The sequence below is a fragment of the Lysobacter humi (ex Lee et al. 2017) genome (genome assembly GCF_054781815.1).
Genome location: NZ_BAAGTR010000001.1, coordinates 394299 through 509641, shown reverse-complemented (window position 1 = coordinate 509641; position 115343 = coordinate 394299). Strand labels below are relative to the sequence as shown.

The following is a 115343-nucleotide window of genomic DNA, read 5'->3' as shown; positions in this document are numbered from 1 at the left end:
GTCGCGACCGTGCTGCCCGTCGCCTGGTTCTTCGTCGTCGGCTTCGCCGTGCTGATGTACGTGCTGCTCGACGGCTTCGTGCTCGGCATCGGCGTGCTGGCGCCGTTCGCGCGCGATGCCGACGAGCTCGATCATTCGATGAACACCGCCGCACCGATCTGGGACGGCAACGAGACCTGGCTGGTGCTCGGTGGCGCCGGCCTGCTCGCGGCCTTCCCGAAGGCCTATGCGACGATGCTGTCGGCGCTGTACCTGCCGGTGCTGCTCATGCTGATCGCGCTGATCTTCCGCGGCGTGGCCTTCGAGTTCCGCTTCAAGGCCACGCGCGCGAAGAAGTTCTGGGGCGCGGCCTTCGCACTCGGGTCGACGTTCGCCGCCTTCGCGCAGGGCGTGATCCTCGGCGCGGTGGTCGAAGGCATGCCGCTGCAGGAAGGCAAGTACATGGGCGGCGCCTTCGGCTGGTTCAGCCCGTTCTCGATGCTCACGGGGGTCGCCGTCGTGTTCGGCTACGCGCTGCTGGGCAGCACCTGGCTGATCCTGAAGACCGAGGGGCGCCTGCAGCGCGTCTCGCGCTACATGGCGCGGCCGCTGGTGCTGGTGGTGGTGGCCTTCATGGGCCTGGTCAGCGCATGGCTGCCCTTCCTCGACTCGCGGATCATGGCGCGCTGGTTCGAGAGCGGGAATTTCTGGTGGCTCGCGCCCGTGCCGGCGCTCGCGCTGATCAACGCCGTCGCGCTGTGGCGCGCGGCCATGCGCGAGGGCCGCGACGCCGCGCCGTTCCTGCTCACCCTGAGCTTCTTCGTGCTCGGTTTCGTCGGCCTGGTGCTCGGCCTGTGGCCCTACATCATCCCGCCGAGCCTGACGCTCTGGGAGGCCGCCTCGCCGCCGTCGTCCCAAGGTTTCACGATGGTCGGCATGGCGATCCTGCTGCCGGCGATCCTCGGCTACACGTGGTGGTCCTACCGCGTGTTCGCGGGCAAGGTCGCGGCGGACGCCGGCTACCACCACTGACGTCAGCGATGCGGGCGGCGGGTATGCTGTGCCGACGCGATCCCCCGGCGCCGTCATGCACGCCTACGTCTACAAGAGCCTGCGCAAGGCCGATACCTACGTCTACCTCGCCGAGCGCGAGGCCTTCGACGCGTTGCCCGAGGCGGTGCGCGCGCAGCTCGGCGCGCTCGAGTTCGTGCTGGAAGTCGACCTCGCACCCGGGCGCCGCCTGGCGCGCGCGGACGTCGCGCAGGTGCGTGAGGCGCTGAGCACCCGCGGCTTCTTCATCCAGGTGCCACCGCCGCCGGATGCGCCGGCCTACGACGCCGGTGAGTACTACCGGAGCCGCGATGCCTGAGCGGCGGTCCCGCACCGGACTCGGCGTGGCGCTGCTGCTCGCCGGCATCGCGCTGACCGCCGTCGCCGTGCTGCCGCTTCCGGTCGCGGCGCTCGCGGTGATCGCGGCGCAGCCGCCGGTCGCGTTGGGCGTGTCGGTGCTGCGTGGCAACGGCCGGCACCGGCCGCTGCGCCATCTGGGTGCGCTCGCGGGGCTGTGGGCCCTGGCCGCCGGCGGTGCCGCCGCATTGCTCGCCTGGCCGCTCGCCGCGCTGCTGCGCAGCGGTTCGCTGCCCGCGGCGATCGCGGCGAGCCTCGCGGTCGGCATCGCGCTGCTGCTGCTGTGGCCGGCATGGCCGCTGTGGTCGGGCGTGGAGCGCGACGGCGACTGGCGCGCGCACTGGCGCGACCTGCACGACGCCGACCGCGCCGCCTGGCGCGGCGCCGGCATCGCCGGCTGCGTGCTCGCGGTGGCGGTCGCCGTGCTGCTGCTCGCCTGGCCCGGCCTGCTCGACGGTGCGTCGCGCATCGCCGCTGTCGCCGGCGTCGCGCTTGTCGCGCCCGTGTTGCACTGGACCATGCAGCGCCTCGCACCGGTCGCGGCGACGAACGTGGCGGCTCGTCGCGAAATGACGCGCGAGTCGGTCGAGCCCAGGCCCGCGCCCGCGTCCACGGCCGTCGACATGCCGGACCCGGCACCCGTCGCACCCACGGCGCCGGCCGATCCCGCCGCGCTCGCCGTCGAGCTCTACGCCGCCGCACGCGGCGGGCGCGTCGAGCGCGCGCTCGCACTGATCGACGCCGGGGCCGACGTCACCGCGCTGCCGCCGGCCGGCGAGCGCGACCGGCGTGCGCTGCCGGTACTCGCGGCGGTGCTGCCCGACCTGCGCCTGCTGCGCGCGCTCATCGCCAAGGGCGTCGACCTCAATGCCGCGCAGGCCGGCATGACGCCGCTGCTCGCCGCCACGCGCGACAGCTGGCACGGCCGGCCCGAGGCGGTGATGACGCTGCTCTCGAACGGCGCCGATCCACGCCAGCGCGACGCCGACGGCAATACCGCGCTGCACTTCGCCGCGCGCAGCACCGATCCCGGCGTCGCCGCGCTGCTGCGCGATGCGGCCGCCGAGCTCGAAGCGATCAATCGCGAAGGGCTGTCGCCGCTCGGCATGGCCTGCGCGGCAGGCAACTGGCGCGTGGCCAAGTTCCTGCTCGAGCGCGGTGCCAAGCCCGAGCCGCCCGGCGGGCAGCCGGCGCTGATCGCCGCCGCGGCCCACGAGGACGACGACCCCGCGGGCGTGCAGCTGCTTCTGCGCCACAAGGCGCGCGTCGACGCGAAGGATCCGCAGGGCCGCAGCGCGCTGCACGCGGCCGCGTTCGCCGGGCATGTCGAGATCGTGCTGGCGCTGCTCGATGCCGGTGCCGATCCCACGCTCGCCGATGCGCAGGGCCGCACGCCGCTGATGGAGGCCGCGCGCGGCGGGCATCTGGAGGTCGTCGACGAGCTGCTGCGCCATCTGCCCGACGGCGGTGCGGCGCAGGCAATGCGCGTCGACGCGACCGGCCGCAGTCTCCTCGCGCTCGCCTGCGAGGCCGAAGGCGCGACGCCTGCGCTCATCGAGCGGCTGCTCGCGCTCGGCGTCGACCCGACGCTCGCCGATCGCGACGGCAAGCGTGCGGTCGATCGTGCCGCCGAGGCCGGGCGCTGGTCGCTGGTCGCCGCGCTGGACGCCGGCTACCGCCTGCCCGCGGCGCTGCGCGACGACGACGACGCGCCGCTGCCCGACCGCGCACCGATCGCGTTGCTGCGCGAGGGCCTGCAGGCCGGGCGCACCGACCTCGATGCCCTCCTGCGCCTGCTCGAGCCGGCCGATCTCGGCCTGCTGCTGCACGACGACGACCTCGTCCTCGAGCCCGCGCATGTGGCTTGGCTCCTGCGGCACGGCGCCGACCCCGAGGTGCGCGACGGGCAGGGCCAGACGCCGCTGTTCGTGCTGCTCGGCCGCGGCCCGGCTGCGCGGCGAAGCCTGCGCGTTCTGCTCGATGCGGCGGTGTCGCCCGCCGGCCGCGGCAGCCTCGCGCGCTTGCTCGCCACCGCGTCCGCGCAGGACCCCGACGGCGAGGGGCTCGCCCTGGAGCTGCTCGATCGCGGCGCCGATCCCTTCGGCCCGTCGCGCGCCGGCGATCCGCCGCTCGCGCTCGCGATCCGCCTGGGCTGGGCGCGACTGGTCGACCGGCTTCTCGCCACCGGTGTCGCGCTCGATGCGCGCGACAGCCGCGGCATGGGCGCGCTGCATCTCGCCGCCGCGCTCGGTCGCGTCGACGTGGTCAAGCGTCTCGTTGCGCACGGCGCCTGCGCCGACCTGCGTGCCACCGACGGGCAGACGCCGCTCGGCGTCGCGCTCGCCTCCGGCCGGCGCGACATCGCCGAATGGCTCGACTGGCGCCAGTGGCCGTTGCCGCGTCGTCCGCTGCGCGCGGGCGACGTGCCCGCCGCCGCCATCGCGGGCGACGCCGACGCGGTGCGTCGCCTGCTCGACCTCGGCCTGCCGGTGGATGCGCTCGACCGCCAGGGCTGCAGCGCGCTGCTGCGCGCGGCCGGTGGCGGCCAACTCGCTGTCGTCGACCTGCTGCTGCGGCGGGGCGCCGATCCGGGCCTCGCCGCGCCGTCGGGCGCCACGCCGCTGTCGGCGGCAGTGAGCATGCGGCACCTGCCGATCGTCGATCGGCTCGTCGCCGCGGGCGTGCCGCTGGAGCAGCGCCTGCCGGGCGACCTCACCGTGCTGATGGTCGCCTGCGCGCTCGGCCTGCCGGACCTCGCCACGCGCCTGCTGTCGGCGGGCGCCGACGTGCAGGCGGTCGACGCGCAGGGCCGCGGGGCGCTGCACTGCGCCGCCATGTACGCCTTCACCGCGCGCGACCGCGCGCGGGTGGTCGCCCTGCTCGATGCGCTTCTGCTCGCCGGTGCCGACGCCGATGCGCCCGCCGCCGGGGCCACCGCCTTGCTGCTCGCGCTCGGCGCGCGTGCCGAGCCCGGCGCGACCGCCGACGAGGGCGTGCTGCTCGCGGTGGTCGACCAGCTGCTCGCGCAGGACGTCGCGCTGGATGCGCGCGATCCGCGTGGCTTCGGGCCGCTGCACCTCGCCGCGCTGCACGGGCTGTCCCGCGTCGTGCAACGCCTGCTGCAGGCCGGCGCGGATCCCGAGATGCGCGACTCGCTCGGCCGCAGCCCGCGTGAGGTCGCGCTGATGCGGGGCTATGTCGACATCGCCGCGGAATTCGCGCCGGCGAGCTCGCCGCGCGACATCTCGATGGCCCGCTTCCTGCGCGATCGCTGAGCACTGCGCGGACGCGCGACAGCATTCCGCCCTGACGGGCCACACCGCCTCGCGCGCCACGACGCGCGCATCGGTTCGCGTCGATCGCGACGGCTCGACGTGCGCGCTCCGGCCGCGGCCCCATCGGGCGGCGTTAGCGGTTCTCCGCCGTCGCCTCGCCCACGATTCCCCCCAGCACGCCATGCCCCCGGTCGGCATTGAACAGCTCCTCGAGCTCGCGTCGGGCATCGCGCGCGGTCTGGATCAGCGCTTCCTCGTCGTCGCGCACCTGGTACTGCGCGGTGAGCAGGCGCTCGTCGTGCTCGGCGAAGCGCCGCGCATGCGCGTGCGCGGCATCGGGTGCGAGCCCGAGATCGACCAGCACGCGCTCGCCCATGTGCAGGCTCGAATGGAAGGCCTCGCGCACCGCGCGCGCGCCGAGGTCCATCAGCTCCCAGGCATGGCGGCGGTCGCGCGCGCTCGCGTGCACGATCGCCTCGGGATACAGCTGGCGGATCGCGCGCACCGTGCGAACCGACGCTTCCGGATCCTCGAGCGCGACGACGAAGACGCGCACCGATGCCGCGCCGGCCGAACGCAGCAGGTCGCTGCGGCTCGGGTCGCCGTAGTAGACCGGGTTGCCGAAGCGTCGCACGAAGTCCACCTGGTCGGCGCTCGGCTCGATCGCGATGAACGGCCGCTTCTGCGCGGCGAGCAGGCGCGCGACCACCTGCCCGAACCGCCCGAAGCCGGCGATCAGCACCTGCGGATGACCGTCGGGCAGGGTGTCGTACGCACGCGGCGCGTCGGCCGTGCGCCGCAGCAGGCGCGTCAGCAGCACCAGCAGCACCGGGGTGACCGCCATCGATAGGCCGACGATCGCCATCAGGCGATCGCGCCAGGCGGCGTCGATCAGGCGCACGCGCGCGGCCTCGGTGAACAGCACGAAGGCGAACTCGCCGCCGAGCGCGAGCAGCACGGCGAGCCGCCATGCATCGTCGCCGCGCAACCGGCCCGGGTGACGTCCGACCGCCGCGATCAGTGCGGCCTTCACGACGAGCAGCGCCGCGACGCCGAGCGCGATCGACGCCGGTTCGGCGAGCACGCGCGCCAGGTCGATCGACATGCCCACGGCCATGAAGAACAGGCCGAGCAGCAGGCCCTTGAACGGCTCGATCTGCGACTCGAGCTCGTGGCGGAATTCGGAGTCGGCGAGCAGCACGCCGGCGAGGAAGGCACCGAGCCCGGGCGAAAGGCCAGCGACCTGCAGCAGCCAGGCCGCGCCGAGCACGGTGAGCAGCGCGGCGCCGGTGAACACCTCCGGCATGCCGGTGCGCGCCACGAGACGGAACAGGTGGCGCAGCACGAAGCGCCCGCCCACGGCGACGAGCGCGACGGCGCCGATCGCGCGCGCGATCGCGAATGCATCGACTTCGGTCTCGCCGCGACCGAGCAGCGGCACGATCGCCAGCAGCGGGATCGCGACCAGGTCCTGGAAGAGCAGGATCGCGAAGGCGAGACGCCCGTGCTCGCTGTGCACCTCGCGGCGCTCGGACAGCAGTTGCAGCCCGACCGCGGTCGAGGACAGCGCGAGCGCGGTGCCGACCACCGCCGCGGCCGTCCACGGCAGGCCCGCAAGGCGCGCGAGCACGGCCAGCGCGACGCCGCACAGCAGCATCTGCGCACTGCCCGCGCCGAACACCGGGCGCCGCATCACGCGAAGGCGCGACGGCGAGAGCTCGAGGCCCAGCACGAACAGCAGCATCACCACGCCGATCTCCGACGCGGCCAGCACCGGTGCGGCGTCGCGAACCACGCCGAGCGCCTGCGGCCCGAGCAGCACACCGGCGAACAGGTAGCCGAGCACCGCGCCGAGCCCGAGCCGCCGGAACAGCGGCACGGCGAGCACCGCCGCGAGCAGGAACACCAGCGTGAGCTCCAGGCCGCTGCCGTGCATCGATGTCCTCCTGTCGAGGCCGCCATCGTATGCCGGGCGCGGCCGCGATCGACACCCGTGCGGCGGGACGCTGCGTGTCCGCGCGACCGGCTCGGCGTCCGGCACGCAATCGTCGCGTCGGCCGGGCCCGCAGGTCCGTCGATCCATCGCCGCCGTGCCCCGATGCGCGCGCGGCAGTCACGCTTCGCAGGCGTTCAGCCGCCCGCTTGCGGCCCGCGCACTGCCGGTGGTTCCATGCGGTCTCTCCACGGGCCGAGGGCCGCCGTGTCGCTGAGCCGCCTGCGCGCCGATTTCCAGTTCACGATCTTCGCGATGTTCTGCATCGCGGCGATGCTGGGCATCGGACCGTTCGCGCTCTACCGCTTCGCGCAGGGCCAGTGGGTCGCCGGCGTCGTCGACAGCCTGATCGTGCTCTCGCTGGCCGCGACCTTCGTCTATGCCTGGCGCGGCGGCGTGCTCGAGCACGCGAGCCTGGTCGTGGTCGGCGTGACCACGATCGGCTGCATCGCGATCGGCCTGCTCATCGGCCTGCCGGGCGCGCTCTGGTCGTATCCGGCGGTGATCGCGAATTTCCTGCTGGTGCGGCGCGGCATCGCGTTGATCGCGTCCGCGCTCGTGGTGATCGTGCTCGTGGCCGAAGGCAGTGCCTTCGAGTCGGTGCCCGAGAGCCTGATGTATTTCGCCAGCGCGTCGGTCTGCTGCCTGTTCGCCTACGTCTTCGCGCGGCGCACGCAGGAGCAGCGCGCGCAGCTCGAACTGCTCGCCTCGCGCGATCCGCTCACCGATGCCAGCAACCGCCGCGCGATGGAGCGCGAGCTGCACATCGCCGCCGAAGCGTTCCGCCGGCATCGGCTGCCGGTCGGCGTGCTCGTGATGGACCTCGACCACTTCAAGCGCATCAACGACGCGTACGGCCACGAGATGGGCGACCACGTCCTGGTCGAATTCGCACGCCTGCTGCAGGCCCGCTGCCGCGCCGGGGATCGCCTGTTCCGCTACGGCGGCGAGGAGTTCGTGCTGCTGCTGCCGGGCCTCGACCGCGAGGCGCTCGCGCGGCTCGCCGATTCGCTCCGCGTCGCCGTGCACGAGCACGTGCGCGCAGCCGGGCGCCCGGTCACCGTCTCGATCGGTGGCGCCGTGCTCGCCCCCGGCGAGGACAACGCGCAGTGGCTGGCGCGCGCCGATGCCGCGATGTACGCGGCCAAGCGCGGCGGCCGGGATCGTGTTGTCGTCGCCGAGGCGCCGGATGCGGTTGGTCCCCCGGCAGCCTGACGTGCGACGTGCAGCTGGCGTTGCAGCGGGTCGTGGCCGCGTGTCGCGCGGTGGTTGCAACGACTCGGCATAATCCAGGCCGGCCCCCAATGCACGATCGCCCATGAAGAGCCTGCGCTGTGTCCTGCTGTTCCTTGCTCTTGTGGCCCCCGCGAACGCGGGTGAGCCGCTACGGCTCGAGGCCCCCGTCTCGATCCTGCGGGTCGACGGCGAGTTGGCGATCGATCCCGCGGGCGTGCCGGTTTCCTTTACGCCCTCGCAGCCCTTGCCCGGTTCGATGGGCGCGCGCCTGCCGGAGATGGTGGCGCAGCTGCGCTTCGAGCCGGTGCTCAAGGACGGCCGGCCCGCGCCTGCCCGAATGCCCGCGCGGGTCACGCTCGCGGCGCAGGAGATGGAAAACGGCAACTACCGGATCGGGCTCGAGAACCTGACGTTCCCGAAGCATTGCGACTGCATGCGCAATGGCGTCCGATTGGAAGCGAAGAACCGTGCCAAGCCACGCTACCCGCGCGAGGGCCTCATCCTCGGTGCGGACGTCGACGTGCTGGTTGCGGTGCGGGTCGGGCTTGACGGACGCATCGCCGAGGCCGCTGTCGCGCAGAGCGCGCTGATCGGCAAGAAGGGTACGTCCAACCGGGTTGCCGGGGTGCTTGAGGACTTCGAACGGTCGAGCCTCGAAGCCGTGCGCAAGTGGCGCGTCGACGTCCAGCTCGAGCCGGGCGCCACCCCGTCTGCCGAAGACCTATCCGGGCTCGTCATCGTCAGCTACCGCATCGATGGAGGTGGCTACGACACTGACAACCCGGGCTGGATCTACCAGGTCCGTACCACCAAGCGCCCGGCGCCGTGGCTGCCCGAGCGACTCAATGCGACCGGCGTGGCCGATGTCGGCGGCGATGCGATCGTTCCAGCCGGCGCGCCCGCCCGCCTCATCAGCGGCCTCGGCACCGCGCGGTGATCCCGGTCGACGTGCACGTCTCAAGGCATGACGCCGCACCGGGACCCGCCTGCCGGCTGGCTCTCGAGCACCGCCATTGCATTGACGGTCGCGGCGTCCCGGTTGCACCTCCGTCCCACTGGCGCCTGTCTAACGGTTATCCGAGGCGGGCGGGTGCGCTAACCGGCCGCACGAGACAGTACCGGTGATCCAAGGCATCATCGCCCCAGCCCTTTACGGAAGAACGGCCATGCCCCGGATCAGCCAGCAACCGCCTCACGCCACCTCGAAGTTCCTCCGCACGCCTCGCGCACGCGTGGCCGTGCCGGGTGTCGTCGGCGCCCTGCTGACGGCGATCTGCCTGCCGGCGGTGGCGACACGGGGCGCCGCGACCGGCCCGGTGTCCGTCAGTACACAAGCGCGGGTGGAGGTGGACGCGCAGGGCCGCGTCGTCGACGTCGTGCCCGACCCCTCGCTGCCGCAGGTGTTCCACCAGCCACTCAAGCAGCACCTCGCGACATGGCGCTTCGAAGCGCCGCAGCGCGATGGTGTCCCGGTACCCGCGACCACGTACGCGCGCCTCGGGGTCTGCGCGATGCCGGACGCAGCCGGTGGCATGAAGATCGGCTTCAGCCGCGCCTCGCATGGCCCCGGCGCGGACATGCGCATGTACGGCGCGATGCCGCTGCCTGCCTTCAAGACGCTCGAACGCCACCGCAAGTTCGACGTCATCGCGACCTACGACGTCACGACGGACGGCGATCTGCAGGTCGTGTCGGTGCGCGCGAACGGCCCGCGCGATCGCAGCGTCGCATCCGTCGAGAAGTCCGTGCAGCGCTGGCTGGAAGGTCTGCGTTTCGAGCCGGAGCGCCTCGCGGGCGTGCCGGTGGTGACGCGCATGTCACTGCCCGTGCATTTCGACATGACGCCAGTGCCTCGTGGCAAGCGCCCCGAGGACGTGCTGCGCGAGCGCCTGGGCGAGACTTGCGAGTCGCGCCTGGAGCAGGCCTCGCGCACGCAGGCGACCGTGCTCGCCGGGCCACTGAAGCTCGTCGCGGCGCCCTGACGCCGCCAAACAAAAAGCCCCGCCGAAGCGGGGCTTTTTCGTATCCGACGGCGCGATCAGCGCTTCATCGACCCGAAGAACTCGTCGTTCGACTTGGTGTTCTTCATCTTGTCGAGGAGGAACTCCATCGCTGCGATCTCGTCCATGCCATGCAGCAGCTTGCGCAGGATCCAGATCTTCTGCAGCAGCTCCGGCTCGATGAGGTAGTCCTCGCGGCGCGTGCCCGAGCGGTTGATGTTGATGGCCGGGTAGACGCGCTTCTCGGCGATGCGGCGGTCCAGGTGCACTTCCGAGTTGCCGGTGCCCTTGAACTCCTCGTAGATCACCTCGTCCATCTTCGAGCCCGTGTCGATCAGGGCCGTGGCGATGATGGTGAGCGAGCCGCCTTCCTCGACGTTGCGCGCCGCGCCGAAGAAGCGCTTCGGGCGATGCAGCGCATTGGCGTCGACGCCGCCGGACAGGATCTTGCCCGAGCTCGGCAGCACGTTGTTGTAGGCGCGCGCCAGGCGGGTGATGGAGTCGAGCAGGATCACCACGTCCTTCTTGTGCTCGACCAGGCGCTTGGCGCGCTCGATCACCATCTCGGCGACCTGCACGTGGCGGCCGGCCGGCTCGTCGAACGTCGAGCTGATCACCTCGCCGCGCACGGTGCGCTGCATGTCGGTGACTTCCTCGGGCCGCTCGTCGATCAGCAGCACGATCAGGTGCACGTCCGGATGGTTGATGCTGATCGCGGTGGCGACCTGCTGCATCAGCATCGTCTTGCCGGCCTTCGGCGGCGAGACGATCAGCGCGCGCTGGCCCTTGCCCTGCGGCGCCATCAGGTCGAGGATGCGGCCCGTCACGTCTTCCGTGGAGCCGTCGCCGCGCTCGAGGCGGAACTTGCGGCGCGGGAAGAGGGCGGTGAGGTTCTCGAACAGCGCCTTGTTCTTCGACGCTTCCAGCGGCTCGCCGTTGATCGTGTCGACGATGTTGAGCGCGAAGTAGCGCTCGCCGTCTTTCGGCCAGCGGATGCGGCCGGCGATGTGGTCGCCGGTGCGCAGGTTGAAGCGGCGGATCTGGCTGGGCGAGATGTAGGTGTCGTCCGGGCCGGCGAGGTAGCTCGCCTCGGCCGCGCGCAGGAAGCCGAAGCCGTCGGGCAGGATCTCGAGCACGCCGTCGGCGGCGACGCCTTCGCCGTGGCGGGTGAGCACCTTCAGCAGGGCGAAGATCACGTCCTGCTTGCGCGCGCGGGCGACGCCCTCGTGGATGTTGAGCTGCTCGGCGATCTCGACCAGCTTCGGCGCGGGCATGCGCTTGAGGTCGGACAGCGAGTACTGCGGGAAACCTTCTGGGACCTGCGGATGCGGGCGGGCGACGAAGCCCTCGCCGTTGCCGGCGCCCTCGTCGGTCATGCCGCCGTCGCGCTGGCGCTCGCGCTGGCGCTCGCGGCGGTTCTTGAAGCGCTCGCGGCGGCTCGGGCGGCCATCGCCGTGCTCGCGTGGGGCGCCGTGCTGGCCCTGACCCTGCGGCGGGGTGGATTCGCCGGAGGTGGACGGCTCCGGCGCGCCGGCGACGGGCGCGGCCTCGCTGCGCGGGGCCTCGGCGCGTGGCGCCTCGACGCGCGGGGCGTCGCTCTCGCTGCGGGCCGGCGCTTCGGCGCGCGGCGGATCGTTGCGGGGGGCTTCGGCGACCGCGGTGGCGGTCTCGGCGGACGCGGCTTCGGGTTTCGCGACGCGCGTCTTGCGCACGCGCTTTTCGGCGACTTCGCCGGCGTCGGGGGTCTGGTCGGACAAGCGGAATTCCTCGCTAAGCGGCGAGCGCCCACGGATGCGCGGGCGAGGTCGGGATCGGATCGATTCGGAGAATCAGAGGGGTGCGGCGAGCGCGAACGCGCCGGGCCAGCGCGAAACTAGCACCGCCGCGACGAGGCGTGCAAGCGCTCGGGGCCGGGCCATTGCACCCCGCACGGCGGCAGTGGCGCGTGAAGCCGCGCGGGGCAGGGCGACGTTACGCGTTGCCACGGCCACGCGCACGTGGCATGCGCGGGCCGGTTCATCGGGAGGTCACCGGGGCGACCTCCGGGGCGTCAGAGCGCCTTGTCGATCAGCTGGGCGAGCTGCGCCTTGCCGACCGCGCCGATCTGCTGGCCGTGGATCTGGCCGCCCTTGAAGACGAGCAGCATGGGAATCGAACGGACGTGGTACTTGAGCGCGGTCTGGCGCTCGTTGTCGACGTTCACCTTGACGATCTTCGCGCGGCCCGCATAGGTGCCGGCGAGCTCGTCGAGCGCGGGCGCGATCATCTTGCAGGGGCCGCACCACGGGGCCCAGAAATCCACCAGCACGGGCTCGGCCGACTGCAGGACCTCGCGGTCGAAGTCGGCATCGCCGACGTGCTTGATCAGGTCGCTCACTGAACGGGTCTCCTCGGGGTCGAACGCGGGGCCGCCAATGGTCGCACGGGCGCCGTGGAGGCATGCGCTACACTTGGGGGCCTTCCCGCGGTGGCGCAAGCCCCGCGCGGCCGTCCGGTCGCTCCCGCACCTGTCGCGGGCGCTCCCCGCCGCTCCCCACGCGCGCCCCGGACATCCCGGCCGGCCTCCCGGCCGCCTCCCATGCATGCGCCCGCGCGGCGCGCCGGATCCCATGAGCGACAAGCCCCTTACCGACGTCACATTCGATTCCTTCAACCTGCACCCGACGCTGCTCGCGGGGCTCGAGGCCGCCGGCTTCACCCGCTGCACCCCGATCCAGGCGCTGACCCTGCCGCTGGCGCTCGGCGGCCGCGACGTTGCCGGCCAGGCCCAGACCGGCACCGGCAAGACGCTCGCCTTCCTCGTCGCCGTGGTGAACCGGCTGCTCACGCGCCCGGCGCTCGCCGACCGTAAACCTGAAGACCCGCGCGCGCTGATCCTCGCACCGACCCGGGAGCTCGCGATCCAGATCCACAAGGACGCGGTGAAGTTCGGCAGCGAGCTCGGCATCAAGTTCGCGCTCGTCTACGGCGGCGTCGACTACGACAAGCAGCGGCAGATCCTGCAGTCCGGCGCGGACGTGATCATCGCGACCCCGGGCCGCCTGATCGACTACGTCAAGCAGCACAAGGTGGTCTCGCTGCACGCCTGCGAGATCTGCGTGCTCGACGAGGCCGACCGCATGTTCGACCTCGGCTTCATCAAGGACATCCGCTTCCTGCTGCGCCGGATGCCCGAGCGCACCACCCGACAGACGCTGCTGTTCTCGGCGACGCTCAGCCACCGCGTGCTCGAGCTCGCCTACGAGCACATGAACGAGCCCGAGAAGCTGGTGGTGGAAGCCGAGTTCATCACCGCGGCCAAGGTGCGCCAGAAGGTCTACTACCCGGCGGACGAGGAGAAGATCCCGCTGCTGATTGGCCTGCTGTCGCGCTCCGAGGGCGCGCGCACGATGGTGTTCGTCAACACCAAGGCGTTCGTCGAGCGCGTGGCCCGCGCGCTGGAGAAGGCCGGCTACCGTGTCGGCGTGCTCTCCGGCGACGTGCCCCAGAAGAAGCGCGAGTCGCTGCTCAAGAAGTTCCAGGCCGGCCAGCTGGAGATCCTGGTGGCGACCGACGTCGCCGCGCGCGGCCTGCACATCGACGGCGTGTCGCACGTCTACAACTACGACCTGCCGTTCGATGCCGAGGACTACGTGCACCGCATCGGCCGCACCGCGCGCCTCGGCGCCGAGGGCGACGCGATCAGCTTCGCCTGCGAGCGCTACGGCATGTCGCTGCCCGACATCGAGAGCTACATCGAGCAGAAGATCCCCGGCGAGCACGTGACGCCGGAGATGCTCGTCGCGATCCCGCGCGCGCCGCGCGAGAAGGTCGAGGGCGAAGAGGAAGAGAGCGTCAGCACCATCTTCCGCGAGGCCCGCGAGCAGAAGGCCGAGGACGATGCGCGCCGTGGCATCAAGCCGCGCAGCGGCAGCCGTTCGGGCGCCAGTCGCGACGGCGAGCGCCGTCCGCGCGGCCCGAAGCCCGAGGGCGAGCGTCGTCCGCGTGCGCCGAAGCCGGACGCCGCGGTCGAGTCGACCGACGCCGTGGTGATCGCGTCCGCGGCACCGGACACGGCCGATGCGCCGAAGCCGCCGCGCCCGCCACGGATCGACCCGGTGACGGGCGAGGAGCTCGCGCCGCGCAAGCGCCGTCGCCGCCGTCGTGGCAAGCCGGTCGATGGCGCGGCCGTCGATGCCACGGCAACCCCTGGCGCGCCGGCAGCGCCGCGTGCCGAACGCTCGCCGCGCCACGAGCCGCGCGCGACGCGCACCCAGCCCAATTCGCCGCGCGCGAAGGCGGAGCTCGAAGCCGCGCGGGCGCCCGCGCCGTCGCCCGAGGCGAAGCCCGGCTTGCTGCATCGGGTGGCGCGTGGACTGAAGTCGCTCGTGACTCGCGCCCCGCGCAACCAGCACTGATCACCGACGGCGCGCTCCCCGGCGCGCCGCCATTACGGATCACGGAGGATCCATGCGCGCCATCCCGACTGCCATCCTGTTCGCATTCGCCGTGGCCGCGGCAGGCGCCGCCCCGGCCGGGACAGCGCCGCCCACTCCGGCCCGCGAGATCCGCGGTGTCTGGGACCTGAGCCTGCAGCCGTGCAACGGCGGAGGCGGGAATGCCTTCTCCCGGAATCCCGCCGAGGCGCGCATCCAGCGCGAGCGACGGGTCGACCTGCGCGAGATCGGCGCACGTTTCGTCGTGCCGCAGGTGCAGAACGTCGCCGAGACGGTGCTGAAGATCCGCCTCGACGACCGGTCGCGCGGCGTCACCGACCACTACCTGCTGCTCGCCGAGGACGATCTCGGCCCGCCATTCGCCGCCGTCGTCGTCACCGAGCTTCCTGAGGACGTGGATACGCGCGAGCGCGCGTTCGACGCCGCGCGCACCCTGCAGCAGGGCCTCGCGCGCACGCTCCCGGGGTTCGTCCCGGACCTGCGCGAGGTCGATGGCCCCCACGGGCCGGGACTCGAGATGCTCGTTCCCGGCCGCATCGGCACGCACTGCTTTCCGACCTCGGAATTCGCGTCGGCGCCCGCCGGCGTCGAAACCCTGGGAATCACGCGGTTCGCGATGATCCGCGGCCGTCTCGTGGAGTTCTCGGTGATCGTCCGCGTCGCGCCGGACGCGTCGCCCGAGCAGCGCGCGACGCTCGCCCGCGCGGTCATGGACGACTTCTGGGCGTCGTTGGCGCCGCTCTGACACGGTACCGCGACAAGGCACCCGGCACGGGCCACCCGCCGCGACGCTCTGCGATACTCCCCGCATGAGTCTTCTGCGTTTCGACAACGTCAGCAAGCGCTACGCGGGCCGCGAGGCGCTGAGCGAGGTCAGCTTCGACGTCGCGCCCGGCGAGATGCTGTTCGTGACCGGCCATTCCGGCGCCGGCAAGAGCACGCTGCTCAAGCTGATCCACCTCACCGAGCGCCCGACGCGTGGCGCCGTGCTGTTCGGCGAGCGCAACCTCGCGAAGGTGCGTGGCCGCCGGATCGCGCTGCACCGCCGCGAGGTGGGCGTGGTGTTCCAGGACCATCGCCTGCTGTCGGACCGCAGCGTCGGCGACAACGTCGGCCTGCCGCTGCTGCTGCGCGGCATGCACCGTGCGGAGATCGCCAAGCGCGTGCGCTCCACGCTCGACAAGGTCGGCCTCGGCGCACGCGAGAAGGCGCTGCCGTCGCAGCTGTCGGCCGGCGAGCAGCAGCGCGTGGGCATCGCGCGCGCGGTGGTCGCCGAGCCGCGGCTGCTGGTCGCCGACGAGCCCACCGGCAATCTCGACCCTGCGCTGTCGGCGGAGATCCTCGCGCTGCTCGAATCGCTCGCCGCGCGCGGCACCGCGGTGATGGTGGCGAGCCACGACCTCGCGCTGGTGCGCCGCATGAAGAAGCGCGTACTCGTGCTCGACCACGGCCGCCTCGTCGACGACATCGCCGCGACGGAGGTGGCCGAATGAGCACGACGCCTGCGCGGGCCGGCGCGCGTGCGCCGCGGACGCGCTCGAAGTTCGGCAGCTGGGTCGACCACCATGTCTTCAGCCTCGTCGCGAGCCTGGGGCGGATGGCGCGCAAGCCCTGGGCGACGGGCCTGACGGTGGGCGTCATGGCGATCGCGATCGCGCTGCCACTGGGCCTGTGGGCGACGCTCGCCAACCTGGGCCAGTTCACCGGCGACGTGCAGCAGTCGCGGCAGGTCTCGCTGTATCTCGAGCCCGGGTTGCCGCTGGCGCGCGCGCAGGCGCTCGCCGCGGAGCTGCGCCTGCGTCCGGATGTCGCGGGCGTCGAGCTGCGCAGCGCCGACGAGGGCCTTGCCGAGCTGCGCGCCCATGGGGGTTTTGCCGAAGCCGCGCAGGCGCTCGGTGAGAATCCGTTGCCGCACCTGCTGCGCGTCACCCCACGCGGCGACGATGCCGCGCTCGCCGCCACGCTGGCGCCCCTCGAAGGCGTCGACGTCGTCCAGCACGATGCCGCCTGGCGGCATCGCCTCGACCGCTGGCTCACCCTCGGCGAGCGGGTTGCCGCGGTGCTCGCGCTGGTGCTCGGCGCCGGTGCGCTGCTGGTGGTCGGCAATACGGTGCGGCTGGACATCCAGTCGCGGCGCGAGGAGATCGACGTGCTGCAGCTGCTGGGCGCGACCGGCGGGTTCATCCGTCGGCCGTTCTTGTACCTGGGCGCCTGCTACGGCCTGCTCGCGGGCCTGCTCGCGCTGGGCCTGCTCACTGGCGCGGAATTCGCGCTGCGCGAGCCGGTGGCCGAGCTCGCACGCAGCTACGGCAGCGGCTTCCGGCTGCAGGGCTTCGACCCGATCCGGGCCGCCGTCGCAGTTCTGGGGTCCGGCGTGATCGGCTGGCTTGGCGCGGGGCTGGTGAGCGGTCACTATCTCCGCCAGACCCGCTCGATCGGCGATTGAAGTGAGCCCGGAGCCGCACGACCTGCGCCATGTGACCGTGACGACCCCGCGCATCATGGTGGTCGACGGCTCGAAGCTGGTGCGCAAGCTCATCGCCGACGTACTCGTGCGCGAAGTGCCGGGCGTGGAGGTGGTCGCCTGCGAGGGCGTGGCCCAGGCGCGCGAGGCCCTCGCCCACGGCGCGGTCGATCTCGTCACCACCGCGCTCGCGCTGCCCGACGGCGACGGCATGGTCCTCGCGCGTGCGGTACGCGAGGCGGCGGGGCAGAAGTACGCGCCGGTGATCGTGGTCTCGGGCGATGCGCAGTCGCACCTGGAATCGCGCGCGTTCACCGAGGACGTCACCGACTACTTCGACAAGGCCCTCGGCCATGCCGCGCTCGCGGCGTTCATCCGCGGCTACGTGCATCCCGAGCCGATTCCTGGCGCGCGGGTGCTCTACGTCGAGGACAGCAAGGTCGTCGCGGTGGCGACCAAGCGCATGCTCCAGCGCCACGGCATGGACGTACTGCACTTCATCGGCGTCGAGGAAGCGCTCGCGCATTTCGAGGCGCACCGCGGGCAGGACGACATCGGCGCGGACCTCGTGCTGACCGACGTCTACCTCAAGGGCGAGCTCTCCGGCCATGACCTGCTCGGCCGCCTGCGCGTGCAGTTCGGCTACGGCAAGCGCCGCCTGCCGGTGCTGGTGATGACCGGCGACGCCAATCCCGACAACCAGAGCGAGCTGCTGCGCGCGGGCGCGAACGACCTGGTGCTCAAGCCGATCGAGGAGCGCCTGCTGGTTACGAAGGCGCTGTTCCAGCTGCGCGTCTCGCGGCTGAGCGAGGCCGGGGCGTCCACGCCCGTCTGAGCGGGCCCCGGCCCGTCGCGCGCCATCTGCGATCATCGCCGCATGAGCGACGACCGCATCCGCCTGGAACCGTCCTGGAAAGCCCGCGTGGGCGACTGGCTGCAGCGCGAGGACATGCGCGCGCTGTCGGCGTTCCTGCGCGAGCGCAAGGCCGCGGGCGCGCAGGTGTTCCCACCGGGGCCGCAGATCTTCGCCGCCTTCGACGCGACGCCGTTCTATCGCGTGCGCGTCGTGATCCTCGGCCAGGACCCGTACCACGGCCCCGGCCAGGCGCACGGACTCGCATTCTCGGTGCGCCCCGGCGTACCGGTGCCGCCGTCGCTCGCGAACATCTATGCCGAGCTGCAGCGCGACCTCGGCATCGCGCGCCCGGACCACGGCTGCCTGCTGCCCTGGGCCGAGCGCGGCGTGCTGCTGCTCAATGCCGTGCTGACCGTCGAGGCGGGGCATGCCGGCGCGCACCAGGGCCGCGGCTGGGAGGGCTTCACCGACCACGTCGTCGACGTGCTCGCACGCGAGCGTGAGGGGCTGGTCTTCCTGCTGTGGGGCTCGTACGCGCAGGCCAAGGGCAAGCGCATCGACACCGGCCGGCATCGCGTGCTCAAGGCGCCGCATCCCTCGCCGCTGTCGGCGCATCGCGGCTTCATCGGCTGCGGGCACTTCTCGACGGCGAACGAGTACCTGCTGCGCCGAGGCGGCACGCCCATCGACTGGACGCTGCCGCCGGCACGGAATCTGGACGCCGGCTGACGCGCGGTTCAGCCGTGCTGCAGCGCACGGATGACAGCGCTGCCATTCCGGGTACTCTAGGCGCCGCCGGCTGTAAACGTATACAGCGCGACCTTCATGGCGAGCCCCTTACGCTTGCCTGTCCTCCCCACGCGATCGCCCATGAGCCCCACGCCCGCCTCGCTGCTGACGATCTTCGGCGCCACCGGCGACCTCGCGCAGCGCATGCTGCTCCCGTCGCTGTACGGCCTGCATCGCGAGTGCCTGCTGCCCGCGGGGCTGCGGATCCTCGGCACCGCACGCAGCGAGCTCGACCGCGAGGGCTTCCGCGCCAGCGTCGCGCAGGCGATCGAGCGCTTCGTGCCGGGCGGCGAGCGCGATGACGGCGAACTGCGCGGCCTGCTCGAACGCGTCGAGTACGTGCCGGCGACATTGGGCGATGCGGACTCGTTCGCGCGCCTCGGCGATGCCGTGCGCACGCTGCGCGACGGTGGCGACGTCGTCTATCACCTGTCCACCGCGCCGCGCTTCTACGGCGACATCTGCAACGCGCTCGCCGCGCAGGGCCTCGCCGGTGCCGGCACGCGCGCGATGCTGGAAAAGCCGATCGGTCACGACCTCGCCAGCGCGGATGCGATCAACGACGCCGTCTCGCGGGTGTTCGACGAGTCGCGGATCTTCCGCGTCGACCATTACCTCGGCAAGGAAGGCGTGCAGAACCTGCTCGCGCTGCGCTTCGGCAATGCGCTGTTTGAGCCGATCTGGAACGCGCGCCACATCCAGCAGGTGCAGATCACCGTCGCCGAGACCGTCGGCGTGGAAGGCCGCGGCGACTACTACGACGACTACGGCGCGATGCGCGACATGCTGCAGAACCACCTGCTGCAGCTGCTGTGCCTGACCGCGATGGAGCCGCCGTCGCATTTCGACCCCAGCGCGGTGCGCAACGAGAAGATCAAGGTGCTGCGCTCGCTGCGGCCGATCGGGCGCGCCGAGGTCGCGACCGAGACGGTCTCCGGCCAGTACGCCGCCGGTGCGATCGACGGCCGCGCCGTGCCGGGGTATCTCGACGAGCTCGGTCGTGCGAGCCGCACCGAGACGTTCGTCGCGATCCGCGCGCAGGTCGACAACTGGCGCTGGTCCGGCGTGCCGTTCTACCTGCGCACCGGCAAGCGCATGGCGCGGCGGTCGACCGAGATCTACCTGCAGCTGCGCAGCGTGCCGCATTCGATCTTCGGCGGCGCACGCGTGCAGCCCAACGCGCTGGTGATCCGGCTGCAGCCGGAGGAGCGCATCGAACTGCAGGTGATGAACAAGACGCCCGGCCTCGACCGCGGCGGCGTGCAGCTGTCGAAGGTGGCGCTCGACCTCGACATGCACGAGGAGTTCGCCACGCACCGCCGCCGGCTCGCCTACGAGCGGCTCTACCTCGACGCGATCGAGGGCAACGGCACGCTGTTCGTGCGCCGCGACGAGACCGAGGCCGCGTGGCAGTGGGTCGACGCGATCCACGACGGGTGGCGCCACAACGGGATCGAGCCGCGGACGTATCCGGCGGGCACCTGGGGCCCCGGCGCCGCGGTGACGCTCACCGAGCGCCACGGCCACAGCTGGCGGGAGTAGGACCATGGCCTGGGTGGTGCATGACTATCGCGACGCGAGCGCACTCACCGATGCGCTCGCCGTGGTGCTGCGGCTGGCGGCCGCGGAGGCGCTGGCGCTGCGCGGGCGGCTGGTGATGTCACTCGCCGGTGGCCGCACGCCGCTGGCCGCCTATCGCGAATTCGCCGCGCTTCCACGCGACTGGTCACGGGTGATCCTGATCCCGGGCGACGACCGCTGCGTGCCGCACGACCATCCCGCCTCGAACGTGGGCCAGCTGCGCGGGATCTTTGCAGGCGCGCGCGGCGTCGGCATCGAATCGCTCACCGCCGCAGACGGCGATCCCGACGCATCGGAGCGCCAGGCGCGCGGCATGCTCTCCCAGCACGTCGAGCCGTTCGACCTGACGGTGCTCGGCATGGGCGCCGACGGGCACACCGCGTCCCTGTTCCCCGGCGCGGCGCAGCTGTCGGATGCCCTGCACGCGCGCTCGAAGCTCGAAGCCTGCCGCATCGATCCCGAGCCACTGCCACCCGAGGCGCCGTTTCCCCGCATCAGCCTGACCGCGGCGCGCCTGCTGCGCGCCCGCGCGATCCACCTCGTCGTGACCGGCGAATCCAAGCGCGCGGTACTCGCCGAGGCCTGCGCAGCGCCCGATCCGATGCGCCTGCCCGTGTCGGCGCTGCTGCATGCGCCCGGCACGCTCGTGCACGTCCACTGGAGCCCCTAATGTCCGTGCATCCCACCGTCGAGCGCGTGACCGCGCGCATCGCCGAGCGCAGCCGCCTCTCGCGCGCCGCGTACCTGGCGCGCATGGAGTCGATGCGCAAGGACGGCCCGGCGCGCAATGCGCTGGGCTGCGGCAACCTCGCACACGGCTTCGCCGCGACCGGGCCCGACAAGCCCCACCTGCGCGGCAAGCGCGGCGCGAACATCGCGATCGTCACCAGCTACAACGACATGCTCTCGGCGCACCAGCCGTTCGAGACGTATCCCACGCTGATCCGCGCGATCGCGCGCGCGAACGGCGCGAGCGCGCAGGTCGCCGGTGGCGTGCCGGCAATGTGCGACGGCATCACCCAGGGCCGCTTCGGAATGGAGTTGTCGCTGTGGTCGCGCGACACGGTCGCGCTGTCCACGGCCATCGCGCTCAGCCACGACATGTTCGACGGCATGCTGCTGCTCGGTATCTGCGACAAGATCGTGCCGGGCCTGCTGATCGGCGCGCTGAGCTGGGGTCACCTGCCGTGCATCCTCGTGCCGGCCGGGCCGATGCCCTCGGGTATTCCGAACAAGGAGAAGGCGCGCGTACGCCAGCTGCATGCCGAGGGCAAGGTCGACGACGAGGCCTTGATGGATGCCGAGGCGGCGAGCTACCACACCGCCGGCACCTGCACGTTCTACGGCACCGCGAACTCCAACCAGATGCTGATGGAGGTGATGGGCCTGCACATGCCCGGCACCGCCTTCGTCAATCCGGGCACGGCGCTGCGCGACGCACTCACCGTCGCGGCGACCGAACAGGTGCTGCGCATCACCGCACTGGGCGACGACTATCGTCCGCTCGGCCGACTGGTCGACGAGCACGCGATCGTCAATGCGATGGTCGGCCTGGCTGCGACCGGCGGCTCCACCAACCACGCGATCCATCTCGTCGCGATTGCTCGCGCGGCAGGTTTGCGCATCGACTGGGACGACCTCGACGAGCTCTCGCGCGTCACGCCGCTGCTTGCGCGCATCTATCCGAACGGCAGCGCCGACGTAAACCATTTCGAGCAGGCCGGCGGCCTGGGCTTCGTGATCCGCGAGCTGCTCGACGGCGGCCTGCTGCACGACATCGACTGCGTGCACGGCGGCACGCTGCGTGGGCAGGCGAAGCAGCCGACGCTCGACGGCCTCACGCTGCGCTGGACCGATCCACCGTCGGACACGCGTGACGCCGCGATCGTGCGCCCGCTGGCGGAGCCGTTCGACAGCGAAGGCGGCCTGCGCCGCCTGCAGGGCAATCTCGGTCGTGCGGTTGCGAAGATCTCCGCGGTCGCGCCCGAGCACCGTGTGATCACCGCACCCGTGCAGATCTTCGAGGCGCAGGAGGCGCTGCTCGAGGCCTTCCGCGCCGGGCTGCTCGAAGGCGATCTCATCGCGGTCGTACGCGGACAGGGCCCGAAGGCGAACGGCATGCCCGAGCTGCACAAGCTCACGCCCACGCTGTCGGTGATGCAGGACCGCGGGCAGAAGGTCGCGTTGCTGACCGATGGCCGCATGTCCGGCGCCTCGGGCAAGGTCCTCGCTGCGATCCACCTGACGCCCGAGGCCGCCGACGGCGGGCCGATCGCCCGCCTGCAGGCCGGCGACGTGGTCACGATCGACGCCGATGCGGGCACGATCGACGTGCACGTCGAGGCCGACGCATGGGCGGCGCGCGTGCCGCACCGGACCGACCTCGGTGCGAACCGCACCGGCATGGGCCGCGAACTGTTCGCGCTGATGCGCCGCCATGTCGGCAGCGCGGAAGAGGGCGCCTGCAGCCTGCTCGACGCCAGCGACGAGGAGCTCGGTGCATGAGCGAGGTCGCGCTGATCGCCGACATCGGCGGCACCAATGCACGCTTCGCGCTCACCGACCTCGACGCACCGCAGCCGACGCTGCGCGACGTGCACTCGCTGCGCTGCGCGGACTTCGCCAGCCTGCAGCACGCCTGCGAGCACTACCTGCAGCAGGTCGGCGCGCGGCCACGGCACGCCGCCATCGCCGTCGCCTGCCCGGTCAACATGGACGAGATCCGCCTGACCAACCGGGCCTGGTCGTTCTCGCGCAGCGAGCTCGAAGCCGCGCTCGGGCTCGATCGCCTGCTGATGCTCAACGATTTCGGTGCGGTCGCCTGGGCCGTGCCTGCGCTCGGCCCTGACGAGACGGTGCACCTGCACGGCGCCGGCGCGCTGCCGCCCGCGTCGCCCGTGACGGTGATCGGCCCCGGGACCGGCCTCGGGATGGCGCTGCTGATCGGCGACGACACGCGCGGCTGGCAGGTGATCGAGACCGAGGGCGGGCATGCGACGTTCGCGCCGGTGATCGAGGAAGACCGCGCGATCGCCCGCTGGCTCGACTCGCTGCACGGGCGCACGTCCAACGAGCGCGTGCTCTGCGGCACCGGGCTCGCGCAGATCGACGCCGTCCTCCGCGATCCGCAACGCCCGGCCGGCACGCCGCCCGTGCTGCGCGATCCGGCCGAGGTGGTGCGCCTGGCGCTCGACGGGCACGACGCCACCGCACGTCGCGCGCTCGCGCGTTTCTGCGCGATCCTCGGCGCGGTCTGCGGCGATGCCGCGCTCATGCACGGCTCGCGCAGCGTGATGATCGCCGGCGGCATCGTTCCGCGCTTCGTGCCGTTCCTGCGCGCGAGCGCCTTCCGCGAGCGCTTCCTCGCCAAGGGGCGCTTCGCGGCGTACCTCGAGAACGTCGCGATCCACGTCGTCATCCATCCGCAGCCCGGCCTGCTCGGCGCGGCCGTCGCGCTGCGCTCCACGCTGCAGGAGATGCCCGCATGAACTGGACCCCTGAAACCCGCGCCGCGCGCGTCGACGCCCTGCTGTCGAAGGCGCCGGTCCTGCCCGTGCTCGCGATCGCCGACGTCGACGACGCCGTGCCGCTCGCGCGCACGCTGGTCGAGGCCGGGCTGCCGGTGCTCGAGATCACGCTGCGCACGCCCGCGGCGCTCGGTGCGATCGATGCGATCGTGCGCCAGGTGCCCGAGGCCTGCGTGGGCGTGGGCACCGTCCTGCGCGCGGAGGATCTGCGCGCGGCGGCCGAGGCCGGTGCAGTCTTCGCGATCTCGCCGGGCACCACGCCGGCGCTTTACGAGGCGGCGGAGCTGACGGCTATGGCGTTCATCCCGGCCATCGCGACCGCGAGCGAGCTGATGGTGGCGATGGAGCGCGGCTACCGGCGCTTCAAGTTCTTCCCGGCCGAGCCCGCGGGCGGGATCGGCGCACTGCGTGCGTTCGCCGGCCCCTTCCCGGAGGCGCGGTTCTGCCCGACCGGCGGCATCGATGCCGCCAAGGCGCCCGCCTATCTCGCGCTGACGAACGCGATGACCGTCGGCGGCTCGTGGATGGTCCCCGGCGATGCACTGGCTGCGCGCGATTGGGCGCGCATCGGTGCACTCGCGCGCGAGGCGGCGGCGCTGCGTCCCGTCTAGACCGTTGGCGTCGAGGGCAACAAAAAAAGGCCGCATCGCTGCGGCCTTTTTTCATGACGCGCCGGCTCAGGCCGGATCGGGCAGCGCCGGTGCACCGCCGGACCGACGCAGCACCACGCTGCCGAGCACCGCGGAGGCGACCGTCGACACGAGCGTGATGAACATCAGGTGGATGTAGTGCAGTGGCGTCCACACGAAGGTGAAGAACGAATACAGCGCCACGCCGAACACCAAAGCCCAGCGCACCGCACGCGCATTCGCGCCGCGGAAGAAGATCGCAACCATGAAGGCGGCGAGCACCGGCATCGAGTACAGGCCGTTGAGCTGCTGCAGCGTGGCCACGATGGAGCGCGAGTTCTCGTAGAGCGGAACGATGGCGAGCGAGATCAGTGTCGCGACGATACAGACGATGCGCCCCAGCCGCTTGGCATCGGCCTGCGGATTGAACTTCGCGAGATGGATGTCGACCGTGTAGAGCGCGGCCGCCGAGTTGAGCGCGGCGTTGTAACTCGACAGCACCGCGCCGGTGATCGCGGCCGCGAAGGCGCCGGACATCCAGGCCGGCATCACGTCGGCCACCAGCCGCCCGTAGGCATCGTCGTCGACATCGCCATAGAGCTTGAAGGCGATGATGCCCGGCAGCACCACGATCGCCGGCGTCAGCAGCTTGAGCGCCGCCGCGGCATAGATGCCCTTCTGGGCCTCGCGCACCGTGGGCGCGGCGAGCGCGCGCTGCGCGATCACCATGTTCGTGCCCCAGTAGAACAGGTGGATGAACAGCATGCCGGTGAGCAGCGTGTGCCAGGGGATGTCGGAATCGTTTCCGCCGACCAGCGTCAGGCGTTCGACGGGCACGCCGGACAGGTCCCAGTCCACCGCATCGAGCGCGAACCAGGTGACGATCGTGCCGAGTACGAGCAGCACCACGCCCATGTAGGTGTCGGAGATCGCGATCGCGCGCAGGCCGCCGAGAGCGGCATAGGCGAGGCCGGCGAGCGCGAAGAGCAGGGCGATCGCCCACAGCGAGAGGTCGGGCTGGAAGAACGACTTCATGAACTTCGCGCCGGTGTAGAGCACCATCGGCAGCAGGATGGTGAGGTAGCCCAGCAGGAACAGCAGCGAGACCGCGCGGCGCAGCGAGGCGTCGCCGAGGCGCTTTTCGAGGAGCTCCGTGGTCGTCGTGCACTTGTAGCGGTAGTACATCGGTACCAGCACGTGGGCGAGCACGATCAGGCCCGCGGCCGCGCCCAGCTCCCACCAGGCCACCAGCAGCGTCTGCGCGCCGTTCATGCCGACGATCTGCTCGGCGGAGATGTTGGTGAGCAGGAGCGAACCGGCGATGAAGGGCCAAGACAGGCCATTGCCCGCGAGGAAGAAGTCCTTGCCCCCGTCCGCATCGCGCGCATCGCGCCGGCAGCGCCACCACGTGGCGAGCGCGACCGCGGCGGTCAGCGCGAGGAAGACGAGCACCTGCACGAGATTCGAGTCCATGTCGGTTCCACCCGGGCGCCTGAGCGGCGCGTTGGAAAGAAAAAGGCCCCTGCCGTCGGAGAGTAACGGCAGGGGCCTCCAGATGACAGCGCTGGACAATCAGAACTTGTAGTTCACGCCCACCAGGTAGGTGCGGCCCCATTCGATGTTCTCGAGCGGGCGGTCCTTGCTGCCGGCGTAGGTCTGGTAGGTCTCGTTGGTGAGGTTGTTGACCTGGAACAGGAGCGTGAGCCCGCTCACCGCGCTCTGCTCGCCGAACGTGTAGCTGACCTGCGCGTCGGTGATGCTCTCGCCGACCACGTAGCGCAGCGTGCGGTTGCCGTTGAAGTTGCCGATCTCGCCGATGAAATCCGACCGCTTGCGCTGGCTCACGCGCGCCTCGAAGCCGCTGCGCTCGTAGTAGGCAGTGAAGTTGTAGACCTCGTCCGACAGGCCCGGCAGGCTGATCGGGCGGTCACCGACGCTCGACGCGCTCTCCGGGTCGCGGATCTTGATGTCGCTGTCGTTGAACGTGGCGCTCGCGATCACGCCGAAGCCGTCGAGTGCCTGCGAGAACAGGTTGAACGGGATCGAGGCTGTCAGCTCGAGGCCCTGCAGCGTGCCACCCTCGCCGTTCTGGGGGGCGGTAAAGGTACCGGTCGACTGTGCGGGCGGCGAGCCCACCGGCGGCACGTAGTCGGCCACGAAGTTCGAGAAATCGTAGCCGTCGCGGGTCTGCGTGTAGATGTAGTTCCGGAGGTCCTTGTAGAAGTACGCGGCCGCGACGTAGGCCTTATTGCCGAAGTACTTTTCGTAGGAGATATCGAAGGCGTTGGCGCGCCACGGATCGAGTTCCGGGTTGCCGCCGCTGCCGCCCGGCCGGCCGGTCGCCGTGTCGACGCCGAACTCGAGCGCCGCACGCAGCTGGTCGACGCGCGCACGGGCCACCTGCCGCGCGAGGCCCACGCGGAGGGTATGCTCCGCCGGCAGCAGGAACGCGAGGTTCAGGCTAGGCAGGATGTCCGTATAGGTCTTGCCACCCTCGATCGGACGCACCTGGCTGCCGGCCGGGCGGGTGCCGTCGAAGTAGTTCGCCGACGACGACTGGTCGGTGTGCTGCACCTGAACGCCGACGTTGCCGCGCACGCCGACCGAACCCCACTGGGCGTCGATGTTCGCGCGGATGTAGCCGGTGGTGATCTTCTCCTCGACGGTCCAGGCCTTGGAGATCAGGTAGGAGAGATCGTCGCGCGGCTCGAACACCATGTAGCGGGCCACCGCGCCCGGCACGTTCCACGAGGGGATGTAGCCGACGCCGGCGAAGTTCAGGTCGACCAGCCCGTACTGCAGGTCCGGCGCGATCGTGCTGTTGCCCTGCGGGCCGAGGTTGATGTTGCCCTCCGGCTGGCGCTTGGTCTTCTCGCGGTGCGCATAGTTCAGCCCGACATCGATGTCGGCGAGCCAGCCGAGCGATTCCGGCGCAGCGAACGTCGCAGAGAAACGCAGGCCCGCGAGCTCGTCGTCCACCTGCGGCACCTTGCCGTAGCCCGACCCGTAGATCGTATTGGTCAGGAACAGCTGGCCCGGATTGGAATAGTCGCGCCCGGGATTGAGCTGCGAGAAGCCGTTGTTGCGATAGAGCAGGTCGACCGTGTCGAACTGCGGCACGGGTGCCAGCTGCGCGTTGTTCTCGAGGTTGAGCTCGTCGCGCGAGGCCTTCGAGTAGCTGGCATCGGCGTTCAGCGTGACGGTGCCGACATTGAACTTGTTGTTCCAGCCGAACGCGACGATCTCGTCCTCGCGCTTGTTGTACATGCCGCGAACCAGCGGCGACACGTTGGCGAGCGTGCCGCCGGTGAACGTGCCGTTGCCGTTGACCGTGACGTTGCTGTACTGGCAGGTCGGGTTGCAGGGGAACGAGCCGTTGTACTGCGTGTTCACCTCGAACTGGTTCGCGGTGTCGACCTGCTCAGCCTTGGTATAGAAGAGATCGAGCGTGCTGGTCCAGGCGTTCGACGGGCGGTACTGCAGCGTGGCCATCACTGCATCGCGCTCGATCTCGCCGGTGCGGCGCAGCGCCTTGATGCCGTCGGTGGCCCACGTGCCTGCCGGCAGGCCGGGACGTGCATCGGTCTTCCACGGCTCGTACAGGCCGACCTGGTTCTCCTGGATCGGCGTCTCCGAATGCGCATAACCCAGTGCGATGCCGAAGGTGCGATCGGCGAACTGGCCGATGTAGCTCGCGTTGAAGCGGTTGCCATCGTCATCGGCATCGGCGGCCTCGCCGAGCGAGTTGCGCTGCAGGCGCCCGCTCACGGCGACGACCGGCCGATCGAAGCTCAGCGGCCGCGCGGTCTGGATGTCGAGGGTGCCGGACAGGCCCTGGCCGACCAGCGCGGCGTCGGGCGTCTTGAACACGGTGACGCCGCTGACGAGCTCGGACGGATACTGGTCGAACTCGACGCTGCGGTTGTCGCCGGTGCTCACTACCTCGCGGCCGTTGAGCAGCGTGGTGGCGAAGTCCGGCGAGAGGCCGCGCACGCTGATCACCTGCGCACGGCCGGCCACGCGCTGTGCCGAGATGCCCGGCAGGCGCGCGATCGACTCGGCGATGCTGACGTCGGGCAGCTTGCCGATGTCCTCGGCCGAGACGGCCTCGACGATCGACGTCGCGTTCTTCTTGGTGTCGATCGCGCGCTCGATGCCGCGGCGGATGCCGGTGACGGTGACGGAGTCGAGCTGCTCGGCCTCCGAGCCGGCGGGCGCGGCCGTGTCGGCCTCCTGCGCCTGCGCGGCGGTGGCGACCATGAGCGTGGCCGAGGCCAGCGCGACGCTCAGCAGATTGCGTTTCAGATTCAACATCCCTCGTACTCCCCGGGGCTGTGGTGGCGTGGACCGACGTGCAGAACGCCAGTCCGATGCGTGTCGCGGGGACGCGGCCCCGAGCTTGGCGGCGATGGTAGAACTGCGCCTGCCTGCACAAATTGCGCTGCAAACGTATTCATGACCGCTGCGTGACACGCGAGTCCCGGGCTGAACGCGAGTGCGATCCGTCGCGGAGCCGGGCGCGTGCCGTGAGGCGTGCGCCGCGCGGTGCCGCCCGCCGCGAGCTGCACGTCGCGTCGCCGGTGGGTGGCCGATTCGTCAGCGCCCACCATCTCGACCTCGCGCTGCGTGGCCCACGACGACGCGGTCGAGCCCAGGCAGGCGCTTGCAGTCATCGATCCACTACGGCGCGGCCCCGGCCTGGGGCATGCCGAGCAGGAAGCGCAGCGGCACGTCCAGCCGCGCCTTCCACGCGGCCTCGTTGTGCGCGGCGCCCTCGAAGCGGCGCGTGAGCCAGTCGTGGCCGGCGCGATAGCCCAGGCCGGGCAAGCGCGCGTCCATCCGCGCCTGGTAGGGCGCGTACTGCGCATCGAGCGTGGCGGTGCCGAAGTCGAAGTAGAGACGGTGCACACCCGCGCGCGGCAGCTGCGTGGCCAGCCAGTCGATCACGATGCCCTCGCCGGCCGGCCAGTGGGTCGAGACGGCCGCCGCGCCGCCGAACACCCGCGGGTATTCGGCGAGCGCGTAGAGCGAGATCAGGCCGCCCATGCTCGAGCCCATCACGTACGTGTCGCCGCGGCCCGGGCGCGTGCGGTACGTCGAGTCGATGAAAGGCTTGAGCTCCTCGACGACGAAGCGCAGGTAGGCATCCGAGCGCACGCCTTCGATCCGGGCCTCGCCCATGAAGGCACGGCGGTGCGGCGGCGCGGCCTCGATCGGGCGGCGCGGCATGTACTCGGAAAATCGCAGGGGCGTGTTCCAGATGCCGACGACAATCGCCTCGCGCACCGCGCCCTCGGCGACCAGGCGCGTCATCGCGCCGTCCACGTCCCAATCGACGCCGGTGTAGGCGAGCGCCGGATCGAAGAGGTTCTGGCCGTCGTGCATGTAGAGCACGGGATAGCGGCGCGAGGGATCGCTGCCATAGGACGGCGGCAGCCAGACGTCGACCGTCCGTGCGGCGACGTGCTTCGACGGCAGGTCCTGCCAGCCCTCGACCGTGCCCGTCGCCTCGATGCGCGGCGCGCGCACCGCATAGGCCCAGCGCAGGAAGTCCGGCAGCATGCGTGCCCAGCTGTCCTGCCGATGCGTGCCGCCTTCGAGCACGTGCAGCGCGACGTCGCCGCGGCCCGGACGAGTGGTCCAGTCGGCGTCGACCCGGTAACCCGCCTGCCGCAGCCCCTTCAGGCCGCCGGCATCGGCATTCCAGCCGAGTGCGAGGTCGCGCGTGTCGTCGAGGGCATCGTTGATGCCGTCGACGTCGCGATCGTCGGTCTCCTCGGCAGTGCCGACCGCGAGGAAGAAGCGTGCACCGTTGCGCGGCGGCATGCCGTGCACCAGCGACTGCGCGATGCGCGTGCGCTGCGTCGCGGGTGCGTCGGTGCCGTCGGTGGACAGCCAGAACGACGGGGAGAACGCGCCGACCCGGCCGAACACCTCCGGATACTGCCAACCCATGTTGAACGCATGCGCGGCGCCGAGCGACCAGCCGAGGATCGCCCGGGCATCGGGCGTCGTGCGCGTGCGGTAGCGCGCATCGATCAGCGGGACGAGCGTCTTCGCGAGCCATTCGGAGTACGCATGTGCCCTCGTGCCGACGTCGCCGTGGCGCGTCGGCGCGACGATGCTGCGCCCGGCGGCGCGATCGGAATACCCGTAGGCCCCGAGCCGATCGGGCGGCATGTCGATCGCCACCACCAGCGGGGCGCGGATCGTGCGCGTGGCGGCCAGGCCTTCGAGCGTGTCGGCGAGGTTGACCGCCTCCGCGTCCTGCCCGTCGTTGACGTAGAGCACGGCGTAGCCGGGCGCCGCGTCGGCCGAATAGCCCGGCGGCCGCAGCACCCGTACGCGCAGGGGCGTGTCCGCGACGCCCGGGGCGTCGATGTGCAGCACGTCGATGACCGTGCGCGGGTCGGTTGCCGTGGGGGCCTCCGATGACACAGCCGATACGCCGACTGCGGAAGGCGCGATCTCGCGGGCACCGGCAGCGGCGCCGCCACCGACCATGAGCGTGGCGGCGAGAAGCACGGCGCCCAAGCGCGACGCGCCGGCGATGGAGGAATACGCAAACGCACTCATGGACGGGAGCCTCGACGCGGACCCTGCGCCGCCGTTGTGCCGTCGCGCCCGGCCACCGTGTGGCGGGGCCTGCTCACAGCGCCCGGAACCGGATGGCCTGCCCACCGCCCGGCGCCAGCCAGAGCGACAGCGTGTCGCCGCGGCGCACCGTCTTTTTCTCGACGACGAAGGCGTGCGGATTCGTCTTCCAGTCCGCCCCCTCGCCATCGCGGTAGATCTGCGCCTCGTAGCGGCGGCCGGCGTCGAGGAAATCCAGCGGCAGGCTGAGCGTGCGCGCGTTCTCGTCGGTCACCGCGCCGACGAACCAGTCGTGGCCGCGGCGCTGCTTGCGGGCGATGGCGACGAAGTCGGCCGGCTCGCCATCGATCACGCGCGTGTCCTCCCAGTCGGTCGGGACGTCCTTGATGAACTGGAAGGCGTCCATGCGCTGCTCGTAATGCTCCGGCAGGTCGGCGGCCATCTGGATCGGGCTGTAGAGCACGACGTACTGCGCGAGCTGCTTGGCGAGCGTGGAATGGAAGACCAGCCCGTTGCGGCCCTTCAGGCTGACCACGCCGGGCGTGAAGTCCATCGGGCCCGCGAGCATGCGCGTGAACACGAGCATCGCCTCGTGATCCGGCGCGTTGCCCGGGTTGCCCCAGGCGTTGTACTCCATGCCCCGCGCCCCCTCGCGCGAGACCCAATTCGGATACGTGCGGCGCAGGCCGGTGTCCTTGATCGGCTCGTGGGCGTTGATCGCGATGCGATGCTTCGCGGCCTCGCGGACCACGCGCAGGTGGTGGTTCGCCTGCCACTGCCCGTCGTGCCATTCGCGCAGCACCGCGCCGCGCTCGACGTCCTGCCGCTCGATCTGCCCGGCGTCGCAGACGTAGCCGGTCTTGACCGCGTCGACGCCCAGCCGTGCGTACATCGCGAAGGCACGATCCATCTGGCGCTCGTAGTGGCTTACCGCGCAGCCGGTTTCGTGGTGGCCGACCAGGTGCACGCCCTTCGACGTCGCATAGGTCGACAGGACCTCGAGGTCGAAGTCGGGCGTGGCCTTGAGGAAGTCGAAGCCCCAGCCGTTCGCGAACCACTGTCCGTCCCAGCCCGGGTTCCAGCCTTCCACCAGCACGCCGCGGAAGCCGTGCTTCGCCGCGAAGTCGATGTAGCGTTTCGTCTCGGCGGTGGTGGCACCGTGCTTCGCACCGGTCGCCCAGCTCCGTGTCTCCAGGTGCAGCGACCACCAGATGCCGACGTACTTGTGCGGCACCACCCAGCTCACGTCGCCGAGTCTGTTGGGCTCATTGAGATTGAGGATCAGGCTGGATTCGACCAGGCCGCCTGCGCGGTCGCTGATCGTGAGCGTGCGCCATGGCGTGTGGAACGGCGCGGTGCGGCGCACCTTCCAGCCTTCGCTCCCCGGGGAAAGCTGCGCCTTCAATCGGCGGCCCTCCACGCGCTGCAGCCACATCCCCGAGTAGTCGACCAGCGCGGCCTCGTGGAAGGCGACGTAGACGCCGTCGTCGGTGCGGATCGTCATCGGCGTATGCGCGCGGCCCACTTCGGCGAGCGGCGTCGTGTTGTAGACCTGCTCGTACCGGTTCCACTCGCCGCCCGGGATCCACCAGGCCGTCGCCGGACGGGCGACGTCGAACTCCGTGAGCTCTTCGGTGATGCGCACGTCCTTGAGCTGCGGCTGGTCGGGGAACTCGTAGCGGAAGCCCACGCCATCGTCGAAGACGCGGAAGACCACGTCGATCGCGCGCTTGGCGTTGATCGTCTCGGTGAAGCGCGCGCGCAGCTCGTTGTAGTGGTCGCGGGTGAGCCGGCGCTCGCCCCAGGGCTGCTCCCACGTCGTGTCGGAGCTGCGCGTGGACTGCGAAGTAAACGCGAGGTCGCGCTGGATCTGCGCGACGTCCTGGAACAGGAAGCCCAGTCGCGACGTGTTGATGAGCGGCTTGCCGTCACGGAACACGCGGTAGCCCATACGACCGTCGTCGAGGTCGACCTCCACCCGCAGCCGGCCATCGGGTGATGCGATCTGCGCGACCGTGGCGGCGACCGCGGGCGTACTCGCGAAGGCAGAGACGGCGAGGGCGAAGGCGAGGGCGCGGTGCGGGCGCGTGGCATTCATCGGTTCACTCGATCACGAAGACGACGGCCGTGCGGCCGGGGAGGGTGAGGCGGCCGTCGCGGCCGATACGCGCATCGCGCGCGCGCGCGTCGCTGCCGGCTTGGAGCACGGGATGCAGCGTCCAGCGCTTGCCGGCCTGCGCGGGCAGCGCGACGCTGCGCGCACCGGGGCCGACATTGATCGCATAGAGCAGTTCGCGCGGCCCGTCGTCGCGACCGCTGCCGTCCAGGTGGCCCACAACGACGGTCGGTTCCTGCGCGGGCCCGGTGTTGAGGAAGGTCAGTCGACGCTGCACCTCCTCGGCCGTGCGCAGGCGCAGCAGCGGCGTGCTTGCACGGATGCGCAGCCAGTCATGCACCGCGTCGCGCGTCCACTCGATGTCGCGACGCGCGGGCTTGATGAGGGCGTCGCGCAGCACCGGCGCCAGCAGGGGCCAGTCGCGGCCGTTGTCGGACTCGCGCGGAAGGCCGGCGCCGAAACCGTTGTCGGTGTACGTCCAGTCGAGCCGATTGAACCAGTCGCCCGAATCGAAGCTGTTGCGATCGAGCGACTTGCTGCGCAATACCTCCTGTCCCGCATGCAGGTAGGCCACGCCCTGGCTGAGCATCACGAGCGCCGCGCCGAGCACCTGCACGCGGGCGCGTTCGGCGGGCGGCGTCCCGGCGGGAAGCCGCAGCGCATTGAGGTCGAACAGGGTGAGGTTGTCGTGGTTCTCGGTGTAGTTGACGACCTCGTCGGGCTGGCTCGCGAAGCCGGCGGGCTGGCCCTTGTAGTCGAGTTCGGTGAGCGCGCCCGTCCGGCCATCGGCGAACGTGGTGCGGTAGTCGCGCAGCGTGCCCGCGAGGCCCGCGCGCACGAGGTCCGCGGCATGCAGCAGGTCGGTGCGCGGGCGTGCCGCGTCGGCATGGGCGTTCGGCGCGTAGACCAGCCCGTTGAGCCAGCCCTGCTGCTTGAGCAGGTCGATGCCGGAGTCACAGCAGCCGCCGCCGCGCGCGCCATCGCGGGCGCGGTCGCTGAAGCTGGCGATCGACGTCCCGTCGAGCCGGCCCTGCGCCGCCTGCACGAACCGCTTGCCATCAGCGACCTCGCCGAAGTTCCAGCCCTCGCCGATCAGCGGGATATGCCGCCCCACGCCCACGGCGAGCCGCGCCTGCAGCAACTCCATCGCCCGGCGCGGCTGGTGGCCCATCAGGTCGAAGCGATAGGAGTCGATGCCGTAGTGCTTCGACCACAGCACCACGGAATCGGCCATCAGCCGCGCCATCATGCGGTGCTCGGTCGCGGTGTTCTCGCAGCAGGTCGAGCGCTCCACGGCGCCCTTCGCATCCAGGCGGTGGTAGTAGCCGGGCACGACGCGGTCGAGCACCGAGGTCGCCGCCTGCCCGGAGCTGGTCGTGTGGTTGTAGACGACGTCCATCCCCACGCGCAGGCCCAGCGCATGCAGCGCCTGCACCATGCGCCGGAACTCTCGGATGCGCGTCGCGCCGTCGGTGGTATCGGTTGCGTAGCTGCCTTCGGGCGCGCTGAAGTGGAACGGGTCGTAGCCCCAGTTGAAGCAGTCGCGCGCGGCCACGGCCTGCACCGCCGCCTGCTGCACCGGGCTGTCGGGGCCGGCGTCCGGAATCGTCGGCGACACGCAGCCCGCTTCCGGCACCGTGGCGATATCGAAGACCGGAAGCAGGTGCACGTCGGTCAAGCCCGCCTCGCGAAGGCCGCGCAGGTGGCGCATGCCGGCCGAACCCGCGTGCGTGAAGCCGAGGTACTTGCCGCGATGCGCCGATGGAACCGTCGCGTCGCCGAGCGAGAAGTCGCGCACGTGCAGCTCGTACACCGTCATGTCGACGTTCGACTTGGGCGGCCGCGGGCGCGGGTGCTCGCGCCAGCCGTCCGGCGCGAGCGCCGGATCGTCGAGGTCGGCGATGTAGCTGCGCCTCGAGTCGGTGGTGAGGCTGATCGAGTAGGGATCGGTCACGCGGTTGCGCACGAGACCGACGCCGGGCACGACGACGTCCACGAGGAACGTGTAGTAGCCGCCGCGCAGGTCGCCCGGCCACTGTGCGCTCCAGGCGCCGGTGGCATCGTCGCGGCGGAGGGCCGCGATGCGTGTCGATGCCGTCGTGGCGCCGTCGTACAGGCAGACGGCCACGGCCTGCGCGGTCGGTGCCCAGAGGCCGAACCCGGTGGACTCGTCGTCCACGTGCAGGCCGAGGTCGGCATGCTCGCCGTCGAATGCCTCGTCCAGGAAACGCGGCCACTGCAGTCCGGTGGCGTCGACCACGCGGCCGTTCGCGTCCTCCTGCACGATCAGCCACTGGTCGGCGATGCGGCGTCGCACGCGGGCGGCGTCGTTCGCATCGAGGTTGAAACGCACGCCTTCGCCGACGAAACGGAAGCGCGACGCCACATCGTCGGGCCGCGGCGTCGTCGACGCCTTCAGTGCGATCGTGCCGTCGGCGCCGGACACCGCACGGCCGTCGACCGCGGAGAGCGATGCGCGTGATGCGTAGGCGAGACGGTACCGCGCACCCGCCGGCTTGCCGGGCCACTGCAGGGTCCGCGCATCGAGCCAGTACGCGCGGGCATCGGCCTGCGAACGCGGGCTGGCATGAAGCGTCCGCGCATGCATCGGCATGTCGCAATCGGCTTGCGACGGCGCGGTCGCGGAGGCCAGGCCGGGCACCGCGAGCAGGAGGCCGAAAAGCCCGGCGAGCCCGCGGCATCGCAACGTGCGCATGGCCGTACCGGCGGATCCGTCATGTCGTCCGGCGAGGAGGGCGTGGCGGCGGTGGGCACGATGGGGCGGCATCACGTCGTCGCGACCCGCGGCTGATGGCTCCCTGCGTGACGGTCCGCCGCGTGCCGGCGCGGCCTGCACGCCGATGTCGACCGGGCCGCCGAATTCCGCGCCGGCAGGTCGACGAGCGATGCGTCCCGCGTGCATCGCACCGGTGCCACGCGACGCCGGTGCGGCGTCGCCACGCTAGTCGAGGATCGCGTAGAACGCGCCATGCGCGGGCAACAGCAGTCGGCCGCAGTTGAAGGCGCCGGCATCGACGCCCGGCGCATCGATCGCTTCGCGGCAGGCGACGTCGATCGCGCAGTCCACCGGCGCGGCCGACAGGTTGAAGGCAACGAGCAGGCGCTCGCCGTCGTGTTCGCGCACGAAGGCGAGCACGGGCTCGGGCGTGTCGAGGAAGCCGATGGCGCCGTCCACGAGCGCGCGCTGCGTGCGCCGCCAGGCGAGGAAGGCGCGCACCGCATGCAGCACCGACTGCGGGTCGGCCTCCTGCCGCGCCACGCTGCGCGGGTGGTGGGCCTCGGCGACGGGCAGCCACGGGCGGCCGTCGGTGAACCCGGCTTGGTCGCCGCCGTTCCACGGCATCGGCGTGCGGCAGCCGTCGCGTCCCTTGAAGTTGGGCCAGAAGGCGATGCCGTAGGGATCCTGCAGCAGCTCGTACGGCACGTCGGCCTCCGGCAGGCCGAGCTCCTCGCCCTGGTAGAGGCAGACCGAGCCGCGCAGCGAGCAGACGAGCGCGACGAGCTGGCGCGCGAGCGCATCGCCCGCGTCGACGCCGCCCCAGCGCGTGACCGCGCGCTGCACGTCGTGGTTGCTGATCGCCCAGCAGGGCCAGCCTTCCGTCATCGACGCGTCCAGCCGCTCGACCGTGCCGCGGATGTAGGCCGCGGTGAAGTCGTCGGTGAGCAGCTCGAAGGAATAGCCCATGTGCAGACGACCGGGGCGCACGTACTCCGCCATCGTGGCGAGCGAGTCCTCCGAGGAGATCTCGCCGAGCGCGGCCACGTCCGGATAGCGGTCCATCAGTTCGCGGATGCGCTCGAGGTAGCCGAGCATCTCCGGCTGCGTGTTGTTGTGGTGGTGGTACTGGAAGGCGTACGGGTTGTCGGGCGCGAAGCCACGGCCCACGCGCAGGTGCTCAGGTTTCGGCGGGTTGTCGCGCAGCTGCGCGTCGTGGAAGCAGAAGTTGATCGCATCGAGCCGGAAACCGTCCACGCCGCGGTCGAGCCAGAACTTCACGTTGTCCAGTTGCGCCTGTTGCACGGCCGGATTGTGGAAGTTGAGGTCCGGCTGGCTGGCGAGGAAGTTGTGCAGGAAGTACTGGCAGCGCCGCGGCTCCCACTGCCAGGCCACGCCGCCGAACAGCGACATCCAGTTGTTGGGCGGCGTGCCGTCCGGCTTCGCATCGGCCCAGACGTACCAGTCGGCCTTCGCATTGTCGCGGCTCTGCCGGCTCTCCCTGAACCAGTCATGCCGGTCGGAGGTGTGGCTGAGCACCTGGTCGATCATCACTTTCAGGCCGAGCGAATGGGCGCGGGCCAACAGGCGATCGAAGTCCTCCAGCGTGCCGAACATCGGGTCGACCGCGCGGTAGTCGGCGATGTCGTAGCCGAAGTCGGCCATCGGCGACTTGAAGAACGGGCTGATCCAGATCGCATCCACGCCCAGGCTCGCGACGTAGTCCAGCCTGTCGACGATCCCCGGCAGGTCGCCGATGCCGTCGCCGTTGGTATCGAGGAAGCTCCGCGGGTAGATCTGGTAGATCACCGCGCCTCGCCACCACTGCTTCGTCGCCATCGAACGTCCCGTCGCCAACCCCCGCCGGAGGATTCCACGCGGGCGGCGGAGCATGACTGCGCGCCACGGCGCTCCGGCGTTGAATACGTTTGCAACGGAATTTGTGCGGCGGGGCCGCTGTCTACCATCGCGCCACCGCGGCATTCCGCCGCGGCGCGGCCCGGTTCCATGTTGCATCGCACACCGCGTTCTCGCGGCCCCGGCCCCACACTCGCCACGCCGCCGCAGGCGGCCGCCTGCACGGAGCCCCGATGAACCACGCAATGCACAAGCCGCAGCTCACGTTCTGGCAGATCTGGAACATGTGCTTCGGCTTCCTCGGCATCCAGTTCGGCTTCGCGCTGCAGAACGCGAACGTTTCGCGCATCTTCCAGACCCTCGGCGCGGACATGGAGGCCCTGCCGGTCCTGTGGATCGCCGCGCCGCTCACGGGGCTGATCGTGCAGCCGATCGTGGGCTATTTCTCCGACCGCACGTGGACGCGCCTCGGGCGGCGTCGCCCCTACTTCCTTGCCGGCGCGATCCTCGCCACGCTCGCGCTGTTCGCGATGCCGAACTCGTCCGCGCTGTGGATCGCCGCGGGCCTGCTGTGGATCCTCGACGCGTCGATCAACATCTCGATGGAGCCGTTCCGGGCATTCGTGGGCGACCAGCTCCCGGTGAAGCAGCGCCCCACCGGCTATGCGATGCAGAGCTTCTTCATCGGCGTCGGCTCGGTGATCGCGAGCCTGCTGCCGTTCCTGCTCGCCAAGATGGGCGTGGGCAATACTGCCGGCCCCGGTGAGGTGCCCGACACCGTGCGCTATGCCTTCTACTTCGGCGGCATCGTGCTCCTGCTCGCGATCGGCTGGACGGTGCTGCGCACGCGCGAGTACCCGCCCGAGACGCTCCACGCCTGGGACGAGGCACCGCCGCTGCCGTCGCGGCCGCGCGCGCCCGGCCGCATGCGCATCGCCGCGCTCGTCTGGCTCGCCGCAGGCGCCGTGCTGCTCGCCATCGTCGCCGCCAACGGGCTCGACAAGCAGCTCTACATCCTCGGCGGGCTGATCGCCGCCTACGGCCTCGCACTGCTCGTGCGGACCGCGATGTCGACGGGCGGGGGCGCGTTCACGCACATCATGGACGACCTCTACGACATGCCCTCGACGATGCGCCAGCTCGCGGTGGTGCAGTTCTTCTCGTGGTTCGCCCTGTTCGCCATGTGGATCTACACCACGCCCGCCGTGGCCGGCGTGCATTTCGGCAGCACCGACACCACGTCCGCCGCCTACAACGAGGGCGCGAACTGGGTCGGCGTGCTGTTCGCGGCCTACAACGGCTTCGCCGCGCTCGCGGCGATCGTGATCCCGAAGATGGTGGCCCGGTTCGGCCTGCGCACCAGCCACCTGATCAATGCGGTGCTCGGCGGGCTGGGCCTGCTGTCGATCGTCTTCCTGCGCGATCCGCAGTGGCTGCTGCTCTCGATGCTCGGCGTGGGCTTCGCCTGGGCTTCGATCCTCTCGCTCCCCTACGCCCTGCTGTCGGACAGCGTGCCGGCGCAGAAGATGGGTGTGTACATGGGCATCTTCAATTTCTTCATCGTGATCCCGCAGCTGGTCGCCGCGAGCCTGCTGGGCTTCCTGCTCAAGACGCTGTTCGACGGCCAGCCGATCTACGCGCTCGCCATCGGCGGCATCTCCATGGTGGTGGCGGGCCTGTGCGTGCTGCGGGTGCGCGATCCGCGTGCACGCACCGCGGCGATCGGAGCCGCCGCATGAGCCGCGCCGTCCGCCTTGCAGCGCTCGCCGTCGCGCTCGCCGTTGCGTTGCCCGCCGCGGCGCAGACGCGCGCGAACGTGGCCCTGCGTGCCCTCGTCGGCACCACCGAGCCGATGGCGTCCGACGCCGTCTACTTCGTGCTGACCGATCGCTTCGTCAACGGCGACCCGTCGAACGACCAGCGCACGCAGGGCGGCAGGCACCGCACCTTCAATCGCCCCACGCCGGGCGCGCCGAAGGGCCGCACGGACAACATCGGCTACCTCGGCGGTGATTTCAAAGGCGTGCTCGACAACGCCGCCTACATCGCCGACATGGGTTTCGGCGCGGTGTGGATCACGCCCATCGTCGACAACCCCGACGAGGCCTTCACCGGCGGCCACCCGGTGAAGTGGGGCGGCATGCACACCGACCAGGGCAAGACCGGCTACCACGGCTACTGGGGCGTGAACTTCTGGCAGCTCGACGAGCACCTGCCGAGCGCCGGCCTCGACTTCCGCGGGCTCACGAGCGGCCTCAAGCGCCACGGCCTCAAGACCGTGCTCGACATCGTCGCCAACCACGGCTCGCCGGCCTACACGATGCCGACCGACCAGCCCAAGTTCGGCGAGATCTACGACCGCGACGGAAAGCTGATCGCCGACCACCAGAACCTGCACCCCTCCAAGCTCGATCCGACGTCGAACCCCCTGCACGCCTGGTACAACACGAAGCCGGGCCTCGCACAGCTCTCCGACATCAACGAGACGAATCCCGCGGTGCTCGACTACTTCGTCGGCGCCTATTCGCAGTGGATCGACCAGGGCGCCGACGCCTTCCGGATCGATACGATCCCGTGGATGCCGCACGCCTTCTGGCAGAAGTTCGCCGAGCGCATCCGCGAGAAGCGCCCGGGCTTCTTCATGTTCGCCGAGGCGTTCGACCACGACGCAGCGACCATCGCGCAGCACACGCTGCCGCACAACGGCGGCATCAGCGTGCTCGACTTCCCGCTGAAGGAACGCCTGCAGGAGGTCTTCGGCACGAAGGGCGGCGGCTTCGAGCGCATCGGCGAGCGCCTGTACCTGACCGACGGCCCGTACGCGAACCCGTACGAGCTGATGACGTTCTACGACAACCACGACATGGCGCGCCTCGACGGCTCCGACGAGGATTTCATCGACGCGCACAACTTCCTGTTCACCGCGCGCGGCATCCCGGTCATCTACTACGGCTCGGAGATCGGCTTCGAGCGCGGCACCGCCGAGCACGCCGGCAACCGGAACTACTTCGGGCAGAAGCGCGTCGACGCGGCGAAGTCGCATCGCATCCATGCGGCATTGCGACGGATCGCGAAGGTGCGCCAGGCGACCCCCGCGCTGCAGCGCGGGCTGCAGGTGAACCTCGAGTTCGACGGCGACCGCGCGGCGTTCTACCGCGTGCTGCAGGTCGACGGCACCGCACAGACCGCCCTCGTGCTTCTCAACAAGGGGGCCACGCCGGCCACGTTCCGCATCGGGAAGCATCTGCAGCCCGGCACCTGGCGCTCGGCGCTCGATGGAACGCAGGTCGACGTCGCGCAGGCGCTGCTCGTGGCCGAGGTGCCCGCGCATGGGGTCCAGGTCTACGTGCGCGAGGGCCGCATCACCGATCGCGCGCTGCTCGCCACCCTGGCCGAGGCCGCGCGCCGCACACGGCGCTGAATCAGGCGGACGGGTCGACGTCGATCTGCAACCAGAAGCCGTCTTCGGCGGCGAGGCGTGCGGGCAGTCCCGTCAGCGGTGGCAGGCCCGGCGGATCGCCGGCCCGCGTGGCGAGCGCCGCCGCGATGTGCCGGCGCAAATCGGCGACGAGCAGGTCCAGCCGCGGGGCTTCGGCCTGCAGGTCGGGGAAATCCGGCAGCTGCGCGGTATACCGGCCCTCGCCGACCCGCCGCACGAGCGCGAAGTAGCGGGTCGGGTCGCGTGCCATCACGGCGGCGCGTCCGCGATGAAGGCGAGCAGGGCATTGCAGGCCTCGGCGCCCTCGATGGCGACGCGCCCGCGCAGCTGCAGGGCCACGAGCGTCGCGGGCCGCAGGTGCCGCGTCGCCAGCGGCGCGACGCCGAGCAGGAGCACGTCGTCGGCGGCGTCGAGCGTCTCGCAGGCCGGATGCCAGGGGTCCAGCAGCACCAGCCGGCCGGCGACGTCCTCGGCGAGCACGAATTCCATCCGGGCCGCGGGGTCGACCGGCTGCGGACGCACGCCCGGCACGAAGCGCGCGGCCTGTGTGCTACGCGCACGGCGGCGTCGGAGGGCGGGGCCGGGCGACTGGGCATCCATGCGCCCACGTTAGGCAGCGCGCGGCGCCGCGGCATCGGGGAAATCCCCCAGGCCGACGCGCGCGGCGTCGCACATTCGACGCGCTGGGTCGCGGGAACCCGGCCGGACGTCAGGCGCGATGGGTGTGTCCGTGGGCACGGCAGCGGGCGCGCGATCGGGGGTTGCATGCCGGCGCACTGTCATCCCGCGATACGGCCGCCGTGTCGGTGGCCGACGTCGATATCAGGACATCCCGGCAGGCCGGCTCGACGCCCGCACCACCAGCGTCGCCGGCAGCATCGCGCTCGCCGCCGGCTCGCTGCGCACCAGCTGCATGAGCGTGGCGACCAGCAGTTGGCCGGCGCGTGTGGTGTCCTGCACTACGGTGGTCAGCGGCGGCGTGGCGAAGCGCGCCATGGGAATGTCGTCGAAGCCGACCACCGAGACGTCCTCGGGGATCCGCCGGCCGGCCTCGCGCAGCGCGCGCATTGCGCCGACCGCGATCAGGTCGCTCGCCGCGAACAGGCCGTCGAAGTCGACCCCGCGCGCCAGCAGGGCCTGCGCCGCGGCATGGCCGGCCTCCTCGCTGGTCTCGGCATCCACTTGCAGCGTGGGATCGAGGGCGAGGCCGGCGTCGGCGAGCGCCGCCTCGCAGCCGCGGTAGCGGTCGAGGAACTCGGGGTAATGGCTCGAGGCATGGCCGAGGAAGGCGATCCGCCGGCGGCCGCAGGCCAGCAGGTGCTCGCCGGCCAGCCGGCCGCCGTGGACGTTGTCGCAGCCGATCGAGACGCCCGGCTGGTCGGCCGCCACCGCGCCCCAGCGCACGAAATGCGTGCCGCGCTCGACGAGCGCATCGAGCTTGTGGCGGTAGTCCTCGTAGTCGCCGTAGCCGAGCAGGATCAGCCCGTCGGCCTTCATCGAGTCCTCGTAGTCCGAATGCCAGTCGTCGGACAGCTGCTGGAAGGAGACCAGCAGGTCCTGCCCGTGCCGGGCGCAGGCGCGGGTGATCGAGCCGAGCATCGACAGGAAGAACGGGTTGATGTGCGACTCGTCCGGGGTCGGGTCCTCGAACAGCAGCAGGGCGAGGGTGCCGGAGCGCTGGGTGCGCAGGCTCGAGGCGCGCCGGTCGACCTTGTAGTTGAGCTCGCGGGCCACCGCCTCGACCCGCTTGCGGGTCTCCTCGTTCACCAGCGGGCTGCCGCGCAGCACGCGGGAGACGGTCGCCTGCGACACCCCGGCGCGGTAGGCGATGTCGAACGAGGTCGGCTTGGATTTCTTGGTCATGCCGGCCGGAGTGTAGCGGCCGGCCGGGATTCACTAGCCCATTCGTTGGGCTGGAAACGGCCGTGGCGGCCCCCAGTTCGGGAGAGGCCAGCTTCCACCGGCCGGCTTTATCCCAGCTGCACATCCACCCGGGAATCCTGCCCGACCAGCGTTCCAGCCCCGCAACACTCCGGAACTTCCGGGCCCTTTAGCAGTCAAAGGACCCGACTGCTAACCTAGACCCCATGACCTCGACAGCCAGCACTGCCCTCGTCGCCAACAACCTTCCCGTCGCCGTCCCGGCGGCGCTGAGCCCGCTCGGCTCGCTCGACGCCTACATCAATGCGGTCAACCGCATCCCGGTGCTGAGCGTCGACGACGAGCAGGCGCTCGCGCGCCGCTACCGCGACCACGAGGACCTCGACGCCGCCCGCGAGCTGGTGCATTCGCACCTGCGCTTCGTGGTGCACGTCGCCCGGGGCTACAACGGCTACGGCCTCGGCATCGGCGACCTCATCCAGGAAGGCAACATCGGCCTGATGAAGGCGGTCAAGCGCTTCGATCCCGACCAGGGCGTACGCCTCGTGTCGTTCGCGGTGCACTGGATCCGCGCCGAGATGCACGAGTTCATCCTCAAGAACTGGCGCATCGTGAAGGTCGCCACGACCAAGGCCCAGCGCAAGCTCTTCTTCAACCTGCGCAAGAGCAAGACGCGCCTGGGCTGGATGAACGCCGAGGAAGTCCGTGCGGTCGCCGCGGACCTCAACGTCTCCGAGCGCGAGGTGCTGGAGATGGAGTCGCGCCTGTCCGGCCGCGACATCGGCTTCGACGCGCCCGACGATGGCGACGAGGACGGCCCGCCGAGCCCGGTCGCCTATCTCGCGACGCAGGGCGAGGATCCGTCGCAGCTCTACGAGCGCGAGGACGAGGAGGGCAACCAGCTCGACGTCCTGCGCGAGGGCCTCGCCGAGCTCGATGCGCGCTCGCGCGACATCATCAAGCGCCGCTGGCTCGACGGCGACTCGAAGGTCACGCTGCAGGAGCTGGCCGACGAGTACGGCGTGTCGGCCGAACGCATCCGCCAGATCGAGGCGAATGCGCTCAAGAAGATGCGCGCGCTGTTCGCGGCGTAAGCCACGCACTGAGTGTCACGGAGGGCGGCCCGGGAAACCGGGCCGTTCGCTTTTGAGCGGGGCATGAATGCCGGCGCTGTGCGACGGCGGCGGATCACGCCTGCAACGCGAGCGTGCGGATATATCGAATGCAGGCACCGCGACAGGATCGACCATGCAGACGACGCCCTCCCCGAGTCCGTTCCCGAGCCAGCCGGCCCCCGTGTCTGCCGACGCGGACCTCGCGCGCGACGTCGCGCTGCGGCTCGAGCACTGGTATCGCGAGCACCAGCTCGACCTGCCGCCCGACGTGCAGGCCGGCTTCGTCGAGATGGGCGTGGAGGCGGTGACGCGCTATCCCGAGCGCCCGCGCGACGAGGTGCTCGACGAGCTGCTCGCCGAGCTCGACGCCTCGCTGTCGCGCATCAAGGCCGAGCCGGCGCCGGGCACGGCGAGCGGCGCGATGCCCGCAACCGCGCCAAGGCGCGGCTGGTGGCGCCGCCTGTTCGACCGCGACGCGCACTGAGGCACGCGGTGCATCCGTCGCGACGGTGCAGGGCCCGATGCGCATCGGCCTGATCGCCGACACCCACGGGCTCCTGCGGCCCGAGGCGGTCGAGGCGCTGCGCGGCAGCGACGCGATCGTGCATGCCGGCGACATCGGCGACCCCGCGATCCTCGACACGCTGGCGTCGATCGCCCCGCTCACCGTCGTGCGCGGCAACAACGACATGCAGGCCTGGGCCGCGACTCTGCCGGACCATGCCGTGCTCGATGCCGGCGTGCGCATTCACGTGCTGCACGATGCGCATGATCTCGCGCGCTATCCGCCACCGAGCGGGACGCGCGTCGTGGTGGCCGGTCACTCGCACCGGCCGGCGATCATCGAGCGCGACGGACTTCTGCACGTGAACCCCGGAAGCGCGGGGCGGCGCCGGTTCCGGCTGCCCGTCAGTTGCGGCGTGCTCGACGTCGACGAGCGCGGTGCCGTGCAGGCGCGCATTGTCGAGCTCGACGTGCCGCTCGCCAGGCGACGCTGATCCCGCGATCGCAAGCAGGGGTATGGAGGGTGCGGGTCGCACTTGGATTCGCAGCGGGACTACCGGGCGTCGTGCAGTCGTGTAAACCGCAGTCGCGCAATCGGCGGACAGCTCCATGCCGCGTGCAGCTTCCTGCGTGCGAGTGCAGATGGACGTGGTCGTGTCGCGTGTATAGCCGGCATCGCTCGGGCGCGGAGATCCAGGGGCCCGGTGGGGCCGGGACCCGGGCCCAATCCGACCTGCAGTCCGCCGAAACCCAGGCCCGCACACCGGCTCGGCGTCAATGGCGGGCGGTTGCACGTGATCGACGCATGCCGGTCGGGTCCACGTCGGCGTACCTCGCCGCGCCTCAGTCGACGCTGCTGAAGAACGCCGTCCACTGCTGCATCCAGCGCGCACGGTCCTCGGCGGAGGTCGACGGCGGGAAGCAGGCCTTTGCGGCGTCCAGCCCCGGCACGGCCATGCACGACCAGGCCGGTGGCGTGGACCCCGCACGCAGCAGGACCGCGCTGGCGATGCCGCCATCGCGCAGGCCGATCATGAGGTCCGGCCACGGCGAGGGATCGGCGCCCGGCATCGGGTCCGCGTGCTCGCAGACCTCGTCGAAGCCGAGGCGCTCGTCGCCATGGCAGGTGCCGCTGAAATAGGCGCGCAGGAACCGGTCGACCGAGGGATCGCGCAGGCCGGCCCGGTCCGCGGGCAATGCCGCCAGCGCGCGGACGACGTCCGCGGTCGGTGCCTCCGTGCGCAGCGGGGCCGGTGAAACGGCGCCCGCGTCGACACCGGGCGCCGCGCCGGCTTGGCTCGCGACCCGCGACGCGAGCTCCGGGGCGCCGGACGGCGCCGGCCCACAGCCGACGAGCCCGATCGCGAGCGCGGTCGCAGCCGCGCGAATCCTTCCGTGGTGCATGGTCCCGTCCTGTCGCACGCCGCGTCCTGCGGCCGTGTCAGCCTGCGCGCGCGGCGAGCAGGGCTTCGAGGCGCAGCTGGTCCTGCGCAAACTTGCGGATGCCGTCGGCGAGCTTCTCGGTCGCCATGGCGTCCTCGTTGTGCTGCCAGCGAAAGGCGGGCTCGTCGAGCCGCACGGGCGCCGCCGCGCGTGCGGCATCGTCGACCAGCGCGGGCGTCACGTTGCCGCTGTCGGCCGCGAGCTCGGCGAGCAGCTCCGGCGAGATGGTGAGGCGGTCGCAACCGGCGAGGGCGAGCACCTGCCCGGTATTGCGGAAGCTCGCGCCCATCACGACGGTCGCGTAGCCGTGGCGCTTGTACCACTGCCAGATGCGCGTCACCGACTGCACACCCGGGTCGTCCTGCGGCGTCGCCGGCTTCGCCGCGCCGCTCGCCACGTGCCAGTCGAGGATGCGCCCCACGAACGGCGAGATCAGGAACACCCCGGCCTCGGCGCAGGCCACTGCCTGCGCGAACGAGAACAGCAGCGTGAGGTTGCACTGGATGCCCTCGCGCTCGAGTCGCTCGGCCGCGCGGATGCCCTCCCACGTCGACGCGATCTTGATCAGCAGGCGGTCGCGCCCGATGCCGGCCTGGTCGTAGAGCTCGACGAGGCGATGCGCCTTGGCGACCGTCGCTTCGGTGTCGAAGCTCAGCCGTGCATCGACTTCGGTCGACACGCGGCCCGGAATGAGCTTGAGGATCTCGCCGCCAATGGCGACGGCGAGGCGGTCGCTCGCATCCGCGACGCGTGTGTCGCGAGTCTCGCCTTGCGCAGCGGCGACCGCGGCGTCGACGAGCGGCGCATACGCCGGCAGCGAGGCCGCCTTGAGCAGCAGCGACGGATTGGTCGTTGCGTCGAGCGGGCGGAAGCGGGCGATGGCCTCGATGTCGCCGGTGTCGGCGACGATCGTGGAGTGCTGGCGGAGGGCGTCGAGTCGGTTCGTCATCGCGTCATTGTCGCGCACGCACGGTGCGATCGGCTCGACGCGCCGTGCACGAGGCCGGCGGGGCGGAAGCCCGTCCCGCCGGCGCGGGCATCACATGGCCGGTACCGGCCGCGCCTGCTGTTGCTGCTGCTGGCGCGCGTCCTGCTCCTGCGCCTGCCGGTTCACCGCGACCTGGTGGATCTGCTGGCTGCTTTCGGCGATGGACTGGTGCGCCGCCTGCGGCACGCTGATCGCATCGGTGCGACCGAGGCCCGCTTCATCGCGGCCGGGGCCTGCCTGCACCGCGCGTACGAGCGTTCGCGTGTCGTTGATCTCGACGCGATCGATGCGCTGCAAGCCTTCTCGCAGACATTCGACCGCGACCGTCGCCGCGATCTGCCGGCTGTGCGGACCCGACGCGATACCCGCAGCCTTCTCGGCTGCCTGGACCTTCTCCAGCACCTCGCGGTACAGCGCGTGATGCGGGTGGGACGGGTCGGTCATCAGTGCCTTGCTGGCCTGGTCGAGGGCCGCATTCGTCTTCGGCCCGACCATGCCCTTGCCTTCCAGGCCGTGGTCGAGCTGGAACGCCTTGACCGCCGCGAGTGTGTTGGCGCCGAAGTCGCCATCCGCCGCCAGCGGGCGACCGTCGGCGCCGCGGTAGCCGAGATCGGCGAGGCGCTGTTGCAGCCGGGTGACGGCGGGGCCCTTCTCACCGCGCTCGAGTACGCCATCATGTTCCGCCGTGGCCACACGCGTCGTGGAGGTTGGTGGCGTGGTGCGGTCGCGCTCGGACTTTGCTTCCGTATGCGGACGCTCGATCAGTGCGCGTGCCTCGTGCAGCGGATCAGCCGCATAGAGCCTCGTCCCACGCGCCTGCTTTGCCTGCAGGTACTGATCGAGTGGGACCAGTTCAACGCCTTCACCACTGCGCGACTGACTCGCCATGAGCCGACCATTGGCCGGATCACGCATGACCATCACGATGTGGTCGATGCCTTTGAAGCGGCCCGCGTCCCAGTTCTTCCTGCCATTGTCCTCGCCGATCACCATGCCTTCGCGAAGTGTGGAGAGGTTGACCTGTGCGCCTTCCAGCAGGTGTCCTGACTGCCGGGACGCCTTCTCGACGATCATCGCCGCGCCATCCATTGCCGGGCTGAACAGTTCACCGCGGGAGAAGATCTCGCGCCCGGCCTTGCTGTTGATCTCCTGCATGGTGGCGTTCTGCAGCATCACGACCCAGCCCGAACAATCGATCGTTCCACCGCGCACCGACTTTTTCGACATTTCGTAGCGAACGTCATCGTGCTCGATGCTCAGTGCATGAGCGCGATCGAGCGACACCGTTTGCTTCCCGGAAGCTTGCATCGTCGAATCGGCTGGTGCGGGTTTGCTGACCGATTCGCGGACGGGCTCGATACCCTTCTCGGGAATCCGTACTCGATCGAACTTGGTATCCCAATAGGCGACGAATGTTCGAGCGAGGTCCCGATCCGACAGACGTTGAGCATCGCGATAGCTCACGCCTGTAACGCGCTCGAAGTCATCCGGGTGCACATTGTTGAGGATGTTCGAGCGCGTGTCGTCTCGGCTGAAGCGCCCTGTCGCGAGTGCGGCCTGAAGCGACTTGTAACCGCCAAGGCCCTGCTGGTGGGCGAGATACATGTCGAGTCCGTCGGGTTCCGGCTTGCCCGAAAGGTAGGCGCGGCCGTCATTGCGATGCGCGTTGGCTAGCCCGCGCCGGTTGTCGAGATACAGGCGGGCCGCGGCATCGGTGTTGAGAACCGGATCAAACTCCCGACCCGCAATGCCGTAGGCCACCGCAGTGGCCGGAACAAACTGAAACAAGCCCTTGGCGCCCCGTGCGCCGCGCGAGGCGCGTTCGTCGAAAGTGCCACCGGTCTCGATGTAGGCGAAACGCAGGAAGTCGTCGCGCGGGATGCCTCGCTCACGCGCTTCGGCTTCGATGATGTCCAGTACCTGGCGGCGGGAATAGTCCTGTGCCATGTCAGCATCCTTGCTTGTTGGAAATTAGTTCTGGCGGGTGTATTGCCGGGTATGCGGGTCGTAACGATAGTGCTCCCGCGGCGCGCCGGGAGCGCCGCGGCCGCTGAGTGTCACGACGATGTCAGGCAGCCCCCCCTGCTTCGGGGCAAATGCAATCGATCCCTTGATTGGCGCGCACGGATAAGCGTGGCCGTCGTCGCAGCCGGCGCTGTCGTCTGCACCGGCTTCAAGGGTTCCCGCGTGGTGCCAACGGGCATCGGCCGTGCGTACCAGAATTTCGTAAAGCTTTGGAACCACGCCCTGCTCGATCGCTCCGTCGACAGGGACGGCAACGACCCTGTGCTGCGCGCCGATCGCCGCAGTAACGACGGGACGTCCACGGTCGACCGCATATGCCCGCCCTCGCGCGCCGATGCTGCCGATGTTGGGCTCCGCGAGGACTTCTTTCCACTTCGTTCCACTCTTCGATGCCGAGAGGAGGTACGTCACTTGCCCGAGAACCGCAGTTGCTGTCGGCTCGGGATTTCCTGGGAAATAGGCGAACCCCGTGAAATGTTGGACCCCATCGACCGCATAGACATCCTTGGCCCACAGTTCCGGGGTTTGACTCGGCGCTTGGGTCGCATCGCCGGCGCGGGCGATCCGCTCGACCACAGCGGATTCAGCTGGCGTGCCAGGAATGCGATCTGCAGGCGACCGGTCCTCCTGCGCCGGGTGGCGATCACGTGCGTCCGTGACGTGGGTGGTGGCGATTGCAGCCGAGTTGCCAACGGTCCCGCCCGCAGTGGGACCATTGCTAGGCGAGCTGCAGGCCGCGAGGACCAGGGTGAGGAAAAATCGAGCTTGATGCATGGTCGTCGAAGGAAGCTCAGTCAGCCGCGCTGAAATATGCCGTCCACTGCTGGGTCCAGAGGACCCGATCCTCATGGGAAGTATGTGCCGCAAAGCATGTGCGCAGCGGTGCAGGTAAGGGGAGATCCCTGCACATCCAGCCGGCCAGCGGCAACGGGTGGTCGATCAGCACCACGCTGGCGAGCCGGCCTCCATCGACCCCGATGACGAGTTCGGGCCATGGCGAAGGATCAGCCTCTTGGTTGGTACCGTAGTACTGACAGACAGCGTCGAATGCCAGTCGTTCGTCGGGACTGCAGGCGTCCGGAAAATACCGATCCAGGAACTGCGAGACTTGGGGCGTCGACTGATCGAGATTCGCCGCTGGCAGTTCGGCCAAGGCCGTGAAGGGATCTACCGCGGATCGTGCATGCGTGTCGTGTGTCTGCCCCGCCTGCATCGCGGCCGTCGACGCGGGAGCATTGGCCACCGCGTCAGGCGAGCGTTCGGTTGGGGGAAATCGCGGTGCACTGCATCCCGAAAGCAGCACCATGCAAAACATGAGTCGTCCGTAACTCATTCGTCCTCCTTGGTAAGGCGCTCCCTGGACATGCCAGGGCAGGCGGCCTGAAGACTAATACAGATCGACCGGATCCACATCCAGCGACCACCGCACCCGTCGCGCTTCCGGCAGTGCGCGGATCGCCGGCAGCGCCGCATCGAGCGCGGCGTGCAGTGCGGGCCGCGCATTCGAGGACAATACGAGCTGCGCGCGCTGGAAGCCGGCGCGTCGCGGCATCGGGGCGGGCAGCGGGCCGCTGGACTTGAGCAGCATCCCGGGCGACGTCGCCTCGAGCTCGGCGCGTGCGGCGATCAGGAAGGCGTTGGCGACGTCCATGTCACGTGCCTCGGCGCGGAACATCGCCATGTGCGCGAACGGCGGGAAGCCGACCTGCTCGCGCAGCGCGAGCTCCTCGTCGGCGAAGCGGGGATAGCCGCCCTGCAGCAGCGTGTGCAGCAGGGGATGCTCGGGATGATGCGTCTGTAGCAGCACGTCGCCCGGCTTCTCGGCGCGTCCGGCGCGCCCCGAGACCTGCACGAGCAGCTGCGCGAGTTTCTCGGGCGCGCGGAAATCGGCCGAGAACAGGCCTTCGTCGATGCCCACCACCGCGACGAGCGTGAGCCCCGGCAGGTCGTGGCCCTTGGCGAGCATCTGCGTGCCGACGAGGATGCCGGGGCCGTCGCCGAGCGTTTCCAGATGGCCCGCGAGTGCATCGCGATTGCGCGTGGTGCCCTTGTCGATGCGCACCACCGGCACCTGCGGGAAGCGTGCGGCGAGCATCTCCTCGAGCTTCTCGGTACCCGCGCCCTGTGGCTGCAGGCCGAGGCCACCGCACGAGGGGCACGCGTCCGGCGCGCGCCGCGCGGCGCCGCAGTGGTGGCACTGCAGGCGTCGGCCCTTCGCATGCACGGTCATCGACGCATCGCAGCGGGCACACTCGGCGGTCCAGCCGCAGTCGTGGCAGAGCAGCACCGGCGCATAGCCGCGACGGTTCTTGAACACGAGCACCTGGCCGCCGCCTTCGAGCGTGTGGCCGATCGTGTCGACCATCTCCGGCGACAGTCCGCCGTCGAGCGGGCGCTTGCGCACGTCGACGACGCGCACGGTAGGCGGACGCGCGACGCCGGCGCGCTTGCGCAGGCGCAGGTGGGCATAGCGCCCGCTGCGCGCATTGCGCAGCGATTCCATCGAAGGCGTCGCGCTGCCGAGCACCACCGGCACGCCGAGCGCATGGCCGCGGTAGAGCGCGAAGTCGCGCGCGTGGTAGCGGATGCCGTCGAGCTGCTTGTAGCTGCCGTCGTGTTCCTCGTCGACGACGATCAGCCCGGCGTCCGGCAGCGGCAGGAAGACGGCGCTGCGCGTGCCGACCACGACGCGTGCCTGCCCGCGCATGCAGGCCGCCCACGTGCGCGCGCGCTCGCCGTCGGACAGGCCCGAGTGCAGGGCGTAGACGGGCACGCCCAGTCGCGCGCGGAAGCGCGCGAGGGTCTGCGGGGTGAGGCCGATCTCCGGCACCAGCACCAGCGCCTGCCTGCCGCGCGCGAGGCAGTCCGCGATCGCGTGCAGGTAGACCTCGGTCTTGCCGCTGCCGGTGACGCCGTCGAGCAGGACGGCGGCGAACCCGTCCGCGCCGGTGATCGCATCGATCGCGGCGCGCTGCTCGTCGTTCGGTGTAGGACCCGGCTGGGCCGGCGTGGCCGGGGCGTCGAAGACGACCTGCTCGACCAGTCCGCGCTCGGCGAGGCGACGCAGCGCGGGGCGCCAGTCGTCGAACAGGCTGTCGAGCTCGTCCTCCGCCCGCGGGGCCGCCGCGAGCTGCTCGGCGAGGCGGCGCGGCCGGCCGGGGCGCAGCTTCGCGAGCCCGTCGGCCCCGGCGGCCGACAGGCGCCAGCCGAGGCGATCGGTCGCCGGCAGCGGCTCCCCGTGGCGCAGCAGCGTCGGCAGCGCCGTGGCCACCACCTCGCCGAAGGGCTCGTGCGTGTAGTGGGCGAGCCAGCGGAGCGACTCCCAGAGTTCGCCCTGCAGGAGCGGTGTCGTGTCGATGCGCTCGAGGGCGGCCTTCGCCTCGGTGCCCTCGTCCGCCGGGCCCACGGCCGCGACGAGGCCGACGCGCTCGCGCGGGCCGAAGGGCACGCGCACGCGGCAGCCGACGTCGCTCGCCATCGCCGGGCCTTGGGGCGGGCGGTAGTCGAACAGCCGGGGCAGCGGCAGCCCGCCGATCGCGACCTTCCAGACGGTCTCGCTCGAAGCGGGCAGTGGCGGCGCAGGATCGGGCATCGGCGGAGTCTAGGCCGCGCGGCCGGCGCAGTTGGCCGCGATAGCTGTGTCGACGATCATGAATCGTACGTAAGTGATTGCCACGGCTGGGGTTCCCGCCTTATCCACATGATGTGTGGATAAGTCTGTGAATGGCCGCGGTGCGCAGGCGCCGAAACCCGCTCGGATGCAGCCCCGCCGCTGTTGGCGAAAAAATCACCACGCCGGATAATCGTTGACGGATCAATAGCTTGGGTGTGGAACACCGTTGTCAAATTACGGCAATGGGGTCGCAGGGGCTGCGAATGACAGGCGGATGACCGCTGTGGGCAAGTGCTGCGGCCGCTCGGGCCGCACCAATGCTGGAGGAGCTCCACGCCGGCCTGATGTCAAGGGGCCGGCGCGCCGTCGCGGGCCTACGCCGCCACGGGCCGCTGTGATCGGCGTCGCTATCATCGGGTGATGCCCGAGCCGTACGAATCCACCTCTGCCGACCTCGCTGCGCCTGCGGCGCTCGCCGCCTTCCTGCGTGGCGTCGAGCGGCGGGCGGCGGTGCTGGCCGAGCTGCAGGCCGGCGACCCCACGCTCGGCGATGCCGCGCTCACGCGCGCGATGGCGGCCTTCCGTGGCGAGGCGCTCGTCGCGACGCTCGCCGACTGGCCGCGCCTGTTCTGGTCGGCGCTGCTCCAGCAGCCGGCGCTGCGGCGAGCGCGCCATGCGCGTCCGCCGGACTTCATGCCGGCCTGCGCGCCGCCGCTGCGCGCCGCGCTGCTGCTGCGGCTGGCCGCGGGGCTGGACGAGGGCGACGCCGCGGCCGTGCTCGGCGTCGATCCGGCGCAGCTGCGCCGCGGGGTGCTCAAGGCGCTCGCCTGTGCCGAGGGCGGGATCGATCCCGCGGCCTGGGCGGCGTTGCAGGCGCAGGTGCAGCAGCGCATCCGCGACCTGCCGACCGACCGCGCGCTGCGGCTGATGCGCATGCGCGAGGCCGCGCTCGCCGGCCCGGCGGCCCGTTTCTTTCCGACGCCCACCGCCGCGCCCCGCGCGGGCTGGCGCGCGCCTGCGATCGCCGCGGCGATGACCGCGATCGCGCTGGGCGGCACGTACGTGCTCGAGCGCACCGGCCGCGATCCCGGAATCAGCGTCGCGGCGCTCGGACCGGCGGGGCGACCGGCCTCGCGGTTCGATCGCGACGCCGCCATCGCCTCGCATCCCGACTTCGCGCTGCTCGCCGACCCCGCGGCCGAGCGCATCGCCGCGGATGCCGCGTTCTACAGCTGGCTCGCCGCTGGCGCGCCGATACCGGCGACGGGGCATGCCGAGCCGGATGCATCGCACCCCGTCGCGGCCGATGGCGCGGAGTCGTCCGGTGCGCCGTAGGCTCGTCGCCGCCGCGCTGCTGCTCGTCACCACCGGCCTGCTCGCCATGCCGGTGCCGGGTGACTTCCGCCGCGTACTGCCGCTGCTGCAGCCGGAGCTGCGCGACAAGCTCGCACGGCAGGCGCAGCTGTGGCGGCAGTGGGGCACGACGCAACGCCGCGACTTCGCCACACGCATGGACGCCTGGGATGCGCGGCCACCGGCCGAAAAGCAGCGACGCCGCGCGGCCTGGGCCGCGTACATGCGCCTGCCGGCATTCGAGCGCGCGCAGGTGGACGCGGCCGCGATGCGTTACGCACGTCTCGACCCCGGCGCCCGGCAGCTCCTGCGCGAGCGCTTCGCGCAACTGGAACCGGTGACGCAGGCAGGATGGTGGCTCGGGCCGTCGCTGGGCCATGACTATGCGCGCCTGCAGCCGCTGCTCGCGCAGGTGCCCGTGGCCGAGCACGCGGGCCTGCTGCGCGTGCTGCGCGCGATGACGCCGATCCAGCGCGCCGACCTCGCCGTGCTGGTCTGGCGCACGCCGCCGCACGAGCGCGACCGCCTGCGCCGCGAGCTGGTCTCCACGGCGGACGCCGCGCGCGACGGCTGGCTGCAGGCGCGCCTGGAGCGCTAGTCAGGCGTCGAGCGCCTGCATCACCCGGCGCGTCGCGCGCATGCGTTCGCCGAATCGCGCGATGCCGTCGGCGCGCAGGCGCGGCGCGTGGTCTCGCAGGTAGGCCTCGAGCGCGGCGGCGTCGACCAGGCGGTACTGCACGCAGTAGCGCCGGCACGCGGAGGCCGGCGCAGGCTCGAGCACCGCGTGCAGGGTCGCCCCGGTGAAGCCCGGCAGCGCGACGATCTCGGCGATGTGCGGGCGCAGCCAGGCGAGGTAGTCCGCCTCGATCGCCGCGTCGATCTCGATGTCGACTTCGTAGACGTGCATGGCGTCTTCAGAGCCCGCTGCTGAGGCCGGCGAAGGCGCTGTAGAACGCGCCGAGGCCGATCAGGAACTGGTAGGCGATACCGATCACGACGAACTTCGCGACCGTGGCGAGCCAGTGCTGCCCGTACACCCGGCGCTGCATCAGGAACAGGTACACCGGCGCCCACACCCAGAGAAGGAAGATGGGCACGCCGAAGACGCCGGAGACCTCCGTGAGCATCACCAGCGCGAACGTGAGCCCGAGCGTCACCAGCAGGTAGCAGTGACTGTAGAGCGCGACGACGAGGTGCTCGAGGTAACCCCAGCGCGAGCGCGGGTACAACACCCGCAGCAGCAGCGCGAACACCGGCACCAGCAGGAACAGCGCCGACGGCACGGCGGCGAGCATGTACTGGCCGAGCAGCTGCGCGCCGCCGCCGTTCTCCAGGCGCTCGATGTTGGCCTGCATGTTCGCGAGGCGATGGTTGAACCAGCGATCGCCGAAGGCGGGCAGCCAGCTCACGTCGGCCGGATTGTCCTTCTCGTGCCAGGGCTTGGCCGGATCGCGCAGGCGTGCGCTGTCGAGCATCTGCAGCAGCCCGTCGACGCCCGTCTCGGCCGTGCGCTTCGCAGGTGGCGCGGGCGTGCCCGTGGCGCGGCGTGCGACGGCACCCTCGACGGGGGCAGTGGCGGTCGTGCGTTCCGCGACAACCGCTGCGGACACGCCCAGTGCGCGCAGCCGCTCTGCCGCGCCACGGCGAACCTCGGCCTCGGCGGTATCCAGCGCGGTGCCCATGAAGGGCATGCCGGCGGTCTCGCGGCGCGCCTTGGCGATGTCGGCCAGCTCGCGCTTCATGATGGCCTCCACCTCGGCCGCGGTGCCGGCCTTGGCGAAGCGCCGGGTCTCGTCCTCCGCGGTGCCCAGCTGCACGTCGACGTCCTTCACCGGCGCGGTCTCGACGCTACCCGCCATCAGCCGCCCGACGAAGAACGTGATCAGCGTGAGGATCACGAACAGGCGCAGCGGCGCGATGTAGCGCACGCGCTGGCCGGCGAGGTAATTGCAGGCCACGCGGCCGGGCACGAACAGGTCGCGCAGGGTGCGGAACACGCGGCCGTCGAGGTGCCAGAAGGATTCGAAGACTTCCTCGACCGCATGGGCGAAGTGGCGCAGCGGATTGGCCGCATGCTGGCCGCAGGCGTGGCAGTACGGGCCCTGCAGCGCGGCCTCGCAGTTCTCGCAGGTGGCGGGCAGGTCGGTGGCGGTCATCGCGGATCCCCGGTCGCGGTGGCGATGCGCATTGCATCACGCGACGGCCCGGCGCGATACGGGCCGTCGCGAGGTGGCGGCCGCACCGGCGCCGGCCTACGATGGCGCGCCGCATGGCCGTCGCGTCGATGCCGCAGCCCCGACTCCCGCACGAGATCCGCCGCACCGCGTGGCTTGCCGCCCCGCTGGTGGCCGGGCACGTGTCGACGGGCCTGATCGGCACCATCGACAGCGCGATCGCCGGCCAGCACGGCACCGCGACGCTCGCGGCGGTCGCGGTGGGCACCGCGCTGTTCTGGCTGCCGATGATGGTGCCGATGGGTACGCTGATGGCGTTGCCGCCGTCGGTCTCGCGGCTCGACGGCGCGGGCCGGCGCCAGGCGATCGGCCCGCTGTTCCGCCAGGCGCTGTGGCTCGCGCTGGTGCTCGGCCTGGCGATGTTCGCCTTCCTCAGCGTGGTGCCCTACGCGCTCGAGGCGATGGGCATCGCGCCCGGCATCGTCCCCGGCGCGACCGCGTTCCTGCACGGCATCCGCTGGGGCGTGCCGGCGCTCACCCTGTACTTCTGCATGCGCTACCTCGCCGAAGGCCTGCACTGGACGCTGCCGACGATGGTGCTCGGTGCCGGCGGCCTGCTCGTGCTGCTGCCGATGGGCTGGATCCTCACCTTCGGGGAGTTCGGCCTGCCGGAAATGGGCGCGGGCGGGCTCGGGCTGGCCTCGTCACTGATGCTCTGGGCGCAGGCGATCGCGTTCGCGGCCGTGCTCGCGCGGTCCGGGCGCATGCGCGACCTGCGCCTGTTCGAGCGCTTCGAGGCGCCGTCGTGGCACGTGCAACGCAGCCTGCTGGCCACCGGCCTGCCGATCGGCGTGACGATCCTGATGGAGGGCTCGCTGTTCATCGTCACCGCGCTGCTGATCGGCCGGCTCGGCACGGTGCCGGCGGCGGCGCACCAGATCGCGATCAACGTCGCGAGCCTGTGCTTCATGGTGCCGATGGGCGTCGCCGAGGCCACCACCGTGCGCGTCGGCCATGCGCTCGGCCGCGGCGATGCCGGCGGCGTGCGGCGTGCGGCGTTCGCCGGCTACGCGATCGTGCTCGCCACGCAGCTGGTGTCCGCGATCGTGCTGCTCGGCGCGAACGACGGGATCGTCGCGCTGTACACGCGCGACGCCGCGGTGGCGACGCTCGCGGCGAGCCTGCTGCTCTTCGCGGCGGCCTTCCAGTTCCCGGACGGCATCCAGGTGCTCTCGGCCGGTGCGCTGCGCGGCCTGCGCGATACCCGCATGCCGATGCTGCTGGCGGCCTTCGCCTACTGGGGCGTCGGCATGCCGCTCGGTTGCGCGCTCGGCTTCGGCTGGGGCGGTCTGCCGGCGATGGGTCCGCGCGGCATGTGGATCGGCCTGATCGCGGGGCTGGTGGTCGCCGCGGTGCTGCTGGGCGGCCGCTTCCTGCGATCGAGCGCGGCCGCCCGCCTGCCGTCGGGCCCGGTGACCTCTGGCGCATGACCGCCCCGCGCGACGCCCGGTACCCTGTACCGACCTGATCGAGATTCCCTGAATGAACCCCCCGACCCGTCGCGGCCCCATCGCGAGCTTCTTCGTCGGCCTGTGGGACGTGATGAACTTCACGCGCCGGCTGATCGTCAACGTCTTCTTCTTCGGCCTGCTGTTCCTGTTCGGGATGCTGTTCCTGGCGGCGATCCTCGGCGGCAACGCGCGACCCCTTGTCGACCGCACCACGCTGGTGATCGCGCCGCAGGGCGCGCTCGTCGAGCAGTACACCACCGACCCGATGTCGCGCGCGCTGAACAAGGCGCTCGGCGGCGACGGCGGTGAATTGCAGCTGCGCGACGTGCTGCGCGCGCTCGAGGCCGCGCGCACCGACCGCCGCATCGAGCGCGTCTTCCTGCACGTCGACGACCTGCAGGCCGGCGGCATGGCCTCGCTGCGCGAAGTCGCCGAGGCGATCGGCCGCCTGCGCGCGAGCGGCAAGCAGGTGATCGCGTATTCCGAGCAGATGGAGCAGAAGCAGTACCTGCTCGCCTCGCAGGCGAACGAGGTCTACCTCGACCCGCTCGGCGTGATGATGCTCGAGGGCCTCGGCCGCTACCGCCAGTACTTCCGTGAAGGCCTGCAGGACAAGCTCGGCGTGGACGTGCACCTGTTCAAGGTCGGCACGTACAAGTCCGCGGCGGAGCCCTACGTGCTCGACGCGGCCTCGCCGGCCGCGAAGGAAGCCGACCTGTTCTGGATGAACGACGTCTGGCAGCGCTACCTCGGCGACGTGGCGCGTGCGCGCAAGCTCGCACCGGCGCAGCTGTCGGCGCAGGTGAACGCGCTGCCCGCGAACGTACTCGCCGCACAGGGCGACCTCGCAAGGCTCGCGCTGCAGCAGAAGCTCGTCGACGGCCTGAAGACGCGCGAACAGGTCTGGGACCTGCTCGCCGCGCGCGGCGCGAAGGACGAGGACGCCGAGGGCGGCTTCCGCCAGATCTCGCTCGAGGACTACATCGCGCACCTCGACGAGGGCCTCGCCGGCGTCGCCTCGGGCAAGCACGTGGCGGTGATCGTCGCCGAGGGCGAGATCACCGGCGGCGACCAGCCCCCGGGCCGCGTGGGTGGCGATTCGACGTCCGCGCTGCTGCGCGAGGCGCGCGAGAACGAGGACGTCGCCGCGGTCGTGCTGCGCGTGAACTCGCCGGGTGGCGAGGTCTTCGCGTCCGAGCAGATCCGCCGCGAGGTGGAGGCGCTGAAGCGCGAGGGTCGCCCGGTGGTGGTCTCGATGGGCGACGTCGCCGCCTCCGGCGGCTACTGGATCGCGATGAATGCCGACCGCATCTACGCCGATCCGTCGACGATCACCGGCTCGATCGGCATCTTCGGCGTGATTCCCACCTTCGACCGCGCGCTCGGCAAGATCGGCGTGCATACCGACGGCGTCGGCACCACGCCGTTCGCCGGCGCCTTCGACCTCACCCGTCCGCTCGACCCGCAGGTCGGCAGCGTGATCCAGTCGGTGATCGAGAAGGGCTATCGCGACTTCACCGGTCGCGTGGCGCAGGCACGTGGGCGCAGCGTCGCGCAGATCGACGCGGTGGCCCAGGGCCGCGTCTGGAGCGGCGCCCAGGCGAAGGCGCATGGCTTGGTCGACGCGATGGGCGGCCTGCAGGCCGCGCTCGACGACGCCGCTTCGCGCGCGAAGCTCGGCAAGCGCGGTGACTACCGCGTGCGCTACATCGAGAAGATGCCGACGCCCTTCGAGCGCTGGTTCACCGGCATGGTCGAGAGCCGCGCCGGCGGCGCGCTGCTGCGCGAGTCGGAGACGGCGCGCGCGCTCATCGCGCGCGTGGCCCCGCAGGCCGCGCGCGACGCGGCCTTCCTCGAGCGCGTGGTGCGCGAGCGCCGCGGCGCGCCGGTCAAGGCGATCGCCTACTGCTTCTGCGGGCTCTGAGCCCGGCGGTGCGGGGGGACACGGGCGGCTTCGGCCGCCCGTGTCGCATTGCACGACGTGAGCGCGGCGTGCACGGCCGCTGGCTATAGTGCGCCACCCCGTTCCGGCATTGCCCATGGCCTCCGATGTCCCCGCCGAGCCGGCACTGGCCGGTGACCGCGCGCTGCTCCGCCTCGCCTTCCTGGCGCGGGCCGGCGAGGTGCTGGCGGGATCGCTGGACTACGCGCAGACGCTCCAGCAGGTGGCGCGGCTCGCGGTGTCGGAACTCGGCGACATGTGCATCGTCGACATCGTCGAGGACGGCGACCTCGTGCGCGTGGCCACGGCGCATGCGCTGCCGGCCAAGGCGCAGGTACTCACCGAGCTCGCCGAGCGCTATCCGGCACGACGCGGCTCGCCGGCACCGGCGGCCCGCGTGCTCGCGTCGGGCCGAACCGAGCTGCTGGTGAACGTCGATCCTGCGGTGGTCCGCAACCACACGGTCGATGCCGCGCACGCCGCCCTCATCGACGCACTCGACGTGCGCTCGCACCTTGCCGTGCCCATGCGCGTGCGTGGCGAGACCATCGGCGTGCTGAGCCTCGGCATCACCGACACCGAGCGCCGCTACGGCGACGACGAGCGCGCGCTCGCCGAGGAACTCGCGCGCCGGGCGGCGCTCGCGGTCGAGAACGCGCGGCTCTACCGGCGCGCGCAGGACGAGATCGAGCGGCGCGCGCGCGTCGAGGCCGAGCTGCGCATCTCCGAACAGCGCTTCCGCGCGATCACCGAGCAGTCGCCGCTGTCGACGCAGCGCCTGGCGCCCGACGGCCACACGATCGGGGTCAATGGCGCCTGGGAAGCCCTCTGGGGCCTCACGCTCGCCGACCTCAATGGCTACAGCGTACTCGCCGACCCGCAGCTCGACGCCGCGGGTATCACGCCGCTGCTGCGGCGCGCCTTCGCGGGCGAGCCCGCGGCGCTGCCGGAGGTCCGCTACGACCCACGGGTGACCGTGCCCGGGCGCGATCACGGCGCCGATCCCGTGCGCTGGGTGAAGGGCTTCGCCTATCCCGTGCGCGACGAGGCCGGCGAGATCCGCGAGGTGGTGCTCGTCCACGAGGACATCACCGAGGCCCGCCGCGCGCAGCAGCGTGCCGAGGCCAGCGAGGACCGCCTGCAGCGCGCGCTCGCCGCGGGCGGCATGTGCACGTGGGAGTGGGACCTCGCCACGGGGATCATCGAGTGCTCCGCCAATGCGGTCGAGTTCTACGGCATCCACGTCGGTCATGCCGACGACTTCCTCGCACTGATCGACGCGGCCGACCTGCCCGCCGTGCAGGCGAGCGCCGCGCAGGCGCTGGAGTCGAGGCGGCTGGAGCTGCTCGAGTTCCGCCTGCGCGGCACCGATCGCTGGGTGCAGACCCGCGGGCACGTGCAGGACGGCGACGACGGCGCGCCGTCGAAGATGCTCGGCGTCACCGTCGAGGTGACGGGGCGCCGCGAGGCCGAGGCCGCGACGCGCATGCTCGCGGACGCCGGCCGCGTGCTCGGCGCGTCGCTCGATTACGAGACCACGCTCGCCGACCTCGCTACCGTGCTCGTCCCGCAGCTCGCCGACTGGTACGCGGTGGACCTGATCAGCGAGCGCGGCGAGCTCGAGCGCGTTTCGGTGCACCACGGCGATGCCGAGCGCCGCGCGCTGGCGCACGAGCTGCACGAGCGCTATCCGCCGCGCCGCGGGCAGGGCGGCGCCTGGGCGGTGATCGACGGCGGCGAGCCGCAGTGGGGCGCCGAGATCACCGACGAGATGCTCGTGCAGGCCGCACACGACGCGCGCCACCTCGAGATCCTGCGCGGGCTCGGCCTGCGGGCCTACATCGTGGTGCCGCTCACCGCGCGCGGCGTGACCTTCGGCGCGATCACGCTGGTGATGGCCGAGAGCGGGCGCCGCTACCGCGAGGCCGACGTCGAGCTGGCGATGGATCTGGCGCGGCGTGCCGCGAGCGCGGTGGACAATGCGCGGCTGCTGCGCCAGCTGCAGCTCGAGCACCGGCGCAAGGACGAGTTCCTCGCCACGCTCGCGCACGAGCTGCGCAATCCGCTCGCCCCGATCCGCACCGGCCTCGCGTTGCTGGAGGCGGCGCCCGATGCCGATGTCGCCGAGCGTGCGCGCCGCATCATGCAACGCCAGCTCGGCCACATGGTCCGCCTGATCGACGACCTGCTCGATCTGTCGCGGGTCACGCGTGACGCGATCACGCTGCAGGTGCGCGACGTGGCGCTGGCGACGGTGGTCGCGGGTGCCGTGGAGGCGAGCCGGCCACTGGTGGAGGCGGCCGGGCTGCGGTTGCACGTCGAGCTGCCCGACGCGCCGGTGCACCTGCGCGTGGACGACACGCGCATCGCGCAGGTGCTCACCAACCTGCTCAACAACGCCGCCAAGTTCACGCCGCGCGGCGGCGAGGTGCGGCTCGTCGCGCGCGCCGCGGGCGATCGCCTGCTGCTCGCCGTGGAAGACACCGGCATCGGCATCGCGCCGGAGCAGCTCGAATCGATCTTCGAGATGTTCGTGCGCGGCGGCGGCCCGCAGGGCCCCGGCGGGCTGGGCATCGGCCTGACCCTCTCGCGCCGCCTCGTCGAGCTGCACGGCGGACACCTCCGTGCCGAGAGCGCAGGCCCGGGCCAGGGCGCAAGCCTCGTGATGGAGCTGCCGCTCGTCCCGGCGATGGCGTCGGGGCCGGCGCCGGCCGACGCGACCGCAGAACGGCCGGCGGGCCGTGCGCAGCGCGTGCTGGTGGTGGACGACAACGAGGATGCCGCGCAGACGCTCGCGACGCTGCTCGGCTTCGACGGCCACGCGGTGCGCTGCGCCGGCGACGGGCCGGCGGCCCTCGCGCATCTCGACGGGTTCGAGCCGGACATCGCTTTCCTCGACATCGGCCTGCCCGGCATGAGCGGCTACGAGCTCGCCGCGCGGCTGCGCGCACGGCCCGGCGGGGCCGGGATGCGCCTGGTCGCCCTCACCGGCTGGGGCCGCGAGGAGGATCGCGACCGTGCCCGCGACGCCGGCTTCGACCACCACCTCACCAAGCCGGTCGATCCCCAGGCGCTGCTCGCGCTGCTGCCCCGCGGACACTGACGCTCACCCGTCGCGGGCAAACGTATTCGGCCACTGAACGCGGGGCCGCGATCGCCGCGCGAGACGGCCCGGTTTCACGCGCGGCACGGCCGGCGGCGCCGACAGTGTCGGCAAGCCAACGCTGCGCAGGCATATGGGCAACAACGCGATCCTCATCGTCGAGGACAATCCGGACATCCGCGACACCTTCCGCACGCTCTTCGAGCTGGAAGGCTTCGACGTCCGGCTCGCCGGCAACGGCGCCGACGCGCTGCGCACGCTCGAGGCGGCCGAGGCGCCGCCGTGCCTGATCCTGCTCGACCTCTCGATGCCGGTGATGGACGGCTGGGAATTCCTGCGCGAGCTGCGCGATCGCGATGCAGGACGCGACGTCGAGGTCGCCGTGCTGAGCGCGAACGTCGACGCAGGCACGGCGAAGGACCTCAAGTCGCGCTACGGCTGCCGCGTGCTGCGCAAGCCCGCGGCGATCGATGCACTGCTCGGCATCGCGCGCGGCTGTCGCGACGGCGACGGCGGCGAGCGCACGCTCGCGTAGGGCTGAAGCCGGTCAGTTCGCGGGATCGGTGGCGTCGAGGGCCTCCGCGGCCCGAGCGCGTGCCGCCGCGGCCGCATCCAGCGCGGCGCGCGCATCGCGGGCCTTGTCGAGCGGGGCATCGATCGCGCGCTGCAGGTCGTCGGCCCGTGTCGCGGACTGCGGCTCGACGGGTTTGTCGGTATCGGGCGCCGTCGGGCGCGAGCAGCCGGCGAGGGCGACGAGGAGGGCGAAGGCGAGCAGACGGGTCATCGCGGCGATCTCCACGCGGACGGGGGCCGTCCGTGCACGGCTATGCTACGCCCCCGACCGGAGGACGCATGGACGATCGACGCTGGAGACTCGACGGCCGCCTGGCGCTGGTGACCGGGGGCAGCGCCGGCATCGGCCGCGCGATCGCCCGCGAACTGCTCGGCTTCGGCGCCGACGTCATGCTCGCCGCGCGCGAGCCCGATGCGCTGGAGTCGGCGCGGCTCGAGCTCGCCGACGAATTTCCCGACCGCCTGGTGATGGCCTTCACGGCGGACGTCGGCGTCGACGAGCAGCGCCGCGAGCTGCTGGACTGGGTCGAGGACCAGAGCGAGGGCCAGCTCGACCTGCTGATCAACAACGCGGGCGGCAACCTCAGCCGTCCGGCCACCGACTACGCCGAGGACGAGTGGCGGCAGGTCTTCGAGGTCAACCTGTTCTCGGCGTTCGAGCTCGCGCGCTACGCGCATCCGCTGCTGGTGCGTCATCCCGGCGCCTGCATCGTGAACGTCGGCAGCGTCTCGGGGCTCACCCACGTGCGCACCGGGGCGCCCTACGGCATGGCGAAGGCCGCGCTGCACCAGATGACCCGCAACCTCGCGGTCGAATGGGCCGAGGACGGCATTCGCGTGAATTCGGTCGCACCCTGGTACATCCGCACGCGGCGAACGTCGACCAAGCTTGCCGACGCCGACTACCTCGACGACGTGCTGCTGCGCACGCCGATGGGCCGGGTGGGCGAGCCCGAGGAGGTCGCCGCGGCGGTCGCGTTCCTGTGCCTGCCGGCCTCGTCCTACATCACCGGCGAGTGCATCGCGGTGGACGGCGGCTTCCTGCGCTACGGCTTCTAGCGCCTGAAAAGGAAAAGCGCCCCCGGGGGGCGCTTTTCTCGGCTCTCGTGCTGCGCTTACTCGTTGCCGCCGCGACCGCCCTGGCTGCCACCGCGACCGCCCTGGTTGCCGCCCTGGTTGTTGCCGCCGCGGTTGCCGCCGCCCGAGGCCTCGCCACCCTTGCGGCCGATCGCCGCCATGTGCTCGCGGTCCTGGCTCACGGCTTCGCCGCCCTTGCGGGCGATCGCACGCTGCTCGTTCGGATCCATCGCCGCGAAACCGCGATTGCTGCGACCGCCATTGCTGCCTTCGTTGTTGCTCGCCATGTCCAAGCTCCTTATCTGCGATGTCTCTCGCCTGATGTGGGGTGAAGTCGGTGGAGTGCGGAGGTGACTCGAGGCCGCGGATGCCGTCGGCCTCGAGTCGGGATCGATCCTAGGCGTGCGGCTGTTAGCCGCCGGCTTCGACATGGTGAAAGGCGGCCTAACGCGATTCAGCTGGTTTAGCGTCGTGCCGCCGCGGACAAGGCTTCGCTGCGGTCCTCACGGACGCGGTGCTACACCGTCGCCCATGCTCAAGACCCCCTTCGACAACGAGCTCGACGACGAGCCCGCCACGCCGTCGACGCCCACCGACACGCCTTCACGCCGCGCCTTCCTCCTGCGCGGCGTGCTCGTGCTGCTCGCGCTGTTCCTCGCGATGCTCGCGTGGGCGACGTGGAAGCTCCCGCTCAACCGCGCGCTCGAGCCACTGCCCGATCCCACGCTCGTGCTGGTCGACCGCCATGGCGCGGTGTTCGCACGCCGCGGTGCGCTGAAGGAGGCGCCCGTCGACGTCGCCAACCTGCCCGAGCACGTCGCCCAGGCGGTGATCGCGATCGAGGACCGGCGCTTCTACGGCCACGTCGGCGTGGATCCGCGCGGCATCGCGCGCGCCGCGGTGCGCAATGCGAAGGCCGGTGGCGTGAAGGAGGGCGGCAGCACGATCACGCAGCAGCTCGCCAAGACCGCCTTCCTCGAGCCCGAGCGCACCTTCCGTCGCAAGATCCGCGAGGCGCTCATCGCGCTCTGGCTCGATGCGCGGCTGGAGAAGGACGAGATCCTGTCGCGCTACCTCAGCTCGATCTATTTCGGCGACGGCGTCTATGGCCTGCGCGCGGCGTCGAAGCACTACTTCGACAAGGAGCCGGAGAAGCTGTCCCTGGGCGAGTCGGCGATGCTCGCCGGCATGATCAAGGCGCCCTCGGCGCTCGCCCCCACCAACGACCTCAAGGCCGCGCAGGCTCGCGCGAAGGTCGTGCTCGCGGCGATGGTGGATGCCGGCTTCATCACCGAGGCCGAGGCGAAGAAGGCCCGCGAGCCCAGGATCCACGGCAACCGCCGCGCGCGCATGGTCGGCAGCTGGTTCGCCGACTGGGTCTCGCCGCAGGCGAAGGCCGCGTTCGATGCCGACTACGGCGAGATCCGCGTGCAGACCACGCTCGACCGCCGCATGCAGCAGCTCGCCAATCGCGTGGTCACGCGCTGGCTCGCCACCGAGGGCCGCCGGCTCGACGTGAGCCAGGCCGCGCTCGTGGCGATGCGGCCGAATGGCGAGATCCTCGCCCACGTCGGCGGGCGTGATTACAAGTCGAGCCAGTACGACCGGGTCACCCAGGCCAAGCGCCAGCCGGGCTCGGCCTTCAAGCTGTTCACCGCGCTCGCCGCGCTGCGCGCGGGCGCCACGCCGGAGACGATGGTCGACGACCGCCCGGTCACCATCGGCGACTGGAGCCCCGAGAACTACGACGGCAAGTACGACGGCGCGATCAGCCTGCGCGCGGCGCTCGCCAAGTCGAGCAACGTGGTGGCCGCGCGCATCGCCCAGCAGGTCGGTCCCGGCGAGATCGTGCGCGCCGCGCGCGACCTCGGCATCGAGAGCGAGCTGTCCGACGACGCGACCATCGCGCTCGGCACCTCGGAGGTCACCCTGCTCGAGCTCACTGCGGCGTATGCGGGCGTGGCGTCGGGGATCGCCCCGGTGACCCCGCACGGCCTGCTCGGCGCGCCGGCGACCCGTCCGATGCAGCCGCTCGACCACCGCCACCGCGCGATGCTGCTCGACATGCTGTGGGAGGTGGTCGACCGCGGCACCGGCCGCGCCGCCCGCCTGCGCATGCCCACGTTCGGCAAGACCGGCACCACGCAGGACTACCGCGACGCGCTGTTCGTCGGCATGGCGGGCGACCTCGTCGTCGGCGTCTGGGTCGGCAACGACGACGGCCGGCCGATGAAGCGCGTGACCGGCGGCGGCCTGCCCGCGCAGATGTGGCGCGACTTCATGGACGACGCGGTGCGCATGTCGACCCGGGCGACGCGTCTGGAGCGTCCGCGCGGCGAGTTCGCGCCCGTCGTCGCGATGCCCGCCCCGGTGCCCGGCGACGTCTATCCGATGCCCGACGACTCCGGCTACGCGCCGGTGCCCGGTGCCGAGATCCCGGTCGGCGACCCGGCGCTGCCGGAGGAGGAGGGCGAGCTGGTGCCTGTCCCCGAGCCCGCACCCGAGCCGCCGCCGGTCGCCGTCGACCCGGTGCCGATCCCGGTGCCGGAGCCCGAAACGGAGCCGCCGCCGGAGGACGAGGGCGAGCCACCGCCGGAGGACGAGGGCGAACAGGGGGCGTGACGCGGCGCGATCGCATCGCGCAGGCGCATGCGCGCGCGCCGGGCGTCCGCCACGCGGTGACGCGCCAAGGGCCGCATTCCGGCCCGCGCCAGGCCCGCGCGATGCGCAAGCCACGGGCTTGGGGTGTCGCATGGGGTACGGCTGACGTTGGTGGGGCGCGTCGGCGGTCCTTACCGGCGCGCCGGACCGGCGCCTGCCGAAGATGCACTGCGGCGTAGTCCTGGAAGGCCGCGTCGAGGCGGCGTCGATCAACCGTCGAACCCGTTGGACCGTGGTGTAGCGCGGCCGGCCCACGCACGCCGCGTCATCCGGCGGCACGTCGTTCGACAAGGACGGCCTCGTCGCGACGCCCCATCGTTCGCGTCGCGGGGTCGCGCAGCTTCCATGTGTCCGGCGGTCGCGTGACGCGACGCCGTCGACCGGTCGACCCGCTCCGCAAGCTCAACGCGCGCAGGGCGTCCCGGCGAGCGCGGTGTCGATCCGCGCCAGCACCTCGCGCGCGGTGGCCGCATTGTCGGGCTGGAAGGTCGCCACGCCCTCGGCTTGGCGGCGGTAGTCGGCCCAGGCCGTGCAGCGCGCGGTATCGGCGACCGGCTGGCAGTCGTCGAAGACGCGCTCACAGGCTTCGGCGGCGGTTGCCGTGCGCCCGTCGAGGCCCACGGTACGCATCGGCACGCAGCGCGACGGCACGGCCTCGTCGCTGAAGTAGCTCTCGCCCTCGCGCGTCCGGCAGGCCATCAGTGCCGGCACCGGTCGGGTGGGGGCGGTGGCGTCGACGGTGGGCACCGCGCCCATGCCGGTGGAGGTGGTCGCAGGGATGGCAGGCGCCGTGCCGGGGATGGCCGTCGCTGCGGCGCCGGCCGCGTCCGCGGCGCCGGGTCGCGACGCGGGCACGGCGACCACGGTACCCGTGGCAGGCCGCGGCAGCGCCGGCGCGGCGCGCGCGGGCACCGGTGGCGTCGCCGGCCGCTCGACCACGCGACGTTCCTGGCGCATGCCCTTCGGACAGCGCGCGGTGTTCTGCAGGAGCACCTGCCCGTCGGGCGCCACGCAGCGATAGATCACGAGGTCCTGCGCGGCCGCGGCCGGCAGCGCGAGCACCAGCACGAGCAGGCCGAGGCGCAGGCGGCTCATGCGCCGCACTCCTGGGCGAGGCGGGCGTCGATCCCGCGCTCCTCGCGCAGGATGGCGTCGCGCTCGCCCTGCAGCGCGCTGTAGTAGCGCCGATCGAGCGCGTCGCGTCGATCGCGCAGGCGTACGCAGACCTCGCCCTGCGGCAGCGCGGCGCACGGATCGCGCACCCAGGCTCCGGCCGCGGGGTAGGCATACGGCATCGCGATCACGGTGCCGGGCCCGCGGACGCGCCGCCCGCTGTCGATGCGCACGCCGCCGTGGCTGCCGCGGTATTCGAGCCGCGCGGCGTAGTCGCCCGGCACCGGCGCGACGACCGTCGAGTACCCGTACGCCGGCACCCAGCCCTGCACCCAGCGCGGGTGGCCCTCGGGCGTCTCGCTCAGGTAGCGCGCGCCGTCGGGTGCGGTGCATTCGTAGACCGGGCGCGCGGTCGCCACCACGATCACGCGGGTGGGCGCCACGGCAGCGGCCGGCGCGGTGCGCGGTGCGCTCGTCGAGACGCGGCGCTGCAGCGGCGCGTCGGTCGGGCGGAGCATCGAGCGCACCTCCTGCCGCTCGCCCTTGCGGCAGGGCGAGTCGCGCAGGCTCAGGCGGCCCGTGGCATCGGTGCAGCGGTAGATCGTGACCTGCGGGGGTGCCGTGGGCGCGGCGGCAGCCTGCGGCACGGCGGAAGCCGCGAGCGCGGCGGCGAGCGCGAGGGCGGGACGGGCGGGCATGGCCGCATCTTGCGCCCGCCGCCGGCGACGGTGAAGCGAAGGGCGGCGGTGGCGCCGACAGGCGTTCGCGACGGTTCAGCCGGACGGTCGGCCCCGGCCTGCGCCGCGACGGCCGCGACTCACTCGCGGAGCACGTCGCCGGTGCGCGCGACGCGGATCGGCGTCGGCGCGGCCAGGCCGCCGGTCTCGCCCGCGCAGACGCCGTCGGCGAGCGCGAGCAGCGCCTCGGACAGCTCGCCTCGGCGGAAGGCGGGGGGCTCGCCGGTCAGGTTCGCGCTCGTCGACACGATCGGGCCGCCGAGCCGCGCGCACAGCTCCGCGACGACCGGGTGCGCGCTCACCCGCACGGCGATGTCGGGGCGGCCGCCGGTCACCCATGGCGGCGCGGCGGTCGTCGCCGGCACCACCCACGTGTGCGGGCCCGGCCAGCTCGCCGCCACGCGCCCACGCGCCGTGTCGTCGAGGGCGCTCCAGTCGACCACCGCATCGAGCTGGTCGGTGGCGGCGGCGACCAGGATGAGCCCCTTGTCGACGGGGCGGCGCTTGATCGCGAGCAGGCGATGCACCGCCTCGCCGTCGAACGGAATGCAGCCGAGCCCCCAGACCGCCTCGGTCGGATACGCCAGCACGCCGCCGCGGATCAATACGGCGACGGCGGTCGGGACGTTGAGGTCTTCGGTCATGCGGACGAGCTTAGCGCGACCGGCTGCCAGAGTCGGCCGGCTCAGCCCTCGTCCGGCGGTGGCGCGAACTGCGACGGCGCCAGCACCTGCTCGATGGCGAGCACGGCGTAGGCGCCGCCCGGCTCATCGTCGCCCTCGCGCGACAGGGTGCCCACGAAGGTCGCGCGCACCTGGCCGAGGAACGAGACGCCGGCGTCGGCGAACGGCGACACGACCTCGCGCGAGCCGATCCGCCCGAGGATCGCCGCATCGGGCAGCGACGCGTCCAATGCCGCGCCGCACGGATAGAGCACCACGGCATTGTCCGATTCGCTCGGGTTGTCGATCAGCGGGATGGCGATGCAGGCGTCAATGCGTACGCGGCGCCCCTGGAGCGCGAGGTCCTCGCGGGCCGTCTGGAGTCCGACTTCGAGGGGCTCGGCTGCCGGCCCGGGCGTGGTCGGCGCGAGCAGAGCGCCGGCGAGAAGGGCGGAGTGAATCGGGGACATGGAGGCTTGGGCCTTGGCTGGAGTTGGATCAGGCGATGGAGCGGTCGGTGTGCCGCGTCAGGGTGCGGATGGCGCGGCGCGCGCCCGCACCGCGCGGTAGCGCCCGCCCGGACCGACCGCGGGCCCGCGCGGGTCGACGTTCGCGCACAGGCGCTCGCCGCAGAGGGTCACGTCCGCGGCGTTGTAGGCGCGTAGCAACGCCGCCTCGATGCGATGACGCTCCACCTGTTCACGCGCGTGTGCCACGGCATAGGCGGCGGCGCCGACGGCGAGCACGCTGCCGGCCAGCAACGCGAGCGGCGCGGCCCAGCCCCACAGCCTTCGCTGGCGACGCAGCGCCTGCGCGCTCGCGCGCAGTTCGGCGCTCGCGCGGCCGGCATCGCCTGCGAGCGCGGCGAGGCGCTCGCGGTAGCCGGCCGCCGCATCACCAACGCCCGCCTGCACGACCTCGTGCGCATGCGTGCGGAGCATGTGGAGCGCATCGGACGCCACGCGTTGGCCCATGCCGTGGAGGTCGCGCGCACCGGCTTCGAGCCGCGCGCCCTGTTCGACGAGCAGCGCGATCACGCGCGCGTCCCGCTCTTCCATCCGCTGTGCGAGCGCGAGGAGCTTGAGGGTGAGGTCGCGTGCGTCGTGGTGGGTGGCCGTCGCGTCGATGGCGTGCGCCGTCACCTGCGCAGCACCGGTGCGGCAGCTGCAGGCGCCTCCGATGCGCCGGCCGCCGTCGCGAGCTCGGGCTCCGACGTCCGCGGCTCGCGCGATGCGTTCGCGGCGTCGCGCATCTGCTGGCTCCACGCGCGGCCGGCGTCGGTCGCCCCGTAGGCGTCGACGCTCGCGGCGAGCTGGCGGTCGTCGTGGCCCATGTAGGCAGCGAACACGCGCTCGAGCATCGCGTCAACCGGCGCGCGCGCCGACGCGGGCATCGGCTCGATCGTGTCGGACCGCCCCGTGCGCCGCTCGATGCGCGCGTCCAGCACCGGATCGATCGGATCCTTGTGCTGCACGCCCGGCCGTGGCGATTGATCGTTGACCGTGTCGCGCACGCCATCGCGGTCGAAACCGCGCGTGCCGTAGAGGCCGAACATGCCCGTCTCCGAGCGATGGATCATGAACTTCGACGGATCCGCAGGCACCGGCATCGGCTGCAGGAACGGGCGATCGCTCGTGCGATTGATCGCTTCGACCACGAGGTTGTGGCCGAGCACACCCAGGCCGTTCTCCGCATAGGTGCCGGCAGGATCGCTGTGCGCGCCGGCGACCACGACGTTGAGGTTGCGCCGGTCCTCACTGAAGCCCAGCGGGACATGCTGGTTCGAGCGGAACAGGTCGCGGCGGTCGTGCTGGGCCGAGATCTGGAACGTGGTGAGCGTGGAGCCCTTCATCGCGCGGTCCTCGTCCTTGACGCCTGTCGCGACCGGGTCGACCAGGATCGCGACCTGCGGCGTCTGGCCGGGCGGGACGAGCAGCGGCCGGCTCGAGTCGTAGCGGATACGGGTAGCGAGGCCTTCGCGGTCGTAGTCGACCTTCGCGCCTTCGGGGTCCCGGATGCCGCGTTCCGCGATCAGCCGCTCCAGTGCAGCGACGCCTTCGGCTCCCCGGCTGAAGCCGAGGCCCACGACGCTGATGCGTGCCTGCGGATCCTCCTGCAACCAGGTCTTTGCCTGCACGCAGAACTGGTAGTAGGCCGTCTCCACCCGATCCTCGAACGAGTGCGCAAAGCGCCCGTCGAGGAGGCGTGACGGGAGCCGGTGCAGGCCGTTCTGGGTGAAGGTGCCTTCGACGTAGCCCGAAGCTACGTTCTCGGGCTTCGTCTTCTCGATCTGATCATGGATGCGTGCGACCACGCTGTGCTGCGTCGGCGCATCGTCGTGCAGACTGTTTCCGGTTCCGTCCATCGCGGCGACATAAAGCCGGTCATGCGGGTCGCCCACGCGTCGGAGGACCGGCATGCGCAGCTGGTCCAGCTGTTCGCCGGCGATGCGATAACTGTCGATGTGCTCCGCCGATGCGGGATACATCGTGTCTTCAGGCTTGCGTCCGATGCTGCCCATGCCGTCCTCCTTGACGGATCAATAGGTTCTGCTGAACACCTTGATCAGGTCATCCCGGAAGTCGCTGTGCCGATTTCCAGGAATCTGTAGTTCACGCGTCGAAAGATGCGCGCGCATATACACGTTGATCGTGCGGTCATTCACTTCGAGGATGATGGCCGGGGCATGATCCGAGGCGAGCGTGGCCTCCGGCATCTCCTCCTTCCGAAGACGGTGACGGATCAGCTCATCCTCGAAGATCTGGGCGAAGTCGACGTCGGCTTCGAGCGGTGTTCCGCTGCGTGAGCGCCACCGGACTTGGGCAGGCGGCGGGAAGTTCGGGATGGGTCCGCGTCCCGCGCTCAGCAGCTTGTCGAGCGGACGGCCGAACGATGCGATGGGGGGGCTCGGCGATGGATTGCCGTGCTGGAAGCCGCGATAAAGGATCTGGCAGGCCTGCGTGTCGAAGCAGTGGGCACCGAAGTAGTGGAACTTGAACTTCAACGGCCACCGCGCCTCTTCGGCCTCGGTGCGGTCCTGTGGCGGCTCGGGTACGGCAGTGCGACTCATGGCGGCGGGACATCCTGTCAGTGCCAGTGAAACAGCGAGCAGTAGCGGGGCGTTTCGACCCGTGCGCGAAGCGGTCATCGCATCCATCCTTGGCGACTTTTGCAATCCTAGGCGCGGTGCGGCGGCCGTGCAATCCGCACCGCGATAGGCTGCATGCCGATGTCTCGCCCTCCGCGCTCAGCGCGCGCAGAGGGGCGCAGCATCAGAACGGAGCGTCGTCGTCGTTGACGACGGCCGGCTTCTTCACGACGACCTTCTTCGCCGGCGCCTTCGATGCAGCAGCCTTCTTCGCCGGCGCCTTCGTCGCGCTGGTCGACGCCCTGGCCACGGACTTCCCGGCCGTCTTCTTCGCGACCTTCTTCGCCGCCTTCTTGCCGACCGCCTTCTTCGCGGGTGCCTTGGCGTCGGCCGGCGCCTTCGCCGCCTTTTTCGCCACGACCTTCTTCGCCGCCTTCTTCGCGAACTTCGCGCGCACCGGCTTGCCGGTGGTCGCGAGCAGTTCCTCCGCCTCGTCGAGCGTGAGCGCTGCCGGGTCGCGATCCTTGGGGATCCGCCCGTTCATCTTGCCGTCGGAGAGGTACGGCCCGAAGCGCCCGTTGAGCACCTGCACCTCATACCCGTCCCACTGCTTGATGATGCGGTTGCGCGCGATCTCCTCCTTCTGCTCGATGAGTTCCACCGCGCGCTCGAAGGTGATGCTGTAGGGATCGTCCTCCTTCGCGAGCGAGGCATAGGTGCTGCCACGCTTGGCGAACGCACCGAAGCGCCCGATGCCCACGCTCACCTTCTCGCCCGCGCTCTCGCCGAGCGTGCGCGGCAGGCCGAACAGCTCGAGCGCGTCCTCGAGCGAGATCGAATAGATGCTCTGGCCCGGCTTGAGCGAGGCGAACTGCGGCTTCTCCTCCTCCTCGCTGGTGCCGATCTGCACGAGCGGGCCGAACTTGCCGATGCGCGCGCTGACCTGGCGGCCGGTCTTCGGATCGCTGCCGAGCACGCGCACCGAACCTGCATCCGTGCGGTCGATGTTGTCCTTCTTGTCGTCGACCAGTTCCTTGAAGGCCTTCCAGAACCGCTCCATCAGCGGTACCCACGCCTCCTCGCCGCGGCTCACCGCATCGAGCTCGTCCTCGAGCTTGGCGGTGAAGTCGTAGTCGACGTAGCGGGTGAAGTGCGCGGACAGGAACTTCGCCACCGCGCGGCCGACGTCGGTCGGGCGGAACCGGCGGTTCTCGAGCTCGACGTACTTGCGCGCCTGCAGCGTGCCGATGATCGAGGCGTACGTGGACGGGCGGCCGATGCCGTATTCCTCGAGCGCCTTCACCAGCGAGGCTTCCGAATAGCGCGGCGGCGGTTCGGTGAAGTGCTGGTCGGCGAGCACGCGCAGCAGCGGCAGCCGGTCGCCCGGCTTCATCGCCGGCAGCTTGCGGCCTTCCTCGTCGTCCTCGGCGCTCTTGGTGTCCTTGCCTTCCTCGTAGACGGCGAGGAAGCCCGGATCCACCACCGTGGTGCCCGAAACGCGGAAGCTGTGCTCGCTTCCCGCGGCGAGGTCCACGCTCACCGTGTTGAGGATCGCCGGCACCATCTGCGAGGCGATCGCGCGCTTCCAGATCAGCTCGTACAGGCGCCGCTCGTCGTCGGGCAGGTACTTCGCCACCGAGGCGGGCGTGCGCAGCGCGGAGCTCGGGCGGATCGCCTCGTGGGCTTCCTGCGCATTCTTCGACTTCGTCGTGTAGGTGTTTGGCTTGTCGGGCACCGCGCCGGTGCCGAAGTCGCGCGCGATCACGTCGCGGATCTCGACGATCGCGTCCTGCGACAGGTTCACCGAGTCGGTACGCATGTAGGTGATCAGGCCGACGGTGCCCTCGGCGCCGATCGGGAGGCCCTCGTACAGCTTCTGCGCGACCTGCATCGTGCGGCGCGTGGTGAAGCCGAGCTTGCGCGCGGCCTCCTGCTGCAGCGTGGAGGTGATGAACGGCGGCGAGGGGCGGCGCTTGCGCTCCTTGCTGGTGACGTCGGTGACCTGCAGCACGCCGTTCGCCGCCTTGGCGATACGGTCGCGCGCGGCGAATGCATCCGTCTCGTTGGTGAGCGTGAACTGCTCGACCTTCTTGCCGTCGAGCTTCGTCAACTTGGCGTTGAACTGCTGCGACGGATGCTGCACTTCGCCTTCGATCGTCCAGTACTCGCGCGCGATGAAGGCTTCGATCTCCTCCTCGCGCTCGACGATCATGCGCAGCGCCGGCGACTGCACGCGGCCCGCCGACAGCCCGCGCTGCACCTTGCGCCACAGCACCGGCGAGAGGTTGAAGCCCACGAGGTAGTCGAGCGCGCGGCGCGCCTGTTGCGCGTCGACCAGCGGCTCGGCGATCGCGCGCGGGCGGGTCATCGCCTCCTTGATCGCGCGCGGCGTGATCTCGGTGAAGACCACGCGCTCGAGCGAGCGGTCCTTGAGCAGGCCGCGCTCCTTGAGGATCTCCGCGATGTGCCAGCTGATCGCCTCGCCCTCGCGGTCCGGGTCGGTCGCCAGGAACAGGTGCTGGGCGCCCTTGGCGGCCTTGGCGATCGCGTCGACGTGCTTCTCGTTCTTCTCGATCAGCTCGTAGCGCATGGCGAAGCCGCGTTCCGGGTCGACCGCGCCCTCCTTGGGGACGAGGTCGCGGACATGGCCGTAGGAGGCGAGGACGGTGAAGTCCTTGCCCAGGTACTTGTTGATCGTCTTCGCCTTCGCGGGCGACTCGACGATGAGCAGATTCTTGGCCATGGCGGCTCGAAAGGGGCGGGGGCCCGGTGCTGGCGGTCGCGCGGAGGGTCCGCGCGTCGATGGAAAAGCGGCGTGGAAAAGCGGCGACGCCCGCGGACAGGTCCGCGGGCGCGCCAGGCATCTATATCTAGTGTCATCACGCGCCGGCCGCGGCTGTCAAGCCGGGCCTCGCGTGAAGGTCATCCCGAGGCGCCGGACAGGATGCCCGCCAGCACCGCGATCACGAACACGCCGACGACCAGCAGCAGCCACAGGCCGAGCACGACCTTGCTCCCGGTGTTGAGGGCCTCGTCCTGCAGGTCCGCGCGGTCGGTGAACGCGTGCCGGTCGACCACGATCGTGTCGCAGATGAGGTCGTGCAGGGCCTGGCGCCGCTCGGTGGCCAGCACCATGACGAGGGTCGCGATCGCACCAAGGCCGCAGGTCAGCAGGATGCTGAACAGGTAGGCCACGCTGCGCAGGAAGCCGCGCCAGAAGCCGATCGGCGAGCCGTCGGTGCGCACGATCTTGATGCCGGCGACGCGCTTGCCGAGCGTGGCCTGCGCGTCCGACGCCTGCATCCAGCCGTAGTAGACCGCCGGGATGCCGATCTGCACCGCATACATCGCGACGATGAAGCCGATCCCGAGCCCCGCGGCGGCGGCACCGTCGAAGAGCGTGCCGGCGCCCGCGCCGAGGGCGAGCACCATCGGGATCAGGAGCACGTAGGAGAGCAGCGCCGTGAGCACGCCGTCGACCGCATTGCTCGCAAAGCGCTTGAGGAACCGCGCATGGACCACCGGGCCGCCGGCCACGGCGAGCCGCGGCCGGACCACGCCCGCCGTCGGCGGCGCATAGGGCGAGGATGCCGGCCGTTCGACGAGCTCGTAGGGATTGACGCCTCCGACGGCGGCCGTCGCCGGGAGCGCGCCGACGTCGGGCAGGCCGAGGACCTCGTTCGCCACCTCGTGGAACGGGCGCCAGCCGGCGAGGCCGTCGCGCCAGACGAGCGCATCGGGCGCGAGCTGCCCGTTCGCATGGAGCGCGGCGAGGTCGGCGGCGGCGACCGGGCCGAGGCGGTTGCGCTGGGCGTCGCTGTAGTACCAGACGGTCATGTTCAATCCTGGGGGCGCGCGCGGCACGCGGCCGGTCGGTAGTTGGCGGGCAGGTCACCGCCGGAGCAGTCCCAACCACCGTCGGGCGTGGCGACGAAAACGATCGTGCGACCGTCGACCTTGCGGTGCGTGCCGGCGAGGGTGATCTCGAAGGCGCAATGGCCTTCGGCGGTGGTGCCGACGCGCACGCCGGTCGCGAGCGCGTCGGACAGGCCCGCTTCGCCGGTGTCTTCGGGGCAGCGGCCCAGCGCGCGCCGGGCATTGGCGATGCCGGTGCGCAGCGCGAGGTCGCGCGGCGCGATGAAGGCATTCGCGTTCGCCCGCACCGTGTACTCCTGGTAGGCGGGCAGCGCGATCGCGGCGAGGATCGCGATGCCCGGCACCGCGAGCACCAGCACCACGATCAGCGCGATCAGGCAGCCGCTCAGCGGCTTCTTCGCGGGCGCCACGGGCCGGCCACCGGCCCGCGGCGGGGCGGCGTGCGCGGTCACGGCGGGGGCTGCAATCCCCGGCGGCAGGGGCGGCGGACGGCTCGCGTCCGGCGTGACGCTGTAAAGATCGAGCTCCTCGGCGAGCCGGTCGAGCGGCTGCCACTCGCGCAGGCCCTCGCGCCAGACCAGGCTGTCGCGGTCGATGCGGCGTTCGCGATACAGCGTGCGCAGGTCCTCGGCCGAGACCGGGCCCATCCGGCCGCGGCCGGGGTCGTGATAGAACCAGTTCAAGCATGCCCCCGGAGCGGCGGCGCCCCTCCCCGGGCCCCGCGGACGCCTAATGTACCGGCTCGGGCTCGTCGAGGAACATCTGCGTCTGCATCCAGGCGTAGGCGGCCTCGCTGCCGGGCTGGTTGAACAGCGCGATCAGCACCACCCACTTGAGGTCGTCGAGGTCGAGCTCGTCCTGCTCCAGCGCGAGCGCGCGGTCGAGCACGAGCTCGCGCTGCGCCGCATCGAGCACGCCATGCTGCTCGAGGAACATCAGGAAGCCGCGGCAGTCGGCGTCGAGCTTCTCGAGCTCCTGCGCCGCGTAGATGCGCACCGGTGCGTCCCGGCGCGCGCGGGCGACCGCCGGGCGCTGCTGCGCGAGGGCGTCGAGCCAGTCGAAGGCCTTGTGGATCTCGGCGGGCGAGAAGCCCGCCTGGGACAGCTCGTCGACGAGGGCGCCGCCGGTGCGGACGTCGGGATCGTTGACCGGATCAGTCTCGTCGGAAATGACGTGTTCGAAGAGGTAGAGCAGTACGTCGAGGATGCTTTCTTTCATTTCCCTCGGCCTGCCGGGCGGATGCGGAGCACGCGTCCCCTCAGGCCACGCGGTAGAAGCGCCCGTGCTGCTGCGCGACGCGGCCCTCGAGCTCCATGACCAGCAGCATGGAGGACAGCCGGGAGGGCGTCAATCCGCTGCGCTCGGCGAGCTGGTCCATATCCGTGGGGTCGAAGCCGAGCGCATTCCACAAGGTGTCGTGGTCGGGCGGTAGCGCGCCTTGCGTGTCGCCGGGCGCGCCGCGGGGCGGCTTCCACGCGTCCGACGGGAAGAGCTCGTTCTGCAGGGCTTCGGCCTCGCGCGCGGCCGACGGCGCGAGGATCTCGATCACCTCGTCGGGCGACTGCACCAGCTGCGCCCCGTCGCGGATCAGGCGGTGGCAGCCGCGCGCGAGCGGGTTGCGGATCGAGCCGGGCAGGGCGAAGACCTCGCGGCCGGCGTCCGCCGCCAGGCGCGCGGTGATCAGCGCGCCCGAGCGTTCCGCGGCCTCGATCACCACGGTGCCCAGGCACAGCGCCGCGAGGAGGCGGTTGCGGCTCGGGAAGTGCTCGCGCCGCGGGCCGGTCCCGGGCACGTGCTCGCTCAGCACCGCGCCCGAGGCGCAAAGTTCGGCGTGCAGGTCGGCGTTCGTGCGCGGGTAGGCGATGTCCGGCCCGGTGCCGAGCACGGCGAACGTCGCCCCGTGCCGCAGGGCTGCGCGGTGGGCCGCCGTGTCGATCCCCGCCGCGAGGCCGCTGCCCACCACGAGCCCCGCGCGTGCGAAGGCGGCGGCGAACTCGGCGGCGTGCTCGCGCCCGCCCGGAGTCGGTCCGCGGCTGCCCACCACGGCGACCGCGGGGCGCCACAGAAGGCCGATGTCGCCCGCGACGAACACGGCGACCGGCGGGTTCGCGGCCGCGCGCAGGGCCGGCGGGTAGTCGGGGTCGGTCCAGCCGATCACCCGGCGGCCGGGCTGCGCGAACCAGGCTTCCGCGGCCGCGAGGACGTCGCGGTCCGGCGTGCGCAGGGCGCTGCGCTGCGCCGCGTCGAGTCCGGCGACGGACCAGCCGGCGGGATCGGCCAGCGCCTCGACGGGGCCGGCGGCCCCCTCGAGCAATGCGCGACGCGGTGCGAGGGGGCCGCCGCAGGCGGCGAGGGCGACGAGGGCGAGGGCGGGTTCCGGCATTCCGCCACCGTGCCGCGGAAACGACGACGGCGCCCTCGGGCGCCGTCGCGTGGATCTGTAGGAAAACTCCGAACGTCAGTACGCGGCGTCCGGATGCTTCAGCTCCTGGCCGACGCGCGTCGGGCGGATGCCGCTCATCACCAGCGCATAGCTGACCTTGTCGAAGGTGCGGAACACCATCACGTGGCTCGCGAACTCGTCCGGCAGGCGCACCTTGCCGCCCGCGCCGACGGTGTCGGCATCGCGCTCGCTACCGACGCGCACGCGGTCGGCGACGCGGCTGCCCACGCGCCAGGTCGAGAAGACGGTGCCGTTGTCGACGCCGTCGCGCGCGCCGACCGACAGCGCGACCACGTCGTTGCGGCCGCCGCTGGTGAGCATGTCGGTGACGGCGAGCACGCGGGCGCGGCCGTATTCGAACTGCGCCTTCGGCGGATGCGGGAAGAACTGCAGATCATAGGGCTGCGCCTCGACCGGCACGATGCGGTCACCGACGCGGATCTCGCGGCCGTAGCCGTCGAGCACCAGCGTCGCGGCCTGGATGCCGCCGACCTCGCCACGCGAGATGGTGCCCACGCCGTGCTGCATCAGCTCGATGCCGAGCGCCTCGCTGCCCTTGTCCGGCGTCACGACGTCGGTCCAGTAGTTGGCGAAGTCGATCGTGCGGCGGCCGCGGAAGTCGAGGTCCTGCGAGCGATGGATGTCGCAGCAGGCGGTGCGGTCCAGCCGCGTGTAGCGCACCATCGGGCGCACCACCGCATAGCGCTGGCCGGGCTGCGCGTTGGCGAGGCCCTTGACGTAGACGACCTGCCCGCCGGTGCTGCGCAGGCGGTCCTCCTCGAGGCCGACCACGTGCGGCAGGCCCTCGACGCTGTCGACCACGCGCAGGTGCTTGAGGAACGGCTCGACCTGCGCGAGCGGCACGCCGGTGACCGGCGCCTCGGTGCGCGGGCCCGGCTGCACGGCCACGCGGTCGAGGTAGGCGAGGGAGAGCACGTCACCCGGATAGATCAGGTGCGGGTTCTTGACCTGCGGATTGGCCTGCCAGATCTCCGGCCACAGCCACGGGCGCTTCAGGAAGCGGCCCGCGATGTCCCACAAGGTGTCGCCCCGCTTGACGGTGTACGTGTCGGGATGGGCCGTCCGATCCTGCGAGACCGCATGCGCGGCGACGGTCAACAGCGCGGCGGCAGCCGCCACGCGGAAAGTCTTCATCATGTCCATGAACCTGGTTCCCCAGCAGGCGCACCCTTGAAGGGCTCGGGCACTATAGCCCACGGCCCCGCGACGATGGCAACGCCTGCGGGGCGGTAGAATGGCGCCCTGTCGTGCGGTTGTGACGGCCGCCCCTGTTTCCTCCGCACCCCGTTCAGGCCTGCGTGCCGCCCGAACGCGTCGGCGGCTTCTCCCGGTGACCGCCCATGGCCCAGCTCGAAATCCTCGAATTCCCCGACCCCCGCCTGCGTACCGTCGCGGCGCCGGTCGATCCCGCGCAGGTCACCACGCCCGCGTTCCAGACGCTGCTCGACGACATGTTCGAGACGATGTACGAGGCACCCGGCATCGGCCTGGCCGCGAGCCAGGTCGACGTGCACCAGCGCTTCATGGTGATCGACGTCTCCGAGGATCGCAGCGCGCCGATGGTGTTCGTGAACCCGGAGATCCTCGAGCGCGACGGCGAGCAGGTCTACCAGGAAGGCTGCCTGTCGGTGCCCGGCATCTTTGCCGACGTCACCCGCGCCAACTCGATCGTGGTGCGCGCGATCGGCCGCGACGGCCAGCCGTTCGAGATGCCGGCCGACGGCCTGCTGGCGGTGTGCATCCAGCACGAGATGGACCACCTCGCCGGCAAGCTGTTCGTCGACTACCTCTCGCCGCTCAAGCGCGAGATGGTGCGCAAGAAGCTCGCGAAGGCGAAGCGCCAGTCGGCCTGACGCCACGGCCGTCGCGTCGCCGGGCCCGCATCGCGCGGCGCGCCGTCCACGCCGAAGCCGCGATGCGATGCAGCGTCGCGCCGAAGCGGCGCACGCCGGCATGCACGCATACCGCGCAGCCTCGGAACGCGTTCCCCACCGCTGACATGGATCCCGACGCACGCCCATGAGAATCGTCTTCGCCGGCACGCCGGAGTTCGCCGTCCCCAGCCTGCGCGCCGCCTGCGGCAAGGCCGAGGTCGTCGCCGTCTACACGCAGCCGGACCGGCCCGCCGGGCGTGGTCGCGGGCTCGCCGCCTCGCCGGTGAAGCGCGAGGCGCTCGAGCGCGGCATCCCGGTGATGCAGCCCGAATCCCTGCGTACGCGCGAGGCGAAGCAGGCGCTGCGCGCGCTGGCGCCGGACCTGATGGTGGTGGTCGCCTACGGCCTGCTGCTGCCGCAGTCGGTGCTCGACATGCCGCGCGACGGCTGCTGGAACGTGCATGCCTCGCTGCTGCCGCGTTGGCGGGGTGCGGCGCCGATCCAGCGCGCGATCGAGGCGGGCGATGCCGAGACGGGCGTCTGCCTGATGCGCATGGAAAAGGGGCTCGACACCGGCCCGGTGCTGCTCTCGCTGTCGACCGCGATCGCGCCGCAGGAGACCGCGGGGCAGCTGCACGATCGCCTCGCCGAGCTCGGCGCGCAGGTGCTGTCCGACGGCCTCGGCCTGTTGCGCGCGACGTTGTTGCCACGGCCCCAGCCGCAACCCGAGGCCGGCGTGACCTACGCGCACAAGCTGGAGAAGCACGAGGCACGGCTGGACTGGACGCAGCCGGCCGCGCTGCTCGCGAACCGCGTGCGCGCCTTCAATCCGTGGCCGATGGCCGAAGCGCAGATCGCTGGCGAGCGCGTGCGCGTGCATGGCGCGGTGGCGATCGACGAGGCGCACGGCGCCGAGCCGGGCCGCGTGCTGCGCGCCGGTCGCGAGGGCATCGACGTCGCCTGCGGCAGCGGCGTGCTGCGCGTGCGCGTGCTGCAGCGCGAGGGCGGGCGTGCGATCACCGCCGCCGACTTCCTCAACGCACGCCAGGACCTGCGCGGCGCGTGAGTCGTCGGCCGCCCCGTCGTGCGCCGACCGCGCCCGTGGCACCGGGCGCCGCCGTGCGCGCGACCGCCGCACGCGTGCTCGATGCGGTGCTGCACGACGGACGCTCCCTGCGCGCCGAACTCGGTCCCGCGCTCGCGACGCTCGCCGATCCACGCGACCGCGCGCTCGCCGAGGCCGTCTGCTTCGCCGTGCTGCGCGAACCCACGCGCTATGCGGCCGCGCTCGATGCCTGGATGCCGCGCCCGCTGCCGCGTCGCGAGCATCTCGTGCGCGCGCTGCTGTTCGCCGGCTTCGCGCAGCTGGCGATCGGATTGCCCGCGCATGCCGCGGTGGCCGCGACCGTCGATGCCGCGCGCCTGCTCGGCCATGCGCACCAGGCCGGGCTGGTCAATGCGCTGCTGCGCCGTGCGGCGCGCGATGGCCTGCCGCCGGGTGATCCGCAGGCGCACTGGCCGGAGGCGCTGCGTTCCCGCCTGCGCGCCGACTGGGGCGACGGCGCCGATGCGATCTTCGCCGCGAGCGCCCGGCCGCCGCCGCTGTGGCTGCGCGTCAACCGCAGCCATGCCACACGCGAGGCCTGCATCGCCACGCTGCAGGCCGCCGGCCTCGCCCCGGTGATCGACCCTGATCTGCCGGACGCCCTGCGACTCGCCGATGCGGTGCCGGTCGCCACGCTGCCGGGCTTCGCCGACGGCCTGCTGTCGGTGCAGGACGGCGCCGCGCAGGCGGTCGCCGATGCGCTAGCGCCACCCGCCGGCACGCGCGTGCTCGATGCCTGCGCCGCGCCCGGCGGCAAGACCGCGCACCTGCTCGAGCGCGACCCCTCGCTGCGCCTGACGGCGCTCGACATCGAGCCCGCACGCCTCGCGCAGGTGCGCGACACGCTGGCGCGTCTGCGCCTCGACGCCGATCCGCGGCTGGTCGCGGCCGACGGCGCTGCACTCGCCGACTGGTGGGACGGCACGCCGTTCGACGCGGTGCTGCTCGACGCGCCGTGCTCGGCGACCGGCATCGTGCGGCGCCAGCCCGACGTCCTGCTCCATCGACGCGAGAGCGACATCGTGGCCTTGCTCGCCCTGCAGGCGCGCCTGCTCGACGCGCTGTGGACCACGCTCGCGCCCGACGGCACGTTCGTCTACGCGACGTGCTCGGTGCTCCGCGACGAGAACGAGCGGCAGGTCGCGGCCTTTCTCGCGCGCACCGCGGATGCGGTGGTCGAGCCGCTCGATGCGCGCTTCGGCCGCGAGAGCGGCGTCGGCCGGCAGGTGCTGCCGGGCGAGCGCGATCGCGACGGCTTCTTCTACGCGCGGCTGCGCAGGGCGCGCTGATCGCTGGGGCGCGGCGGCACGCGCCGTCATCGACGGGTGGCCGCGCGTCACGCGTCGGGTGAAAACGTGATCAGGCGCGTACGACGCCGAGGGCGGGCGTCGATCGAGCCTGCGTCGCGCTGTCGTCCCGCAACCTCGCCATTCCGTTCCCGCGGGCCGGCCATCGCGGTGCGTCCTTCGGTGCGACCACCCGCACGGCACCTTTCCGGCGACGCGCTCGGCGAACGCGCTCGCGGCATCCGCGGCGCCCGGCGTCAGCGCCGCTACCATGGTCCGATGCTGCCGACGACTTCCGAATCCCGCGAACGCTGGCTGTTCTGGCTCGTCGCACTGCTCGTGCTCGGCGCCGGCTTCGGCCTGCGCGATCCCTGGCCGGCCGACGAGCCGCGCTTTGCGCTGGTCGCGCGGCAGATGGTCGAGAGCGGGCAATGGCTGTTCCCGATGCGCGGCGACGAGCTGTATTCGGACAAGCCGCCGCTCTTCATGTGGCTGCAGGCGCTCGCACTGACACTGACCGGACATCTGCGCACCGGCTTCCTGTTGCCCTCGCTGCTCGCCTCGCTCGGCACGCTGGCGCTAGTGCGCGATCTCGGCGCGCGCCTGTACGACTGCCGCGCGGGCGCATATGCGGCCTGGGGCCTGCTGTTCGCCTTCCAGTTCACCTTCCAGGCGCGCCGTGCGCAGATCGACCCGGTGCTGGTGTTCTGGGTCACGTTGTCGGTCTACGGCCTGCTGCGCCACGTGCTGCGCGGGCCGGACTGGCGGATGTGGTGGCTCGGCTGGCTCGCCGCCGGGCTCGGCGTGATCAGCAAGGGCGTGGGCGTGATCGCCCTGCTGGTGCTGCTGCCCGCCGCCTTCGCGATCGCACGCGGCTGGCAGGGCGCCGGCGCGATGCACTGGCGCTCGCCGAAGGCCTGGCTCGGTCCCGCGATGCTGCTGGTGCCGGTGCTCGCCTGGCTGATCCCGATGCTCGCCACGGTCCGCGCGAGCGGCGATCCCGCGCTGCAGGCCTATGCGCAGGACATCCTGCTGCGGCAGACCGCAAAGCGCTACGCCGACCCGTGGCATCACCACCAGCCCGCCTGGTACTTTCTCGGCGTGATCGCCACGCAGTGGCTGCCGACGGTGCTGGCGATCCCGTTCGCGCTGCGCGGCTGGCGCGAGGCGCTGCGCGCGCGCGATGCGCGGCTGCTCGTGCTGCTCGGCGGCGCGGCCGCGATCGTCGCCTTCTTCAGCCTCAGCGCGGGCAAGCGGGAGGTCTACATCCTGCCTGCGCTGCCGCTGCTGTGCCTCGCGCTCGGGCCGTGGCTGCCGCGCGTGCTCGAGCGACGCGGCGCACGCGCCGTCGCGTTCGCCGTAGCGGCGGCATTCGCGCTGCTGCCCCTGGTCGTGGGTGCGCTGGTGGTCGTCGGCGAGCCCCGCTTCGAGGCGCGGCTGGGCGTCGCGGCCGGCGTGCCGGAGCGCGTGGAAGCGCTCGGCGCCGCCCTGCTCGCGATCGGCGCCGCCGGCACGGCCTGCCTGCTCGCATTCCGCGTGCGACGCGGGCATCTCGCCCTCCTTGGCACGCTCACGGCGCTCTGGGTCGGCGTCGGCCTGCTGCTCGCGCCGACGATCAACGACGCCAGCTCCGCGCGTGCGGTGATGCAGCGCGCCGCACGCGCGCTGCCCGCTCGGGCCGAGCTCGGCCTCGTCGCGTGGAAGGAGCAGAACCTGCTGATGGCCGATCGTCCGGCCCGCACGTTCGGCTTCAAGCGCACGCCGCAGGACCAGCTCGCCGATGCGCTCGCCTGGCAGCGCGCCGCGCCCTCCGGACGGTGGCTGCTTCTGGAGGAGGCGGCGCTCGCGCCGTGCATCCGTCGAGGCGAAGTGGTCGCCCTCGGGCGCAGCAACCGGCGCACGTGGTGGCTCGCGCCGGCGTCCGCGACCGTCGACTGCGCGGCGTCGAAGGCGATCCTCAGCCCGTCGACCGCGCCGCCAGCAGCCGGTACTTGAGCGCGGCGTAGCGCGCATGCAGCCGATGGAAGCGCCAGCCGGCGCGCCCGTCGATCCATGCGCCCCGCAGCACCACGTTCTTCAGCACATAGGCCGCCGCCGCGAGCGCGCCGCGCCCCGCGGTGGCGCGGCGTCCGCGCGCGGCCTGCTGTTCGGCCCAGAGCCGCGCATAGCGCTGCAGCTTGTTCCAGTACTCGGCCTCGCTACGTGCCGTGTCGTGCTCGAGCACGATGTCCGACGTGCGCACGCGGCAGCCGGTGACGTCGAGGAATTCGTGGACGGGCACGTCGCCGTGGCGCAGGTGCGACCGGAACAGGCGGTGCACCGGCTCGCGCGCGAAGCTGCCGGCGCGCATGGCATGCCCGAGGAAATGCGTGCGCCGCAGCAGCAGCCAGCAGTCGGCGTCCTCGAGTGGACCGGCGAACAGGGCGCGCAGGCGTTGCTGCGCCGGGGGCTCGAGCCATTCGTCCGCATCCAGCAGCAGCACCCAGGGATGCGTCGCGCGGGCGATCGCCGCGTTCTTCTGCCGCGCGAAGCCGTCCCAGCCGCGATGCTCCACGCGCGCGCCGAGCCCGCGGGCGATCTCGACGGTGCCGTCGGTCGAGCCCGAGTCGAGCACGATCACCTCGTCGCAGATGCCGCGCATCGAGTCGATGCAACGCGCGATGCGATCGGCCTCGTTAAAGGTGATGACGACGCCTGACAGGGGCAGCGGTGAAGGCATGGGCGCGTGGGTGTTCGGTTCGCGGCGAGTATAGGCGCCGCGATGCGTGCCGCTTACCCTGATGCGTCCCCGTGGTGGAGTGGCCGATGACCCCCGTGCGCCCGCGCGTGATCCATTTCGTGACCGGCGGCTTCTCCGGCGGCGCAACGCAGGTCGCGATCGCGCTTGTCAACGCGGCACGCGAGGGCGGGCGCGTGGAGCCGCTGCTGGTGCTGCGACGCAAGCGGCGCACCGATCCCGCGCGCATCGCCGAGCTCGAGCGCGCGGGCGTTCCGCTCGCGGTCGTGCCCGGCTGGTCGCACCTCGCCACGATCCTCGCGCTGGTCCGGCTGTGCAGGCGCTGGCGCCCCGACGTGCTCGTCGCGCACGGCTTCTCCGAGCACCTGTGGGGGCGCTACGCCGGCCTGCTCGCGCGCGTGCCCGCGCTGGTGCACGTCGAGCACAACACGCGTGAGCGCTACACGGCCTGGCGTCGCATGCAGACACGCTGGCTCGCGCGACGCACCGCACGGATCGTCGGCTGCTCGGACGGCGTGCGGCAGGTGCTGCTCTCGATGGGCATGCCGGGCGAGCGCACGGTCGCGATCCCGAACGGCATCCGCACCGCGCCCTTCGCCGATGCCGGGGCGCATCCGGTGGCCGCGCGCGAGGCCGGCATCGTGATGGTCGCGCGCTTTTCCAAGCAGAAGGACCACGCCACGCTGGTGCGCGCCATCGCGAAGCTGCGCGAGCGCGGGCTGCGGCCGACGCTGCTGCTTGCCGGTGCCGGCAAGGCGCAGCATCGCGCACCGATCGAGCGCCTCGTGGCCGAGCTCGACCTCGCCGACCAGGTGCGCTTCCTCGGCCTGCACCGCGACGTGCCGGGGCTGCTGCTGAGCCAGCGCATCTGCGTGCTCGCCACGCACTACGAGGGCATGCCGCTCGCATTGATCGAGGGCATGGCCGCGGGGTGCGCGGTGATCGGCAGCGCGGTGCCCGGCGTGCGCGAGGTGATCCGCGACGGCATCGACGGGCTGCTCGTGCCCGAGGGTGATGCGGATGCGCTCGCCGACGCGCTCGCGCGCCTGCTCACCGACGATGCACTCGCCACGCGGCTCGGCACCGAGGCGCACGCGATCGCGACCACGCGGTTCAGCCGCGAGCGGATGGCCGACGACTACGAGGCGCTGGTGCTCGAGCTCGTGCGCTGATCACCAGCGCAGGCGGCGTCGCGCGATGACGCCGGCGAGCTCGGACTGCAGGGCGCGCGCGGCCTCCACAGGCAGGAAGCGCACGTGCAGCGGCGGCGTGTTCATGCCCGCGCCGGCGGTGTCCAGGCGCAGCGTCGCGGTGCCGAGGCGGCGGTCGAGCGGGGAGCGCGCGACTTCGATCGCCTGCAGCGCGTCGACCTCGGCGAAGCGCCACGTCCGCGACCACGCACCGTCGCGCACGCGCACCAGGTGGCCGTTCCAGGCGTGCGCCATGTGGCGGATGCGCCGCCTCGCGACGAGTAACGCGACCGGGATCCACAGCAGCGGCAGCAGGCCGATCGTGCCGAAGCGCACGGTGAGCGCGATCGCGGCGACGATCGAGATGAGCGTCTCCGGCAGCGCAAGCCGCCAGAAGTGCGCGGGCGGGGCCGGATGCCACTCCGGCGTCGCCCAGCCCGCCGTCGGCAGCAGGTGCTCGATCAGGCCGTCGCAGGCCGCGGGCGTGGCGATCGGCGCGAGCTCGTGCAGCGTGCGCTGGCCGTTGTCCGGTTCGCCGCCGGTGGCGATGTCGACCTGCAGCGCACGCCGCCCGAAACGCCGGTGCAGCCAGCCCTCGCGCAGCGTCCACGCCTGGATTCGACGGCGCGACAGGCTCGAGCGCCAGCGTGCGAGCAGGCCGCGCTCGACCACCAGCCGCGCACCGTCCTCGCGGAGCTCGAAGCCGTGGTACTGGGCGAGCGCGAGCAGCACCGAGAGCAGGCGCAGGGCGGCGAGCAGGGCGAGCGCGAGCGCGCCGAATGCCACGGCGTAGTCGAGCGGCTCGAACCCGTGCGCACCGCCGTAGCCGGTGACCTCGTTCGCGAAGCGACCGAGAAGCTTCCAGACGAAGCGCGAGTCGCCGGCGTCGGGCCCGAACTGGGTGAAGCTCGCCGCGCCCGCAATGGCCACCACGAGCCCGCGGTTGGACAACAGGCCGAGCCGCAGGACCTCGGCCGTGGACAGGCGCAGGAGGGGCGTTGCGGGCGGGGCTTCGACCGTCGCCTCGGCTTCGGCCGGGGCGGCGACGCCGCGCCGCCGCACGAGGGCCTCCAGCGCGAGCGCGTCGTCGAGGGCCAGCACGCGCATCTCGGCCTCGGGACGCTTGCCGCCGGCCGATTCCAGCTTGACCTCCGCCACGCCGAACACGCGGTGCAGCACCGACTGGCGCAGCGCCACGTTCTGGATGCGCGCGAACGGGATGGTGCGCGCGCTGCGCTCGAGCAGGCCGCTGCGCACCTGCAGGTGGTCGTCGAAGACCGCGAAGCGGTAGGTGAAGTAGCGCCAGATCGCGACCACCACCAGCGCGGCGACACCGATCAGCGGCCAGAGCTCGTTGCGATCGCCGCGGCCGAAGAACACCAGCGCGACGAGCGGGGCGATGAACTGGCGCATCTGCTGCAGCAGCACGAACAGCCACGACATCGGATGCAGGCGGCGCTCGCGCACCTGCAGCCCCGGCAGCGGCGCGGGCAGCGGCGGCGGAACGGGGGGCGCGTCAGCCGTCGACATCGTCCGCCCGCCGCGAAAGTGCGTCACGCAGGCGCTCCGCCTCCGCCTCGTCGAGGTGCGGCAGCGCGACCGTCGCCGCGCGCGTGCCCGCGGTGTGCACCACGAGCGTCGACAGGCGCCGCCGGCGCTGCAGCGGGCCGCGCTTGAGGTCAAGGTGCTGCACGCGCGACGCGGGCACGCGCGTCTCGCGCTGCCACAGCGCGCCGCGGCGCACCGCGAGGCCTTCGGCGTCGAGCCGCCAGGCGATGCAGCGGTACTCGCGCAGGCCGCGCCAGGCGGCGATCACGATGCCGGCGAGCAGGCCCAGTGCGCCGGCCACGAGCGGCGACATGCGGTCGCTGGCGACCGCGAGGACGGTCGGCGCGACGGTGAGCGGGAGCACGAAGGCGGGCAGCAGGCCGAGCACGATCGGCAGGCGCGCGCGCTGCGGCAGCGGCTGCCACGGCGCGGCCGGGGGCGGGAGGTCGGGCGAGGGGTCCATGCGGTCTCCGCCGGTGCTCAGTAGCAGTCCGGCCAATAGGGGTTGCCGCCATCAGGCTGCACGGAAAAACGCTTATAGGTCCACTGGTACTGCGCGGGATCGCGCCGCGCGATGTGCTCGACCGCCGCGTTGAGCGCGGCGACGGAGACCGCCGGGTTCGTATCGGCGACCGCAGGCGGCGCCGGCTCGATGTGCAGCGCGAAACGCGGGCCGCGTGCGTCGTCCGCGATGCGCTCGCACCAGGCCATCAGCACCGTGGCACCGGTGCGCGCGGCGAGCCGGCCGACCAGGCTCATCGTCAGCGCCGGCTGGCCGAAGAACGGCGCGAACTCGCCCTCGCCCTGCTTGGGCTGCTGGTCCGGCAGGATCCCGGCAACGCCGCCGTCGCGCAGCCACTTGAGCAGCTGGCGCACGCCGGCCGCCTCGGCGCGCACCTGCGTCACCCGCCCTTCGGCCTCGCCGGCGCGCACGAGGCGCAGGAAGGCGTCGCCGACGCCGGAGTCCGGCGGCGCGTACAGGATCGCGAGCGGCGTGCGGTCGGCCAGCCAGCGGTTGAGCAGCTCCCAGTTGCCGTAGTGCGGCGCGGCGACGATCACCCCGCGCCCGGCGGCGATCGCGGCGTCGAACAGCTCGGTGCCGTAGTGCGCCTCGATCATCGAAAGGCTCGCCGCGGGCGGCTGCGTCCAGAGGCGGAAGGTCTCGAGCGTCTGTCGTGCGGTGGTGCGCAGCACGGCCGCCTGCAGCCCGGCGCGCTCGCTCGGCAGCAGGTCGGGATAGGCGAGCTCCAGGTTGCGCAGCGTAACCCGCGCCTCGCGCGCATTGCGGCGCAGGGTGCGCGCGGCGAGCGCGTCGGCGAGGCCATGCAGCACGCGCCAGGGCAGCCGCGCGAGCAGCGCGAGCGCGACGTAGAGCGATCGGGCGACGAAGCGGTCGGCGGGGCGGTCCATTGCCGGCAGTCTAGCCGCAGGCCTCTGCTAGCCTGATCCGCCGCCCGCCCGGAGCGTCGATGCTCGCCCTGATCCAGCGCGTCCGCCGCGCCGACGTCGCCGTCGAAGGCGCCACCGTCGGCGAGATCGGCCCGGGGCTGCTCGCGCTCGTCGGCGTCGAGCCCGGCGATGGCGATGCGCAGGTCTCGCGGATGGCGGCGCGCCTGCTCGGCTATCGCGTCTTCGACGACGGTGCCGGGCGCATGAACCTCAGCGTCGCCCAGACCGGGGGCGGCCTGCTCCTGGTCAGCCAGTTCACCCTCGCCGCGGATACGGCCAGCGGAATGCGACCGGGCTTCCAGACCGCGGCGGCACCCCAGCACGCTGAACCGGTCTTCAACCGCCTCGTCGCGGCGTGCCGCGCGGCGCATCCGACGGTGGAAACGGGCCGTTTCGGGGCCCATATGGTGGTGAGCCTGGTCAACGACGGCCCGGTCACCTTCCTGCTGCGGGCCTGACCCGCTCAGCTTCCGGCCGTGCGCCGGCCCAGCCCGGAAAGCGGCGCTGGTATAATGCACGGTTCCCTTGACCCTCATTCACTGGTGGCGCAGCCCATGGCCAACGAACGTCAGACCCAAGCGGCCGACATCAAGCAACTCATCAGCAAGGGTCTGGAGCAGGGTTACCTCACCTATGCCGAGGTGAACGACCACCTGCCCGACGACGTCGTCGATCCCGAACAGATCGAAGACATCATCGGCATGATCAACGGCATGGGCATCCAGGTGCACGAGATCGCGCCCGATGCCGAGACCCTGCTGCTCGCCGGCGAGGCGAGCGGCAACCGCGAGGTCGACGAGACCGCCGCGGAGGAAGCCGCCGCCGCGCTGACCTCGCTCGACACCGAGGGCGGCCGCACCACCGATCCCGTGCGCATGTACATGCGCGAGATGGGCACCGTGGAGCTGCTCACCCGCGAGGGCGAGATCGCGATCGCCAAGCGCATCGAGGAAGGCCTCTCGCAGGTCCAGGCCTCGCTCGCCTCGTTCCCCGGCACCATCGCGCAGATCCTCGGCGACTACGAGCTGCACAAGGCCGGCAAGAAGCGACTCGCCGAAGTGATCGTGGGCTTCCTCGACCAGATCGACGAAGTGCCCGAGCCCGCACCGGTGGTCGACATCGATGCCGTGGAGGAGGACGAGGACGACGTCGAAGGCGCCGACGAGGCCGAGGAGGCCGGCCCGACCGGTCCGGACCCGGTCGAGGTCGCCAACCGCATGGGCGCGCTCGGCGAGCTCTACGCGAAGTTCGAGAAGTGCCATGCCAAGCACGGCCCGGACCACAAGAACACCAAGAAGGTGCGCGAGGAGATGGCGGAGATCTTCGTCACCTTCAAGCTGCCGCTGAACCTCACCGACGCGCTGGTGCGCAACCTGCGCGAGTCGGTCGCCAAGGTGAAGGAGCACGAGCGCCGCATCCTCGACCTGTCCGTGCGCGTCGCGAAGATGCCGCGCAAGGACTTCATCCGCGCGTGGGATGGCAACCAGACGAATCTGGAGTGGGTCGATGAGCTGCTCAAGCGCAAGCAGAAGTGGGCCTCGGCCCTGCGCGACGTGAAGGATCGCATCGTCTTCGAGCAGCAGGCGACGATCGACGAGGAGCAGCGGATGAAGGTCACGCTGGTCGATCTCAAGGAGATCAGCCGGCACATGGCCTACGGCGAGGCCAAGGCGCGCAAGGCGAAGAAGGAGATGGTCGAGGCCAACCTGCGCCTGGTGATCTCGATCGCCAAGAAGTACACCAACCGCGGCCTGCAGTTCCTCGACCTCATCCAGGAAGGCAACATCGGCCTGATGAAGGCGGTCGACAAGTTCGAATACCGCCGCGGCTACAAGTTCTCGACCTACGCCACGTGGTGGATCCGCCAGGCGATCACCCGCTCGATCGCCGACCAGGCGCGCACCATCCGCATCCCGGTGCACATGATCGAGACGATCAACAAGCTCAACCGCATCTCCCGCCAGATGCTCCAGACCTACGGCCGCGAGGCCACGCCCGAGGAGCTGGCGAAGGAGATGGACATGCCGGAGGACAAGATCCGGAAGGTCATGAAGATCGCGAAGGAGCCGATCTCGATGGAGACGCCGATCGGCGACGACGAGGATTCGCACCTCGGCGACTTCATCGAGGACACGAACGTGATGTCCCCGATCGACGCGACCACCGACATCAATCTCTCGGAGACGGTGCGCGACGTGCTCGCGAGCCTCACCCCGCGCGAGGCCAAGGTGCTGCGCATGCGCTTCGGCATCGACATGAACACCGACCACACGCTGGAAGAGGTCGGCAAGCAGTTCGACGTGACGCGCGAGCGCATCCGCCAGATCGAGGCGAAGGCGTTGCGCAAGCTGCGTCATCCGAGCCGTTCGGAACAGCTGCGCTCGTTCCTCGACATCGACTGATCGATCGCGACACCATGATGCGCACGAGCCCGCCTTCCGGCGGGCTCGTCGTTTCTGCAGTCGCTACAATCGCCGCGCTGCGGGCCTATAGCTCAACGGTTAGAGCAGGGGACTCATAATCCCTTGGTTCCAGGTTCGAATCCTGGTGGGCCCATTGCGGTCACGCGCGGCGGCGCGTTGCAGTGCCCGGTTGTCGATGCGTCGGCCAGCGCGGTTCGAATCCTGGTGGGCCACGTCCTGCAGCGCGCGGCGGCGCATTGGAAGCACATCGCAGGCGGCGCTCTTCCTGACGCGCCCTGAATCCCGGTGGCCCGTGGCGCGCGGGGCACCGCGAGGCCTGCAGGCGCTGTCCGCCACGAAACGCCATCCGGACTTCCGCATCGTTTCGCAGTGCATAACGCGCCGTGTCCACCGCCATCGGCATCGCAGGATTGGCCCGCACGCGATTCACAGGCGGCCGACGGCGTTGGGCGGACCCTGCATCCACTTCTCACGGATGCGCGCACATGCACGGCGGAAACGGAATCGGACGCGAGGCCGCGCGCGACGTCGCAGGCTGGGTGCCGCCCCTGGCGCGGCTCGGCTATGCGGCAAAAGGCGTCGTCTACGTACTGGTCGGCGCGATCGCCGTCCGTGCCGCGACCGCCACCGGTACGCCCGAGGGAACGACCGGTGCGCTGCGCTCGCTCACCGACGAGTCCGGCGGACGCACGATGCTCGCGGCGATCGCCATCGGCCTGGCCGCGCACGTGGTGTGGCGCCTGGTGCAGGCCGCACTCGATCCGGAGCATGTGCGAAGCGATGCCAAGCGGGCCGGCATGCGCGTCTTCTACGCCCTCAGCGCGGTCATCTACGGCGCCCTCGCCTGGACGGCCTGGCAGCTCGCGCGTGGTGGTCGGGGCGGCGAGGGCGACGGCGGCTCGTGGGTCGCCCGTCTGATGGAGCTTCCGGCCGGCCGCTGGCTGGTGGTCGCCGCCGGCGTCGGCGTGGTGGTCTACGGCCTGCACCAGCTGGTGCAGGCGGCCAAGGGCGACGTGATGCACCGGCTCGGCAAGTCCAGCCGCCGGCTGCGCGCGCTCGGCCGATTCGGGGTCGGCGCCCGCGGGCTCGTGCTGCTCCCGGTCGGCTGGTTCCTCGTACAGGCCGGGCGCCATTACGACCCGGGCGCCGCCGGTGGCACGGAGCGCGCGCTCGGGATGCTCGACAAGGGCGCACCGCTGGCGCTGGTCGGACTGGGCCTGCTGGCCTACGGCGTCTTCCAGATCGCGAAGGCCGCGTTCCGGCGGATCGACGCGCCCTAGGCCCCGGCGCCGCCGCGACACGACCCCGTCGACCTGTCAGAGTAGCTGCAGGGGATCACGGGGACGGGCGATGGCGACGTCGCTGAAACCGCGTGCGCGAGCGCGCGCGGACGACGAGGCAGGCACGCGAGCCGGCTGGCGCGTGCGCGTCTGGGCCGGCGGGCTGCTGTGCGTGATCGGGCTGCTGGCCCCGCCGCTGCAGGCAGCGCAGCCGTTGCGCGACCAGTTCGTCGAGACGTGGACCGCGCGGGACGGGCTGCCGCACAGCACCGTGCACGGCATCGGCCAGACCGCCGATGGCTACCTCTGGCTCGCGACGTGGGAAGGCATCGCCCGCTACAACGGCCGCGAGTTCCGGCTGTATCGCCGCGAGGACGTGCCCGGCCTCGGGGACGACGGCGTGCGCGCGCTGCATGTCGGCCCCACGGGCGACCTCTGGGTGGCGAGCACGCGCGGCGGCATCGCACGCTGGCACGACGGCCGCTGGCAGGCGCGGGCGCCGGTGGATGGACTGGTCACCGATCTTCTCGACGACGGCCGCGGACGCTTGTGGGTCGCGACCGCGCGTGGCGGCGTGATCGCCTTCGATGCAGCCGGAGGCCGGCGCTCGATCGCCGCGCGCGACGGACTGCCGAGCGACACGGTCAATGCGCTCGTGCGCGACAGGCGCGGGCGGGTCTGGGCGGCCACCAGCCACGGGCTCGCACGCATCGACGGCGCGCGTGCGCGCCCGGTCACCGGCGGCCTGCCCGAGGGGCCGGTGTTCTCGCTCGCCGCCGACGCCGGCGGGGGGCTGCTCGTCGGCACCGAGCAGGGCGCCTGGCGCGGCGACGGCGCCGCGTTCGCTCCGCTGCACCCGGGCCTCGCCCGCGATACCGCGACGCGGCTGTGGCGCGATCCCGACGGCGGCGTCTGGGTCGGCACCAACGTGCGCGGCCTCGCGCATGTCGCCGGCGATCGCCTCGAATGGCTCGGCTCCGCCGGCGGGCTGCCGAACGATCGCGTCCTCGCGCTGCGCCGCGACCGCGAGGGCTCGCTGTGGATCGGCACCAACGGCGGCCTCGCGCGGCTGCGCGCCGCGCCGATCCATACCTACACGCGCGCCGACGGGCTGGTGGACGACTTCGTGCGCACCACGCTCGTCGCCCGCGACGGCACCGTCTGGGTCGGCAGCGGGCGCGGGCTCGACCGCCTCGATCCGGGCACGGGGCGCGTGGTGCCGGTCGCGCTCGGCGCCGCGGGCGACGTCTCGGTGCTCTCGCTCGCCGAGGACGCCGCCGGCGACCTGCTGGTCGGCACCTTCCACCATGGCGTGCTGCGGCTGCGCGGCGGGCGCGTGGTCGAAACGCTCGAGATGGGCGACGGGCTCCCGTCGAACGAGGTGCGCGCACTGCTCGCCGCGCATGACGGGCGGCTGTGGATCGGCACCAAGCAGGGCCTCGTCGTGCGCGATCCACAGGGCCTGCGCGTCTACGGCGTGGCCCAGGGCCTGCCCGCGGACTACGTGCAGGCGCTGCACGAGGACGCGTCCGGCGGCCTATGGGCCGGCACCGGGCTGGGCGCGGCGCGCGTGCTCGACGGGCGCGCGGTGCGCGTCGATCTCGGCGCGAGCGATGCGCACTACGTCTACGGTTTCCTCGATGCGCGGGACGGGCGCGCGACGTGGCTGGCCACCGACCGCGGCCTGGTGCGCGTGCCGCATGCCGGCGGCGCGGTAGCGCGCATCGGCCGCATGAACGGCCTGCCGTTCGAGAAGATCTTCGCGGTCGTGCGCGATCGCGGCGGCCTGTGGCTCACCGGCAACGAGGGCATCGTGCGCATCGACGAGGCCGCGCTCGACCGTGCCGCGCAAGGCCGCGGAACGCGCCTCGGCGTGCAGCACTTCGGGCGCACCGACGGCATGCTGTCGACGCAGGCCAACGGCGGCTCGATGCCCGCGGCGGCCGTCGACGCGCAGGGCCGGCTGTGGGTGGCGACGGCGATCGGCGTCGCGCGCCTCGACCCCGCGGCGATCGCGCGCACGCAGCATCCGCTGCCGCCGGTGTCGATCGAGCACTTCGAGATCGACGGGCGCAGCGTGGATCCGCGCAGCCGTCCGGAGCTCGCGCCGGGCGACCATCGCTTCGTCGTGCGCTTCGTCGCGCCCGCGCTGCTCGATGCGCACCGCGTGCGCTACCGCTATCGCCTCGACGGTGCGCACGGGCCGTGGGTCGAGCTGGGCGACGGGCGCGAAGTGCAATTCAGCCATCTCGACCCCGGCGCGTTCCGGCTCGAGCTGCAGGCCTGGATTCCGGGGCAGCCCGGCCGCGAGAGTGCGACCCTCGCTTTCGCGATCCACCCGTACTGGTGGCAACGCCCGGCGGTCTGGATCGCGCTGGTGATCGCGGCGCTGGTCGGGCTGCATGCGCTGGTCCGCCTGCGCCTGCGCCACCTGCGACGTTCCGAGCAGCGGCTGCGCAGGCTGGTGAGCGAGCGCACCGCCGCGCTCGAGGTGCAGACGCAGGTCGCCGAGCGGCTCGCGCGCACCGACGCGCTCACCATGCTCGCCAACCGGCGCGCGCTCGACCAGGCGCTCTCGCACGACCTCGTCGACCTCGCGGGCGTGCATCCGCTCTGCCTCCTTCTGCTCGACGTCGACGGGTTCAAGCCGATCAACGACCTCTACAGCCACGCCGCGGGCGACCTCGCGCTGAAGGCCGTCGCCGAAGTCCTCGCCGGGCAGGCGCGTGCGCAGGACGTGGCCGCGCGCTGGGGCGGCGACGAGTTCGCGCTGCTGCTGGTGGACTGCACGCTCGCCGACGGCCTCGCGGTCGGCGAGCGGCTGCGCGCGGCGGTGGAGGCGGTCGATTGCGAACCCTTTGCACCCGGGCTCGGCATCTCCGCGAGCATCGGCGTGGCCTGCAGCGATCCGCGCGCGGGTGGCGCGAGCCCGCGCAGCCTCGTCGCACGCGCCGACGAGGCGCTCTACCGTGCCAAGCGCAGCGGCAAGAACCGCGTCTGCGCGGCGGCGCTGCCGGAAACGGCCTGACACGCAGCGCCAACCGGGCGCCGTCGCCCGGCCCGTATTACGCCGCCCATGCGCGCGCGGTTCACGGGCGATGCACGCGCCGCCGCCGGACGGGCGCTAAAGTAGCGACGTGAGCCTGCTTTCGCGCCTGCTGCACATACTGCTCTGCCTCGCGCTCGTCGCGGGCGGGTCGCGCGTGGCACTCGCGGAGACGCATGCGGCAGTGCCCGGGGCGTCCGTCGACGCCGGCTGCCATGCGGCGAGCGGGTCGGCCCCGGGCGGCGCGGCGATGCATCACGCTGACGACGCGGCCGTCGCGACGGATACCGGCGGCACTGCTGACTGTTGCGATGACGGCGTCTGTGCCTGCGCGTGCCCGGCCGCCGTGCAGATGGTGCTCGCCGTGCCGGGGCCGGTGCTGCCGGCCTCGGGCCCAGCCGAAGGGCCCGCAGGGATCGCTGTCGAGGCCCGCGGTCCGCCGCATCTGGCTTCGCCCATCCGACCTCCGATCGGCTGACGCCGGCTCTCCGCCGTGCAGGCCGCGCCGCGCGCGCCTGCGCCCGTCATCCGCGATCCGGAGTTCCGATGTCGTCTTCTTCCTTCCCGCCCGCCGGGGTGCCCGCGCTGCCGTCGCGTCGCCGCTTCGTGCAGGGCCTCGCCGCCGGCGGCGCGCTCGCCGGCTTCGGCCTGCCTTCATTCGCCTCCGCGCAGCCGCCGCGCGTGGGCGACTTCAATACGCTGCGCGGCACCGATTTCGACCTCGTCGTCGGCGAGACGCCGGTGAATTTCACCGGCCGCGTGCGCCCGGGCGTCACCGTGAACGGCGGCATCCCGGGGCCGATCCTGCGCTGGACGGAAGGCACCACGGTGAACCTGCGCGTGCGCAATGCGCTGCCGCCGGGTTCGGTGCACGGCCACCAGACCTCGATCCACTGGCACGGCATCCTGCTGCCCGCGAACATGGACGGCGTGCCGGGCATTTCCTTCGACGGCATCGCGCGCGGCGAGGCCTACCAGTACCGGTTCGACGTGCTGCAGGCCGGCACCTACTGGTACCACTCACACTCGGCGTTCCAGGAGCAGGCCGGCGTCTACGGCGCGATCGTGATCGACCCGGCGGGACCCGATCCCATTGCCGCCGATCGCGACTACGTGGTGCTGCTCACCGACTGGACCGACCTCGATCCCGACCGCCTGTTCGCGCGCCTGAAGAAGATGGCGGACCACGACAACCTCTACAAGCGCACCGTGCGCGACTTCCTGCGCGACGCGAAGCGCGATGGCCTCGCCGCCACCCTCGACGATCGCGCGATGTGGGGCGCGATGCGCATGACGCCGACCGACATTTCCGACGTCAATGCGAACACGTACACGTACCTGATGAACGGCACGACCGCGCTCGGCAACTGGACGGGCCTGTTCCGCTCCGGCGAGAAAGTGCGGCTGCGCTTCATCAACGGCTCGGCGATGACGTACTTCGACGTGCGCATTCCCGGGCTGAAGATGACGGTAGTCGCCGCCGATGGCCTGCCGGTGCATCCGGTGAGCGTCGACGAGTTCCGCATCGCCGTGGCCGAGACGTTCGACGTGATCGTCGAGCCGAGCGGGCAGGATGCGTTCACGATCTTCGCGCAGGATTCCGGCCGCACCGGCTTCGTCACCGGCACGCTCGCGGTGCGCGCGGGGCTGCGTGCGCCGGTCCCGGCGCTCGACCCGCGGCCGATCCTGACCATGCGCGACATGGCGATGGATCACGGCGCGCACGGCGGCATGGAGCATGGCGCGCATGCGCATGCGCAGGCTGCAGCCGATCCGCATGCCGGTCATGCGATGCCCGCGGCACATGCCGCCGAGGGCACCGTGGCCGATCCCCATGCCGGTCATGGCATGGCCTCGATGGCCCACGGCACGCATGGCGCACACGACGCCCCCGAGGCGAATCCACATGCAAGGCATGCCATGCCGGCCGCGGGCGCCAGCGCGCATGCAGGCCAGGACGCGGCGGCGCGCCCGGGCGGCCTGCAGACGCATCCCGCGAGCGAGCGTGGCAATCCGCTCGTCGACGGGCAGGCGATGACGCCCACCTCGCGCCTCGACGAGCCCGGCAACGGCATGGGCACCGGCGGACGCGTCGCGCTGAGCTATTCGATGCTGCGCAGCCTGTTCGCCGACCCCGACGGGCGCGAGCCCGGGCGTACGCTCGAGATGCACCTCACCGGGCATATGGAGAAGTTCGCCTGGTCGTTCGACGGCCTGAAGCATTCGCAGACCGGCGCGATTCGCCTGCGCTACGGCGAGCGCATGCGCATCCGGCTGGTCAACGACACGATGATGTCGCACCCGATCCACCTGCACGGCATGTGGAGCGACCTCGAAGGCGACGACGGCCAATTCCTCGTGCGCAAGCACACCATCGACATGCCGCCGGGGAGCGTGCGCAGCTACCGCGTGCGCGCCGATGCGCTCGGGCGCTGGGCCTACCACTGCCACCTGCTCTACCACATGGAGTCGGGGATGATGCGCGAAGTGGAGGTGCGCGAATGAAGACGCTGCTCGCACCGCTCGCGACCGCATTGCTGGCCGCCACGCCGCTTGCGCCTGTGCACGCGCAGCACACGGGTCACGAGCACCATGCGATGCCGGCCAAGCCGGCGCCGAAGAAGGCGGTGCCCAAGCCGAAGCAGGTAGCACGGCCCGCCGCGGCGCCGGGTGCGAAGGCCGCCGCGAAAGCACCCGCGGCGACACGGCGCTCGCCGCCGCGCGCGGCCGCACGCCCCGCGGCACGGCCTGCGCCTGCAGCGGTTGGCCATGCGGCGATGGGTCACGGCAGCGCGCCGACCAAGGTCGACCACGCCGCCATGGGCCACGGCCCGGCCGTGGCGCCGGCCCCACCGGTGGATCATGCGGCGATGGGGCATGGCGCCGCCGACGCGGCATCGCGTTCGCCTGCGACGGGCCCTGCCGGTATCGATCACGCCGCGATGGGGCACAACGCCTCCACCACTGGCGCGGGCGCCGCAACGGGCCACGCCGCGACGGATCACTCGGGCATGGACCATGCCGCCATGGGACACACGCCGGATGCGGTCGACCACGCCGCGATGGGCCACGGCGGCGACCGCGACCTGCCCGCCGACGCCGCGCCGCGCACGCCGATCCCCGCGCTCACCGATGCCGATCGCGCCGCAGCGTTCCCGCAGCTGGCGCACGGCCATGCCGTGCACGACCGTCGCATCCACAGTTACTGGCTCGCCGACCGCCTCGAATGGCAGGACGGCGACGAGGCCACGTTCGGCTGGGAAGGCCTCGCCTGGGTCGGCGGCGACCTGGACCGCCTGTGGCTGCGCACCGAGGGCGAGGCCGCCGACGCCGCGATCGAGCACGGCGATGTCGAAGTGCTCTACGGCCGCAGCGTGAGCGCGTGGTGGGACGTCGTCGCCGGCATGCGCCAGGACTTCGGGCACGGTCCTTCGCGCACGTGGGCGGCGGTGGGCGTGCAGGGACTGGCGCCGTACAAGTTCGAGGTCGAGGCGACCGCCTACGTCGGCAGCGGCGGCCGCACCGCCGCGACCGTCGAAGCCGAATACGACACGCTGATCACCCCCCGGCTGATCCTGCAGTGGCAGGCGGAGGCGAGCCTCTACGGCCGCGACGATCCCGCAGCCGGCATCGGCTCGGGGTTGTCGACCGTCGAGGCCGGCGCGCGCCTGCGCTACGAGATCACGCGCCGCTTCGCGCCGTATGTCGGCGTGCAGGTCGAGCGCGCGTTCGGCGGCACGGCCGAGCTGCGACGGGACGACGGCGCGCCCACGCGTGATACGCGCCTGGTCGCGGGCATCCGGTTCTGGTTCTGAGGTTCCGTGCATCCGCATCCATCCGGCGCAGCACCTCAGGCCGACGCGCCGCCGTCGCATGCGCATCCGCGGCGTGCAGGGCCGCATACCCATCCCGTGCCTCCGCGCGGCCGCATGTCGACCCGCCCGGCGCCGCGCCGCATCTCCACTGACTGTCCTCGGCACCCGCCGACCAGGACCTGCACGCATGAAGCCCGACCTGTCCGTGATCTGCGCCGTCGTCCTGTTGGCGGCCTGCACGCCGTCGTCGCCCGACGCCGCGCGCAGCACGAGCGCGCCCGCGCCGTCGACAACGTCGCAGCCGTTGCCTGCCGCGCCGCCCACGACCGACATCGCGACGCCACCTGCGAAGTCGTCCGGGGCCGACACTGCCCCGAAGGTCGCCGTCGATGCCGATCTGCCGAAGGTACTCGTGCACAAGACGCCGAGCTGCGGCTGCTGCACCGCGTGGGCCGAGCACATGCAGCGGCACGGCTTCGCCGTGGAGATCCGCGAGAGCGCGGATCTCGAGCCGATCCGCAAGCGCCTCGGCGTGCCGGCGGGGAAGGGCTCCTGCCACACGGCCGAGGTGGGCGGCCTCGTCGTGGAAGGGCACGTGCCGGCCGAGGACGTGAAGCGCCTGCTGGCGGCGAACGACGGCTCGCGCGGCCTGACCGTCCCCGGCATGCCGATGGGCTCGCCGGGCATGGAGATGCCCGACGGGCGCGTGCAGCGCTATACCGTCGAGCGCATCGACGCGGAGGGCACGACACAGCCGTACGCGGTGCACGGCGACTGAGCGCCCGGCACGACCGCGCCCCGACTTGGGCCGTCGGTCAGAGGTCTTTCCAGACCGGCCCCTCGCCGCGGCGCCAGTACACGCGCTCGGCGCGCGCATAGACGCTTGACGCCGGCACGAAGCCGAACATGCGGCTGTCGAACGAGTTGCCGCGGTTGTCGCCGACCACGAAGACATGGCCTTGGGGAACGACGACGTCGACGTCCGGCCCGCCGCCATGCGCGAGATTGACCGGCACGTCGCGCGTGTCGAGCCGCTCGTGCAGGCCGTCCGCGTCCACGGCGACGGCGCGCCCGTCGATCGCGAGGTGGCCGCCACGGAGCGTGACGCGATCGCCGGCGACGGCGACCACGCGCTTGATCAGTCGGCTGCCGTCGGCGGGCGAGGGCAGCAGCACGACGTCGCCGCGCCGCGGGCGGTCGCGCGCGACGAGCACGTGCTCGGTGTAGGGCAGGCGCAGGCCGTAGGCGGTCATGTCGACCACCACGCGGTCGCCGGGCATCAGCGTGCCCTCCATCGAGCCGGTCGGCACCACGTAGTGGTTCGCCAGCGATGTGCGGGTGACGAACAGCAGGCCGAGCAGAGCGACGGTGGGCAGCAGCTCGCGCGCGAGGCGGCGCGGGCGGGACGGAGCGGATCGGTCCATCGGCGACGTTCCAGGGGCGGGAACCGCACGATCGCCTGCCTGCGCCACCGACGCATGGGCCAGAGGTTGGCGGGCCGCGCCGCCGCCCCGACTAGACTGTGCGGCCCTTCCGCCCGCGAGTGCCCGTGAACGCCAGTGCGCCGGCCCGACGCCAGGCCTTCGACGCGATCGTCATCGGCGGCGGCGCGGCGGGGCTGTTCTGCGCGATCACCGCGGGCCGGCGTGGCCGCCGCGTGCTGGTGGTCGAGCATGCGAACCGCGTCGGCAAGAAGATCCTGATGTCCGGGGGCGGGCGCTGCAACTTCACCAATACCGGCGCGACGCCCGCGAACTACCTGTCGGGCAATCCGCACTTCGCGAAATCGGCGCTCGCGCGCTACACGCCCGCGCACTTCGTCGAGCTCGTCGAGCGGCACGGCATCGCGTACCACGAGAAGGAGCTCGGCCAGCTGTTCTGCGACGACTCCTCGAAGCAGATCGTGCGCATGCTGCTCGACGAAGCCGAGACGGCCGGCGTGCGCATCGAGGTCGGCTGCGCGGTCGAGCAAGTCGACGTCGGCGACGACGGGCTCTACACCGTCGCGACGGCGCGCGGACGTCTCGTCGCGCCGGCGCTCGTCGTCGCCACCGGGGGCCTGTCGATCCCGAGCATGGGCGCGACCGGCTTCGGCTTCGACCTCGCCAGACGCTTCGGCCATTCGATCCGGCCGCTGCGCGCAGGGCTCGTACCGTTCACGCTGAGCGGCACGCACCAGGAACGCGTCGCCGACCTCAGCGGCGTCGCGCTGCCGGTGGCCGCAGCGTGCAACGGTGCCGAGTTCACCAACCAGATGCTGCTCACGCATCGCGGGCTGAGCGGGCCGTCGATGCTGCAGATCTCGTCCTACTGGCAGCCCGGCGACGAGCTGCACATCGACCTGCTGCCCGGCGAGGACGCGCTCGACCTTCTGCAGCACCTGCAGCGCGAGCGGCCCGCGGCCGAGCTCAAGACCGTGCTCGGCGAGCGGCTGCCCAAGCGCTTCGCTCAGCGCCTGTGCGAGGCGTGGCTGCCGAACCGGCCGATGAAGCAGTTCAACCTGCCGCAGCTGCGCGAGATCGCGTCGGTGCTCGCGCGCTGGCCGATCGTGCCGAGCGGCACCGAAGGCTATCGGACGGCGGAAGTCACCCTCGGCGGCGTCGACACGCACGAACTGTCGTCGAGCACGATGGAATCGCGGAAGCAGCCCGGCCTGTTCTTCATCGGCGAGGTGGTCGACGTCACCGGCTGGCTGGGCGGCTACAACTTCCAGTGGGCCTGGGCCTCGGGCCATGCCTGCGGGCAGGCGCTCTAGCGGGCCCGGCGACGCGACCGCGGCTATAGTCGGCGCCCCGTTTCCACCGCGAAGGATGTTTCCTTGAGCCTGCTCGACTGCGTCGAACGCGAGACCGGCCCGGCGCCGGCCTTGACGGTGCTCTGGCTTCACGGCCTCGGCGCCGACGGCAACGACTTCGCGCCGCTGGTGCCCGAGCTCGTGCGCCGCGAATGGCCCGCGCTTCGCTTCGTCTTCCCACACGCGCCGGTGCAACCCGTCACCATCAACGGCGGCATGCGCATGCGCTCGTGGTACGACATCGTGAGCTTCGACCTCGCCGGGCGTGCGGATTCGAAGGGCGTCGACGAGTCGGTCGCACGCGTCGAGGCGCTGATCGCGCGCGAGGTCGAGCGTGGCATCCCGGCCTCGCGCATCGTGCTCGCCGGCTTCTCGCAGGGCGGTGCGGTCACGCTCGCCGCCGGGCTGCGCCGCAGCGAGCCGCTGGCGGGGCTCGTCGCCCTCTCCACGTACCTTCCACTCGGCGCCGACGCGCTCGCACGCCTGGCCGACACGTCCGCGGCCGCGCGACGCCAGCCCGTCTTCGTCGCGCACGGGCGCCACGACCCCGTGGTGCCCTTCACCGCCGGCCAGGACGCCGCCCGGCGCCTGCGTGAGCTGGGCATGGCGGTGGACTGGCACGAGTACCCGATGCAGCACCAGGTCTGCCTCGAGGAGATCGACGACCTGCGGCGCTGGTTCGACGGAATTCTCGGATCCGGCGGCTGAATACGTCGTCCGCGCCCCGCGCGGACCCGAACGGGCGCTACTATCGGCCCGGGGGGTATCGGCGGAGGGGTACGTGGATACGCTGAACGTGGTGATCGCCGACGACGAGCCGCTGGCTCGCGATCGGCTGCGTGCCCTGCTGGAGGACCAGCCGGGCGTCCAGGTGGTGGCCGCCGTTCCGGACGGCCCGCAGGCCTTGCAGGCCTGTGCGGCGCATCGTCCGGACGTGGTGCTGCTCGACATCTCGATGCCGGGCATGGACGGCCTGGAGGCCGCGCGGCACCTCGCCGCGAGCGAGCCGCGTCCGGCCGTCATCTTCTGCACGGCCTTCGATGCGCATGCGGTCTCGGCGTTCGAGGCCGAGGCGCTCGACTATCTCGTCAAGCCTGTGCGCGCAGAGCGCCTCGCCGCCGCGCTCGAGCGCGTGCGCCGGCTCGCGGCGGTGCGCCACGGCGGCAACGGCAGCAGCGCGCCCAAGCGCACGCACCTGTGCGCGCGCCTGCGCGGCTCGCTGCGGCTGATCCCGATCGACGACATCCACTACCTGCAGGCCGAGGAGAAGTACGTCGTCGTCCACCATGCACGCGGCGAGGACCTCATCGAGGAGTCGCTCAAGTCGCTCGAGGAGGAGTTCGGCGACCGCTTCGTGCGCATCCACCGCAACTGCCTGGTCGCGCGACACGAGCTGGTCGAGCTCAAGCGCAGCCCCGACGGGCACGTGCAGGCGGTGCTGCGCCACGGGCGCCAGCCACTCGAGGTGAGCCGCCGCTGCGTGTCGGCCCTGCGCGAGCGACTCGCGCACCTCTGAGGCGTTCAGCGCCCGCCCACGGCGGGCGCGTGCGGCGCTGCGATAATCGCGGGATGACCACCGTCCTGCGCATCGCCACCCGCAAGAGCCCGCTCGCCCTCTGGCAGACCGAGCACGTCGCCGAACGCCTGCGCGCCGCGCACCCGGGCCTCGTCGTCGAACTCGTGCCGATGAGCACGCGCGGCGACGAGGTGCTCGACCGCTCGCTCGCCGCGATCGGCGGAAAGGGCCTGTTCCTCAAGGAACTGGAGCTCGCCATGCTCCGCGGTGAGGCCGACTGCGCGGTGCACTCGCTCAAGGACGTGCCGATGGTGCTCGAGCCGGGCTTCATGCTGCCGGCGATCCTGGCGCGCGCCGACCATGCCGATGCCTTCGTGAGCAGCCGCTTCGACGGCATCGACGAGCTGCCCCAAGGCGCGGTGGTCGGCACCTCGTCGTTGCGCCGCCAGGCGCAACTGCGCGCGCGCCGGCCGGACCTCGTGCTGCGCGACCTGCGCGGCAACGTCAACACGCGGCTGGCCAAGCTCGACCTCGGCGAGTACGACGCGATCGTTCTCGCCTGCGCGGGGCTCGAGCGGCTCGGCTTCGAGTCGCGCATCCGTTGCCGGCTCGATGCGCCCGAGTGGCTGCCCGCGCCGGCGCAGGGCGCGATCGCGGTCGAATGCCGTACCGACGACGGCGCCACCAGCGCGCTGTTCCATGCACTCGACGATGCACCCACGCGCACCTGCGTCGAGGCCGAGCGGGCGATGAACCGCGCCCTGCACGGCAGCTGCCACGTGCCCGTCGCGGCGTTCGCGCGACTCGACGGCACGCGCCTGCATCTCGCCGGCGCCGTCGGCTCGGCGCAGGACGGCCGTCAGGTCCGGGCCGAAGCCGAAGGTGACGCCGACGCACCGCAGGCGCTCGGCGAGCGCGTCGCCGCCGAACTGCTCGCGCACGGCGCGGCAGACCTGATCGCCGGCTCGGCCGACGTGACAGGACACGCGACGCGCGCCTGAGGCCCTCACGCGTTGCGCGATAGGCAGCTCATGCGCCGGACCGTGCATGGGTCCACCGGCCTCGCCGCTGCCGTGCTCGATCGATAGGGCGCCGCGGCGGCTGCGCGGGCGGGCTCAGTAGTAGAGCGAGACCAGGTGCCGCGCTTCGGCGAAGAACAGCCAGCGCTCGACGAAGACGCCGGCCAGCGCTGCCGTCGCCGCGAGCGCGAGCGGCAGCGTGCCGTCGACGTGCGGCAGGGCGAGCGGCAGCACGCACAGCGCCGGCACGATGGCGAACAGCGCGACGGCGATGCGGCGCAGGCGCAGCGCATGCTTGCGCGCGAGCACGAACACCATCTCGCGCGTCACGAAATTGCCCTCGGTGTGCGGGCGTTCGAACAGCGTCAGCGTGCGCTCGGGCAGGCCCACCGCGTCGCCGCGTTGCATCGGCAGCGGGCCGGCGAGGTCGCGCCAGTAGCGGCGCTTCATCAGCGCGAGCATGAGCGTTGCCGAGAGCACCGGCAGCAGCACCCGGTGGGGCGTCGCGCCGTGGGCGGCCTGCAGCGCGGCCATCGCGAGCCCGCCCGTGAACAGCGCGAAGCCGAGGTAGCCCGGCACCACGAGCCGGTGCCGCCACGCCGGGATCGGCTTGAGCGAGGCATAGATCATCGCCGTGCAGGCCACCGTCACCAGCGCGAGTACCGCGAGCACGACCGCCACGAGCATCGCGGGCCACGCGAGCCCGACCGGGTCGCCCTCCGCCTTCGACGAGATTGCCCCGGGCAACAGCGCGACGCCGAGCGCGATCGCCGGCACGTAGGTGGCGACCGCCGCGACGCCCTCGCGCGAGAGCCAGGAGCTGCGCCACTGCGAGAACGCGCGCCAGGCGCGGCCGGGCTTGCCGAGGTGCCCGAGCGAGCTGAGCAGGCCGGCGGTGGCGCTGACCAGGCCCAGCGCGATCGCGGTAAGCAGCGCGCGCGGCGAAGCACCGGCGAGCGCCCCGATCGCGGCCCAGAACAGCAGGCCGTAGCCGAGGCCCGACACGGCGGTGAAGAAGATGACGGAGAGGGCGGGGTGCATGGCGTCAGCGCGACAGCACGCGATCGAGCCAGCGCAGCACCGGCGGCAGCGCGGTCGTATCCACCGATTCGGCCGGCGCGCTGCTCGCCTCGTCCGCCGCGCCGGCGCGCCGCGGCCGCGGCGGCAGGTACTTGTTCACCGGCTTGTAGCCGAGCTCGGGCATGAGGTCGACGCCGCCACGTGCGGCCACGAGCTTCGACACCTTCGACTCCGGATCGGCGAGATCACCGAAGTGGCGCGCGCGCGTCGGGCAGGCCTGCACGCAGGCCGGCTGGCGCTCCTCCTCCGCGAGGTTCTCGTTGTAGATGCGGTCGACGCAGAGCGTGCACTTCTTCATGACGCCCTCGACCGCGCTGTACTCGCGCGCGCCGTAGGGGCAGGCCCACGAGCACAGCTTGCAGCCGATGCACTTGTCCTCGTCGACCAGCACGATGCCGTCCTCGGCGCGCTTGTAGCTCGCCCCCGTCGGGCAGACGGTCACGCAGGCGGGCTGCTCGCAGTGCAGGCAGGACCGTGGGAAGTGCAGCGTCATCGCCGGCTCGGTCGGCGTCGGCGCGACTTCGAAGCTGTGCACGCGGTTGTACCAGACGCCCGTCGGCGCCTTGCCGTAGGGCTCCTCGTCCGGCAGCGGCGCGGCGAAGCCGCCAACGTTCCATTCCTTGCAGCTCACCGCGCAGGCATGGCAGCCCACGCAGGTGTCGAGGTCGATCACCAGCCCCATCTTCTTCGGGGTGGGCGGCGGCAGGTCGGTCATCGGCGGCGCCCGCCCTTGGCGAGCCACAGGCCGAGCAGGAACAGCGCGAGCGGCAGCAGCAGGTTCGGCGCCGCGCCGGCGAGCGCCGCGCCGATGTCGCGCGACGGGCCGGTGTAGCCGAACAGCTCGACCCAGCCGAGCGAATACGCGATGACCAGCGCGAAGCCGGCGACGATCAGCAGGGTGCCGAGAAGGCGTCGCGGCGTCATGCCTGGCGTTCCGACTTGAAGTTGGCGCCGTAGCGCAGGGGGCCCTCGACCAGCTCGCCCGGCGGCAGCGGCGCGAACGACGGCTGTACGGTCTCCGTCGCGTGCGCCGCAGGGCGGATGCGCACGCGCAGGTCGAACCACGCGGCCTGCCCGGTGACCGGGTCGGCATTGGCGTAGTCGCCGCGCGGTGTGATGTCGGAGATCAGGTGGTTCATCAGGAAGCCCTTGGTGCCTTCGGGGGCGTCTTTGCGGAGCGCCCAGGCACCCTTGCGCTTGCCCATCGCGTTCCAGGTCCACACCGTGTCCCGCTGCACGTTCGCGGCGAACTTGGCCTGCACGGTGATGCTGCCGTGGTGCGAGGTGACCTCGACCCACTGCCCGTCCGCGATGCCGTAGCGCGCGCCGGTGTCGGGATGCAGGTAGAGGAAGTTGCGCGTGGCGATCTGCCGCAGCCAGGCGTTCTGCGCATGCCAGGCGTGGTACATGAACATCGGGCGCTGGGTGATGGCGCTGAGCGGGAAGTCGCGGTCGCTGGCGTCGGCGACCTGTTCCTGTTCGAACGGCTCGTACCAGATCGGCAGCGGATCGAAATAGGTCGCCACGCGCTCGCGATGCTCGGGCGGCGGCAGGTTCGGCCCATGGCCCTGCGCGGCGAGCCGGAACTTCTGCAGCGTCTCCGAATACAGCTGCAGCACGATGGGCTGCGGGCTGCCGAGGAAGCCCATCTTCTGCGCCCAGTCGAGATAGCCGCGATTGGCCATCTTGAAATAGCGCGCGTGCTCCGGGATCTCGCTGCGCCAGAAATTGCCGTTGTCGATGTAGCGCTGCAACTGGTCGGGATTCGGCGCGCCCTTGGCCTCGAGCGTGCCGTCCTCGCCGCGCCAGCCGGCGAGCAGGCCGACGCCCGGCGCCCGCTCGTGGTGGACGATGTAGTCGGCGTAGTCGCGGTACTTCGGCGAGCCGTCCGCGTTCGCCATGCCGGGCAGGCCCAGGCGCGCGCCGAGGTCGAGCAGCACACTCTGGAAACCGCGCATGTCGCGGGGGCGGCCCTTCGCATCCGGCTGCGTGGCGGGGTCGAAGATCGGATGGCGGATCGCGTCGGCGGCGCCGTCGGCGTCCGAGATTGGGCGATCCAGCAGCGAGATCGAGTCGAAGCGCTCGAGATACGTCGGATCCGGAAAGACGAGGTCCGCATACGCGACGGTCTCGGAGGAGAACGCATCGCAGTAGATGATGTGCGGGATGCGGTACTCGCCGTGCTCGTCTTTGTCGGTGAGCCAGCCGATCGTCTCGGCCGTGTTCATCGCCGAGTTCCAGCCCATGTTGGCCATGAACATCAGCAGCGTGTCGATGCGGTAGGGATCGCCCTTCCAGGCATTGCGGATGACGGTGTGCATCATCCCGTGCGCGGCGAGCGGGTAGCTCCACGAGAAGGCGTGGTCGATGCGGCGCGGCTGGCCGTTGGCGTCGACGACGAGGTCCTCCGGCCCGTGCACGAAGCCCAGCGGCGGCGCGTCGAGTGCGCCGTTCGCCTGCCGTGCGCGGCCCGGGCGGTTCGGTGGCGGAATCGGCTTCGGAAAGGGGGGCTGGTAGCGGAACGAGCCGGGTGTGTCGACCGCGCCGAGGAGCATCTGCAGCACGTGCAGCGCGCGGCAGGTGTGGAAGCCGTTCGAATGCGCGGAGATGCCGCGCATCGCATGCATCGACACCGGGCGGCCGACCATCTCGGCATGCTCGCGACCCCAGGCATCGGTCCAGGCATGCGGCAGGCGCACCTCGTGGTCGAACGCGTTCTCCGCGAGCTCGCGGGCGATGCGCCGGATGGTCTCCGCCGGGATGCCGCAGCGTTCGCTGACCGCCTCGGGCGCGAACGAAGGATCGAGGTAGCGCTCGACCAGCAGGTGGAAGACGGGCAGGGCGGTGCGGCCGTCGGCCAGCGTGACTTCCCCCACCGGCACGGGGCTGACGTCGATCGCATTCGCATCATGCGGCACGCCGCGGTTGCGGTCGAAGCAGAGTGGATGGCCGGCCTCGTCGCGCGCGAACAGGCCGTCGTCCGCCGCGCCCGGATCGCGGATCACCAGCCAGTGCGCGTTCGTGTAGCGCACGAGGTAGTCGAGGTCGATGCGGTCGGTGCGCAGCAGCTCGTGGATCAGCGCGAAGGCGAACAGGCCGTCGGTGCCGGGGCGGATGCCGATCCATTCGTCGGCGATGGCGCCGTAGCCGGTGCGCACCGGGTTCACCGAGACGATCTTCGCGCCGCGCGCCTTGAGCTTTCCCAGGCCGAGCTTGATCGGGTTGGAGTCGTGGTCCTCGGCGACGCCCCACATCACCAGGTAGCGGGTGTGCTCCCAGTCCGGCTCGCCGAATTCCCAGAAGCTGCCGCCGAGCGTGTACAGGCCGCCCGCGGCCATGTTCACCGAGCAGAAGCCGCCGTGCGCCGCGTAGTTCACGGTGCCGAACTGCTGCGCCCACCAGCCCGTCAGCGCCTGGCTCTGGTCGCGGCCGGTGAAGAAGGCGAGCTCGTCGGGATTGCGCTCGCGGATGGGCTTGAGCCACGAGGTCGCGATGTCCATCGCCTCGTCCCACTCGATCTCGCGGAACTCGCCCTTCCCGCGCTCGCCCACCCGCAGCAGCGGCTTGGAGAGCCGCGCCGGCGAGTAGTGCTGCATGATCCCGGCCGAGCCCTTGGCGCAGAGCACGCCCTGGTTCACCGGATGCGAGGGATTGCCCTGGATGTACCGGATCCGACCGCCCTGCAGCCAGACCTTGATTCCGCAGCGGCAGGCGCACATGTAGCAGGTGGTGGTGCGCACCTCGTCGCCCGGCGTGGGGGACGTGTCGATGACCGGCTCGTTCGGTGCGCGCATCGCGCCATTGTGCCCGACCCCCGTCGCCCTCCGTGCGCCGTCGGCGCTTTCACGACCCGGCACCGTCGACGCCGCCAGACTGCCGCTGTCCCCACCGCCCCTAGCCGCCCCGCCGGCCGGGTGCCATGCTAGTCGCAGCCGGCTCCGAGACTGAGACCTGATGGAACGCATCGAACGCATCCACGCCCTGCACCGCATCCTCACCGCCTCCCGCTATCCGGTGACGGTGCAGCGCCTGCAGGAGGAGCTGCAGTGCTCGCGGGCGACGGTCTACCGCGACCTGGCCTACCTGCGCGATTACCTGATGGCGCCGGTGGTGGGCAATGGCGAGGCCGGCTTCCGCTATGACCACACCGATGGGACGCGCTTCGAGCTGCCGGGGCTGTGGCTGTCGTCGGAGGAGCTCTATTCGCTGCTCGCCGCCCAGCAGCTGCTGATGCGCTCCGGCGGCGGCGTGCTGTCGACGGCGCTGGCGCCGCTGCAGCAGCGCATCGAGAAGTTGCTCGGCGAGCACGTGGGCGGCCGACGCGTGCCCGTCGAGCGCATCCGCGTCATTCCGCATCGCCGGCGCCGGCTCGACGAAGCCTCGTTCCGCAACGTCGCCACCGCCGTGCTCGATCGCAAGAAGCTCGTCTTCGAATACCGCGCCCGCTCGACCGACGAGAAGACGCGTCGCACCGTCTCGCCGCAGCGGCTCACGCACTACCGCGAGAACTGGTACCTCGACGCCTGGGACCACGAGCGCGAGGCGCTGCGCAGCTTCTCGGTCGACCGCATCGTGAATGCCAAGGTCGGCGACGAGGCCGCGCGCGACGTGGTCGACGAGGAGCTCGACCGCCAGCTCTCGTCGAGCTACGGCATCTTTTCCGGCGCGCCGAAGGGCTGGGCGACGATCGTGTTCACCCCGAAGGCCGCGCGCTGGGTGGCCGACGAGCACTGGCATTCGCAGCAGCAGGGCCGCTTCCTGCCCGACGGCCGCTTCGAGCTCAAGGTGCCCTACAGCACCGCGCGCGAGCTGCTGATGGACGTGATGCACTACGGCGCCGACGCCGAGATCATCGAGCCCGCGGCCCTGCGCGAGCAGGCACGCACGCACCTGCAGCTCGCGCTGAGCAACTACGAGCGCTGATGCCGCAGCCCGGCGAGCGCATCGCGCTGGTGCTCGGCGCCGCCGGCGCCCGCGGCATGGCGCAGATCGGCGCGATCGAGGCGATCGAGGCGCGCGGCCTGCGGATTGCCGCGATCGCGGGCGCGTCCAGCGGCGCCCTGATCGGCGGCTTCCATGCCGCGGGGCGCCTGGCCGCATTCCGTGACTGGATCACCGGGCTCTCCCGCGTCGACATGCTGCGCCTGCTCGACAGCGGCCGCGGCCACGGCGGCCTGATCGAAGGCCGCGACCTGATGCAGGCGCTGCACGCGCTGCTCGGCGACGTGCGGATGGAGACGTTGCCCATCGACCTCACCCTCGTCGCGGTCGACATGCTCCGCCAGCGCGAGGTCTGGCTGCGCGAGGGCGACCTGCTGCAGGCGATCCGCGCCTCGATCGCGATCCCGGGGCTGCTCGCGCCGCAGGTCGTGCACGGACGCGAGCTGGTCGACGGCGGGCTGCTCGCGCCGCTGCCGATCGCGGCGACGCGGCTGTCCGATGCGCACCGGCTGGTCGCGATCGACATGCACGGCTGGCCGCAGCTCGCGCCGACCGAGCTGTCGTTGCCGTCGCATCCGCACGGTCCGGGCGAGACCGACGTGAGCATCGATGGCGCTGGCGACTTCTGGCGTGTCGCGCCGGACGACCTCGGCGCGATCGAGCGCGTCTCGCGTGCGTTCGACATCATGCAGGCGCAGGTCGCGCGCGTGCAGCTCGCCCTCGATCCGGTCGAGCTGGTGATCCGCATCCCGCGTGATGCCTGCATGTTCTACGAGTTCTGGCGCGCGGCGGAGATGATCGAACTGGGGCGCGTGCAGGCCGATCGGGCCCTGGATGCCGCGGGGTACTGAGCGGCCGGCTGCGTCATTCGAGGCGCGACCCGATCCACTCGCAAGGGCACGCCGTTCGATGGACGTGGAGCCGCGCACGCGGATGGCGACACGCGTGCCTCCTTCGACGACGCAGGCCAGCGATCCGCGGGTTCTGCCGATGCAGCCGGGTCCGTGACCTCCCAGCTGTACCTCACGTGCGGTGGCGCGTCGGTGCGTCTGTCGGCTGGAGCCGACCGTGCGCGATCGCAGCGCCTGAGACACCGGCCCGCGATGGTGGTCGCCCGTCCACTGCCGCCCGCCGCCATGTCGAATGCTGCCCGCCTGCCGACCGTCCTCGACGAGGTCCTCTGCACCACGCTCGCCACGGGCCTCGTGCTCGTCGCGCTGCTGCCGTCCGCACGCGAGGTGACCGCCATCGGCTGGTTGCCGATGTGGCTGGTCGGCATGCCGGCCGTCGCCTGGTGGGCGCTGCGCGGCTTCCCGCTGCCGGCGCGAACCGTGCAGGCGCACGCCACCGACGACCGACCGCGTGCCGCGCGCCGCGCCGGCGTCCAGGCGACCCGCGTGGCGCGTCGCGTCCGCCGCGCGAGGCTGCAGCAGGCGGCGTGATGCACATCGTGCTGTGCTAGCGTGCGGTCCCCGTCGAGCCGCGACCGTCGATTGGCGCACCGTGACGTCGCCATCCGCAGTGCAGCGGCCGCATCGACCGACTCCGGCAGGCCGCATTGACCGCTGATCCCCACCACTGGCTCGAGGACGTCACCGGCGAGCGCGCGCTCGCCTGGGTGCGCGAGCAGAACGCCGAGACCGAAGCCGCGCTCGCCGCCACGCCCGCGTTCCAGGCGCTCGAGGCCGACATCCGCGCGATCCTCGATTCCGACGCGAAGATCCCGATCGTCGAGAAGATCGGCCCGTACTACTACAACTTCTGGAAGGACAGGGACCACGAGCGCGGTCTGTGGCGGCGCACGACGCTCGAGTCCTACCGCACGCCGCAACCGGCCTGGGAGACCGTGATCGACCTCGATGCCCTCGCCGAGGCCGAGGGCGAGAACTGGGTCTGGCATGGCGCGAGCGCACTGAAGCCGGGCTGCCGGCGCTGCCTGGTCGCGCTCTCGCGCGGCGGCGCGGACGCCGACGTCACGCGCGAGTTCGACCTCGCCAGCAAGACGTGGATCGAGGACGGCTTCATCCGCCCGGAGGCCAAGGGCGGCCTGGCCTGGATCGACGAGAACCGCGTCTACGTCTACAGCGACTTCGGCGCCGGCTCGATGACGAGCTCCGGCTACCCGCGCATCGTCAAGGAATGGACGCGCGGCACGCCACTCGAGGCCGCGAAGGTGGTCTACGAGGGCACCGACAGGGACATGTACATCGCGGCCTTCCGCGACCACACGCCCGGCCATGTGCGCGACTTCGTCTCGCGCACGATCGCTTTCTACGACGACGAGCTCTACCTGCGCGACAGCGGCGGGACGCTCACGAAGATCGATGCGCCGAACTCGGCGAACAAGAACGTCCACGAGGACTGGCTCCTCCTCGAACTGCGCGAGCCCTATGCCGCGGGCGGCCGCACGTTCGCGGCCGGCAGCCTGATCGCCGCCGACTTCGATGCCTTCATGCAGGGTGGTCGCGACTTCCAGGTCCTGTTCGAGCCGACCGACCGCACGTCGCTGTCGAGCTATGCGATCACCCGGCACCACGTCGTGCTCAACGTGCTCGACGACGTCAAGAACCGGCTCTCGGTGCTGACGCCGGACGCGGCCGGGTGGACGCGGAGCGCGTTCGTCGGCGCACCGTCCTTCGGCACCCTCGGCGTCGCCGCAGTGGATCCCGACACCAGCGATGCGGTCTGGCTCACCGCCACCGACTACCTCACGCCGAGCACGCTGTCGCTCGCCGAGATCGGCGAGTCGCCCGAGACGCTCAAGACGATGCCGACGTTCTTCGATGCCTCGCAGCACGTCATCGAGCAGCACTTCGCCACCTCCAGGGACGGCACCCGCGTCCCGTATTTCCTCGTGCGCCCGAAGGACGTGCGCCTGGACGGGACGAACCCGACGTTGCTGTACGGCTATGGCGGGTTCGAGATCTCGCTCACCCCGGGCTACTCGGCCGGCGTGGGCAAGGGCTGGCTGGAGAAGGGCGGCGTCTATGCGGTGGCGAACATCCGCGGCGGCGGCGAATACGGCCCGCGCTGGCACCAGGCCGCGCTCAAGGCCAACCGCGGCCGCGCCTACGAGGACTTCGCGGCGGTCGCGCGGGACCTGATCGCACGCGGGATCACGAGCTCCAGGCACCTCGGCGTGCAGGGCGGCAGCAACGGCGGCCTGCTCGTCGGCAACATGCTGATGCAGTACCCCGACTTGATCGGCGCGGCGGTGGTGCAGGTGCCGCTGCTCGACATGCAGCGCTACCACGTGCTGCTCGCGGGCGCGTCGTGGATGGCCGAGTACGGCGATCCCGACAAACCGGAGGAGTGGCAGTTCATCCAGACCTTCTCGCCCTACCACCTGTTCGACGCGGACGTGACCTACCCGCCCGCGCTGTTCATGACCTCCACGCGCGACGACCGCGTGCACCCGGGCC

93 protein-coding genes, 1 tRNA gene and 2 pseudogenes (2 of these 96 cut by a window edge) are annotated in these 115343 nt (G+C 71.7%); 52 read left to right on the top strand and 44 right to left on the bottom strand.

The window, feature by feature from the left end:
• The 3 genes in view from cydB to ACYVJJ_RS02255 are tightly spaced (at most 55 nt apart) and all read left to right on the top strand, a layout consistent with a single transcriptional unit that may run on beyond the window.
• Nucleotides 1-1011: the 3' portion of a cytochrome d ubiquinol oxidase subunit II gene (gene cydB, locus ACYVJJ_RS02265; RefSeq protein WP_460830751.1), read on the top strand. Its footprint begins 6 nt before the window's first position; the window shows 1011 of its 1017 coding nt (coding positions 7-1017); the start codon falls outside the window, past its left edge; its stop codon occupies nt 1009-1011.
• Between the two features lie 55 nt (nt 1012-1066).
• Entirely contained in the window at nt 1067-1348 is a 282-nt protein-coding gene (locus tag ACYVJJ_RS02260; protein ID WP_460830750.1) for a YcgL domain-containing protein, read from the top strand.
• On the top strand, nt 1341-4661 hold the full coding sequence (locus ACYVJJ_RS02255) for an ankyrin repeat domain-containing protein (RefSeq protein WP_460830749.1): 3321 nt from the start codon (nt 1341-1343) through the stop codon (nt 4659-4661). Before ACYVJJ_RS02260 ends, ACYVJJ_RS02255 begins: the two co-directional genes overlap by 8 nt.
• Nucleotides 4662-4794: 133 nt before the next feature.
• Here ACYVJJ_RS02255 and ACYVJJ_RS02250 read toward each other — a convergent pair whose 3' ends face one another.
• Entirely contained in the window at nt 4795-6597 is a 1803-nt protein-coding gene (locus ACYVJJ_RS02250) for a monovalent cation:proton antiporter-2 (CPA2) family protein (protein WP_460830747.1), read from the bottom strand.
• 264 nt (nt 6598-6861) lie between these two features.
• Here ACYVJJ_RS02250 and ACYVJJ_RS02245 point away from each other — a divergent pair, with 264 nt between their 5' ends.
• The 3 genes from ACYVJJ_RS02245 (at nt 6862) to ACYVJJ_RS02235 (ending at nt 9872) form a co-directional block, all read left to right on the top strand.
• Nucleotides 6862-7869, top strand: coding sequence for a GGDEF domain-containing protein (locus tag ACYVJJ_RS02245; RefSeq protein ID WP_460830745.1), 1008 nt, complete (start codon nt 6862-6864; stop codon nt 7867-7869).
• Between the two features lie 103 nt (nt 7870-7972).
• The gene (locus ACYVJJ_RS02240) at nt 7973-8827 is read left to right on the top strand and encodes an energy transducer TonB (RefSeq protein ID WP_460830743.1); all 855 of its coding nucleotides are present in this window, start codon (nt 7973-7975) and stop codon (nt 8825-8827) included.
• A 229-nt stretch (nt 8828-9056) separates the two neighbouring features.
• A complete protein-coding gene (locus ACYVJJ_RS02235; RefSeq protein WP_460830741.1) occupies nt 9057-9872 on the top strand; it encodes an energy transducer TonB in 816 nt (271 codons plus the stop codon).
• 56 nt (nt 9873-9928) lie between these two features.
• Here ACYVJJ_RS02235 and rho read toward each other — a convergent pair whose 3' ends face one another.
• Nucleotides 9929-11707, bottom strand: coding sequence for a transcription termination factor Rho (gene rho, locus ACYVJJ_RS02230; RefSeq protein ID WP_460830880.1), 1779 nt, complete (start codon nt 11705-11707; stop codon nt 9929-9931).
• A gap of 233 nt (nt 11708-11940) precedes the next feature.
• Nucleotides 11941-12267: a thioredoxin gene (trxA, locus tag ACYVJJ_RS02225; protein WP_460830739.1), complete on the bottom strand. Its 327-nt coding sequence runs from the start codon at nt 12265-12267 to the stop codon at nt 11941-11943.
• 232 nt (nt 12268-12499) lie between these two features.
• On the opposite strand from trxA, the gene rhlB reads away from it, so the two are divergent.
• The 11 genes from rhlB (at nt 12500) to eda (ending at nt 24154) form a co-directional block, all read left to right on the top strand.
• On the top strand, nt 12500-14287 hold the full coding sequence (gene rhlB, locus ACYVJJ_RS02220; protein WP_460830737.1) for an ATP-dependent RNA helicase RhlB: 1788 nt from the start codon (nt 12500-12502) through the stop codon (nt 14285-14287).
• Nucleotides 14288-14339: 52 nt separating this feature from the next.
• A complete protein-coding gene (locus ACYVJJ_RS02215) occupies nt 14340-15071 on the top strand; it encodes a hypothetical protein (RefSeq protein WP_460830736.1) in 732 nt (243 codons plus the stop codon).
• A 64-nt stretch (nt 15072-15135) separates the two neighbouring features.
• Complete coding sequence (ftsE, locus tag ACYVJJ_RS02210) at nt 15136-15819, top strand: cell division ATP-binding protein FtsE (protein ID WP_460830734.1); 684 nt, start codon at nt 15136-15138, stop codon at nt 15817-15819.
• A complete protein-coding gene (gene ftsX, locus ACYVJJ_RS02205; RefSeq protein ID WP_460830732.1) occupies nt 15816-16772 on the top strand; it encodes a permease-like cell division protein FtsX in 957 nt (318 codons plus the stop codon). Before ftsE ends, ftsX begins: the two co-directional genes overlap by 4 nt.
• A gap of 55 nt (nt 16773-16827) precedes the next feature.
• On the top strand, nt 16828-17625 hold the full coding sequence (locus tag ACYVJJ_RS02200; protein ID WP_460830879.1) for a response regulator: 798 nt from the start codon (nt 16828-16830) through the stop codon (nt 17623-17625).
• Nucleotides 17626-17667: 42 nt separating this feature from the next.
• The gene (gene ung, locus ACYVJJ_RS02195) at nt 17668-18375 is read left to right on the top strand and encodes a uracil-DNA glycosylase (RefSeq protein WP_460830730.1); all 708 of its coding nucleotides are present in this window, start codon (nt 17668-17670) and stop codon (nt 18373-18375) included.
• Between the two features lie 141 nt (nt 18376-18516).
• The gene (zwf, locus tag ACYVJJ_RS02190) at nt 18517-19977 is read left to right on the top strand and encodes a glucose-6-phosphate dehydrogenase (RefSeq protein WP_460830728.1); all 1461 of its coding nucleotides are present in this window, start codon (nt 18517-18519) and stop codon (nt 19975-19977) included.
• Nucleotides 19978-19981: 4 nt separating this feature from the next.
• On the top strand, nt 19982-20686 hold the full coding sequence (pgl, locus tag ACYVJJ_RS02185; protein ID WP_460830726.1) for a 6-phosphogluconolactonase: 705 nt from the start codon (nt 19982-19984) through the stop codon (nt 20684-20686).
• Nucleotides 20686-22521: a phosphogluconate dehydratase gene (gene edd, locus ACYVJJ_RS02180; RefSeq protein WP_460830724.1), complete on the top strand. Its 1836-nt coding sequence runs from the start codon at nt 20686-20688 to the stop codon at nt 22519-22521. The genes pgl and edd overlap by 1 nt, the downstream gene beginning before the upstream one ends.
• Complete coding sequence (gene glk / locus ACYVJJ_RS02175; protein ID WP_460830722.1) at nt 22518-23504, top strand: glucokinase; 987 nt, start codon at nt 22518-22520, stop codon at nt 23502-23504. Before edd ends, glk begins: the two co-directional genes overlap by 4 nt.
• A complete protein-coding gene (gene eda, locus ACYVJJ_RS02170; protein ID WP_460830721.1) occupies nt 23501-24154 on the top strand; it encodes a bifunctional 4-hydroxy-2-oxoglutarate aldolase/2-dehydro-3-deoxy-phosphogluconate aldolase in 654 nt (217 codons plus the stop codon). Before glk ends, eda begins: the two co-directional genes overlap by 4 nt.
• Before the next feature lie 66 nt (nt 24155-24220).
• Here eda and ACYVJJ_RS02165 read toward each other — a convergent pair whose 3' ends face one another.
• From ACYVJJ_RS02165 to ACYVJJ_RS02140, 6 genes are all read right to left on the bottom strand, one after another.
• Nucleotides 24221-25645: a sodium:solute symporter family transporter gene (locus ACYVJJ_RS02165; protein WP_460830719.1), complete on the bottom strand. Its 1425-nt coding sequence runs from the start codon at nt 25643-25645 to the stop codon at nt 24221-24223.
• A 99-nt stretch (nt 25646-25744) separates the two neighbouring features.
• Entirely contained in the window at nt 25745-28486 is a 2742-nt protein-coding gene (locus tag ACYVJJ_RS02160) for a TonB-dependent receptor (protein ID WP_460830718.1), read from the bottom strand.
• Between the two features lie 366 nt (nt 28487-28852).
• The gene (locus ACYVJJ_RS02155) at nt 28853-30748 is read right to left on the bottom strand and encodes an alpha/beta hydrolase-fold protein (RefSeq protein WP_460830717.1); all 1896 of its coding nucleotides are present in this window, start codon (nt 30746-30748) and stop codon (nt 28853-28855) included.
• 73 nt (nt 30749-30821) lie between these two features.
• Nucleotides 30822-32864 (bottom strand): glycoside hydrolase family 97 protein, encoded by a 2043-nt coding sequence (locus ACYVJJ_RS02150; RefSeq protein WP_460830716.1) that lies wholly within the window; start codon nt 32862-32864, stop codon nt 30822-30824.
• A 4-nt stretch (nt 32865-32868) separates the two neighbouring features.
• Complete coding sequence (locus tag ACYVJJ_RS02145) at nt 32869-35598, bottom strand: alpha-1,6-glucosidase domain-containing protein (RefSeq protein ID WP_460830714.1); 2730 nt, start codon at nt 35596-35598, stop codon at nt 32869-32871.
• Nucleotides 35599-35844: 246 nt separating this feature from the next.
• Nucleotides 35845-37458 (bottom strand): alpha-glucosidase family protein, encoded by a 1614-nt coding sequence (locus ACYVJJ_RS02140; RefSeq protein ID WP_460830712.1) that lies wholly within the window; start codon nt 37456-37458, stop codon nt 35845-35847.
• Between the two features lie 251 nt (nt 37459-37709).
• Between ACYVJJ_RS02140 and ACYVJJ_RS02135 the strand changes: the two genes are divergently transcribed.
• A complete protein-coding gene (locus tag ACYVJJ_RS02135; RefSeq protein WP_460830710.1) occupies nt 37710-39215 on the top strand; it encodes an MFS transporter in 1506 nt (501 codons plus the stop codon).
• On the top strand, nt 39212-40897 hold the full coding sequence (locus ACYVJJ_RS02130) for an alpha-amylase family glycosyl hydrolase (RefSeq protein WP_460830709.1): 1686 nt from the start codon (nt 39212-39214) through the stop codon (nt 40895-40897). Before ACYVJJ_RS02135 ends, ACYVJJ_RS02130 begins: the two co-directional genes overlap by 4 nt.
• A gap of 1 nt (nt 40898) precedes the next feature.
• On the opposite strand, the gene ACYVJJ_RS02125 is transcribed toward ACYVJJ_RS02130, so the two are convergent.
• The 3 genes from ACYVJJ_RS02125 to ACYVJJ_RS02115 form a co-directional block, all read right to left on the bottom strand.
• Nucleotides 40899-41165 (bottom strand): hypothetical protein, encoded by a 267-nt coding sequence (locus ACYVJJ_RS02125; protein ID WP_460830708.1) that lies wholly within the window; start codon nt 41163-41165, stop codon nt 40899-40901.
• Nucleotides 41165-41515, bottom strand: coding sequence for a hypothetical protein (locus tag ACYVJJ_RS02120; RefSeq protein WP_460830706.1), 351 nt, complete (start codon nt 41513-41515; stop codon nt 41165-41167). The genes ACYVJJ_RS02125 and ACYVJJ_RS02120 overlap by 1 nt, the downstream gene beginning before the upstream one ends.
• Before the next feature lie 222 nt (nt 41516-41737).
• A complete protein-coding gene (locus ACYVJJ_RS02115) occupies nt 41738-42778 on the bottom strand; it encodes a LacI family DNA-binding transcriptional regulator (protein ID WP_460830704.1) in 1041 nt (346 codons plus the stop codon).
• Between the two features lie 224 nt (nt 42779-43002).
• Between ACYVJJ_RS02115 and rpoH the strand changes: the two genes are divergently transcribed.
• The 3 genes from rpoH to ACYVJJ_RS02100 all read left to right on the top strand — a co-directional run bounded on the left by rpoH (nt 43003) and on the right by ACYVJJ_RS02100 (nt 44909).
• Entirely contained in the window at nt 43003-43890 is an 888-nt protein-coding gene (rpoH, locus tag ACYVJJ_RS02110) for an RNA polymerase sigma factor RpoH (RefSeq protein ID WP_460830703.1), read from the top strand.
• Between the two features lie 154 nt (nt 43891-44044).
• Complete coding sequence (locus ACYVJJ_RS02105; protein WP_460830702.1) at nt 44045-44395, top strand: hypothetical protein; 351 nt, start codon at nt 44045-44047, stop codon at nt 44393-44395.
• A gap of 37 nt (nt 44396-44432) precedes the next feature.
• Nucleotides 44433-44909 (top strand): metallophosphoesterase family protein, encoded by a 477-nt coding sequence (locus tag ACYVJJ_RS02100; protein WP_460830700.1) that lies wholly within the window; start codon nt 44433-44435, stop codon nt 44907-44909.
• A gap of 349 nt (nt 44910-45258) precedes the next feature.
• Here the strand turns inward: ACYVJJ_RS02100 and ACYVJJ_RS02095 are convergent, their stop codons facing one another.
• The 6 genes from ACYVJJ_RS02095 to ACYVJJ_RS02070 all read right to left on the bottom strand — a co-directional run bounded on the left by ACYVJJ_RS02095 (nt 45259) and on the right by ACYVJJ_RS02070 (nt 52463).
• Nucleotides 45259-45819: a hypothetical protein gene (locus ACYVJJ_RS02095; RefSeq protein ID WP_460830699.1), complete on the bottom strand. Its 561-nt coding sequence runs from the start codon at nt 45817-45819 to the stop codon at nt 45259-45261.
• Nucleotides 45820-45856: 37 nt separating this feature from the next.
• On the bottom strand, nt 45857-46807 hold the full coding sequence (gene tal, locus ACYVJJ_RS02090) for a transaldolase (protein WP_460830698.1): 951 nt from the start codon (nt 46805-46807) through the stop codon (nt 45857-45859).
• A 90-nt stretch (nt 46808-46897) separates the two neighbouring features.
• Nucleotides 46898-48793 (bottom strand): XVIPCD domain-containing protein, encoded by a 1896-nt coding sequence (locus ACYVJJ_RS02085; RefSeq protein ID WP_460830696.1) that lies wholly within the window; start codon nt 48791-48793, stop codon nt 46898-46900.
• A 24-nt stretch (nt 48794-48817) separates the two neighbouring features.
• Complete coding sequence (locus ACYVJJ_RS02080) at nt 48818-49447, bottom strand: hypothetical protein (protein WP_460830694.1); 630 nt, start codon at nt 49445-49447, stop codon at nt 48818-48820.
• A 214-nt stretch (nt 49448-49661) separates the two neighbouring features.
• Nucleotides 49662-50204, bottom strand: coding sequence for a hypothetical protein (locus ACYVJJ_RS02075; protein ID WP_460830693.1), 543 nt, complete (start codon nt 50202-50204; stop codon nt 49662-49664).
• A gap of 54 nt (nt 50205-50258) precedes the next feature.
• Complete coding sequence (locus ACYVJJ_RS02070; RefSeq protein WP_460830692.1) at nt 50259-52463, bottom strand: primosomal protein N'; 2205 nt, start codon at nt 52461-52463, stop codon at nt 50259-50261.
• 441 nt (nt 52464-52904) lie between these two features.
• On the opposite strand from ACYVJJ_RS02070, the gene ACYVJJ_RS02065 reads away from it, so the two are divergent.
• Nucleotides 52905-53819, top strand: a complete 915-nt coding sequence (locus ACYVJJ_RS02065; protein ID WP_460830690.1) for a hypothetical protein — start codon at nt 52905-52907, stop codon at nt 53817-53819.
• Complete coding sequence (locus tag ACYVJJ_RS02060; RefSeq protein WP_460830689.1) at nt 53809-54435, top strand: DUF3106 domain-containing protein; 627 nt, start codon at nt 53809-53811, stop codon at nt 54433-54435. The genes ACYVJJ_RS02065 and ACYVJJ_RS02060 overlap by 11 nt, the downstream gene beginning before the upstream one ends.
• On the opposite strand, the gene ACYVJJ_RS02055 is transcribed toward ACYVJJ_RS02060, so the two are convergent.
• Nucleotides 54436-54744: a DUF4286 family protein gene (locus ACYVJJ_RS02055; RefSeq protein WP_460830688.1), complete on the bottom strand. Its 309-nt coding sequence runs from the start codon at nt 54742-54744 to the stop codon at nt 54436-54438.
• Between the two features lie 954 nt (nt 54745-55698).
• Nucleotides 55699-55975 (bottom strand): annotated as a pseudogene (locus ACYVJJ_RS02050) (DUF3667 domain-containing protein); the annotation flags it as partial.
• A gap of 131 nt (nt 55976-56106) precedes the next feature.
• Between ACYVJJ_RS02050 and ACYVJJ_RS02045 the strand changes: the two are divergent.
• The 4 genes from ACYVJJ_RS02045 to ACYVJJ_RS02030 all read left to right on the top strand — a co-directional run bounded on the left by ACYVJJ_RS02045 (nt 56107) and on the right by ACYVJJ_RS02030 (nt 63102).
• A complete protein-coding gene (locus ACYVJJ_RS02045; RefSeq protein WP_460830686.1) occupies nt 56107-57501 on the top strand; it encodes an MATE family efflux transporter in 1395 nt (464 codons plus the stop codon).
• A 52-nt stretch (nt 57502-57553) separates the two neighbouring features.
• Nucleotides 57554-59446: a signal peptide peptidase SppA gene (gene sppA, locus ACYVJJ_RS02040; protein ID WP_460830685.1), complete on the top strand. Its 1893-nt coding sequence runs from the start codon at nt 57554-57556 to the stop codon at nt 59444-59446.
• Nucleotides 59447-59561: 115 nt separating this feature from the next.
• Nucleotides 59562-62567: an ATP-binding protein gene (locus ACYVJJ_RS02035; RefSeq protein WP_460830683.1), complete on the top strand. Its 3006-nt coding sequence runs from the start codon at nt 59562-59564 to the stop codon at nt 62565-62567.
• A 133-nt stretch (nt 62568-62700) separates the two neighbouring features.
• A complete protein-coding gene (locus ACYVJJ_RS02030) occupies nt 62701-63102 on the top strand; it encodes a response regulator (protein ID WP_460830682.1) in 402 nt (133 codons plus the stop codon).
• A gap of 12 nt (nt 63103-63114) precedes the next feature.
• Here ACYVJJ_RS02030 and ACYVJJ_RS02025 read toward each other — a convergent pair whose 3' ends face one another.
• Nucleotides 63115-63351, bottom strand: coding sequence for a hypothetical protein (locus ACYVJJ_RS02025; RefSeq protein WP_460830680.1), 237 nt, complete (start codon nt 63349-63351; stop codon nt 63115-63117).
• Nucleotides 63352-63419: 68 nt separating this feature from the next.
• On the opposite strand from ACYVJJ_RS02025, the gene ACYVJJ_RS02020 reads away from it, so the two are divergent.
• On the top strand, nt 63420-64199 hold the full coding sequence (locus ACYVJJ_RS02020; RefSeq protein WP_460830679.1) for an SDR family oxidoreductase: 780 nt from the start codon (nt 63420-63422) through the stop codon (nt 64197-64199).
• Between the two features lie 56 nt (nt 64200-64255).
• Here ACYVJJ_RS02020 and ACYVJJ_RS02015 read toward each other — a convergent pair whose 3' ends face one another.
• Complete coding sequence (locus tag ACYVJJ_RS02015; RefSeq protein WP_460830677.1) at nt 64256-64504, bottom strand: KGG domain-containing protein; 249 nt, start codon at nt 64502-64504, stop codon at nt 64256-64258.
• A 244-nt stretch (nt 64505-64748) separates the two neighbouring features.
• Between ACYVJJ_RS02015 and ACYVJJ_RS02010 the strand changes: the two genes are divergently transcribed.
• The gene (locus ACYVJJ_RS02010) at nt 64749-66839 is read left to right on the top strand and encodes a transglycosylase domain-containing protein (RefSeq protein WP_460830676.1); all 2091 of its coding nucleotides are present in this window, start codon (nt 64749-64751) and stop codon (nt 66837-66839) included.
• Nucleotides 66840-67280: 441 nt separating this feature from the next.
• Here ACYVJJ_RS02010 and ACYVJJ_RS02005 read toward each other — a convergent pair whose 3' ends face one another.
• The 13 genes from ACYVJJ_RS02005 to ACYVJJ_RS01945 form a co-directional block, all read right to left on the bottom strand.
• Nucleotides 67281-67973: a DUF4124 domain-containing protein gene (locus tag ACYVJJ_RS02005; RefSeq protein WP_460830675.1), complete on the bottom strand. Its 693-nt coding sequence runs from the start codon at nt 67971-67973 to the stop codon at nt 67281-67283.
• The gene (locus ACYVJJ_RS02000; RefSeq protein WP_460830673.1) at nt 67970-68689 is read right to left on the bottom strand and encodes a DUF4124 domain-containing protein; all 720 of its coding nucleotides are present in this window, start codon (nt 68687-68689) and stop codon (nt 67970-67972) included. The genes ACYVJJ_RS02005 and ACYVJJ_RS02000 overlap by 4 nt, the downstream gene beginning before the upstream one ends.
• Nucleotides 68690-68808: 119 nt before the next feature.
• Nucleotides 68809-69372, bottom strand: a complete 564-nt coding sequence (locus tag ACYVJJ_RS01995; protein WP_460830672.1) for an L-threonylcarbamoyladenylate synthase — start codon at nt 69370-69372, stop codon at nt 68809-68811.
• A 41-nt stretch (nt 69373-69413) separates the two neighbouring features.
• Nucleotides 69414-69860 (bottom strand): hypothetical protein, encoded by a 447-nt coding sequence (locus ACYVJJ_RS01990; RefSeq protein ID WP_460830671.1) that lies wholly within the window; start codon nt 69858-69860, stop codon nt 69414-69416.
• Nucleotides 69861-69917: 57 nt separating this feature from the next.
• A complete protein-coding gene (locus ACYVJJ_RS01985; RefSeq protein WP_460830669.1) occupies nt 69918-70532 on the bottom strand; it encodes a hypothetical protein in 615 nt (204 codons plus the stop codon).
• Nucleotides 70529-71911, bottom strand: coding sequence for a phospholipase effector Tle1 domain-containing protein (locus ACYVJJ_RS01980; RefSeq protein ID WP_460830667.1), 1383 nt, complete (start codon nt 71909-71911; stop codon nt 70529-70531). Before ACYVJJ_RS01980 ends, ACYVJJ_RS01985 begins: the two co-directional genes overlap by 4 nt.
• Nucleotides 71912-71929: 18 nt before the next feature.
• Nucleotides 71930-72460 carry a hypothetical protein gene (locus ACYVJJ_RS01975; protein ID WP_460830665.1) on the bottom strand — a complete coding sequence of 177 codons (531 nt, stop codon included), beginning with the start codon at nt 72458-72460 and terminating at the stop codon, nt 71930-71932.
• Between the two features lie 202 nt (nt 72461-72662).
• Entirely contained in the window at nt 72663-75221 is a 2559-nt protein-coding gene (locus tag ACYVJJ_RS01970) for a DNA topoisomerase I (RefSeq protein ID WP_460830664.1), read from the bottom strand.
• A 179-nt stretch (nt 75222-75400) separates the two neighbouring features.
• Nucleotides 75401-76315: an RDD family protein gene (locus ACYVJJ_RS01965; RefSeq protein WP_460830662.1), complete on the bottom strand. Its 915-nt coding sequence runs from the start codon at nt 76313-76315 to the stop codon at nt 75401-75403.
• 2 nt (nt 76316-76317) lie between these two features.
• The gene (locus tag ACYVJJ_RS01960; RefSeq protein ID WP_460830661.1) at nt 76318-77037 is read right to left on the bottom strand and encodes a GYF domain-containing protein; all 720 of its coding nucleotides are present in this window, start codon (nt 77035-77037) and stop codon (nt 76318-76320) included.
• 46 nt (nt 77038-77083) lie between these two features.
• Nucleotides 77084-77572 (bottom strand): DUF494 family protein, encoded by a 489-nt coding sequence (locus tag ACYVJJ_RS01955; RefSeq protein WP_460830659.1) that lies wholly within the window; start codon nt 77570-77572, stop codon nt 77084-77086.
• Nucleotides 77573-77612: 40 nt separating this feature from the next.
• Nucleotides 77613-78737, bottom strand: a complete 1125-nt coding sequence (gene dprA / locus ACYVJJ_RS01950; RefSeq protein WP_460830657.1) for a DNA-processing protein DprA — start codon at nt 78735-78737, stop codon at nt 77613-77615.
• A 75-nt stretch (nt 78738-78812) separates the two neighbouring features.
• Nucleotides 78813-79955, bottom strand: coding sequence for a LysM peptidoglycan-binding domain-containing protein (locus ACYVJJ_RS01945; RefSeq protein ID WP_460830656.1), 1143 nt, complete (start codon nt 79953-79955; stop codon nt 78813-78815).
• A 203-nt stretch (nt 79956-80158) separates the two neighbouring features.
• Between ACYVJJ_RS01945 and def the strand changes: the two genes are divergently transcribed.
• The 4 genes from def to ACYVJJ_RS01925 all read left to right on the top strand — a co-directional run bounded on the left by def (nt 80159) and on the right by ACYVJJ_RS01925 (nt 85078).
• Complete coding sequence (def, locus tag ACYVJJ_RS01940) at nt 80159-80671, top strand: peptide deformylase (RefSeq protein ID WP_460830655.1); 513 nt, start codon at nt 80159-80161, stop codon at nt 80669-80671.
• Nucleotides 80672-80837: 166 nt separating this feature from the next.
• Entirely contained in the window at nt 80838-81758 is a 921-nt protein-coding gene (fmt, locus tag ACYVJJ_RS01935) for a methionyl-tRNA formyltransferase (protein WP_460830653.1), read from the top strand.
• Nucleotides 81759-81793: 35 nt separating this feature from the next.
• Complete coding sequence (gene rsmB / locus ACYVJJ_RS01930; protein WP_460830651.1) at nt 81794-83086, top strand: 16S rRNA (cytosine(967)-C(5))-methyltransferase RsmB; 1293 nt, start codon at nt 81794-81796, stop codon at nt 83084-83086.
• 276 nt (nt 83087-83362) lie between these two features.
• On the top strand, nt 83363-85078 hold the full coding sequence (locus tag ACYVJJ_RS01925; protein ID WP_460830650.1) for a glycosyltransferase family 39 protein: 1716 nt from the start codon (nt 83363-83365) through the stop codon (nt 85076-85078).
• Here ACYVJJ_RS01925 and ACYVJJ_RS01920 read toward each other — a convergent pair.
• Entirely contained in the window at nt 85041-85802 is a 762-nt protein-coding gene (locus ACYVJJ_RS01920; RefSeq protein WP_460830648.1) for a glycosyltransferase family 2 protein, read from the bottom strand. The genes ACYVJJ_RS01925 and ACYVJJ_RS01920 overlap by 38 nt on opposite strands.
• A gap of 86 nt (nt 85803-85888) precedes the next feature.
• Between ACYVJJ_RS01920 and ACYVJJ_RS01915 the strand changes: the two genes are divergently transcribed.
• Nucleotides 85889-86992: a glycosyltransferase gene (locus ACYVJJ_RS01915; protein WP_460830646.1), complete on the top strand. Its 1104-nt coding sequence runs from the start codon at nt 85889-85891 to the stop codon at nt 86990-86992.
• Here ACYVJJ_RS01915 and ACYVJJ_RS01910 read toward each other — a convergent pair whose 3' ends face one another.
• The 3 genes from ACYVJJ_RS01910 to ACYVJJ_RS01900 form a co-directional block, all read right to left on the bottom strand.
• A complete protein-coding gene (locus tag ACYVJJ_RS01910; RefSeq protein ID WP_460830878.1) occupies nt 86993-88453 on the bottom strand; it encodes a PH domain-containing protein in 1461 nt (486 codons plus the stop codon).
• A gap of 73 nt (nt 88454-88526) precedes the next feature.
• Nucleotides 88527-89021, bottom strand: coding sequence for a PH domain-containing protein (locus ACYVJJ_RS01905; protein WP_460830644.1), 495 nt, complete (start codon nt 89019-89021; stop codon nt 88527-88529).
• A gap of 17 nt (nt 89022-89038) precedes the next feature.
• Nucleotides 89039-89968 carry a lauroyl acyltransferase gene (locus tag ACYVJJ_RS01900; protein WP_460830642.1) on the bottom strand — a complete coding sequence of 310 codons (930 nt, stop codon included), beginning with the start codon at nt 89966-89968 and terminating at the stop codon, nt 89039-89041.
• Nucleotides 89969-90027: 59 nt separating this feature from the next.
• On the opposite strand from ACYVJJ_RS01900, the gene dtd reads away from it, so the two are divergent.
• The 9 genes from dtd (at nt 90028) to ACYVJJ_RS01855 (ending at nt 101349) form a co-directional block, all read left to right on the top strand.
• The gene (gene dtd, locus ACYVJJ_RS01895) at nt 90028-90465 is read left to right on the top strand and encodes a D-aminoacyl-tRNA deacylase (RefSeq protein ID WP_460830640.1); all 438 of its coding nucleotides are present in this window, start codon (nt 90028-90030) and stop codon (nt 90463-90465) included.
• 96 nt (nt 90466-90561) lie between these two features.
• Nucleotides 90562-92409 (top strand): RNA polymerase sigma factor RpoD, encoded by a 1848-nt coding sequence (gene rpoD, locus ACYVJJ_RS01890; RefSeq protein ID WP_460830639.1) that lies wholly within the window; start codon nt 90562-90564, stop codon nt 92407-92409.
• A gap of 81 nt (nt 92410-92490) precedes the next feature.
• A tRNA-Ile gene (locus tag ACYVJJ_RS01885) sits at nt 92491-92563 on the top strand.
• A gap of 352 nt (nt 92564-92915) precedes the next feature.
• The gene (locus ACYVJJ_RS01880) at nt 92916-93710 is read left to right on the top strand and encodes a DUF1206 domain-containing protein (protein WP_460830637.1); all 795 of its coding nucleotides are present in this window, start codon (nt 92916-92918) and stop codon (nt 93708-93710) included.
• A gap of 70 nt (nt 93711-93780) precedes the next feature.
• The gene (locus ACYVJJ_RS01875; RefSeq protein ID WP_460830635.1) at nt 93781-96738 is read left to right on the top strand and encodes a ligand-binding sensor domain-containing diguanylate cyclase; all 2958 of its coding nucleotides are present in this window, start codon (nt 93781-93783) and stop codon (nt 96736-96738) included.
• Nucleotides 96739-96847: 109 nt separating this feature from the next.
• Nucleotides 96848-97234: a CopL family metal-binding regulatory protein gene (locus ACYVJJ_RS01870; protein ID WP_460830634.1), complete on the top strand. Its 387-nt coding sequence runs from the start codon at nt 96848-96850 to the stop codon at nt 97232-97234.
• Between the two features lie 68 nt (nt 97235-97302).
• Entirely contained in the window at nt 97303-99261 is a 1959-nt protein-coding gene (locus tag ACYVJJ_RS01865; RefSeq protein WP_460830632.1) for a copper resistance system multicopper oxidase, read from the top strand.
• Nucleotides 99258-100571, top strand: coding sequence for a copper resistance protein B (locus ACYVJJ_RS01860; RefSeq protein ID WP_460830630.1), 1314 nt, complete (start codon nt 99258-99260; stop codon nt 100569-100571). The genes ACYVJJ_RS01865 and ACYVJJ_RS01860 overlap by 4 nt, the downstream gene beginning before the upstream one ends.
• Before the next feature lie 187 nt (nt 100572-100758).
• Nucleotides 100759-101349 carry a DUF411 domain-containing protein gene (locus tag ACYVJJ_RS01855; RefSeq protein WP_460830628.1) on the top strand — a complete coding sequence of 197 codons (591 nt, stop codon included), beginning with the start codon at nt 100759-100761 and terminating at the stop codon, nt 101347-101349.
• A 37-nt stretch (nt 101350-101386) separates the two neighbouring features.
• Here the strand turns inward: ACYVJJ_RS01855 and lepB are convergent, their stop codons facing one another.
• Nucleotides 101387-101995: a signal peptidase I gene (gene lepB / locus ACYVJJ_RS01850; RefSeq protein ID WP_460830626.1), complete on the bottom strand. Its 609-nt coding sequence runs from the start codon at nt 101993-101995 to the stop codon at nt 101387-101389.
• 125 nt (nt 101996-102120) lie between these two features.
• Between lepB and ACYVJJ_RS01845 the strand changes: the two genes are divergently transcribed.
• From ACYVJJ_RS01845 to hemC, 4 genes are all read left to right on the top strand, one after another.
• The gene (locus ACYVJJ_RS01845) at nt 102121-103326 is read left to right on the top strand and encodes a BaiN/RdsA family NAD(P)/FAD-dependent oxidoreductase (protein WP_460830624.1); all 1206 of its coding nucleotides are present in this window, start codon (nt 102121-102123) and stop codon (nt 103324-103326) included.
• 69 nt (nt 103327-103395) lie between these two features.
• Nucleotides 103396-104073, top strand: coding sequence for an alpha/beta hydrolase (locus ACYVJJ_RS01840; RefSeq protein ID WP_460830876.1), 678 nt, complete (start codon nt 103396-103398; stop codon nt 104071-104073).
• A gap of 82 nt (nt 104074-104155) precedes the next feature.
• A complete protein-coding gene (locus tag ACYVJJ_RS01835) occupies nt 104156-104881 on the top strand; it encodes a LytR/AlgR family response regulator transcription factor (RefSeq protein ID WP_460830875.1) in 726 nt (241 codons plus the stop codon).
• 53 nt (nt 104882-104934) lie between these two features.
• Complete coding sequence (hemC, locus tag ACYVJJ_RS01830; protein WP_460830623.1) at nt 104935-105882, top strand: hydroxymethylbilane synthase; 948 nt, start codon at nt 104935-104937, stop codon at nt 105880-105882.
• Between the two features lie 114 nt (nt 105883-105996).
• Here the strand turns inward: hemC and ACYVJJ_RS01825 are convergent, their stop codons facing one another.
• The 4 genes from ACYVJJ_RS01825 to ACYVJJ_RS01810 are packed head-to-tail and all read right to left on the bottom strand — an operon-like array spanning nt 105997 to nt 110774.
• On the bottom strand, nt 105997-106941 hold the full coding sequence (locus ACYVJJ_RS01825; RefSeq protein WP_460830622.1) for a dimethyl sulfoxide reductase anchor subunit family protein: 945 nt from the start codon (nt 106939-106941) through the stop codon (nt 105997-105999).
• A 4-nt stretch (nt 106942-106945) separates the two neighbouring features.
• Entirely contained in the window at nt 106946-107695 is a 750-nt protein-coding gene (locus tag ACYVJJ_RS01820; protein WP_460830620.1) for a 4Fe-4S dicluster domain-containing protein, read from the bottom strand.
• Nucleotides 107692-107904, bottom strand: coding sequence for a hypothetical protein (locus ACYVJJ_RS01815; protein ID WP_460830619.1), 213 nt, complete (start codon nt 107902-107904; stop codon nt 107692-107694). The genes ACYVJJ_RS01820 and ACYVJJ_RS01815 overlap by 4 nt, the downstream gene beginning before the upstream one ends.
• Complete coding sequence (locus tag ACYVJJ_RS01810) at nt 107901-110774, bottom strand: molybdopterin oxidoreductase family protein (protein ID WP_460830618.1); 2874 nt, start codon at nt 110772-110774, stop codon at nt 107901-107903. The genes ACYVJJ_RS01815 and ACYVJJ_RS01810 overlap by 4 nt, the downstream gene beginning before the upstream one ends.
• A gap of 160 nt (nt 110775-110934) precedes the next feature.
• Here ACYVJJ_RS01810 and ACYVJJ_RS01805 point away from each other — a divergent pair, with 160 nt between their 5' ends.
• The 4 genes and pseudogenes from ACYVJJ_RS01805 to ACYVJJ_RS01790 form a co-directional block, all read left to right on the top strand.
• Nucleotides 110935-111903, top strand: a complete 969-nt coding sequence (locus ACYVJJ_RS01805) for a helix-turn-helix transcriptional regulator (RefSeq protein WP_460830616.1) — start codon at nt 110935-110937, stop codon at nt 111901-111903.
• Complete coding sequence (locus ACYVJJ_RS01800) at nt 111903-112772, top strand: patatin-like phospholipase family protein (protein WP_460830615.1); 870 nt, start codon at nt 111903-111905, stop codon at nt 112770-112772. The genes ACYVJJ_RS01805 and ACYVJJ_RS01800 overlap by 1 nt, the downstream gene beginning before the upstream one ends.
• Nucleotides 112773-113057: 285 nt before the next feature.
• Nucleotides 113058-113363, top strand: a complete 306-nt coding sequence (locus tag ACYVJJ_RS01795; protein WP_460830614.1) for a hypothetical protein — start codon at nt 113058-113060, stop codon at nt 113361-113363.
• Between the two features lie 125 nt (nt 113364-113488).
• Nucleotides 113489-115343, top strand: a pseudogene (locus ACYVJJ_RS01790) (prolyl oligopeptidase family serine peptidase); its annotated part runs 161 nt beyond the window's last position; the annotation flags it as partial.

Bases quoted from the DNA above. Each gene is read 5' to 3' on its own strand.
- eda (WP_460830721.1), top strand. From the start codon at position 23,501: ATGAACTGGACCCCTGAAACCCGCGCCGCGCGCGTCGACGCCCTGCTG.
- ACYVJJ_RS02095 (WP_460830699.1), bottom strand. From the start codon at position 45,819: ATGCACCACGGAAGGATTCGCGCGGCTGCGACCGCGCTCGCGATCGGG.
- glk (WP_460830722.1), top strand. From the start codon at position 22,518: ATGAGCGAGGTCGCGCTGATCGCCGACATCGGCGGCACCAATGCACGC.
- ACYVJJ_RS01815 (WP_460830619.1), bottom strand. From the start codon at position 107,904: ATGACGCCGCGACGCCTTCTCGGCACCCTGCTGATCGTCGCCGGCTTC.
- ACYVJJ_RS01855 (WP_460830628.1), top strand. From the start codon at position 100,759: ATGAAGCCCGACCTGTCCGTGATCTGCGCCGTCGTCCTGTTGGCGGCC.
- ACYVJJ_RS01990 (WP_460830671.1), bottom strand. From the start codon at position 69,860: ATGTCCCCGATTCACTCCGCCCTTCTCGCCGGCGCTCTGCTCGCGCCG.
- ACYVJJ_RS01825 (WP_460830622.1), bottom strand. From the start codon at position 106,941: ATGCACCCCGCCCTCTCCGTCATCTTCTTCACCGCCGTGTCGGGCCTC.
- ACYVJJ_RS01860 (WP_460830630.1), top strand. From the start codon at position 99,258: ATGAAGACGCTGCTCGCACCGCTCGCGACCGCATTGCTGGCCGCCACG.
- ACYVJJ_RS01970 (WP_460830664.1), bottom strand. From the start codon at position 75,221: ATGGCCAAGAATCTGCTCATCGTCGAGTCGCCCGCGAAGGCGAAGACG.
- ACYVJJ_RS01980 (WP_460830667.1), bottom strand. From the start codon at position 71,911: ATGGGCAGCATCGGACGCAAGCCTGAAGACACGATGTATCCCGCATCG.
- ACYVJJ_RS01955 (WP_460830659.1), bottom strand. From the start codon at position 77,572: ATGAAAGAAAGCATCCTCGACGTACTGCTCTACCTCTTCGAACACGTC.
- ACYVJJ_RS02165 (WP_460830719.1), bottom strand. From the start codon at position 25,645: ATGGACTCGAATCTCGTGCAGGTGCTCGTCTTCCTCGCGCTGACCGCC.
- ACYVJJ_RS01865 (WP_460830632.1), top strand. From the start codon at position 97,303: ATGTCGTCTTCTTCCTTCCCGCCCGCCGGGGTGCCCGCGCTGCCGTCG.
- ACYVJJ_RS02235 (WP_460830741.1), top strand. From the start codon at position 9,057: ATGCCCCGGATCAGCCAGCAACCGCCTCACGCCACCTCGAAGTTCCTC.
- dprA (WP_460830657.1), bottom strand. From the start codon at position 78,737: ATGCCGGAACCCGCCCTCGCCCTCGTCGCCCTCGCCGCCTGCGGCGGC.
- ACYVJJ_RS01965 (WP_460830662.1), bottom strand. From the start codon at position 76,315: ATGACCGTCTGGTACTACAGCGACGCCCAGCGCAACCGCCTCGGCCCG.
- edd (WP_460830724.1), top strand. From the start codon at position 20,686: ATGTCCGTGCATCCCACCGTCGAGCGCGTGACCGCGCGCATCGCCGAG.
- rhlB (WP_460830737.1), top strand. From the start codon at position 12,500: ATGAGCGACAAGCCCCTTACCGACGTCACATTCGATTCCTTCAACCTG.
- sppA (WP_460830685.1), top strand. From the start codon at position 57,554: ATGAACCCCCCGACCCGTCGCGGCCCCATCGCGAGCTTCTTCGTCGGC.
- ACYVJJ_RS01810 (WP_460830618.1), bottom strand. From the start codon at position 110,774: ATGCGCGCACCGAACGAGCCGGTCATCGACACGTCCCCCACGCCGGGC.
- ACYVJJ_RS02065 (WP_460830690.1), top strand. From the start codon at position 52,905: ATGCCCGAGCCGTACGAATCCACCTCTGCCGACCTCGCTGCGCCTGCG.
- hemC (WP_460830623.1), top strand. From the start codon at position 104,935: ATGACCACCGTCCTGCGCATCGCCACCCGCAAGAGCCCGCTCGCCCTC.
- ftsX (WP_460830732.1), top strand. From the start codon at position 15,816: ATGAGCACGACGCCTGCGCGGGCCGGCGCGCGTGCGCCGCGGACGCGC.
- ACYVJJ_RS01920 (WP_460830648.1), bottom strand. From the start codon at position 85,802: ATGCCTTCACCGCTGCCCCTGTCAGGCGTCGTCATCACCTTTAACGAG.
- ACYVJJ_RS01900 (WP_460830642.1), bottom strand. From the start codon at position 89,968: ATGGACCGCCCCGCCGACCGCTTCGTCGCCCGATCGCTCTACGTCGCG.
- ACYVJJ_RS02000 (WP_460830673.1), bottom strand. From the start codon at position 68,689: ATGCCCGCCCGTCCCGCCCTCGCGCTCGCCGCCGCGCTCGCGGCTTCC.
- zwf (WP_460830728.1), top strand. From the start codon at position 18,517: ATGAGCCCCACGCCCGCCTCGCTGCTGACGATCTTCGGCGCCACCGGC.
- ACYVJJ_RS02260 (WP_460830750.1), top strand. From the start codon at position 1,067: ATGCACGCCTACGTCTACAAGAGCCTGCGCAAGGCCGATACCTACGTC.
- ACYVJJ_RS02070 (WP_460830692.1), bottom strand. From the start codon at position 52,463: ATGCCCGATCCTGCGCCGCCACTGCCCGCTTCGAGCGAGACCGTCTGG.
- lepB (WP_460830626.1), bottom strand. From the start codon at position 101,995: ATGGACCGATCCGCTCCGTCCCGCCCGCGCCGCCTCGCGCGCGAGCTG.
- ACYVJJ_RS02055 (WP_460830688.1), bottom strand. From the start codon at position 54,744: ATGCACGTCTACGAAGTCGACATCGAGATCGACGCGGCGATCGAGGCG.
- ACYVJJ_RS02030 (WP_460830682.1), top strand. From the start codon at position 62,701: ATGGGCAACAACGCGATCCTCATCGTCGAGGACAATCCGGACATCCGC.
- ACYVJJ_RS02250 (WP_460830747.1), bottom strand. From the start codon at position 6,597: ATGCACGGCAGCGGCCTGGAGCTCACGCTGGTGTTCCTGCTCGCGGCG.
- pgl (WP_460830726.1), top strand. From the start codon at position 19,982: ATGGCCTGGGTGGTGCATGACTATCGCGACGCGAGCGCACTCACCGAT.
- ACYVJJ_RS02075 (WP_460830693.1), bottom strand. From the start codon at position 50,204: ATGAGTTACGGACGACTCATGTTTTGCATGGTGCTGCTTTCGGGATGC.
- ACYVJJ_RS02240 (WP_460830743.1), top strand. From the start codon at position 7,973: ATGAAGAGCCTGCGCTGTGTCCTGCTGTTCCTTGCTCTTGTGGCCCCC.
- ACYVJJ_RS02200 (WP_460830879.1), top strand. From the start codon at position 16,828: ATGGTGGTCGACGGCTCGAAGCTGGTGCGCAAGCTCATCGCCGACGTA.
- ACYVJJ_RS02140 (WP_460830712.1), bottom strand. From the start codon at position 37,458: ATGGCGACGAAGCAGTGGTGGCGAGGCGCGGTGATCTACCAGATCTAC.
- ACYVJJ_RS02150 (WP_460830716.1), bottom strand. From the start codon at position 32,864: ATGAATGCCACGCGCCCGCACCGCGCCCTCGCCTTCGCCCTCGCCGTC.
- ACYVJJ_RS02120 (WP_460830706.1), bottom strand. From the start codon at position 41,515: ATGGATGCCCAGTCGCCCGGCCCCGCCCTCCGACGCCGCCGTGCGCGT.
- rpoH (WP_460830703.1), top strand. From the start codon at position 43,003: ATGACCTCGACAGCCAGCACTGCCCTCGTCGCCAACAACCTTCCCGTC.
- ACYVJJ_RS02020 (WP_460830679.1), top strand. From the start codon at position 63,420: ATGGACGATCGACGCTGGAGACTCGACGGCCGCCTGGCGCTGGTGACC.
- ACYVJJ_RS01880 (WP_460830637.1), top strand. From the start codon at position 92,916: ATGCACGGCGGAAACGGAATCGGACGCGAGGCCGCGCGCGACGTCGCA.
- ACYVJJ_RS02025 (WP_460830680.1), bottom strand. From the start codon at position 63,351: ATGACCCGTCTGCTCGCCTTCGCCCTCCTCGTCGCCCTCGCCGGCTGC.
- ACYVJJ_RS01805 (WP_460830616.1), top strand. From the start codon at position 110,935: ATGGAACGCATCGAACGCATCCACGCCCTGCACCGCATCCTCACCGCC.
- ACYVJJ_RS02125 (WP_460830708.1), bottom strand. From the start codon at position 41,165: ATGGCACGCGACCCGACCCGCTACTTCGCGCTCGTGCGGCGGGTCGGC.
- ACYVJJ_RS02105 (WP_460830702.1), top strand. From the start codon at position 44,045: ATGCAGACGACGCCCTCCCCGAGTCCGTTCCCGAGCCAGCCGGCCCCC.
- ACYVJJ_RS01795 (WP_460830614.1), top strand. From the start codon at position 113,058: ATGTCGAATGCTGCCCGCCTGCCGACCGTCCTCGACGAGGTCCTCTGC.
- ACYVJJ_RS01875 (WP_460830635.1), top strand. From the start codon at position 93,781: ATGGCGACGTCGCTGAAACCGCGTGCGCGAGCGCGCGCGGACGACGAG.
- fmt (WP_460830653.1), top strand. From the start codon at position 80,838: ATGAGAATCGTCTTCGCCGGCACGCCGGAGTTCGCCGTCCCCAGCCTG.
- ACYVJJ_RS02035 (WP_460830683.1), top strand. From the start codon at position 59,562: ATGGCCTCCGATGTCCCCGCCGAGCCGGCACTGGCCGGTGACCGCGCG.
- ACYVJJ_RS02130 (WP_460830709.1), top strand. From the start codon at position 39,212: ATGAGCCGCGCCGTCCGCCTTGCAGCGCTCGCCGTCGCGCTCGCCGTT.
- ACYVJJ_RS02215 (WP_460830736.1), top strand. From the start codon at position 14,340: ATGCGCGCCATCCCGACTGCCATCCTGTTCGCATTCGCCGTGGCCGCG.
- ACYVJJ_RS02255 (WP_460830749.1), top strand. From the start codon at position 1,341: ATGCCTGAGCGGCGGTCCCGCACCGGACTCGGCGTGGCGCTGCTGCTC.
- ACYVJJ_RS01925 (WP_460830650.1), top strand. From the start codon at position 83,363: ATGCTGCCGACGACTTCCGAATCCCGCGAACGCTGGCTGTTCTGGCTC.
- ACYVJJ_RS02135 (WP_460830710.1), top strand. From the start codon at position 37,710: ATGAACCACGCAATGCACAAGCCGCAGCTCACGTTCTGGCAGATCTGG.
- ACYVJJ_RS02085 (WP_460830696.1), bottom strand. From the start codon at position 48,793: ATGGCACAGGACTATTCCCGCCGCCAGGTACTGGACATCATCGAAGCC.
- ACYVJJ_RS01820 (WP_460830620.1), bottom strand. From the start codon at position 107,695: ATGACCGACCTGCCGCCGCCCACCCCGAAGAAGATGGGGCTGGTGATC.
- ACYVJJ_RS02005 (WP_460830675.1), bottom strand. From the start codon at position 67,973: ATGAGCCGCCTGCGCCTCGGCCTGCTCGTGCTGGTGCTCGCGCTGCCG.
- ACYVJJ_RS01975 (WP_460830665.1), bottom strand. From the start codon at position 72,460: ATGAGTCGCACTGCCGTACCCGAGCCGCCACAGGACCGCACCGAGGCC.
- ACYVJJ_RS02155 (WP_460830717.1), bottom strand. From the start codon at position 30,748: ATGAGTGCGTTTGCGTATTCCTCCATCGCCGGCGCGTCGCGCTTGGGC.
- ACYVJJ_RS01905 (WP_460830644.1), bottom strand. From the start codon at position 89,021: ATGGACCCCTCGCCCGACCTCCCGCCCCCGGCCGCGCCGTGGCAGCCG.
- ACYVJJ_RS01915 (WP_460830646.1), top strand. From the start codon at position 85,889: ATGACCCCCGTGCGCCCGCGCGTGATCCATTTCGTGACCGGCGGCTTC.
- ACYVJJ_RS02160 (WP_460830718.1), bottom strand. From the start codon at position 28,486: ATGTTGAATCTGAAACGCAATCTGCTGAGCGTCGCGCTGGCCTCGGCC.
- ung (WP_460830730.1), top strand. From the start codon at position 17,668: ATGAGCGACGACCGCATCCGCCTGGAACCGTCCTGGAAAGCCCGCGTG.
- rpoD (WP_460830639.1), top strand. From the start codon at position 90,562: ATGGCCAACGAACGTCAGACCCAAGCGGCCGACATCAAGCAACTCATC.
- ACYVJJ_RS02015 (WP_460830677.1), bottom strand. From the start codon at position 64,504: ATGGCGAGCAACAACGAAGGCAGCAATGGCGGTCGCAGCAATCGCGGT.
- ACYVJJ_RS01945 (WP_460830656.1), bottom strand. From the start codon at position 79,955: ATGATGAAGACTTTCCGCGTGGCGGCTGCCGCCGCGCTGTTGACCGTC.
- dtd (WP_460830640.1), top strand. From the start codon at position 90,028: ATGCTCGCCCTGATCCAGCGCGTCCGCCGCGCCGACGTCGCCGTCGAA.
- ACYVJJ_RS02045 (WP_460830686.1), top strand. From the start codon at position 56,107: ATGGCCGTCGCGTCGATGCCGCAGCCCCGACTCCCGCACGAGATCCGC.
- ACYVJJ_RS02100 (WP_460830700.1), top strand. From the start codon at position 44,433: ATGCGCATCGGCCTGATCGCCGACACCCACGGGCTCCTGCGGCCCGAG.
- def (WP_460830655.1), top strand. From the start codon at position 80,159: ATGGCCCAGCTCGAAATCCTCGAATTCCCCGACCCCCGCCTGCGTACC.
- ftsE (WP_460830734.1), top strand. From the start codon at position 15,136: ATGAGTCTTCTGCGTTTCGACAACGTCAGCAAGCGCTACGCGGGCCGC.
- ACYVJJ_RS01910 (WP_460830878.1), bottom strand. From the start codon at position 88,453: ATGTCGTGGCTGTTCGTGCTGCTGCAGCAGATGCGCCAGTTCATCGCC.
- ACYVJJ_RS02115 (WP_460830704.1), bottom strand. From the start codon at position 42,778: ATGACCAAGAAATCCAAGCCGACCTCGTTCGACATCGCCTACCGCGCC.
- ACYVJJ_RS02145 (WP_460830714.1), bottom strand. From the start codon at position 35,598: ATGCGCACGTTGCGATGCCGCGGGCTCGCCGGGCTTTTCGGCCTCCTG.
- ACYVJJ_RS01995 (WP_460830672.1), bottom strand. From the start codon at position 69,372: ATGACCGAAGACCTCAACGTCCCGACCGCCGTCGCCGTATTGATCCGC.
- ACYVJJ_RS01800 (WP_460830615.1), top strand. From the start codon at position 111,903: ATGCCGCAGCCCGGCGAGCGCATCGCGCTGGTGCTCGGCGCCGCCGGC.
- ACYVJJ_RS02010 (WP_460830676.1), top strand. From the start codon at position 64,749: ATGCTCAAGACCCCCTTCGACAACGAGCTCGACGACGAGCCCGCCACG.
- tal (WP_460830698.1), bottom strand. From the start codon at position 46,807: ATGACGAACCGACTCGACGCCCTCCGCCAGCACTCCACGATCGTCGCC.